94 protein-coding genes, 5 tRNA genes and 2 pseudogenes (1 of these 101 running past the window's edge) are annotated in these 115,343 nt (G+C 71.0%); 47 read left to right on the forward strand and 54 right to left on the reverse strand.

From position 1 onward, the window contains the following. Window positions 1-132: 132 nt before the first annotated feature. The 3 genes from AB0D32_RS15620 to AB0D32_RS15630 form a co-directional block, all read right to left on the reverse strand. Window positions 133-585, reverse strand: a complete 453-nt coding sequence (locus AB0D32_RS15620; protein ID WP_357090031.1) for a GNAT family N-acetyltransferase — start codon at window positions 583-585, stop codon at window positions 133-135. A 152-nt stretch (window positions 586-737) separates the two neighbouring features. Then, window positions 738-2,321 (reverse strand): alpha/beta hydrolase, encoded by a 1,584-nt coding sequence (locus AB0D32_RS15625; protein WP_357090034.1) that lies wholly within the window; start codon window positions 2,319-2,321, stop codon window positions 738-740. A gap of 33 nt (window positions 2,322-2,354) precedes the next feature. Continuing rightward, window positions 2,355-3,467, reverse strand: a complete 1,113-nt coding sequence (locus AB0D32_RS15630; RefSeq protein WP_357090037.1) for an ATP-dependent DNA ligase — start codon at window positions 3,465-3,467, stop codon at window positions 2,355-2,357. Window positions 3,468-3,603: 136 nt separating this feature from the next. Here AB0D32_RS15630 and AB0D32_RS15635 point away from each other — a divergent pair, with 136 nt between their 5' ends. Then, window positions 3,604-3,816, forward strand: coding sequence for a hypothetical protein (locus AB0D32_RS15635; RefSeq protein ID WP_357090039.1), 213 nt, complete (start codon window positions 3,604-3,606; stop codon window positions 3,814-3,816). 51 nt (window positions 3,817-3,867) lie between these two features. On the opposite strand, the gene AB0D32_RS15640 is transcribed toward AB0D32_RS15635, so the two are convergent. Further along, window positions 3,868-4,788 carry a DNA-3-methyladenine glycosylase 2 family protein gene (locus tag AB0D32_RS15640; protein WP_357090042.1) on the reverse strand — a complete coding sequence of 307 codons (921 nt, stop codon included), beginning with the start codon at window positions 4,786-4,788 and terminating at the stop codon, window positions 3,868-3,870. Between the two features lie 593 nt (window positions 4,789-5,381). On the opposite strand from AB0D32_RS15640, the gene AB0D32_RS15645 reads away from it, so the two are divergent. From AB0D32_RS15645 to AB0D32_RS15655, 3 genes are all read left to right on the forward strand, one after another. Next, window positions 5,382-7,355 (forward strand): stealth family protein, encoded by a 1,974-nt coding sequence (locus AB0D32_RS15645; protein WP_357090044.1) that lies wholly within the window; start codon window positions 5,382-5,384, stop codon window positions 7,353-7,355. Window positions 7,356-7,441: 86 nt separating this feature from the next. Further along, on the forward strand, window positions 7,442-10,168 hold the full coding sequence (locus AB0D32_RS15650) for a CDP-glycerol glycerophosphotransferase family protein (protein WP_357090047.1): 2,727 nt from the start codon (window positions 7,442-7,444) through the stop codon (window positions 10,166-10,168). Beyond that, complete coding sequence (locus tag AB0D32_RS15655; RefSeq protein WP_357090049.1) at window positions 10,165-11,913, forward strand: stealth family protein; 1,749 nt, start codon at window positions 10,165-10,167, stop codon at window positions 11,911-11,913. The genes AB0D32_RS15650 and AB0D32_RS15655 overlap by 4 nt, the downstream gene beginning before the upstream one ends. On the opposite strand, the gene AB0D32_RS15660 is transcribed toward AB0D32_RS15655, so the two are convergent. From AB0D32_RS15660 to AB0D32_RS15690, 7 genes are all read right to left on the reverse strand, one after another. Further along, window positions 11,910-12,917 carry an endonuclease/exonuclease/phosphatase family protein gene (locus tag AB0D32_RS15660; protein WP_357090052.1) on the reverse strand — a complete coding sequence of 336 codons (1,008 nt, stop codon included), beginning with the start codon at window positions 12,915-12,917 and terminating at the stop codon, window positions 11,910-11,912. The genes AB0D32_RS15655 and AB0D32_RS15660 overlap by 4 nt on opposite strands. 174 nt (window positions 12,918-13,091) lie before the next feature. Continuing rightward, window positions 13,092-13,949, reverse strand: coding sequence for a fused MFS/spermidine synthase (locus AB0D32_RS15665; protein ID WP_357090054.1), 858 nt, complete (start codon window positions 13,947-13,949; stop codon window positions 13,092-13,094). After that, window positions 13,949-14,908 carry a hypothetical protein gene (locus AB0D32_RS15670; protein WP_357090057.1) on the reverse strand — a complete coding sequence of 320 codons (960 nt, stop codon included), beginning with the start codon at window positions 14,906-14,908 and terminating at the stop codon, window positions 13,949-13,951. The genes AB0D32_RS15665 and AB0D32_RS15670 overlap by 1 nt, the downstream gene beginning before the upstream one ends. Window positions 14,909-14,957: 49 nt before the next feature. Then, on the reverse strand, window positions 14,958-17,432 hold the full coding sequence (locus AB0D32_RS15675; RefSeq protein WP_357090060.1) for an SMC family ATPase: 2,475 nt from the start codon (window positions 17,430-17,432) through the stop codon (window positions 14,958-14,960). Further along, on the reverse strand, window positions 17,432-18,580 hold the full coding sequence (locus AB0D32_RS15680) for an exonuclease SbcCD subunit D (protein WP_357090063.1): 1,149 nt from the start codon (window positions 18,578-18,580) through the stop codon (window positions 17,432-17,434). Before AB0D32_RS15680 ends, AB0D32_RS15675 begins: the two co-directional genes overlap by 1 nt. 43 nt (window positions 18,581-18,623) lie before the next feature. Continuing rightward, window positions 18,624-20,378: an ATP-binding protein gene (locus AB0D32_RS15685; RefSeq protein ID WP_357090066.1), complete on the reverse strand. Its 1,755-nt coding sequence runs from the start codon at window positions 20,376-20,378 to the stop codon at window positions 18,624-18,626. 143 nt (window positions 20,379-20,521) lie between these two features. After that, window positions 20,522-21,268, reverse strand: a complete 747-nt coding sequence (locus tag AB0D32_RS15690; RefSeq protein WP_357090068.1) for a pyrimidine reductase family protein — start codon at window positions 21,266-21,268, stop codon at window positions 20,522-20,524. A 150-nt stretch (window positions 21,269-21,418) separates the two neighbouring features. Here AB0D32_RS15690 and AB0D32_RS15695 point away from each other — a divergent pair, with 150 nt between their 5' ends. From AB0D32_RS15695 to AB0D32_RS15720, 6 genes are all read left to right on the forward strand, one after another. Then, window positions 21,419-21,964 (forward strand): plasmid pRiA4b ORF-3 family protein, encoded by a 546-nt coding sequence (locus AB0D32_RS15695; RefSeq protein ID WP_357090071.1) that lies wholly within the window; start codon window positions 21,419-21,421, stop codon window positions 21,962-21,964. Window positions 21,965-22,227: 263 nt separating this feature from the next. Further along, window positions 22,228-23,520 (forward strand): extracellular solute-binding protein, encoded by a 1,293-nt coding sequence (locus AB0D32_RS15700; RefSeq protein WP_357090074.1) that lies wholly within the window; start codon window positions 22,228-22,230, stop codon window positions 23,518-23,520. A 157-nt stretch (window positions 23,521-23,677) separates the two neighbouring features. Further along, complete coding sequence (locus tag AB0D32_RS15705; protein WP_357090077.1) at window positions 23,678-24,649, forward strand: sugar ABC transporter permease; 972 nt, start codon at window positions 23,678-23,680, stop codon at window positions 24,647-24,649. Between the two features lie 11 nt (window positions 24,650-24,660). After that, window positions 24,661-25,503, forward strand: a complete 843-nt coding sequence (locus AB0D32_RS15710) for a carbohydrate ABC transporter permease (RefSeq protein ID WP_357090080.1) — start codon at window positions 24,661-24,663, stop codon at window positions 25,501-25,503. Next, a complete protein-coding gene (locus tag AB0D32_RS15715; RefSeq protein WP_357090082.1) occupies window positions 25,500-26,933 on the forward strand; it encodes a GH1 family beta-glucosidase in 1,434 nt (477 codons plus the stop codon). The genes AB0D32_RS15710 and AB0D32_RS15715 overlap by 4 nt, the downstream gene beginning before the upstream one ends. Window positions 26,934-27,018: 85 nt before the next feature. Then, window positions 27,019-28,065, forward strand: coding sequence for a LacI family DNA-binding transcriptional regulator (locus tag AB0D32_RS15720; protein ID WP_357090085.1), 1,047 nt, complete (start codon window positions 27,019-27,021; stop codon window positions 28,063-28,065). Window positions 28,066-28,247: 182 nt separating this feature from the next. Here AB0D32_RS15720 and AB0D32_RS15725 read toward each other — a convergent pair whose 3' ends face one another. Together AB0D32_RS15725 and AB0D32_RS15730 are read right to left on the reverse strand one after the other, a co-directional pair. Next, complete coding sequence (locus tag AB0D32_RS15725) at window positions 28,248-29,462, reverse strand: acyl-CoA dehydrogenase family protein (protein WP_357090088.1); 1,215 nt, start codon at window positions 29,460-29,462, stop codon at window positions 28,248-28,250. After that, a complete protein-coding gene (locus AB0D32_RS15730; protein ID WP_357090091.1) occupies window positions 29,462-30,547 on the reverse strand; it encodes a phosphotransferase family protein in 1,086 nt (361 codons plus the stop codon). Before AB0D32_RS15730 ends, AB0D32_RS15725 begins: the two co-directional genes overlap by 1 nt. A 151-nt stretch (window positions 30,548-30,698) precedes the next feature. Here AB0D32_RS15730 and AB0D32_RS15735 point away from each other — a divergent pair, with 151 nt between their 5' ends. Beyond that, window positions 30,699-31,529 carry a hypothetical protein gene (locus AB0D32_RS15735; protein WP_357090093.1) on the forward strand — a complete coding sequence of 277 codons (831 nt, stop codon included), beginning with the start codon at window positions 30,699-30,701 and terminating at the stop codon, window positions 31,527-31,529. Continuing rightward, window positions 31,526-32,377, forward strand: coding sequence for a GNAT family N-acetyltransferase (locus AB0D32_RS15740; RefSeq protein ID WP_357090097.1), 852 nt, complete (start codon window positions 31,526-31,528; stop codon window positions 32,375-32,377). The genes AB0D32_RS15735 and AB0D32_RS15740 overlap by 4 nt, the downstream gene beginning before the upstream one ends. A 75-nt stretch (window positions 32,378-32,452) precedes the next feature. Here the strand turns inward: AB0D32_RS15740 and AB0D32_RS15745 are convergent, their stop codons facing one another. The 6 genes from AB0D32_RS15745 to bioB form a co-directional block, all read right to left on the reverse strand. Beyond that, window positions 32,453-34,018, reverse strand: a complete 1,566-nt coding sequence (locus AB0D32_RS15745) for an aldehyde dehydrogenase family protein (RefSeq protein WP_357090100.1) — start codon at window positions 34,016-34,018, stop codon at window positions 32,453-32,455. Window positions 34,019-34,352: 334 nt separating this feature from the next. Continuing rightward, window positions 34,353-35,129 (reverse strand): LPXTG cell wall anchor domain-containing protein, encoded by a 777-nt coding sequence (locus AB0D32_RS15750; RefSeq protein WP_357090103.1) that lies wholly within the window; start codon window positions 35,127-35,129, stop codon window positions 34,353-34,355. Between the two features lie 477 nt (window positions 35,130-35,606). Next, a complete protein-coding gene (locus AB0D32_RS15755) occupies window positions 35,607-36,566 on the reverse strand; it encodes a hypothetical protein (protein ID WP_357090106.1) in 960 nt (319 codons plus the stop codon). Between the two features lie 171 nt (window positions 36,567-36,737). Then, window positions 36,738-37,244 carry a GNAT family protein gene (locus AB0D32_RS15760; RefSeq protein WP_357090109.1) on the reverse strand — a complete coding sequence of 169 codons (507 nt, stop codon included), beginning with the start codon at window positions 37,242-37,244 and terminating at the stop codon, window positions 36,738-36,740. Between the two features lie 5 nt (window positions 37,245-37,249). After that, the gene (locus AB0D32_RS15765; RefSeq protein ID WP_357090112.1) at window positions 37,250-37,447 is read right to left on the reverse strand and encodes a hypothetical protein; all 198 of its coding nucleotides are present in this window, start codon (window positions 37,445-37,447) and stop codon (window positions 37,250-37,252) included. Continuing rightward, window positions 37,444-38,439: a biotin synthase BioB gene (gene bioB / locus AB0D32_RS15770; protein ID WP_357090115.1), complete on the reverse strand. Its 996-nt coding sequence runs from the start codon at window positions 38,437-38,439 to the stop codon at window positions 37,444-37,446. The genes AB0D32_RS15765 and bioB overlap by 4 nt, the downstream gene beginning before the upstream one ends. Window positions 38,440-38,593: 154 nt before the next feature. Between bioB and AB0D32_RS15775 the strand changes: the two genes are divergently transcribed. From AB0D32_RS15775 to AB0D32_RS15790, 4 genes are all read left to right on the forward strand, one after another. Next, window positions 38,594-39,730 (forward strand): 8-amino-7-oxononanoate synthase, encoded by a 1,137-nt coding sequence (locus tag AB0D32_RS15775; protein WP_357090117.1) that lies wholly within the window; start codon window positions 38,594-38,596, stop codon window positions 39,728-39,730. Between the two features lie 164 nt (window positions 39,731-39,894). Beyond that, window positions 39,895-40,632, forward strand: a complete 738-nt coding sequence (gene bioD, locus AB0D32_RS15780) for a dethiobiotin synthase (protein WP_357090120.1) — start codon at window positions 39,895-39,897, stop codon at window positions 40,630-40,632. A gap of 54 nt (window positions 40,633-40,686) precedes the next feature. Further along, window positions 40,687-42,369 carry a histidine kinase gene (locus AB0D32_RS15785; RefSeq protein WP_357090123.1) on the forward strand — a complete coding sequence of 561 codons (1,683 nt, stop codon included), beginning with the start codon at window positions 40,687-40,689 and terminating at the stop codon, window positions 42,367-42,369. Further along, window positions 42,366-43,043: a response regulator transcription factor gene (locus AB0D32_RS15790; protein ID WP_357090126.1), complete on the forward strand. Its 678-nt coding sequence runs from the start codon at window positions 42,366-42,368 to the stop codon at window positions 43,041-43,043. The genes AB0D32_RS15785 and AB0D32_RS15790 overlap by 4 nt, the downstream gene beginning before the upstream one ends. Before the next feature lie 36 nt (window positions 43,044-43,079). Here AB0D32_RS15790 and AB0D32_RS15795 read toward each other — a convergent pair whose 3' ends face one another. From AB0D32_RS15795 to AB0D32_RS15825, 7 genes are all read right to left on the reverse strand, one after another. Continuing rightward, window positions 43,080-43,832: an ABC transporter permease subunit gene (locus tag AB0D32_RS15795; protein WP_357090128.1), complete on the reverse strand. Its 753-nt coding sequence runs from the start codon at window positions 43,830-43,832 to the stop codon at window positions 43,080-43,082. After that, window positions 43,829-44,761, reverse strand: a complete 933-nt coding sequence (locus AB0D32_RS15800) for an ATP-binding cassette domain-containing protein (RefSeq protein ID WP_357090131.1) — start codon at window positions 44,759-44,761, stop codon at window positions 43,829-43,831. The genes AB0D32_RS15795 and AB0D32_RS15800 overlap by 4 nt, the downstream gene beginning before the upstream one ends. A 531-nt stretch (window positions 44,762-45,292) precedes the next feature. After that, a complete protein-coding gene (locus AB0D32_RS15805) occupies window positions 45,293-46,456 on the reverse strand; it encodes a cytochrome P450 (protein WP_357090134.1) in 1,164 nt (387 codons plus the stop codon). 9 nt (window positions 46,457-46,465) lie between these two features. Further along, a complete protein-coding gene (locus AB0D32_RS15810; protein ID WP_357090137.1) occupies window positions 46,466-47,134 on the reverse strand; it encodes a 50S ribosomal protein L11 methyltransferase in 669 nt (222 codons plus the stop codon). 84 nt (window positions 47,135-47,218) lie between these two features. Next, entirely contained in the window at window positions 47,219-50,146 is a 2,928-nt protein-coding gene (locus AB0D32_RS15815; RefSeq protein WP_357090139.1) for a M36 family metallopeptidase, read from the reverse strand. 294 nt (window positions 50,147-50,440) lie between these two features. After that, window positions 50,441-51,016, reverse strand: a complete 576-nt coding sequence (locus AB0D32_RS15820) for a TIGR03086 family metal-binding protein (protein WP_357090141.1) — start codon at window positions 51,014-51,016, stop codon at window positions 50,441-50,443. A 115-nt stretch (window positions 51,017-51,131) separates the two neighbouring features. Continuing rightward, window positions 51,132-51,734, reverse strand: a complete 603-nt coding sequence (locus tag AB0D32_RS15825; protein WP_357090143.1) for a TetR/AcrR family transcriptional regulator — start codon at window positions 51,732-51,734, stop codon at window positions 51,132-51,134. Between the two features lie 445 nt (window positions 51,735-52,179). Here AB0D32_RS15825 and AB0D32_RS15830 point away from each other — a divergent pair. From AB0D32_RS15830 to AB0D32_RS15840, 3 genes are all read left to right on the forward strand, one after another. Then, window positions 52,180-52,252, forward strand: a tRNA-Gly gene (locus AB0D32_RS15830). 34 nt (window positions 52,253-52,286) lie between these two features. After that, window positions 52,287-52,357 (forward strand) — tRNA-Cys (locus AB0D32_RS15835). Window positions 52,358-52,370: 13 nt separating this feature from the next. Continuing rightward, window positions 52,371-52,445 (forward strand) — tRNA-Val (locus AB0D32_RS15840). A 179-nt stretch (window positions 52,446-52,624) separates the two neighbouring features. Here AB0D32_RS15840 and AB0D32_RS15845 read toward each other — a convergent pair. Beyond that, window positions 52,625-52,864 (reverse strand): DUF6458 family protein, encoded by a 240-nt coding sequence (locus AB0D32_RS15845; protein ID WP_091620076.1) that lies wholly within the window; start codon window positions 52,862-52,864, stop codon window positions 52,625-52,627. A 164-nt stretch (window positions 52,865-53,028) separates the two neighbouring features. On the opposite strand from AB0D32_RS15845, the gene AB0D32_RS15850 reads away from it, so the two are divergent. Both AB0D32_RS15850 and AB0D32_RS15855 read left to right on the forward strand, forming a co-directional pair. Next, window positions 53,029-53,101 (forward strand) — tRNA-Gly (locus AB0D32_RS15850). Window positions 53,102-53,149: 48 nt separating this feature from the next. Then, window positions 53,150-53,221, forward strand: a tRNA-Val gene (locus AB0D32_RS15855). A 101-nt stretch (window positions 53,222-53,322) separates the two neighbouring features. Here the strand turns inward: AB0D32_RS15855 and AB0D32_RS15860 are convergent. Together AB0D32_RS15860 and AB0D32_RS15865 are read right to left on the reverse strand one after the other, a co-directional pair. Beyond that, the gene (locus AB0D32_RS15860; RefSeq protein WP_357090145.1) at window positions 53,323-56,877 is read right to left on the reverse strand and encodes an AAA domain-containing protein; all 3,555 of its coding nucleotides are present in this window, start codon (window positions 56,875-56,877) and stop codon (window positions 53,323-53,325) included. Then, window positions 56,877-57,251 (reverse strand): hypothetical protein, encoded by a 375-nt coding sequence (locus AB0D32_RS15865; RefSeq protein ID WP_357090147.1) that lies wholly within the window; start codon window positions 57,249-57,251, stop codon window positions 56,877-56,879. The genes AB0D32_RS15860 and AB0D32_RS15865 overlap by 1 nt, the downstream gene beginning before the upstream one ends. A gap of 363 nt (window positions 57,252-57,614) precedes the next feature. Here AB0D32_RS15865 and AB0D32_RS15870 point away from each other — a divergent pair, with 363 nt between their 5' ends. Beyond that, the gene (locus AB0D32_RS15870; RefSeq protein WP_357090149.1) at window positions 57,615-58,625 is read left to right on the forward strand and encodes an NAD-dependent epimerase/dehydratase family protein; all 1,011 of its coding nucleotides are present in this window, start codon (window positions 57,615-57,617) and stop codon (window positions 58,623-58,625) included. A 58-nt stretch (window positions 58,626-58,683) separates the two neighbouring features. Here AB0D32_RS15870 and AB0D32_RS15875 read toward each other — a convergent pair whose 3' ends face one another. Continuing rightward, window positions 58,684-59,658 carry a nitroreductase gene (locus tag AB0D32_RS15875; protein WP_357090151.1) on the reverse strand — a complete coding sequence of 325 codons (975 nt, stop codon included), beginning with the start codon at window positions 59,656-59,658 and terminating at the stop codon, window positions 58,684-58,686. Between the two features lie 232 nt (window positions 59,659-59,890). Between AB0D32_RS15875 and AB0D32_RS15880 the strand changes: the two genes are divergently transcribed. Continuing rightward, a complete protein-coding gene (locus AB0D32_RS15880) occupies window positions 59,891-60,529 on the forward strand; it encodes a response regulator transcription factor (protein ID WP_091620063.1) in 639 nt (212 codons plus the stop codon). A 188-nt stretch (window positions 60,530-60,717) separates the two neighbouring features. On the opposite strand, the gene AB0D32_RS15885 is transcribed toward AB0D32_RS15880, so the two are convergent. Genes AB0D32_RS15885 through AB0D32_RS15920 form a run of 8 tightly spaced genes read right to left on the reverse strand, consistent with a single transcriptional unit; the run spans window position 60,718 to window position 69,810 of the window. Then, complete coding sequence (locus tag AB0D32_RS15885) at window positions 60,718-62,223, reverse strand: ATP-binding cassette domain-containing protein (protein ID WP_357090154.1); 1,506 nt, start codon at window positions 62,221-62,223, stop codon at window positions 60,718-60,720. Continuing rightward, window positions 62,220-63,209: a branched-chain amino acid ABC transporter permease gene (locus tag AB0D32_RS15890; RefSeq protein ID WP_357090156.1), complete on the reverse strand. Its 990-nt coding sequence runs from the start codon at window positions 63,207-63,209 to the stop codon at window positions 62,220-62,222. Before AB0D32_RS15890 ends, AB0D32_RS15885 begins: the two co-directional genes overlap by 4 nt. Further along, window positions 63,206-64,084, reverse strand: a complete 879-nt coding sequence (locus AB0D32_RS15895) for a branched-chain amino acid ABC transporter permease (RefSeq protein WP_357090158.1) — start codon at window positions 64,082-64,084, stop codon at window positions 63,206-63,208. Before AB0D32_RS15895 ends, AB0D32_RS15890 begins: the two co-directional genes overlap by 4 nt. A gap of 37 nt (window positions 64,085-64,121) precedes the next feature. After that, window positions 64,122-64,937: a class I SAM-dependent methyltransferase gene (locus tag AB0D32_RS15900; protein ID WP_357090160.1), complete on the reverse strand. Its 816-nt coding sequence runs from the start codon at window positions 64,935-64,937 to the stop codon at window positions 64,122-64,124. Window positions 64,938-64,956: 19 nt separating this feature from the next. Further along, window positions 64,957-66,291, reverse strand: a complete 1,335-nt coding sequence (locus AB0D32_RS15905; RefSeq protein WP_357090162.1) for an ABC transporter substrate-binding protein — start codon at window positions 66,289-66,291, stop codon at window positions 64,957-64,959. Next, window positions 66,288-66,857, reverse strand: a complete 570-nt coding sequence (locus AB0D32_RS15910; protein ID WP_357090164.1) for a hypothetical protein — start codon at window positions 66,855-66,857, stop codon at window positions 66,288-66,290. The genes AB0D32_RS15905 and AB0D32_RS15910 overlap by 4 nt, the downstream gene beginning before the upstream one ends. Window positions 66,858-66,880: 23 nt before the next feature. Beyond that, on the reverse strand, window positions 66,881-67,291 hold the full coding sequence (locus tag AB0D32_RS15915; RefSeq protein WP_357090166.1) for a roadblock/LC7 domain-containing protein: 411 nt from the start codon (window positions 67,289-67,291) through the stop codon (window positions 66,881-66,883). Next, entirely contained in the window at window positions 67,288-69,810 is a 2,523-nt protein-coding gene (locus AB0D32_RS15920; protein ID WP_357090168.1) for a nitrate- and nitrite sensing domain-containing protein, read from the reverse strand. Before AB0D32_RS15920 ends, AB0D32_RS15915 begins: the two co-directional genes overlap by 4 nt. 498 nt (window positions 69,811-70,308) lie before the next feature. Here AB0D32_RS15920 and AB0D32_RS15925 point away from each other — a divergent pair, with 498 nt between their 5' ends. From AB0D32_RS15925 to AB0D32_RS15950, 6 genes are all read left to right on the forward strand, one after another. Further along, on the forward strand, window positions 70,309-71,196 hold the full coding sequence (locus AB0D32_RS15925) for a helix-turn-helix transcriptional regulator (RefSeq protein ID WP_357090170.1): 888 nt from the start codon (window positions 70,309-70,311) through the stop codon (window positions 71,194-71,196). Beyond that, complete coding sequence (locus AB0D32_RS15930) at window positions 71,193-71,411, forward strand: DUF397 domain-containing protein (protein ID WP_357090172.1); 219 nt, start codon at window positions 71,193-71,195, stop codon at window positions 71,409-71,411. The genes AB0D32_RS15925 and AB0D32_RS15930 overlap by 4 nt, the downstream gene beginning before the upstream one ends. A gap of 239 nt (window positions 71,412-71,650) precedes the next feature. Further along, entirely contained in the window at window positions 71,651-73,177 is a 1,527-nt protein-coding gene (locus AB0D32_RS15935) for an XRE family transcriptional regulator (protein WP_357090174.1), read from the forward strand. 50 nt (window positions 73,178-73,227) lie between these two features. Then, complete coding sequence (locus tag AB0D32_RS15940; RefSeq protein WP_357090375.1) at window positions 73,228-74,304, forward strand: asparaginase; 1,077 nt, start codon at window positions 73,228-73,230, stop codon at window positions 74,302-74,304. Continuing rightward, window positions 74,297-74,755, forward strand: a complete 459-nt coding sequence (locus AB0D32_RS15945) for a DUF296 domain-containing protein (protein WP_357090176.1) — start codon at window positions 74,297-74,299, stop codon at window positions 74,753-74,755. Before AB0D32_RS15940 ends, AB0D32_RS15945 begins: the two co-directional genes overlap by 8 nt. Before the next feature lie 34 nt (window positions 74,756-74,789). Next, entirely contained in the window at window positions 74,790-76,166 is a 1,377-nt protein-coding gene (locus AB0D32_RS15950; protein WP_357090178.1) for a hypothetical protein, read from the forward strand. Here the strand turns inward: AB0D32_RS15950 and AB0D32_RS15955 are convergent. The 3 genes from AB0D32_RS15955 to AB0D32_RS15965 all read right to left on the reverse strand — a co-directional run bounded on the left by AB0D32_RS15955 (window position 76,163) and on the right by AB0D32_RS15965 (window position 79,230). Then, the gene (locus AB0D32_RS15955; RefSeq protein ID WP_357090180.1) at window positions 76,163-77,032 is read right to left on the reverse strand and encodes an aminoglycoside phosphotransferase family protein; all 870 of its coding nucleotides are present in this window, start codon (window positions 77,030-77,032) and stop codon (window positions 76,163-76,165) included. The two genes, AB0D32_RS15950 and AB0D32_RS15955, sit on opposite strands and share 4 nt — an antisense overlap. A 129-nt stretch (window positions 77,033-77,161) precedes the next feature. Continuing rightward, on the reverse strand, window positions 77,162-78,079 hold the full coding sequence (ribD, locus tag AB0D32_RS15960; RefSeq protein WP_357090182.1) for a bifunctional diaminohydroxyphosphoribosylaminopyrimidine deaminase/5-amino-6-(5-phosphoribosylamino)uracil reductase RibD: 918 nt from the start codon (window positions 78,077-78,079) through the stop codon (window positions 77,162-77,164). Further along, complete coding sequence (locus AB0D32_RS15965; protein ID WP_357090184.1) at window positions 78,079-79,230, reverse strand: hypothetical protein; 1,152 nt, start codon at window positions 79,228-79,230, stop codon at window positions 78,079-78,081. Before AB0D32_RS15965 ends, ribD begins: the two co-directional genes overlap by 1 nt. 388 nt (window positions 79,231-79,618) lie before the next feature. On the opposite strand from AB0D32_RS15965, the gene fxlM reads away from it, so the two are divergent. The 8 genes from fxlM to AB0D32_RS16005 all read left to right on the forward strand — a co-directional run bounded on the left by fxlM (window position 79,619) and on the right by AB0D32_RS16005 (window position 88,724). Next, the gene (gene fxlM, locus AB0D32_RS15970) at window positions 79,619-80,878 is read left to right on the forward strand and encodes a methyltransferase, FxLD system (RefSeq protein WP_357090186.1); all 1,260 of its coding nucleotides are present in this window, start codon (window positions 79,619-79,621) and stop codon (window positions 80,876-80,878) included. 56 nt (window positions 80,879-80,934) lie between these two features. Then, window positions 80,935-81,126: an FxLD family lanthipeptide gene (locus tag AB0D32_RS15975; RefSeq protein WP_357090377.1), complete on the forward strand. Its 192-nt coding sequence runs from the start codon at window positions 80,935-80,937 to the stop codon at window positions 81,124-81,126. 82 nt (window positions 81,127-81,208) lie between these two features. Further along, window positions 81,209-84,283: a lantibiotic dehydratase gene (locus tag AB0D32_RS15980; RefSeq protein ID WP_357090188.1), complete on the forward strand. Its 3,075-nt coding sequence runs from the start codon at window positions 81,209-81,211 to the stop codon at window positions 84,281-84,283. Between the two features lie 44 nt (window positions 84,284-84,327). After that, window positions 84,328-85,476, forward strand: a complete 1,149-nt coding sequence (locus tag AB0D32_RS15985; protein WP_357090190.1) for a lanthionine synthetase C family protein — start codon at window positions 84,328-84,330, stop codon at window positions 85,474-85,476. Continuing rightward, window positions 85,458-86,417: a thiopeptide-type bacteriocin biosynthesis protein gene (locus AB0D32_RS15990; RefSeq protein ID WP_357090192.1), complete on the forward strand. Its 960-nt coding sequence runs from the start codon at window positions 85,458-85,460 to the stop codon at window positions 86,415-86,417. Before AB0D32_RS15985 ends, AB0D32_RS15990 begins: the two co-directional genes overlap by 19 nt. A 2-nt stretch (window positions 86,418-86,419) precedes the next feature. Continuing rightward, entirely contained in the window at window positions 86,420-87,535 is a 1,116-nt protein-coding gene (locus AB0D32_RS15995) for a hypothetical protein (protein WP_357090194.1), read from the forward strand. Between the two features lie 133 nt (window positions 87,536-87,668). Then, window positions 87,669-87,896, forward strand: a complete 228-nt coding sequence (locus tag AB0D32_RS16000; RefSeq protein ID WP_357090196.1) for a hypothetical protein — start codon at window positions 87,669-87,671, stop codon at window positions 87,894-87,896. 195 nt (window positions 87,897-88,091) lie between these two features. Beyond that, window positions 88,092-88,724, forward strand: coding sequence for a 3'-5' exonuclease (locus tag AB0D32_RS16005; RefSeq protein ID WP_357090198.1), 633 nt, complete (start codon window positions 88,092-88,094; stop codon window positions 88,722-88,724). Between the two features lie 293 nt (window positions 88,725-89,017). Here the strand turns inward: AB0D32_RS16005 and AB0D32_RS16010 are convergent, their stop codons facing one another. Continuing rightward, the gene (locus tag AB0D32_RS16010) at window positions 89,018-89,749 is read right to left on the reverse strand and encodes a class I SAM-dependent methyltransferase (RefSeq protein ID WP_357090200.1); all 732 of its coding nucleotides are present in this window, start codon (window positions 89,747-89,749) and stop codon (window positions 89,018-89,020) included. Window positions 89,750-89,920: 171 nt separating this feature from the next. Here AB0D32_RS16010 and AB0D32_RS16015 point away from each other — a divergent pair, with 171 nt between their 5' ends. Beyond that, window positions 89,921-90,436 (forward strand): hypothetical protein, encoded by a 516-nt coding sequence (locus tag AB0D32_RS16015; RefSeq protein ID WP_357090202.1) that lies wholly within the window; start codon window positions 89,921-89,923, stop codon window positions 90,434-90,436. A gap of 85 nt (window positions 90,437-90,521) precedes the next feature. Here AB0D32_RS16015 and AB0D32_RS16020 read toward each other — a convergent pair whose 3' ends face one another. Then, complete coding sequence (locus AB0D32_RS16020; protein ID WP_192581368.1) at window positions 90,522-90,866, reverse strand: SUKH-4 family immunity protein; 345 nt, start codon at window positions 90,864-90,866, stop codon at window positions 90,522-90,524. 17 nt (window positions 90,867-90,883) lie between these two features. Between AB0D32_RS16020 and ligA the strand changes: the two genes are divergently transcribed. Continuing rightward, window positions 90,884-92,878, forward strand: a complete 1,995-nt coding sequence (ligA, locus tag AB0D32_RS16025; RefSeq protein WP_357090379.1) for an NAD-dependent DNA ligase LigA — start codon at window positions 90,884-90,886, stop codon at window positions 92,876-92,878. 234 nt (window positions 92,879-93,112) lie between these two features. On the opposite strand, the gene AB0D32_RS16030 is transcribed toward ligA, so the two are convergent. Next, window positions 93,113-94,408 (reverse strand): MFS transporter, encoded by a 1,296-nt coding sequence (locus tag AB0D32_RS16030; RefSeq protein WP_357090205.1) that lies wholly within the window; start codon window positions 94,406-94,408, stop codon window positions 93,113-93,115. 274 nt (window positions 94,409-94,682) lie between these two features. Here AB0D32_RS16030 and AB0D32_RS16035 point away from each other — a divergent pair, with 274 nt between their 5' ends. Continuing rightward, window positions 94,683-95,756 (forward strand): methyltransferase domain-containing protein, encoded by a 1,074-nt coding sequence (locus AB0D32_RS16035; RefSeq protein ID WP_357090207.1) that lies wholly within the window; start codon window positions 94,683-94,685, stop codon window positions 95,754-95,756. A 32-nt stretch (window positions 95,757-95,788) separates the two neighbouring features. On the opposite strand, the gene AB0D32_RS16040 is transcribed toward AB0D32_RS16035, so the two are convergent. The 8 genes and pseudogenes from AB0D32_RS16040 to AB0D32_RS16075 all read right to left on the reverse strand — a co-directional run bounded on the left by AB0D32_RS16040 (window position 95,789) and on the right by AB0D32_RS16075 (window position 102,028). Then, on the reverse strand, window positions 95,789-96,715 hold the full coding sequence (locus AB0D32_RS16040) for an IS3 family transposase (protein WP_357090209.1): 927 nt from the start codon (window positions 96,713-96,715) through the stop codon (window positions 95,789-95,791). Next, window positions 96,712-97,023: a transposase gene (locus tag AB0D32_RS16045; RefSeq protein ID WP_158242012.1), complete on the reverse strand. Its 312-nt coding sequence runs from the start codon at window positions 97,021-97,023 to the stop codon at window positions 96,712-96,714. The genes AB0D32_RS16040 and AB0D32_RS16045 overlap by 4 nt, the downstream gene beginning before the upstream one ends. Window positions 97,024-97,195: 172 nt before the next feature. Continuing rightward, window positions 97,196-97,747 carry an NUDIX domain-containing protein gene (locus AB0D32_RS16050; RefSeq protein ID WP_357090212.1) on the reverse strand — a complete coding sequence of 184 codons (552 nt, stop codon included), beginning with the start codon at window positions 97,745-97,747 and terminating at the stop codon, window positions 97,196-97,198. A 53-nt stretch (window positions 97,748-97,800) separates the two neighbouring features. Then, window positions 97,801-98,436, reverse strand: a complete 636-nt coding sequence (locus AB0D32_RS16055) for a nucleotidyltransferase family protein (RefSeq protein ID WP_357090214.1) — start codon at window positions 98,434-98,436, stop codon at window positions 97,801-97,803. Further along, the gene (locus AB0D32_RS16060; RefSeq protein WP_357090216.1) at window positions 98,433-98,792 is read right to left on the reverse strand and encodes a hypothetical protein; all 360 of its coding nucleotides are present in this window, start codon (window positions 98,790-98,792) and stop codon (window positions 98,433-98,435) included. The genes AB0D32_RS16055 and AB0D32_RS16060 overlap by 4 nt, the downstream gene beginning before the upstream one ends. After that, window positions 98,789-99,409, reverse strand: a complete 621-nt coding sequence (locus AB0D32_RS16065; protein ID WP_357090218.1) for an AAA family ATPase — start codon at window positions 99,407-99,409, stop codon at window positions 98,789-98,791. Before AB0D32_RS16065 ends, AB0D32_RS16060 begins: the two co-directional genes overlap by 4 nt. Then, window positions 99,406-101,393, reverse strand: a pseudogene (locus tag AB0D32_RS16070) (ATP-binding cassette domain-containing protein). The gene AB0D32_RS16065 and the pseudogene AB0D32_RS16070 overlap by 4 nt, the downstream one beginning before the upstream one ends. Window positions 101,394-101,542: 149 nt before the next feature. Further along, complete coding sequence (locus AB0D32_RS16075) at window positions 101,543-102,028, reverse strand: NUDIX hydrolase (protein WP_357090220.1); 486 nt, start codon at window positions 102,026-102,028, stop codon at window positions 101,543-101,545. A 247-nt stretch (window positions 102,029-102,275) separates the two neighbouring features. Here AB0D32_RS16075 and AB0D32_RS16080 point away from each other — a divergent pair. The 6 genes and pseudogenes from AB0D32_RS16080 to AB0D32_RS16105 all read left to right on the forward strand — a co-directional run. Continuing rightward, window positions 102,276-102,935: pseudogene (locus AB0D32_RS16080) on the forward strand (helix-turn-helix transcriptional regulator); the annotation flags it as partial. Window positions 102,936-103,563: 628 nt separating this feature from the next. After that, on the forward strand, window positions 103,564-104,232 hold the full coding sequence (locus AB0D32_RS16085) for a 2'-5' RNA ligase family protein (RefSeq protein ID WP_357090222.1): 669 nt from the start codon (window positions 103,564-103,566) through the stop codon (window positions 104,230-104,232). A 226-nt stretch (window positions 104,233-104,458) separates the two neighbouring features. Beyond that, entirely contained in the window at window positions 104,459-106,195 is a 1,737-nt protein-coding gene (locus AB0D32_RS16090; protein WP_357090381.1) for a ParB N-terminal domain-containing protein, read from the forward strand. A gap of 473 nt (window positions 106,196-106,668) precedes the next feature. After that, window positions 106,669-107,409 carry a GntR family transcriptional regulator gene (locus AB0D32_RS16095; RefSeq protein ID WP_357090224.1) on the forward strand — a complete coding sequence of 247 codons (741 nt, stop codon included), beginning with the start codon at window positions 106,669-106,671 and terminating at the stop codon, window positions 107,407-107,409. A gap of 521 nt (window positions 107,410-107,930) precedes the next feature. Then, entirely contained in the window at window positions 107,931-109,613 is a 1,683-nt protein-coding gene (locus AB0D32_RS16100; RefSeq protein ID WP_357090226.1) for a hypothetical protein, read from the forward strand. Beyond that, window positions 109,610-110,053 carry a hypothetical protein gene (locus AB0D32_RS16105; protein ID WP_357090228.1) on the forward strand — a complete coding sequence of 148 codons (444 nt, stop codon included), beginning with the start codon at window positions 109,610-109,612 and terminating at the stop codon, window positions 110,051-110,053. Before AB0D32_RS16100 ends, AB0D32_RS16105 begins: the two co-directional genes overlap by 4 nt. Here AB0D32_RS16105 and AB0D32_RS16110 read toward each other — a convergent pair. Together AB0D32_RS16110 and AB0D32_RS16115 are read right to left on the reverse strand one after the other, a co-directional pair. Beyond that, on the reverse strand, window positions 110,034-113,201 hold the full coding sequence (locus AB0D32_RS16110; protein WP_357090230.1) for an NB-ARC domain-containing protein: 3,168 nt from the start codon (window positions 113,199-113,201) through the stop codon (window positions 110,034-110,036). The genes AB0D32_RS16105 and AB0D32_RS16110 overlap by 20 nt on opposite strands. A 221-nt stretch (window positions 113,202-113,422) precedes the next feature. Beyond that, a complete protein-coding gene (locus AB0D32_RS16115; protein ID WP_357090232.1) occupies window positions 113,423-114,721 on the reverse strand; it encodes a DUF3883 domain-containing protein in 1,299 nt (432 codons plus the stop codon). Window positions 114,722-114,999: 278 nt separating this feature from the next. On the opposite strand from AB0D32_RS16115, the gene AB0D32_RS16120 reads away from it, so the two are divergent. Next, window positions 115,000-115,343, forward strand: the 5' portion of a protein-coding gene (locus AB0D32_RS16120) for a hypothetical protein (RefSeq protein ID WP_357090234.1). It continues 37 nt past the right edge of the window; the window shows 344 of its 381 coding nt (coding positions 1-344); the start codon lies at window positions 115,000-115,002; its stop codon lies beyond the right edge, outside the window.

A 115,343-nucleotide genomic window follows, 5' to 3' on the forward strand; every position in this document is an offset into this window, starting at 1 on the left:
TTCTGCCCCGGCAAATGGGGCAGAGCACCCAAGTCGAGGGCGCAAAGTGCAAGATCGACGGGGCGGGGGTGGGCGCGGGGGAGGGCGAGGAGAGCGGGGTGGGAGGGAGGGGGGAGAGGGGTGGGTGGGGGATCAGAGGGGGAGTTTCATGCCCTCGTGGGTGGGGAGGAAGCCCAGGTTCAGGTAGAAGCGGTGGGCGTCGTGGCGGGTCTTGTCGGTGGTGAGCTGGACCAGGGCGCAGCCACGCTGCTTCGCCTGGTCGACCGCCCAGGTGATCATCTGTCGGCCGAGGCCCTGCCCGCGCAGGTCGGAGCGGACCCGGACCGCCTCGATCAGCTGCCGCTCGGCGCCGTGCCGGCTCAGGCCGGGAATGTAGGTGAGCTGCATGCAGCCGAGCAGTTCACCGCGTGCGTCGGCCACGATCAGCTGGTTGCGCGGGTCGGCGTCGATGGCGGCGAACGCCTTCTCGTAAACGGCGTCGATCTCCGCGAAGTCGCGGGTGCTGCCGAGCGGGTCGTCGGTGAGCAGGGCGAGTACGGCGGGCAGGTCGGTCCGGACTGCCTCACGGAAGATCACGTTGCTCATGCCGCCCAGCGTGGCACAGCGACCACGACCGATGGCCCGGTGCTGCTCACCGGCGCCGGGCGACATGAGTGCCATGGACATCCTGCCGCCACCGTTTCAGCCGATCTTGCAGCTGGCAGGCTCGCACGCGGAGCAGGCGGGTCAGCGGGCGATCAGCGGGCCGGGCAGCGCAGCCCCTCCCTGGGCACGGTCAGGTCGATCAGGTAGGCGTCGACGGCCTCGGTGATGCAGGAGGTCTGCGGGTACGCGGTGTGCCCCTCGCCCTCCCAGGTGAGCACCCGGCCCACGCCCAGCATCGCGGCCAGCTCGCCGGTCTGCTCGTACGGCGTCGCCGGGTCGCCGGTGGTGCCCACCACCAGGATCGGCGGCGCCCCGTCGGCCCGGCCCGTCGGGTACGGGTCGTGGCCGCCGGGCCACTCGGTGCAGGAGAGCAGGCCGACGGCCAGGGCCGGCCCGAACAGCGGGTACTTTGCCCGCCACTGCGACTGGAGCTGGCGGATCCGCGCCGCGCTCGGCTTCTCGTCCTCGTCGGCGCAGTTGACCGCCAGGTTGGCGTCGAACATGTTCGAGTAGTGCCCGTCGGAGTCCCGGTCGGCGTACGCGTCGGCGAGGCGGAACACGTCCTCCGGGTCGCCGCCCTCCAGCTTGTCGATGGCGGCGGCCAGCTCCTGCCACCCCGACTCGGTGTAGAGCGACGAGATGATCGCGTAGAAGACCCAGCCCGCGGTGGCCTCGCGGCCGTCGTCCCCGCGTACCGGCGACACCCGGGCCTTGTCGATCGCTGAGGTGACCGCGGCCCGGGCGTCCGGGGCGATCGGGCAGCGCCCGGCGTTCGCCGCGCACCACGTGGTGAAGTTGCTGAAGGCCCGCTCGAAGCCCTTGGCCTGGCTCTCCGAGCCGGCGACCAGGCCCTGCCGCGGGTCGACCGCGCCGTCGAGCACCAGCGCCCGCACCCGCTGCGGGTAGAGCTGGGCGTAGGTGGCGCCGAGCAGGGTGCCGTAGGAGTAGCCGAGGTAGGTCAGCTTGTCGTCGCCGACGGCGGCGCGGACCGCGTCCATGTCCCGGGCGGCCTGCTCGGTGCCGTAGAGCGGCAGCTGGTCGCCGTAGCGGTCGCCGCAGCCGCGCCCGATCTTCTGACTGAGCGTGACGAACCCGTCGAACGACTCCTGGCTCTCCGGGTCGGGGTCGTAGCCGAAGCTGGCGTCCAGGTCGGCGTCGGGGATGCACTTGACCGGGCTGGAGCGGGACACGCCGCGCGGGTCGAAGCCGACGATGTCGAACCGGTCGGTGATCGAGGCGGGCAGGCCGCCGAACGCCGGGCCGAAGGAGAGGTAGACGGCCGTGTCGACGCCGGAGCCGCCGGGCCCGCCCGGGTTGACGACCAGCGAGCCGATCCGGTCGCGCTGCTTGGTCGACCGCGCCCGCAGCAACGCGATCTCGAAGGTCTGCCCGACGCCCGGGCCGGTGGTGGCCCCGCTGCCCGTGCCCCAGTTGCGCGGCACCTTGATCCGCGCGCACTCGTAACGGACGTTCGGCGCACCCCGCCCGACCAGTTCCTCGGCCACCTCCGGGCAGGCCCGCCAGGTGGGCGCCGTGCCGGGGGCGGCGGCCTCGCCGCCGGTGTCCGTCCGGGGCGCGATCGCCGGCAGGGTGCAACCGGCGGCGATCAGCGCGGCGGCGGCCAGCCCGGCGAGGACGAGCCGGAACCGGCGGATCCGGTGGGAAGTGGGGGTCACTGGCGAGCCTCCGTGATCGGGTCGACGGCCAGGCTACGCCGGACCGGCGGCAGACCCCACGGTCACCGTCGGGTCGCCGCGCAGCACCTGGTCCACATCGAACCGTACGGGCCGGTCGAGCTGGTCGTAGCGGCAGGAGCGGGGGTCGCGGTCGGGCCGCCAACGGACGAACCGGGCGGTGTGCCGGAACCGTTCGCCCTCCATCGCGTCGTAGCCGACCTCGACCACCAGCTCGGGGCGCAGGGGCTCCCACTCGAGGTTGCGGGTGCCCGTCCAGCGGCTCACCCCGCCGGGGAGGCGCTGGCCGCGCTCGTGGTCGCCGTGCACCCACGGGTGCTCGGCGCCGACGTCGCGGTAGGGCTCCAACTCCTCCAGCAGCTCCGCGCGGCGGGCCATGGTGAACGACGCGCTCACCCCGACGTGGTGCAGGACCCCGTCGTCGTCGTAGAGGCCGAGCAGGAGCGAGCCGACCACCGGGCCGGACTTGTGCCACCGGAAGCCGGCCACCACCACGTCGGCGGTGCGGGCGTGCTTGACCTTGAACATGAGCCGCTTGCCCGGCTCGTAGGGCAGGTCGGCGGGCTTGGCGATGAGGCCGTCCAGACCGGCACCCTCGAAGACGTCGAACCAGCGGCGCGCGGTGTCGGCGTCGGTGGTGACCTGGGTGACGTGCACCGGCGGGCGCACCCCGGCCAGCGCCGACTCCAGCCGGGCGCGACGCCGGGGATAGGGCTCGTCGAGCAGGGTCTCGTCGTCGAGCGCGAGCAGGTCGAAGGCGACGAAGTCGGCGGGCGTGGTCTCGGCCAGCAGTTTCACCCGGGACGCGGCCGGATGGACGCGCTGGGCGAGCAGCTCGAAGTCGAGTCGGGGCTGCCCGCCCGGGCCGTCGCGCCGGATCACGATCAGCTCGCCGTCGACCACGCACCGCTCGGGCAACTGGCGGCGGGCCTGCTCGACCACCTCGGGGAAGTAGCGGGTCATCGACTTGCCGCCCCGGCTGGACAGCTCCACCTCGTCGCCGTCGCGGAACACGATGCACCGGAAGCCGTCCCACTTCGGCTCGTAGGTCATCCCCGCTGCGGTGGGGACCCGCGGGACGCTCTTGGCCAGCATCGGCTCGACCGGCGGACTGATCGGCAGCTTCACGGGGACCAGTCAACCAGACCACACCGACAGTCATGAGGTAGATCACGGTCGGTAGGCGGGCGGAGTGTCCGGCCGCGTGTCGCTCGTACCGCACCGGGCGAAACAGGAAACCGCAGGTGAGAGCTACTTTCGCGGAGTGTCGGAGTGGGTCTGCGGGTGCTGCGGTCGGTGGCGGGTGAGCGTCGAGCTGATCCGGGGCCGCCACCGGTACCGGCTGGTGCGCCGCTATCCCCGCCGGTTCGGCGGGGGCAAGGACGTGCTCGGCGAGGTCGGCTCGGTGGCGGAGCTGGAGGAGTTGCTGCGTCGGCGTACCCCCCTCGGGCTGGCCGACCTGCGCGAGGCCGCCTGACCCGGCGGCGGCAGGGCCCGGCGGCGGGGGCCGACGGGCGGGCAGGGCCGGTCAGAACCGGGCGAAGGAGCGGATCGGCATCCGGGGGCCGTACTTCGGCGCCTGGACGCCGCCGGCCGCGAGCAGCACGCAGACCCGCCCCCGGTGACCCCGGAACGGCTCCAGCAGGGCCAGCATCCGGGCGTCGTCACCGCGCGGCTCGCCCGCCAGTGCCCAGGCCACCGTGTTGGGTACGTGGTAGTCGCCGACGCTGACCGCGTCCGGGTCCCCGTACGTGATCCGCACCACCTCGGCGGCGGTCCACGCCCCGATGCCGGCGACGGCGGTGAGCCGGCGGGTGGCCTCGGCGGAGTCCGCGCACCGCTCCAGCCGGTCGGCGACGGCCGCCGCGCGGCGCAGCGTCTCGGCCCGGCGCTGCTCCACGCCGAACGGGTGGAACACCCAGTACGGGGTGGCGGCCACCGCCGCCGGCTCCGGCGGCAGCAGCAGCGGCTGCATCGGCCCGGGCGCCGCCTCGGCGAAGTGCCGGACCGTCGCCGCGTACGCCCGGTACGCCTCCTTCCCGGTCACCTTCTGCTCGAAGACCGCCCGCAGTAGCCGGGGGAAGACCTGACCGGTGGCCGGCATCCGCAGCCCCCGGTGCTGGGCCGCGAGCCGTGCCACCACGGGGTGGGTGGCGGCGAGCGCCGCGAACCCGGTGACGTCGTCCCGGAGCCCGGCGACCGCGTCCGCCCGTTCCACGACCCAGTCGGCTCCCGGGCCGTAGCCCTCGGCGAGCAGGTCGCCGCCGGCCGGCCGCAGGGCGAGGGTGGCGGGCCCGTCGGGGGTCCGGGTGGCCCACCAGAAAGTGCCGGCCGCGACGCGCGCGCAGGGGTCGTACGGGCTGAAGGTCAGCGCCCGGACCGACGCGGCCAGCCGGTACCCGGCGGGCGGGCGCAGCTCCCGACGCGCGGTGGGTTCGGTCCCGGTCACCACCCCACTCTGCCACCTCGGCTGGCCGCCCCCGGAGCGGCACCGGCTGGCCGCCCCCGGAGCGGCACCGGCTGGCCGTCCCCGGTGCGGCACCGGTGTGACGTCGCCCTCGGCGTGCCGGACGGCGGCGACCCGGCGGCACCGGTCGCGCGAGAGATGCCCGGCCGGTTTCCGGTTGTCCGTCCCGGTATGAGAGCACCCTCTGATTGGCCAGGATTTTTCGGGCAATTAATACAAATGCCCATCTATGAGTCTGGCCGGGCAGGGCTCCGGCATGGATCCGGTGATTCCTTGATGTCCCTGAGATGAACATGCTGCTAAGGTCCCATCGGCGCTGCTCGAAGCCCTGTCGTGACGAGACGGCCGCCCCTGCGGGATCGCGAGGATCAGCGGTGGGCGGGACACGGACTCGCTCCGATTCCTCGTACGACTCGTTGAGCAGCGCAACGGGGATCTGTCAAGAAAGGCACCAGTGATGACTGCAGGTGCGGTTGTTCGGTCGGAACAGGTCGCGTCGAGCGCTTCGCCGCACCACCACCAGCACTGACGATGGTCGCCGACGAGGCGGCCGTCCTGTCGGAACGGCCCCAGACATGATCGCCCTGCGCGTCTACCGCCTCCTCCCGCCGCCCGTCCGGCGCCGGCTGCTCGTACTGCTTCCCGCGCACCGGCGGCTCGGACTCGTGCGTACCTTCACCCGGCCCCGCGGCGGTGAGCGGGTGCATCCGCCCGGTTCGCGGGTGACGGTCACCGACGACGGCGCCCGCACCGAGGCCGAGGTGGTCGTCGCGGCGACGCCGCTGGAGATGTGGCACCGCAACCTCACGGCCGTCACGTCGGCGCTGGACGCGGCCGGGATCGACTACCACTGCCTGCGCAACGACGACTACCTGCGCAGTTCGGTGGCCGTCCTCGTCGACCAGCAGGCCGCTGTGCGTCGCCTGGTCCGCTCCGCGCCGGCGCTGTCGGGCGCGCACGTGCGTACCGTCGAGGTGCGGCCCGGGCGGAACCAGCCGGACCTGGCGCCGGCCGAGGTGATCCAGGTGTGGTTCCCGGTGACCGACGCCCGCGCGGGCGTGGTCCTGGGCGCCCAGTTCGCCTGCGAGATCGAATTCTGGACGCGCGTGGGCGACGTCGTGCGCGCACCCCGGCACAATGCGGTGATCGACGAGGCGCCGGCCCGGGCGGAGCCGGTGCGGGTCGCCGCGGCCCTGCTCAGTCACTTCGTACCGGAGGCGGACGACCACGTCTACGGCACCCGCCGCGACCTCGCCGTCCGGGCCCCGGACCGGGTGGGCTTCCCGATCGACGCGGTGTTCACCTGGGTGGACGGTTCGGATCCGGAGTGGCTGCGGCGCAAGATGGCCGCGCAGGGCGCCCCCGACGAGCCGCTGCACGCGGTGGCGGCGAACTCGTCGCGCTACCACAACCGGGACGAACTGCGCTACGCGATGCGCGCGCTGCACAGCTTCGCGCCCTGGCTGCGACGCATCTTCCTGGTCACCGACAGGCAGCTGCCGAGCTGGCTCGACCCGTACCACCCGACCGTCACGGTCGTCACGCACGCCGAACTCTTCGCCGACCTCGGTTTTCGATCGTCGTTCAACTCGCACGCCATCGAGTCCAGGCTGCACCGGATCGAGGGGCTGGCAGAGCACTTCCTCTACCTCAACGACGACGTGTTCCTGGGCCGGCCGCTGCTGCCGACCCACTTCTTCCACGCCAACGGGATCGCCAAGTTCTTCCCCTCCCCGGCGCAGTTCGGGTTGGGCGAGGCGAAGCCCAGCGACCCACCGGTGAACGCCGCCGGCAAGAACAACCGCCGGCACATCCAGCGGCAGTTCGGCGTCACCATCACGCAGAAGATGAAGCACACCCCGTTCGCGTTGCGGCGCAGCATCATGTACCAGATCGAGCAGATGTTGCAGGCGGACGTGACCGCGACGGCACGGCACCAGTTCCGTCACCACGGCGACCTGTCCATCCCGTCGTCGCTGCACCAGTACTGGTCGTACCTCACCGGCCAGGCGGTGCCGGGCGACATCGAGTACGAGTACGCCGATCTCGGTCACCCGTCGACGCCCGCCCGACTCGCCGAACTGCTCGCCCGCCGGGACCGTGACGTGTTCTGCCTCAACGACACCGACTCCGATCCGGAGGCCTTCGCCGAGCAGGAGCGGATGCTGGCCGACTTCCTGCCCCGCTACCTGCCCTTCCCGGCCCCGTACGAGCTGCCCGACGACGTGGTCGCCGAGCGCCGGAAGCTGGGCGCCAGCGCCCTGTGGTCGCAGTCGCGCGACGGGGCCCGGCACCGCCGCCAGGTGGACGCGCCGACCACGCCCGCCCTCGCCGCCCGCCGGCAGGTGGACGCGCCGACCACGCCCACCCTCGCCGCCCGCAGGCAGGTGGACGGCCAGACCGTGCCCGCACTGCGGGTCGGTCCGCGGCTGGACGCGCCCACACTGCCCTCGATGCGCATGGCCGCCGTCCGACCCAAGCAGGAAACCGCACCGCCCGGTTGGGGAACGCACCTCGATGACCAGCGGGGACAGCGGGGAGATTCCTGACCAGGTGCGAACCGGTCCCGTTCGCGGGCCGACCTACGCTTCGACCAGCTCGTCAAACATCTCTGCGAAACCTCAGTGGAGCCCACGTGGTAGGCCCTTCCCCCCAGGTCACGATCATCGTCCCGGTTTACAACGTCGCGGACTACCTGCCCGAGACGCTGGAGTCGATCGCTGCCCAGACCGCCTTCGACCAGTGCCACGTCATCCTGGTGGACGACGGCAGCACGGACGGCTCCGACACGCTCGCCAAGCAGTTCGCCGCCGAGCACCCGAACGTGACCGCGCTCCAGCAGGAGAACGCCGGCCCGGGCGCGGCCCGCAACCGGGCGCTGGACATGGCGGAGACCCCGTACGTCTCCTTCGTCGACTCGGACGACATCCTGCCGCCGCGCGCCATCGAGCTGCTGCTCAAGGCGATCGTGCAGCACAAGGCGAGCATGGCCATCGGGGACATGGACACCTTCCCCAAGCCCACCGCCTTCCTCTGGAAGAAGCCGTTCGGCAAGGGCGACCGCCTCCTGCAGAGCGTGGTCGACGCCCCTGACCTGATCTTCGACGCCGGTCCGTGCCACAAGCTGTACGACCTCGCCCAGCTCCGGCAGCACGGTCTGCGCTTCCAGGAGGGCGTCCACTTCGAGGACGCCTTCCTGGCGCTGCCCATGCTGCTCAAGGCGGAACGCATCGCCCTCGTCGACGAGGTGGTCTACCAGTACCGCAGGCGGGACGTGGGCACCTCGATCATGGACAACCTGTTCACCCGGGAGCAGAACTTCTGGGACCACCTGTTGCTCTGCGACACCATCGCGGTGCTCCGTCCCGAACTGGACGTGTTCCGCCGGGAGGTGCTCGACCGGTGGCTGGTGCGCAGCTACCAGGGCTTTGCCATGCGGGCGCACACCCTGTTCGAGGACGCGGACCTGTGGAAGATCTTCGAGACGTGCAGCCGGATCTACCAGGACGTCGACCCCTCGTTCATTGCCCGGTGGACGCTGGACACCCGGCACCGGGTGCCCTACCTGGCCTTCAAGTCGTACGACTTCGAGTTGTTCGCACGGCCCTCGGAGCGGCTGCGCGCAGTCGTCGCGTGCGGCGGCGACCTGCACCTCGACTACCCCGTCACGCCAGCGCTGCTCCCGCTGACCAAGGTCACCAGCGTGGGTGCGCGCGTCGAGCAGGTGCGGCTCTCGGCCTCCGGAGACACCCTCAAGGTCTCCGGGCAAATGCTGGTCAACGGCCTGCCGATGCGCGCCCCGATCAGCACCCCCCTCGGGCTGCGGGTGCGCGGCAGCAACCTGACCGTGCCGGTCACCGTGGAGCGGCGCGTCGACATGAAGGCCAGTGACGAGGACCGCGAGTGGTGCGGTTTCTCGGCGGAGATCCCCGTCAGCCAGCTGCGCAACGGGCAGCACAGCCTCCGGCTCGTGTTCGAGACCGGGACGGGCCAGGCGTCCCGCCAGTGCCTCACGACGGCGGCGTACCTCCGGGACGCCACCATGAAGCGGAGCGGGGACACCCGTATCCTGCCCACCTTCAGCGGGCGGGAAAACGTCGAGCTGCTGGTCCGGCGTCAGGGTGCCGCCGGGCGCCGCCAGTGGCAGCGGATGCTGGTGCGCAAGGACCTGCGGCACGTCGCCTCCCGGGCCCCGTTCTGGAAGTGGCGACTGCTCCGCCTGCTCACCGAGCCGCTCATGCGCCGACGGGACGTGTGGCTGATCGGTGAGCGTACGGACACCGCCCAGGACAACTCCTCGCACCTGTTCCGCTACCTCCGGAAGGTGGAGCGCCGGCGCAACGTCCACTACCTGCTGACCAAGGACAGCCCGGACCGTGCGCGACTGCGCGGGCTCGGCAACGTCGTCACGTACGACTCGTTCCGGCACAAGTTTCTGATGCTGCACGCCACCAAGCTGATCAATTCGTACGACATCGACTCGTACATGCTCCCGTCCCGGTGGGAACGGTCCCGCTTCCTGAAGCACCTCAACTGGCGCATCGGTCCCGCCCGGGTCTTCCTCCAGCACGGGGTCATCGAGAAGGACGTCAGCGCCGGCCTGCACCGTGGTCGGGCATCCCTCGATCTCTTCGTCACCTCTGCCGACCGTGAGGCGGAGTACGTGTCGAACGACCTCGACTACGGCGACATGGTGGCGAACACCTGCCTGCCGCGCTTCGACGCCCTGACTCCCGACCGAGGCAGGCGACGCATCCTGTTCATGCCCACCTGGCGCACGTACCTGGTGGCCCCGTCGTACAACCCCAACGCCCGGCCGCGGCTCGCCTTCGACGGGTCCGCGTACCAGACCTTCGTGTCCGATCTGTTCGGCAGCGAACGGCTGCGGGAGGCGCTGCGCCGGCACAGCTACAAGCTGGAGCTGCTCCCGCACTACGAGATGCGTCGGGTGCTGGCCGGTATCGTCCCTGAGGATGACTGCTTCGCCATGGCGGACCAGACGAAGCGGACCGTGCAGGACGCCCTCCGCCAGTGCGACCTTTTCATCACCGACTACTCCTCGACAGCGGTCGACGTCGCGTATCTCGGCACGCCGCTGATCTACGCACAGTTCGACAGCGAGGAGTTCTGGAAGATCGGCGGTTACCGGCGGGGCTACTTCGAGCACCGCGAGGACGGATTCGGCCCGGTCTGCGAGACAGCCGACGAGACCGTGGACGCCATCATCCGGTATCTGGAGAACGGGTGCGTCCGGGAGGAAGAATACTCCCGCCGGGCGGCCGAGTTCTTTGCCTTCCAGGACCGGAACAACTGTCAGCGGGTCGCCGCCGCCATCGCGGCCCTGCCGGGCCCGCAGCGATGACCGACGGACAGAGCCGCGAACCCGCCCGGGCCGTCGCCGAGCCGTCGGTGTTCGTCGACACCTACCGTCGGGTGCTCAGCCCGCAGGCCCGCCGGGCGATCGCCAGGCGACTCAGCCCGCAGACCCGGCACCAGGTCAAGCAGTGGGTGGCCCAGGTCGCCGGCGGGCAGCAGCCGTCGACGCGGTTGGCCCGCCGCCAGCCGGAGCTGCTGGCGGGCGCTGACCGGGCCCTGGTGACGGTGGAGCGCAAGACCCGGATCGGCCTGGTCCGCCCGGACGTGTCGCCCTGGTCGGCCCGCGCGGGCAACCTGGCCGCGGTCACCGAGGCGCTCGCCGCGGCGGGGGTGGAGCACTTCTGCGTACGCGGGTTGTCCGACCGCAACGCGGTGGTCGCCGTCGACGCGGGCGACCGGGAGCGGGTGCACGCGGCGCTCGCCGAGGCGTGCCGGCGGACGCCCGGGTACGTGGCCGAAGTCGCGGGCGGTCAGGCGCGCTCGTCGGCGCCGGGCTACGAGCCGCAGTCGTGGCGACGGCTGCGCGATGCGAACGTACTTCGGCTGACCTGGTACTGGACGGATCCCGGCCACCGCCTGGTGCTCGGCGCGCCGTACGGCTGCGACGTCGAGTTCTGGACCCGGCAGGACGACCAGTTGGTCGCCCCGCGCCGGAACCTGGTGGCGCAGGAGCTGCCGGCGGCCGGCCACGGCGTCGACGCACCCGCCGACCTGTTCACCGCCCTCGGGCCGGCGAACCCGGCGGTGACGGTCCGGACCCGGCCGGAGTTCGCGATCCGGCGCCCCGACGACGTGGCGTTTCCGGTCGACGTCGTTTACACCTGGGTGGACGGCACGGATCCGGCGTGGCTGCGCCGGCGCGCCGAGGTGGCGGGGCAGCCGTACCACGCGGAGGCGGCGAGCGCGGCACGGTTCCTCAGCCGGGACGAGCTGCGCTACTCACTGCGCTCCCTGCACACCTACGCGCCCTGGGTGCGCAACGTGTACGTGGTCACCGACGACCAGGTGCCGCCCTGGCTGGATCCCACCCGCCCGGGGCTGCGGGTGGTCAGCCACCGGGAGATCTTCGGTGACCCGTCGGTGCTGCCGACGTTCAACTCGCACGCCATCGAGAGTCAACTGCACCATATCGACGGGCTGTCGGAGCAGTTCCTCTACTTCAACGACGACGTCTTCCTCGGCCGCGACGTCACCGCACGGGACTTCTTCCTGGCGAACGGCATCAGCAAGTTCTTCCCGTCGCCGGCGCTGGTGCCGCCCGGCCCGCCCTCGGCCGACGACATCCCCGCGTCGGCGGCCGGAAAGAACAACCGGGCCCTCATCGCCGAGCGGTTCGGCACGGTGCTGACGCAGAAGATGAAACACATGCCGCACGCGTTGCGGCGCAGTGTGCTGTACGAGATCGAGGAGACCTTCGCGGCGCAGCACCAGGCGACCGCCGGCAGCCAGTTCCGCAGCGTCACGGACATCTCGGTCGCCTCGTCGCTGCACCACTACTACGCGTTCCACACCGGCCGGGCGATGCGGGGCGAGCTGGAGTACACCATCGCCGAGCTGTCCCACCCGGACACGCCCGCGCGCCTGGCGCACCTGCTCGCCAAGCGGGACCGCCATGTGTTCTGTCTCAACGACGCGTTCTCCACCGAGGAGGACCTGGCGGCCCAGGTTTCGGTGCTCACGCCTTTCCTGAACACCTACTTTCCGGTGCCCAGCCCGTGGGAGAAGTACTAACCGTCGATACGCCCTCGTTCGCCGTCAGTATCCGTCGTGCTGGTCAGGCGTTGGATCGGGTCGGGGCGGAGGTGGTAGCGCGCCGAGATCATCCGGTGGTCGGAGAGCGACGTCGGGGTCACGGTGCAGCCGAGCGGCGTGACGCCGGCTCCGGCGAACAGATAGTCGATCTTGATGCTGCCGAACGTCGGCCGCATCCTGCCCAGGTCGCAGTCGGCGCCCTGGTCGTACAGCGGCTGTAGGACCTGTTGCCGGCTGCCGGCCACGGTCGTGGCGGGGGTGGTGTTGAGGTCGCCGCCGATGATGGTCGGATATCCCCGTTCGTGGCCGCGGCGGGCCTCGGCGGCGAGCCGTGCGGCCTGCGCGGCCCGAACCCTGCCGTCCGGATCCTGCTGCGGGGTCGACAGGTGGGCGCCGCAGACCTGAACGCGGGGAGCACGCAACCGGACGCAGACCGCCGACCGCCGCTCCATCCATCTGCTGCCCACCGGCTTCGGCGACGGGAGCTCGACGAGCCAGGACGCCTGGACGGTCGATGCCCTGCCGGTGTCCGGCGAAAAGAGCCGTACCGCCACCGCCTGGCCGTACCGGTTCCCGTCGGCTTCACAGGTGGCCGGTCGGTCCACCAGCGTGCCGTGCCTGACCGCGGCCGTCGAGGCCTGGCGGAAGTACACCTTCCAACCGGCGCCGAGGCTGCGCTCCATCGCGGGCAGCAGGTCCGCGCACATCTCCTGAAGCAGCAGCACGTCGGCCGGACCATTCCGTGCCGCCGCACCGATGGCGGAGGCGAGCTGCTGGTGCTGGCGGCCGGCGAGACAGCGCAACTTGCCGTTGGCGCACACGTTCCAGGTGAGCACCGTCAGTGGAATCGGCGGGGGCGGTGCGGGAGCCGGCGAGGCGAACTCCACCGGCCTCACGGTGGCGGAGCGGCCGGCCGCAGGCCAGCCCGCGGCCACCGTCGCGCCCGCGCCGACGGTCAGAGAGCCGGCCAGCGCAAGCACCACCGGCAGGGGCCTCCGGCTCCACCTCGGCGTCACGCCGCCCCTCTCCCCGATGACGGCGCGTTCGTGCTGTCGACCATGGACACCCGCAGCCGTCGCCGACCTGCCAGCCTACCGGTCCGTGGGCATATGGGCGGACACAGGGGAACGTTTCGCCCGCCTGCCCGCGCTGGCGGTTCAACGGCCGACGGAGAAGATTCCCGGCGGCGGCGGGGTCGAGTCGGTGGCGCCGGCATCGCGGACCACCGGGGCGCCGCCCGCGAAACGGTCGAGCTCCTCGCCGGCCAGCACCCGACCGGGGAACCAGTCGCCGGCGGCGCGCCGGGTCAGCTCCGGTACCGGCGGATCCACCCGCCCGGCCACCAGCACCAGGTTGCCGTAGCGCCGCCCCCGCAGCACCGCCGCGTCGCCGACCAGGCAGGCCCGGGGCAGCACCGACCGGACCGTGGCGACCTGCCCCCGCGCGTGCCGCAGCGGCGGGCCGTCGGCGACGTTCGCCAGGTGGAAACCGGTGGGACGCAGCACCCGGGCGACCTCGGCGGCGTACTCGGCCGAGGTGAGGTGCGCCGGGGTGCGGGCCCCGGCGAAGACGTCGGCGACCACCACGTCGTAGCTGGCGTCCCGGCTGGCGGCGAGCACCTCGCGGGCGTCGGCCACCCGCACCTTGAGCCGGGAATCCGGCGGCCACGGCAGGGCGCGGCGGACCAGCTCCACCAGCGCGCCGTCCACCTCGACCACTCGCTGGGTGGAGCCGGGCCGGGTGGCCGACACGTAGCGGGGCAGGGTCAGCGCGCCGCCGCCGAGGTGCAGCACCCGCAGCGGGGCGCCGGCCGGGGCCACCAGGTCGATCGCGGCGGCGAGGCGCCGGACGTACTCGAACTCCAGGTGCGTGGGATCGGCCAGGTCCACGTGCGACTGCGGGGCGCCGTCCAGCAGCAGCGTCCAGGATCCCTGCCGGTCCGGATCCGGCACCAGCTCGGCCTGGCCGGTGTCCACCCGCGCGGCCACCGTGTCGGCCGCCCGCCTGCGTCCCATCAGCGCCGGGCCCGGGCGGCGGTGGTGAGCACCCGGTGCAGCAGCCGCGCGTCGCCGAGCAGCGCCCGCAGCCGGCGCTCCAGGCCGGCGATCGGGATCAGGTTCTGCGGTGCCCGCGGGTCCTTGTAGGGGGTGGAGGCGAACCGGGGCAGCGTGACCAGCGACAGGTCGGCCAGGCCCACCGCCTCGTCGACGCTCAGCTCGGCGGAGCACTCCATCCGGACGATGCCCGCCCACGGCGCGCCGGTGGCCACCGGCAGCCGCAGATACCACGACCAGCCGCCCCAGGCCGTGCCGAGCTTGAACACCGGGGAACGCTCACCGGCCTTCAACTGGATGACCACGGCGGTCAGCCGGGCGTCGAGGTATTGCTTGTGCTGCGTCTTGATGTAGCCGAGGGTGCGCGGCAACTGCCGCCGGCTGCGCAGCGGCCCGTCGACCACCAGCAGGTCGCCATCCGTGCGGGCCGCCCCCGAGACCTCCACCTCCAGCGCGGTCAGCGGCCCCTGCACGGCGGCCGGGAGCTTGTTCAGCTCGCCCGTGCCGGTGACCCGGTGCACCGGGTAGCGGACGCTGCCGGCCACCACGTCCACCGCCGACGGGCTGGCGGTGAACAGGCCCCGGCCGACCCGGGCGCCGGCCAGTTGCGCCGCGCCGCGCTCCAGGTCGCACCGGACCACCCCGGCGGCGTACGACGCGGCCAGGCCGGGAAAGGACGCGCCGTCCTCCTCCGCCGTCCACACGCTCGCGTCGATCCGGCGCACCCCGTCGACGAGCAGCACCACGTCGGGGGCGCGGACGCCCGCGCGCGGCCCGATCGCCCGCCAGTCCACCGCCGGCAGCTCGACGTCCGCGTCGACCTGGGCGCTGCTCTGCGCGGCGGGACCGTCGCCGGACGCCTCGAACGAGGCGCCGTACGCCGGATCCCACGCGTCGACGAAGAACCGGGGGTCGGTCACCGCAGCGATCCTTCCGTCGCGGACGCCGGGACGCCGCGGCGGGCCCCGGTCACCGGCCGGTCCGCTCGACGCGGGCCGACCGGGCGTCCTTGCTGACCTCGAAGCGGACCGGGATGCGTTCGGCCAGGGCCGGCACGTGCGTGACCACCCCGACCATCCGGTCGCCCCGGGCGGCCAGATTCTCCAGCGTGGCGGCCACCGTGTCGAGGGTGGCCGCGTCGAGCGTGCCGAAGCCCTCGTCCAGCACGATCGACTCCAGGCTCGCCGCCGTGGTGGACAACCCGGCGAGCTGCTCCGACAACGCCAGCGCCAGCGCCAGCGATGCCTGGAAGGTCTCGCCGCCGGAGAGGGTGCGCACGCCCCGGCGCAGCCCCGCGTCGTGCTGGTCGACCACGAAGAACTCGCCCTTGTCGTGCACCAGGTCGTACTGCCCGGCGGAGAGCTCGCGCAGGATGCCCGAGGCGCCGTCGACCAGCAGGTCCAACGCCTCCGCCAGCAGCCACCGCTCGAAGTTGTTGGCCCGCAGGTGCCCCGCGAGGGACCGCGCCACCTGCGCCTCGCGCTCGTACCCGGACCGCTGCTCGCGCAGCCCGCCGGCCTGCTCGCGACGCCGCTCCAGCTCGCGCAGGTCGGCCTCGGCCCGCTCCAGGGCACGGTCGGTGGCGCGTACCGGATCGTCGGCGGCCGGCAGACCGGCGGCGGCGAGGAAACCCGCGATGCGCTCGCCGACGCCGGCGGCCACCGCCTCGGCCTCCGCCACCGCCCCGGCCCGCCCGGCCCGCTCCGTGCGCCGGCGCTGCGCCTCCTCGCCGGCCCAGCCGGTGAGGGCGGACCAGGCGGCGCCGAGATCCTCCCGGTCCGCCGTCGGCGGCCCGAACCGGCCCAGCCCGTCGCGGGTCGCGTCGAACGCCCGCCACGTCGCCCGCAGCCGCTCCTCGGCGGCGTCCACCGCGGCCCGGGCCCGCCGGGCGGCGTCCCGGCCGGCCCGCACCGCCGTCGCCGACTCCTCCAGCGCCCTGCGCAGCCGCGCGTGGTCGTCCAGCTCACGGCGCAGCACCGCCGGCTCGGCGGCTCCGGCCAGCTGGTCGTCCAGCTCGGCCAGCCGGGCCTGCACCTGGTCCTGCCGGGCCCGCGCGCGCATCAGCACCCGTTCCCGCTCCCGGGCCGCGCCGTCGCGCTCCTGCACCACGGACTGGGCGGCCTTGCTGGCGGCCCGCGCCGACCGTCCCGCCGCCGTGGCGGCGGCCACCGCCGAGTCGGCCGGCACCGCCGGCACCGCCGACACGGTCTGCTCGCAGACCGGGCAGGTCGCCCCTTCGCGCAGGTGCGCGCGCAACGCCACCGCCTGGTCGGTCGCCTTCGCCTCCTCGTGGGCGCGGAAGGCCGCCTCCAGCTCCGCCTCGGCCCGTTCGGCCGCCGCGCGCGCCTCGGCCAGCGCCGCCACCGCCGTGCCGTGTTCGGCCCGCGCCGCGGTCACCGCCGCCCGGACCGCCTCCGCCTCGCCGGCCAGCTTCTCCCGGTCGGTGTACGCCCGCAGCAGCAACCGCAGCGCGCTCTCGTCGCCGGCGGCGGCCAGCTCGCCGCGCAGCTTCTCCTCCCGCTCCTCGGCCAGCGACACCGCCGTCGCCGCCTCGTCCGCGCCGGCCCGCGCCGAGGCGACCGCCCGGGCCACCTCCGCCACCCCGTCCGGTGCGCGCACGGCGGTCAGCACCGCCAGGTCGGCGTCGAGGGCGGCCAGGGCCGCGCCCGCCTCCCGCGCCGTCGCCCGGGCCGCCTCCAGCTCCGGTACGGCGGCCGACACCGCACCGGCCAGCTCCCGCATCCGGTCGACCTGCCCGGTCGCCGCCTCCAACGCGGCGTCGTCGACGTCGGTGAGCCCGGCGAGTGCCTGGTCGACCGCCTCCAGCTTCGCCTCGGCCTGCACGGCCCGCGCGGTCGCCCTCTTCTGCACGTCCTCGTAGACCCCGAGGCCGAGCAGGTTGACCAGGATCTGCTGCCGGGTGGCCGGCTTGGCGTGCAGGAAGTCCGCGAACTGCCCCTGCGGCAGCACCACGCAGCTGGTGAACTGCTCGTACGGCAGCCCGACCGCCTCCAGCACGGCCTGCTCCATCTCGGCGGGCGTGCCGGCCACCACCTCGCCGAGGTCGTCCGGGCTCAGCCCGGTGTCGAGCTTGGTCACGTCGAAACCGGCCGGCATCAGCTGCAACCCGGCGTTGGCCGTCTTCACGTTGCCCCGGCCGTCCCGGCGGACCACCCGGGTCGCCACGTAGCGGGAACCGGCGGACTCGAAGACCAGCCGGACCCGCGCCTCGGTGGCCGACGGCGCCAGGGCGTTGGTCAGGCCCCGCGCCCCGCCCCAGCGCGGCACCGTGCCGTAGAGGGCGAAGCAGATGGCGTCGAGCACCGTCGACTTGCCGGAGCCGGTCGGCCCCACCAGCGCGAAGAAGTCGGCGTCGGTGAAGTCGATGGTGGTCTCGTCCCGGAAGACGGTGAAGCCCGCCATGTCCAGCCGCATCGGCCGCATCAGTGCTCAACCTCCTCGATGAGCTCGTCGAAGAGTTCCCGCACCCCGTCGTCGGCCTGCCCCCGGCTGTCCAGGTAGTCGGCGAAGAGCTGCCGGGGCGAGCGGCCCGCCCGCTGCGCCACCCGGGTGCCGCTGCCCGGGGCGGGCACCAGCTCCGGGTCGATCCGGATCTCCAGGGCCTGTGGGAGCAGCTCCTGCACCTCCTCACGCAGCCCGGCACGCGGCTGCTCCCGGACGTACACCCGCAGCCAGGCGTCCGGCACCGCCATCTCGGCGAGCTGGGCCAGGGTGCCCCGGACCGTGCGCAGCGCGGTGGCGGCGGTCACCGGCACCTCCCGCGCCTGCGCCGCCGTGGTCGCGGTGACCTCGACGATGGTCACCGACGGCACGTTCTCCTGCTCGCCGAAGTCGACCGCGAGCGGGCTGCCGCTGTAGCGGATCGGGCAGGGGCCCTGCACCCGCTGCGACCGGTGCAGGTGGCCCAGCGCCACGTAGTGGGCCGTCCCCGGGAACACGGTCGCCGGCACCGCGTAGCCCAGCACGGTGTGCGCGTCGCGCTCGCCGCCGCCGGTGGTCGCGCCCACCACGGTCAGGTGGCCGGTGACCAGGTGCACCCGGTCCGGTTCGGTGAAGCTCTCGGTCAGCCGGCCCAGCACCCGGCCGAGGTGGTCGGCGTACGTCTGGGTGGTCTCGGCGGCGGTCAGGTCGTACATCTCCACCGCGCGGATGGCGTAGCGCTGGGAGAGGAACGGCAGCGCCGCCAGCCGCCAGCGCTCACCGCCGGCGGTGGTGCCGTCGATGACGTGCTCGTCCGGGTTCTCCCGGACCCCGCCGCGCAGGGTGATCCCGGCGGCCTCGGCCCAGGGCCGCAGCGCGTCGAGGGCCTGGCCGTTGTCGTGGTTGCCGCCGATGGCGACCACGTCGGCACCGGTGCGGCGCAACGCGGTCAGGGCCCGGGTGACCAGCCGGGTGGCCTCGGGGGTCGGGGCGGCGGTGTCGTAGAGGTCACCGGCGACGATGACCAGGTCGGGCGCCTCGGCGCGGGCGACGTCGATCACGCCGGCCAGGACGCGTTTGTGCTCCTCGGCCCGCGACTGCCCCTTGAGGACCTTGCCGACGTGCCAGTCGGAGGTGTGCAGGATCTTCACGGTGCCCGTCCTTCGTTCGCGACTGCGGGGTCCACCGGGTGCCCTAGAACGGGATGTCGTCGTCGGAGGTGCCGCCACCGGAGCCGACGACCGCGAACGGGTCGGCGGACTGGGTGATCGACCGGAGCGTCTCGGACGGGGCACGGCCGGCCTCGGAGACCCGGGTGGCCCAGGCCGGGAACGGGAACTCCAGGCAGAGCGGCACGGGGATGTCGGGCTGGTTGACGAACATCGTGCCCGGCTTGGCCAGCAGTGCGCGCTGCCGCTGGGCGGGCGGCAGGAAGCCGTATTCCGGGCGGGACGCCTCGGCCGGGTCGAGCCGGCCGACCACCCGGATCGCCGAGTTGGTGACGATCCGCCGCTCCACCTCGCTCGCGGTCTGCTGGGCGCCGACCAGGATCACCCCCAGCGAGCGGCCCCGCTCGGCGATGTCGAGCAGCACCTCCTTGATGGGGGAGGAGCCCTCGCGGGGGGCGTACTTGTTGAGCTCGTCGAGCACCACGAAGAGCAGGGGCTTGGCGGTGCCGGCCTTCTCCTTGCGTTCGAACTCGCTCTTGAGCGTCACGCCGACCACGAAGCGCTGGGCGCGGTCGGGCAGGTTGTGCAGGTCGACGACGGTGACCTGGGCGCTCTCGGCGGTGTTGATCGAGTGCGGGCGACGGGCGGCCAGGTCGCCCCGGATCAGCCGGGAGAGGTCCTTCTTGCTGCCGATCAGCCGGCGGGCGAACGCGTTGACCGTGCCCAGCCCGACCGCGCTGCCGGCCCAGTCGGAGCGGGTCTCGTCGTCGTTGAGCTGCTCGACGACGTGGTCGACCAGGTCGGCGTACGAGCCGAGCCGCACCCCGTCGATGCTCACCCCACCGTCGGCGGGTTGGGCGTAGCGGGCCAGGTGGGCGGCGACGGAGTGCACCACCATCGTGTACTGCTGGCGTTCGTCGTCGGCGTCGGCGAACACGTAGGGCAGCAGGCGGTCGGCGCAGAATTCGCTCAGCGTCCAGTAGAAGCTGTCGACCCCGGTGAGCCGGCTGCTCACGTCGGGCGTGCCGGAGGAGTCGCCGACCCTGGGCGGGGCGTAGACCCGTACGTCCGGGAACGCGCCGGCGGCCAGGCCGAGCTTCGCGTACGCGGCGCGGGTGGCGTCGTCGAGCCGCGTGTTGGGGTGGTCGAGGAAGAGCAGGTCCTCGCCCTTGACGTTGAAGATGAGCGCCTTGGCGTTGACCGCGTCGCCGCCCAGCACGCCGGAGCGGAAGACCGAGTAGAGCAGGAAGGTGGCGAAGCTCGTCTTCGTGGCGACCCCGGAGATGCCGGAGATCGACACGTGCGCGCCACGGCTGCCGTCGAGGAAGTCGGCGTTGAGGTAGACCGGCACCCCGTCGCGGCCCATGCCCATCGGGATGCGCCGCTCCATCCGGTCGAAGTGCAGCGCCCGGGCCCGCGCGTCACCCTCGGCGCGGTGCACCACCGCACCCGGCGACGGCGGCACGTAGAGCTCAGGGTCGACGCGGGTGGTGGTGATCTCGGCGGCCTCCTGCACCTGGGCGGGCAGCGTGCCGTCGGCGATGGCGAAGACGTCGGAGTCGAACTGCGCGCCCTCGTGCCGGGCGCGCACCTGCGTGACCACCCCGGCGATCGTCACCGGCTCGCGGTTGGGCAGCTCCCGCCGGGTCACCACGACGTCGTCGAGCTGGAGGTAGCTGTCGGGGGCGACCGCCGTCCAGAACTGGAGGGGGGTGGCGTCGGCGGTGCCCAGCACCCGGCCGACCACCTCGCCCGGGCCGTCGAACCCGTCGTCAGTCATCGGGCAACTCCGGTCGGCTGGTCGTCGCGGTCGGGGCACACGCCCTGCATCCTGCCCGAGGAGTACGACAGGTTGCCACGCGACGCGGCGGACGCCACGGCACGGCGTCGGACGCCGGCCGCAGCGTGGCCGCCCGGCCACGGTCAGTCGCGGGCGTAGCGGAGCAGGAGCACCCCGTCGGCGGCGGCGAGCACGTGCCGCAGTGGCAGGTGGCGTACCTGGCTCGGGTCGCCGGCGGTGATCCGCCCCGGGCCCGCGCCGGCGAGCAGCGGGGCGACGGTGAGGCAGACCTCGTCCACCAGGTCGGCGGCGGTGAGCGCGCCGAACAGGTGCGGCCCACCCTCGCAGAGCACCTGGTCGAGGCCGCGGCGGCGCAGCTCGGCCAGGCCCGCCGCGAGGTCGACCCGGTCGTCGCCGCAGCGCACCACGTCGGCGACCTCGGTCAGGCCGGGCGGTGCCGTGGCGCCGGCGCGGGTGAGCACCACGGGCCGCACCGGCGCGTCGGCGAACGCGGCCTGTGCCGGGTCGAGGTCGAGCGAACCGGAGACGACGACGAGCGTCGGGTACGCGGACAGGCCGTGCGCGCGACGCCAGGCCCGGCGTCGCTCGTCGAGGCGTACCGCCCGGTAGCCCTCGTGCCGCAGCGTGCCGGCGGCGACGAGCAGGGCGTCGCAGAGCATCCGCAGCAGCCCGAAGACGCGCTTGTCCGGCTCGCCGGAGAGCCCGGCCGAGTAGCCGTCGACGGCGACGCTGCCGTCGATGCTGGTCACGAAGTTCATCCGGAGGTGGGGGCGCTCGGCCCGGCCGTAGAGCGCGGTGAGCGCGGCGTCGTCCAGCGGTCGCGCCGAGGGTGCCGGCCAGAGCGCCGAAACCGGGATTCCGACGCTCATTCGCCGGCCGGACCGGTGACCGGAGGGGTGGGCCGGGGGGTACGGTGCTGGCAGTCGCACCAGTTGCGCCCCGGACAGTCGTCGTGCCGCCTGGCCCGGCACGCTCGGCAGATCATGCCCGCAGCCTATGCCGAGCAAGGATGGGACAACATGCCGCGTCAGATCTTCCAGCTGAAGATTTCCCTGGCCGGGGTCCGACCGCCCGTCTGGCGCCGGGTGCTCGTCCCGGGCGGCTACACCCTGGACCGGCTGCACCGGGTGGTGCAGCACGGCATGGGCTGGCGGGACTGCCACCTGCACTCGTTCGAGATCGAGGGCCGCCAGTACGGCGAGGGCGACCCCGACGGCGAACTGGCCCTGCGCGACGGGTTGGACTTCCGGCTCGACGCGGTGGTCGGCAAGGGCAGCCGCCTGCACTACACGTACGACTTCGGCGACTGGTGGGAACACGACCTGGTGGTGGAGGACGTCTTCGCGGCCGACCCGGACGAGCGGTACCCGTCCTGCCTGGACGGTGAGCGGGCGTGCCCGCCGGAGGGCGTCGGCGGTCCGGCCGGCTACCTCGCGCTGCTGGCCGCGCTGGCGGATCCGGGCCACCCGGAGCATGCGGAGATGCGGGACTGGGTGGGTGCCCGGTTCGACCCGGACGCCTTCGACGCCGACCGGGCCGGGACCCTGCTGCGCCGCTTCTGCTGACCGGGAATCCGGCCCGGGGCGGGCGGGCCCGCGACATCCGACGATCGGGCCGGGCGCACTCGCGGTAACGATCTGGGAACGCTCCCATAAGCCTATTGACACCTCTGGCACCCGCCGGCAATCTCATGGGAGCGCTCCCGAGAACGTGGCACGACTCACCCGCCGCCCCGCTCCGGTCGTCGGCCGCCGGCCGTTCCGGCACCGACGGGCGCGCACCCCCCACCACACCCGAGTCAGCCTCACCACCGAAAGAGGGGTCTCCGATGAGCCTCACCACGCGGCGTACCCGCATGGCGGCTGCCGCACTGGCCGCGCTCACCGCCATCGGCGGTCTCGCGGCCTGCGGCAAGGACGACGACGCGCCGGCGGCCGGCGAGAAGCCCGCCAAGCTGGTCGTCGACACGTTCGGCGAGTTCGGTTACGACGAGATCATCAAGCAGTACGAGAAGGACACCGGCATCAAGGTCGAGCTGCGCAAGACCGCGCAGCTCAACGAGTACCGGCCGAAGATCGTCCGGGCGCTCGCCACCGGCAAGGGCGCGGCCGACGTGGTCGCCCTCGAAGAGGGCATCCTCAACGAGTTCAAGGCCAACCCGGCCAACTGGGCCGACCTCGCTCCGCTGGTCGCCGACCACAGCAAGGACTACCTGCCCTGGAAGTGGGAGCTGGGCAAGGCGCCCGACGGCCGGCTGATCGGCCTGCCGACCGACGTCGGCAGCCTCGCCGTCTGCTATCGCCGGGATCTCTTCGAGGCGGCCAAGCTGCCGGTCGAGCGGGACCAGGTCGCGGCGCTCTGGCCGGACTGGAACGGCTTCATCGAGACCGGCAAGAAGTACCGCACCGCCACCGGCAAGGGCCTGCTCGACTCGGTCACCACCGCCGCCAGCGCGGTGATGTTCCAGCAGGGCGGCGACCTGTTCTACGACAAGGACGACAACGTCGTCGCCGAGAAGAGCGCGGCGGTGAAGGCCTCCTGGGACACCGCGGTCGCGATGGCCGACGCCAACATCACCGCCGAGACGGCCACCTGGTCGCCGGAGTGGTCGGCCGGCTTCAAGCAGGGCACCTTCGCGGCGACCTTCTGCCCGTCCTGGATGCTCGGCATCGTCGCGGACAACTCCGGCCCCGAGAACAAGGGCAAGTGGGACGTCGCCCCGGTGCCCGGCGGCGCCGGCAACTGGGGTGGCTCCTGGCTCGGCGTGCCGACCCAGAGCAAGTACCCGAAGGAGGCGGCGAAGCTCGCCGAGTACCTGACCAACGCGCAGAGCCAGGTGGCGGCGTTCAAGCTCAAGGGCCCGCTGCCCACCAACCTGGAGGCGCTGAAGAACCAGGAGTTCCTCGCCTACACCAACGAGTACTTCAACAACGCGCCGACCGGCAAGATCTTCGGTGACAGCGTCGCCAAGATCCAGCCGCTGCACCTCGGCCCGAAGCACCAGGCGGTGAAGGAGAACGCGTTCGAGCCGGCGCTGCGCTCGTACGAACAGGGACAGGCCAAGCAGGACAAGGCCTGGGAGCAGTTCGCCAAGGACGCCAAGACGCAGGGCGCCTTCTGACCCACCTCGTCGCCAGGTGGCGTCCGGGTCCACCCACCCGGACGCCACCGGCGCCGTCCCCGTGCACGCCCCCGGACGCCACCGGCGCCGTCCCGTCGGTCGTACCAGCGCCTGGGCGTCGGCGCGCGCCCGCGCCGACGCCGGGAAAGGACCCCGCATGAGCCTCTCGGCCACGACGGCGCCGCCGTCGCCCGCCGCACCGCCACCCCGCCCGCCCTCGCGGCGCCGGTCCCGGTCGCACGCGCTGACCCGGCTGGACCTGAAGTACTCGCCGTACCTGTACATCGCGCCGTTCTTCGTGGTCTTCGGCATCTTCGGGCTCTACCCGATGCTGCGGACCGCCTGGATGTCCCTGCACGACTGGAACCTGATCGGCGACCACAGCTTCATCGGGTTCGACAACTACGTCGCCCTGGTCAAGGACGAGTACTTCTGGAACGCCACCCTCAACACGTTCGGCATCTTCCTGCTGTCGACCATTCCGCAGCTGCTGCTCGCCCTGTTCCTGGCGAACCTGCTCAACCGCACCTTCCTGCGCGCGCGCACCCTGTTCCGGATGGCGATCTTCATGCCGAACGTGGTCTCGGTGACCGCCGTGGCGATCGTCTTCGGCATGCTCTTCCAGCGCGACTTCGGCGTGATCAACTGGCTGCTCAGCTTCGTCGGGATCGACGCGATCGACTGGGACGCCGAACGCTGGAGCTCGTGGACCGCCATCGCCTCCATGGTCAACTGGCGGTGGACGGGCTACAACACCCTGATCCTGCTCGCGGGCATGCAGGCCATCCCGCGCGACCTGTACGAGGCGGCGTCGCTCGACGGCGCCAGCCAGTGGAAGCAGTTCTGGCGGATCACCCTGCCCATGCTCACGCCGACCTTCGTCTTCGTGGTGATCCTCTCCACCATCGGCGGGCTCCAGCTCTTCACCGAGCCGCTCGTCTTCGCCAACGGCAACATCATCGGCGGCGACCAGCGCGAGTTCCAGACCCTGGCCATGTACATGTACGAGCTGGGCATCGAGAACCTCAACACCGCCGGCTACGGCGCCGCGGTCGCCTGGGCGATGTTCCTGATGATCGCCCTCGTCTCGGGGATCAACTTCCTGCTCGTCCGCCGCACGGTGAAGTGAGGAACGCGGAGATGAACTCGGCATCCCGGCGCCTGTGGCGCACGAGCCCACTGACCTACGTCGCGCTCGTCCTGGCGACGCTCTTCTCGATCTACCCGTTCTACTACATGGTGGTCATCGCCACCCGCAGCCTGGACTCGATCAACGACGTTCCGCCGCCGGTCACGCCCGCCGGGTCGTTCGGCGGCAACTTCGGCCGGGTGCTCGACAACGACGCGGCGAACTTCCTCACCGGCCTGCTCAACTCGGTGATCGTCTCCGGCATCGTGACGATCTCCGTGGTGATCACCGGCTCGCTGGCCGGCTTCGCCTTCGCCAAGCTGCGCTTCCGGGGCCGCAACGCCCTGCTGCTGACGATCATCGTCACCATGATGATCCCGACGCAGCTCGGGCTCATCCCGCTCTGGGGCATGATCCAGGACCTGAACTGGTTCGACACCCTCTACGCGGTGACCGTGCCGTTCCTGGTCAGCGCCTTCGGCGTGTTCATGATGCGGCAGTACGCCAGCCAGGCCATCTCCGACGAGCTGATCGAGGCGGGCCGGATGGACGGGGCGAGCACCTTCCGGATCTACTGGAACATCGTGCTGCCCGCGCTGCGCCCGGCCGCCGCCGTGCTCGGCCTGCTGACCTTCATGGAGACGTGGAACTCGTTCCTGTGGCCGTACGCGGTGCTCACCTCCGAGAACCCGACGCTCCAGGTCTCGCTGGCCTTCCTGTCGTACGCCTACTACACCGACTATTCACAGGTGTTCGCCGCCACGGCGATCGGCACCCTACCGTTGGTGATCGTGTTCATCGTGTTCGGCCGCCAGATCGTGGGCGGCATCATGGAAGGCGCCGTCAAGTCGTGAGCAACCCCGCCAGCCCGCCCGCCGTCGGCGTCCTCGACGACCGTCCGCCGCTGACCTTCCCGCCCGGCTTCCTCTGGGGCGCGGCCACCGCCGCGTACCAGATCGAGGGCGCGGCGGCCGAGGGCGGCCGGACCCCGTCGATCTGGGACACCTTCAGCCACACCCCCGGCCGGGTGGTCGAGGGGCACACCGGCGACGTGGCCTGCGACCACTACCACCGCCTCGGGGCCGACGTCGCGTTGATGGCCGAGCTGGGGCTGAAGTCGTACCGCTTCTCGGTCTCCTGGCCGCGGGTGCAGCCCGGCGGCACCGGCCCGGCCAACGCCGAGGGGCTCGACTTCTACCGGCGGCTCGTCGACGAGCTGCTGTCACACGGGATCGAGCCGTGGCTCACGCTCTACCACTGGGACCTGCCGCAGCCGCTGGAGGACGCCGGCGGCTGGCCGGCCCGGGACACCGCCGCCCGGTTCGCCGACTACACCACCCTGGTCGCCGACGCGCTCGGCGACCGGGTGCGCTACTGGACCACGCTCAACGAGCCGTGGTGCTCGGCGTTCCTCGGCTACGGCTCCGGGGCGCACGCGCCGGGCCGCTCGGACGGCGCGGAGGCCGTCCGGGCCGGGCACCACCTGATGCTCGGCCACGGCCTCGCCGTGCGGGCGCTGCGTGCGGCCCGGCCGACCGCCGAGGTCGGGGTGACGGTCAACCTCTACCCGGTCGACCCGGCCGGCGACGCGCCCGCCGACGTCGACGCCGCGCGGCGCATCGACGGCCTGGCCAACCGGTTCTTCCTGGACCCGCTGCTGCGCGGGTCCTACCCGGCGGACCTGATGGCCGACCTCGCCGGGGTCACCGACTTCGGGCACGTGCGCGACGGCGACCTGGCGACCATCTCCACCCCGCTGGACATGGTCGGCGTCAACTACTACAGCCGGCACGTCGTCGCCGCCCCGGTCCCCGGCGCCGAGCCGGAGCCGTACTGGCGGGCGCCGTCCTGCTGGCCGGGCAGCGAGGACGTCCGGTTCGTCACCCGGGGTGTCCCGGTCACCGACATGAACTGGGAGATCGACGCCCCCGGGCTGGTGGAGACGCTGCGCCGGGTCCACGAGCAGTACACGGACCTGCCCCTCTACGTCACGGAGAACGGCTCGGCCTTCGTGGACGAGGTGGTCGACGGGCAGGTGGACGACGTCGACCGGCTGGCGTACTTCGATGCCCACCTGCGTGCCGCGCACGAGGCGATCGAGGCCGGGGTGCCCCTGCGCGGATACTTCGCCTGGTCGCTGATGGATAATTTCGAGTGGGCCTGGGGCTACACCAAGCGGTTCGGGATGGTCCACGTCGACTACGACAGCCAGGTCCGCATCCCCAAGTCCAGCGCCAGGTGGTACGCCGAGGTGATCCGACGCAACGGTCTGGCCGCACAATAGGCCGGGGCCAGCCATCAACGGGCGGCCCCGGCGCCACCCCGCACGGGGTGGCGCCGGGGCCGGCCCGCCGTCGGAGGAGCAGACAATGACAACGCAGCGCACCCGGTCGCTCGGGCGCCCGACCCTCGACGCCGTCGCCGCCCGCGCCGGCGTCGGTCGCGGGACGGTGTCCCGGGTGGTCAACGGCTCACCCCAGGTGAGCCCCGAGGCGCGCGCCGCGGTGCAGCAGGCCATCGCCGAGCTGGGGTACGTGCCGAACCGCGCCGCCCGCGCCCTGGTCACCCAGCGCACCGACTCCATCGCCCTGGTGGTCTCGGAATCCGGTGACCGGGTCTTCACCGAGCCGTTCTTCGCCGGCATCGTCCGGGGCGTCAGCTCGGGGCTGCTGGAGACCCCGTTGCAGCTCTGGCTCGCCATGGTGCAGTCGCCGATCGAGCGGGAGCGCGTCGAGCACCACCTGACCAACCAGCACGTCGACGGGGTTCTGCTGCTGTCGCTGCACGACTCCGACCCGCTGCCCACCCTGCTGGAGGAGCGCGGCCTGCCCACCGTGCTCGGCGGCCGGCCGGCCCGGATGCTGCAACCCGGCGCACAGCCGGCGTACTACGTCGACGTGGACAACGTCGGCGGCGCCCGACGGGCGGTGGAACACCTGGCGGGCCGGGGCCGGCGACGCATCGCCACCATCGCCGGCCCGCAGGACATGGGCGCCGGCCTGGGCCGGCTGACCGGCTACAAGGAGGCGGTGAAGGCCGCCGGTGGTGGGATCAACCCCGACCTGATCGCGTACGGGGACTTCAGCGAGGGCAGCGGGGCGGCCGGGATGCGCCGGCTGCTGGAGGTCTGCCCCGACCTCGACGCCGTCTTCGTCGCCTCCGACCTGATGGCGTTCGGGGCGCTGCGTACCCTGCGCGAGGCGGGCCGCCGGGTGCCGGAGGACGTGGCGGTGGTCGGCTTCGACGACGCCGCGATCGCCCGGCAGTCCGAGCCGCCGCTGACCACCGTCCACCAGCCGGTGGAGGAGATGGGCCGGCAGATGGCCCGCCTGCTGGTCTCCCGCATCCGCGGCGACGAACTCCCGTCCCCCCACATCCTCCTCGACACCCAACTGATCGAACGCCACTCCGCCTAACCCACCCACCCACCCCACCCCACCCACCCCACCCCGCGCCCCCGCCCCCGCCTCGTCGATCTTGCACTTGATGCCCGGGCATTCTGGACATTCTCCATATAGCCGGGGCGCAAAGTGCAAGATCGACGCCGCCGCGCGGCGCGCGGGTGGGAGAGGGGTGGGGGAAGGGTGGGGTGGGTGGGTCAGTTTTTCCAGTGGTGCAGTTCGCGCTTGGCCAGCGAGGAACGGTGGACCTCGTCGGGGCCGTCAGCCAGGCGCAGGGTGCGGGACTGGGCCCAGAGGGCGGCCAGCGGGGTGTCCTGGCTGACGCCGGCCCCGCCGTACGCCTGGATGGCCTTGTCGATCACCCACTCGGCCATGGCGGGAGTGGCGATCTTGATGGCCTGGATCTCGGTGTGCGCGCTCCTGTTGCCGACCGTGTCCATCAGCCAGGCGGTCTTGAGCACCAGGAGGCGGGCCTGCTCGATGCGCACCCGGGACTCGGCGATCCACTCGCGCACCACGCCCTGCTCGGCGAGCGGCCGGCCGAACGCGACCCGCTCCAGCACCCGCCGGCAGAGCAGCTCCAGGGCCCGCTCCGCCATGCCGACCAGCCGCATGCAGTGGTGGATCCGGCCGGGACCGAGCCGGGCCTGGGCGATCGCGAAACCGGCGCCCTCCGCCCCGACCAGGTTCTCCGCCGGTACGCGGACGTCGGTGAAGTCGATCTCGGCGTGGCCGCCGTGCGCGGCGTCGCTGTAGCCGAACACCGTCATGCCCCGCCGCACCGTGACGCCGGCAGTGTCCCGCGGCACCAGGATCATGCTCTGCTGGCGGTGCCGGTCGGCCCCCGGGTCGGTCTTGCCCATCACGATGAAGATCTCGCAGCGCGGGTCCATCGCCCCCGACGACCACCACTTACGTCCGTTGATCACGTAGTGGTCGCCGTCGCGGGTGATCCGGGTGGCGATGTTGGTCGCGTCCGAGGACGCCACCTCCGGCTCGGTCATGCAGAACGCCGAGCGGATCTCGCCCTCCAGCAGCGGCCGCAGCCAGCGTTCCTGCTGCTCGGGCGAGCCGAACTCGGCGAGCAGTTCCATGTTGCCCGTGTCCGGCGCGGCGCAGTTGAGCGCCTCGGGGGCCAGGTGCGGGCTGCGCCCGGTCAGCTCGGCCAGCGGAGCGTACTGGAGGTTGGTCAGGCCGGCGCCGTGGCGCGGGTCGGGGAGGAAGAGGTTCCACAGGCCGCGCCTGCGCGCCTCGGCCTTCAGCTCGGCCATCACCGGGGAACGGGCCCACGGGTCGCCGGCGGCGGCCACCTGCGCGGCGTGCACCGCCTCGGCCGGGTACACGTGTTCGTCCAGGAACGCGGTCAGCTCGGCCCGCAACTGCTCGGTGCGGGTGTCGTAGGCGAAGTCCATCAACGCTCCCTGGCGGCGGTCAGCCCGTGCGCGACCAGCGGTGCCACCATGTCGCCGATCCCGTCGAAGCCCTCGCCCAGCGTCTGCCCGAGCGTGTGCCGGTAGTGGATGCCCTCGCAGATCACCGCGAGCTTGAAGCAGCCGAGCGCGACGTGCCAGTGCAACGGGCCGACGTCGACGTCGCCGCGCCCGGCGTACCGCTCGATCAGCTCCGACCCGGTGGGGAACCCGGCGCGCGGGCCGAGCCCGTCGGCGACGGGGTTGCCGACGGCCGAGTCGCTGCCGCCGAGCACGTCCCAGTAGGTCAGCAGCAGCCCGAGGTCGGCCAGCGGGTCGCCGAGGGTGGCCATCTCCCAGTCGAGCACGGCCCGCACGGCCACCGGGTCGACGGTGGCGAGGAGATTGTCCAGCCGGTAGTCGCCGTGCACGATCCGGCCGGCGTTGACGCCCTCCGGCGCGGTGTCGGCGAGCAGGCCGCGTAGCTCCTCGATGCCGGGCAGCGGCCGGCTGCGCGACCGGTCGAGCTGGCCGGCCCACCGGCGGACCTGCCGCGCGAGGTAGCCCTCCGGCCGGCCGAAGTCGGCCAGCCCGACCGAGGCGGGCTCGACCGCGTGCAGCGCGGCGAGGGTGTCCATCATCGCCAGCGCCAACTCCCGCCGCTGGTCGGCGGTGAGCGGGTCGGTCTGGGCGCGGCTGCGGAACACCTCGCCGCGCACCCGCTCCATCAGGTAGAAGGGCGCGCCGATCACCTCGGCGTCGTCGCAGAGCAGCAGCGCGCGGGGCACCGGCACGTCGGTCGGCGCCAGCGCGGAGATCACCCGGTACTCCCGGGTCATGTCGTGCGCGGTGGCCAGCACGTGCCCGAGCGGCGGGCGGCGCAGCACCACCTCCCGCTCGCCGACACCCAGCAGGTACGTCAGGTTGGACTTGCCGCCGGCGATCAGCCGGGCCCGCAGCGGACCGTCGGCCAGATCGGGCCGGTGCCGGGCCAGGTGACCGGCGAGCCGGTCGAGATCCAGCCCTCGGGGGGCGGCGGGAGCAGGGGCGCTGCCCGGCCCGTGCGCGTCGACGGCCGGCTCGGTCATCCGGATAGTTGATGGCAGCTCCGCCAGGTTGTCAAGGTCGGGACGTGACCCCCGGGACACGGCGCGGCAACAGGGGCGAAACGGTCACCGGCCAGGCTGGGGCCCAGCCTGCCGGCCAGCCGTGCCGGCCCGCCGAGCGGAGGGTTCAGACATGTTGCTGCGAGTTCGGGTCACCCTGCCGGACCGTCCGGGCACGCTCGGTCAGGTGGCGCGCACCATGGGCATCTCGGGTGCCGACATCGTCCAGGTGGTCGTCCTGGAGCGCCTCGGCGGCCGGGCGGTGGACGACTTCACGGTGGTCTGGCCGGGTGCGGCGCGGGTCGAGCAGCTGCTCGCCGGGCTGGCGGCGATCCCCGGCGTCCGGGTGGACGGGGTGTGGCGGGCGATCGGCGCACCCACCACCTCCGGGCAGGACGCCGAACTGCTGGCCCAGGTCGCGGCCAACCCCGTCGAGGGCGTCGCCACCCTGGTCGACGCCGTCCCCGGGCTGCTCGCCGCCGACTGGGCGGTCGCCACGGTGGTGCCGGTGGACTGGGCCTCGCGGACCGGCACGGCCGGTGAGACGACCGTCGGGTACGCGAGCTGGCGTGCGCCCGTACCACTGCCGCTGCCGGAGGTGACCCCGCTGCGCGCCCGGGCGATCAGCGCGTCCGGCGGACATTTCGCGGTCGCGCCGTTCGGCCGTGCCGGCCTGGTGCTGGTGGTCGCCCCGCCAGTGCGCCGGAACGCCGGCCGCGGCGGCGTTCCACGCCACGGAGGTGGACCGGCTGGCGCAGCTCGTCCGGGCCGCCGCGGTGATCCTCGGCGACCGGCTCGACCTGGTCGGGGCACCGCCGGTGGCCGTGAACCCCTGAGCCGGGCCGGCCGGGCGGCGGCCAGTGTGGCGCAGGTCGCCGAGGCGGAACCGGAGCCGTCACCCGCGGGCAACCGGCCCGCAACAGCCACCGACGAGGGTCGTACGGGGGAAGGGAGTGAATTATGACGCTGTGGCGGATCCGGGCGACCGTGGACGAGGCGCGCGGGCTCGCCGACCAGCCCACCCGGGCGCTCGGCCTGGCCACCCGCCTGGTGCGGGATCCGGACTCGGCCGGGGAGGCGCTGCGCGCCCTGCTCGGCGCGGACACGGTCACCTGGCGGCCCGCGTCGGCCGGCCCCGGCTGCGGGCTCGCCGACACCACCATGCTGCTGGCGGACCCGGCCGGCGGATCGTTCGCGCTGCACCGCGCCGTGCCGGGCTTCACCCCGGCCGAGTACGCCCGGGCCCAGGCCCTGGTCGAGCTCTCGGCCTCCGTGGCACGCCGGGCCGCCGAGCAGGTCACCCTGGTGCTGCCCGACGGCGCCGAGGCGGCCGTACGACCGGCGACCGCGGACGACCTGCCCGGCGTGGTCGAACTGCACGAGGGATGCTCGGCGCGCAGCCGGCACCGCCGCTACCTGGGCGGGGCGGCGATGCCGGCCCCGGCCCGGCTGCGCCGGCTGCTGGAGCCGGCCCGGGGCGTGACCCTGCTCGCCACGGCCGCCGACGCCGGGGCGGCGGAGCCGGTCGTGGCGATGGCGAACCTGCTCGCCGAGGGTGACGAGGCCGAGGTGGCGCTGCTGGTCCGCGACGACTGGCAGCGGCGGGGCCTCGGCTCGGCCCTGCTGCGTCGGCTGGTCCGGCACGCCGAGCAGGCCGGCTACGCGGCCCTGGTGCTGCACGTCCACGCCGGGAACGCCCCGATGCTGCGTACCGTGCGGCGGCTCGGCCGGCCCACCCCGACCGGGCGGGACGGCGGCCTGGTGACCCTGACCGTTCCGCTCGTCGCGGGCGCGTCCGCGCGGCACGGCTGAGCCCGGTGCGTCGCCGCCGGGTGTTAGGAAGGGCACCCTGCAATCGCTAGTTGGCAGGGTGCCCTTCCTTGCACCTCAGGTCGTGGGGTAGCTGTTGTAGTCGGGGAAGTTGCCGTAGAGCCGGCCGTCGCCGCCCTGGGTGACCGCCTGCACCAGCAGGTCGCCGCCGACGAAGGCGCCCTTCCAGGACGCGCCCCGGCCGCCGAACGGCTCGTCCCGGTCGCCCCGGGAGCGCGGCTTGTTGATGCCCACCTTGAACGCCTGGAGGTCGACCGCCAGCTTGCCGGCCAGTTCCTCGTCGTCGCAGGCCAGCGAGGCGACCAGCGCGCCGTTCGAGGCGTTCATCGCGGCCAGCAGCTCGTCGGTGGTGTCCACCACGACGATGGTGTCGACCGGGCCGAACGGCTCGGCGTGCATCAGCCGGGACCGGCCGGGCGGGGCCAGCAGCACCGACGGGGCGACGTACGCGGAGGTGTCCTGCCCGTCGAGGAACGGCGCGCCGGTGAGCTTGCCCCGGTGCAGCGGCACCGCGCCGCCGCGTACCGCCTCGTCGACCTTGCGGCGCAGCTCGTCGGCCTTGGCGGCGCTGATCAGCGGGCCGAAGTCCAGCTCGGGCAGCGGGTCACCGGCGTTCCAGTCGTCGCCGACGGCGAGCGGGTGTCCGAACCGGACGGAGCGTACGACCGGCAGGTAGACGTCGAGGAACTCGTCGACCAGGTCCCGCTGGACCACGAAGCGCGGGTACGCCGTGCAGCGCTGCTTGCCGTACTCGAAGCCCTTCCTGAGGTGCCCGGCGAGCAGGTCCCACTGGGAGAAGTTCCAGATGCCCCAGGCGTTGAGGCCCTCCTGCTCGATGAAGTGCCGCTTGTCCGAGTCGAGCAGCGCGGCGGCGACCTTGCCACCGTTGGAACGCCCGCCCACGAACGCCACCGCGCCGATCTCCGGTGCCCGGACCAGCACCTCGGACAGTTCCTCGCCGCCGCCGGAGACCAGGCTGGCGGGCAGCCCGGCCCGGCGCATCAGCGCGTGCGCGACGGTGAGGCAGACCGCCCCGCCCTGCGAGGGGGTCTTGGCGATGACCGCGTTGCCGGCGAGCAGTTGCACCAGTTCGGCGTGCACGAGCACGCTCATCGGGTAGTTCCACGACGCGATGTTGCTGACCGGCCCCGGCAGCGGCTCCCGGCCGTCGGCGAGCATCCGGTCGATCTCGTCGACGTACCAGCGGACGCCGTCCAGCGCCCGGTCGACGTCGGCGCAGGCCAGCCGCCATGGCTTGCCGATCTCCCAGACCAGCAGCAGGGCGAGCAGGTCGCGGTGGGCGGTGAGCGCGTCCAGGGCGTCGGTGACGCGGGCCTTGCGTTCGGCGAGCGGGGTGTCGGCCCAGGCCCGGTGCGCGGCGGCGGCGTGCGCGACCGCAGCGCGGGCGGAGTCGGCGTCGAGGCGGGCGAGGTTGACGAGCACGGTGTTGTCCACGGGGGTGCGTACCGGGCTGGGTGAGCCCACCGCGTGCCAGTCACCGCGGACGAGGTTGTGCAGCGTGGTGACCCCGTCGACCGGGGGCCCGAACGCCTCCGGTGCGGCGGCCACCGCGCGGGCGAGCGTGTCGGACCAGGCGGTGCCGTCGGCGAGTCGTAGTGCCATCGCGTTCTCCTCAGGGTTGGCCGGGGGAGCGGCAACGTCGATGGCACCGCTGATGTGGCGTACTGTCGCGCGCCGGAAAGCGGTGCGGCAACAGTACGCTCGTATGCCGGAACGCCCGCCTCGCGCCGCGTCGGCCCCGCCGCGTGCCGCTGGGTGTCGTCCGGGCCTCTGAGCTGGGCGTACGTGTTGATTGCATGGACGCTCCTGGATCATGTGATGAGCGTCCGGCGCGCCTGGGACGCCCGCCGGGCGTCCGTCGCCGCGGGCCCCCGGGGCGCAAAATGAAGACCGGCCGCCGGACGAAGTGTCCGGCGGCCGGTCGGCGCTGCGTGGGTCAGCTGGTGAAGGTGACGTTGTCGCGTCGACGGCGCAGCATCAGCAGCGCACCGCCGCCGATCAGGGCGAGGCCGCCCAGCGCGATGCTGGTCGTGGCCACGCCGGTCAGCGGCAGGCCACCCTCGCCGCCGCCACCACCGGTGCCCGGGGACGGCGAGGCCGTGGCCGGTGTCGACGGCGAGGCCGAGGTCGACTCCGACGGTGACGGCGACACCGATGCCGACTCCGACGGCGAGGCGGACCCGCTCGGGGAGGTCGACTCCGACGGGGACTCCGACGGCTGCGGCGACTCCGAGACGGTCGGCGACGGGGTCGGGCTCGGCGACTGCGACGGCGCGGTGCCCCCGCAGGTGTGGCTCAGGTTGAACTTGGCGGCGGTGCCGGTGATGACGGCGCTGCCGTCCAGCAGGGTCCAGCCGGCCGGGGTGAAGAGGTAGGCGTGGATCAGCCGGTTCCCCGCCGAGTAGAGGGCGTCGGGGTAGGCGTCGTCGGCGTCCGGCACTGTGACGGTGACCTTGCCGGTGCCGGTCTCGAAGGCCAGCGTGAGAGTCTCGAAGTCGCCCGCGGCCTTGCCACCGGGCAGGACGAAGTGCCAGCCGTCGTGGTCCGCCGGACGGCCCGCGAACCGGGGGTCGGCACAGTCCTGCGTGGAGAAGCCGCCGGCCGTCTCGTCCTTGTGGTCCGGGTTGATCTGGATGGTGCTCGACGCCCAGGCCGGGGTGGCGAGGGCGAGGCAGGCGGTGGCGGCGGCTGCGGAAACGGCCGTGCGCACCACGCGCCGACGGTGTGCCATGAGGATTCCTCCGGAATTGATCGAGGGGGCGCCTCATGATCGCACGGTGAGTGACGGCCCTGGACATCGGGTGATTGGCCTGAGCTGCCGATACGCGCCACCCACTTCGGCTCGGCGGGGGAATTCGTCGCTCTCAGTGGGCGTGTCGATGTAACGTTTTCGGGCCCGACGGCGCTCCGGCGGTCCTGGGGTCGCTCCGCGCGGCCCCCGTGTCGCTCCGCGGGGCCCGGGTTGCTCCGCGCGGTCCCCGGGTCGCTCCGCGCGGCCCGGGGCGCCCCGTCCGGCACGACGGGGCGGCCCGCCCACCGGCACCACGCTGGCGGTGACCGGACCGACCGCGTACCAGTTCTTCGTGGTGGCGGTGGACGCGGCCGGGAACGCCTCGGCGGTCGCTCCGAGCCGTACCCCCTGAAGATCTTGGACAGTTACCGCTGCCCGCGATCGGTAACTGTCCAAGATTTACTTTGTCGGTCGCCAGCCGGCGGCGGTCAGGGCGCGGCGGACGGAGCCGGCGACCTCGTCGGGGCGGGCGCGGACCAGCCACGCCGGAAAGCGGAGGATGCGGTCCCCGGAGGTCCAGACGTCGTTCTGGCGCCTCATGTCGGCCGCCCAGTGCCGGACGTCCATGTGGTGCGCTCCGTCGATCTCGACATGCAACCCCCACTCCGGCCAGTACGCGTCCAGCCACCGGGTCCGCCCGGAGGCGTCGGTGCGCCGCTGCTGGAGGCGGGGCGTGGGCAGGTCGTGCCGGCGGCAGAGCCGGACGAAGTCGATCTCCGAGAGCGCCTCCGCGCCGCCGGCGATGTCGGCCACGGTCTGCCGGATCAACGCCCGCCGTGGAGCCCGGGGCAGCACGGCCAGCACCGCCGACAACTCCTCCGGCGTGACCCGCCGCTGCTGGCAGCCGGCCGCCAACGTCGCCTGTGCCTGGCCGACGTCACGGGCCCAGCCGGCCGCGTCCACCAGCGCCCGGGCGGTGGTGGTACGTGGTGGACGGGCGAGCTGGAGATGCGCCGACGGCAGCACCGAGGCGCGACGTACGACGACCGCCGGCATGTCGATCGGCAGGCGGCCCAGCACGGTGCGGCCCGCCCGCCGGTACGCCGGCACGAGGACGTGCAGGGGTTCGCGCCGCAACCCTCGTACGCCCGCCTCGGCGGCAGCCGTCGGGCCGGCCAGTACGGCCCCGGGCCCAGCGGCGAGCACCGCAACCCACAACTGCTGGTCCCGGGTCAGCCGGCCGTTGCCCATCAGCACGATGCCCCGGCAGATCGAGCGCCAACGCCCGGAGCGGACGCGTCCGCGTACGGTGCCCCCGGTCAGCGACCGGGTCACCTGGGCGGTGGTGACGACGCCGGCCTGCTCGAACGCCATCCAGTCGAGCGCGTCGGCCTCGTCGGCCGGAAGGTCGGGATACACCCCGACCACCCTCCCCTCCCACCCCGACCCCCACTGCCGTATCCCCGACCGTCCGGCTCACGAATCTTGGACAGTTTCCGTTCCCGGAGGACGGCAACTGTCCAAGATCTGCGGTCGGTGCGCCCCCGCCGGGGCGGGGGACGTTCGGGTCGTGGTTTCGGCGGCGTCGGTTCAGTCGGCCAGTTCGTCGGCGAGCAGGTCCATCAGCAGCCCGTCGTGCCACCGCCCGTCCTCGCCGCGCTCGTAGCGGCGCAGCACCCCGACGGGGCGGAAGCCGACCTTCGCGTACGCGCGGACGGCCGCCGTGTTCGCCGCCGCCGGGTCGATGGTGAACCGGTGGTGGCCGTGTTCGTCGATCAGGTGCCGGGCCAGGGTGCGGATCGCGTCCCCGCCCAGCCCGGCGCCGCGTACCGCCGGGTCGAGGAAGACGTCCATGCTGGCGTGCCGGTAGTCCGGGTCGTCCTCGGCGTACCACTGGATCGCGCCGACCACCCGGCCGTCGTGTTCGATGGCGTACACCGACAGGGCCTCGTCGGCGAGGTCGGCCCGGATTGCGGCGGGAAGGTCGTCGCCACCGCGCCACCAGCGCCGGACCTGCGGGGTGGCCCGGATCGCGGCGAGCGCCGGCACGTCCTCGGCCGTCGCCGGTCGCAGGGTGACCGCCCGGCCCCGCAGCATCCGCCTCAGCCCCGGATCTCGCCGTGCTCGACGCAGACCGCCGCCCAGCCGACGGGCAGGACCTGCACCTTCATCCGGCGGCGGCAGTGCGCGCAGAAGCGCGGCGGCTCAAGCACCCGTGCCGCCGCGCACCCGTCGTGCGATCCGACGGCCACGGCCTCGCCGCAGCGGTCGCACCACGTCCCCGCCACGCTCGTCGTCACAGCGTCGCGGAGAGCGCCTTGACCGGCATCTTCAGGTCGTCGAGCAGATCCAGGTCGGCTGTCGCCGGCCGGCCCAGCGTGGTCAGGTAGTTGCCGACGATGACCGCGTTGATGCCGCCGAGCAGGCCGTCGCGGGTGCCGAGGTCACCGAGGGTGATCTCCCGGCCGCCCGCGTACCGCAGGATGGTGCGCGGCATGGCCAGCCGGAAGGCGGCGATGGCGCGCAGCGCGTCCTTGCCCTCCACCACCGGACGGTCGCCGAGCGGGGTGCCCGGGCGGGGGTTGAGGAAGTTCAGCGGGACCTCGTGCGGGTCCAGTTCGGCGAGCTGGGCGGCGAACTCGGCCCGCTGCTCCACCGTCTCGCCGAGGCCGAGGATGCCGCCGCAGCAGACCTCCATGCCGGACTCGCGGACCATCCGCAGGGTCTCCCAGCGCTCCTCCCAGGAGTGCGTGGTGACCACGTTCGGGAAGTAGGAGCGGCAGGTCTCCAGGTTGTGGTTGTAGCGGTGCACGCCCATGTCGACCAGCTCGTCGACCTGTTCCTGGCTGAGCATGCCCAGCGACGCGGCCACCTGGATGTCGACCTCGGCCTTGATCGCGGCGACGCCCTCGCGCATCTGCTTCATCAGCCGGGCGTCGGGGCCGCGCACGGCGGCCACGATGCAGAACTCCGTCGCGCCGGTCGCGGCCGTCTGCCTCGCCGCCTCGACCAGGGAGGGGATGTCCAGCCAGACCGAGCGGACCGGCGAGGTGAACAGGCCGGACTGCGAACAGAAGTGGCAGTCCTCCGGGCACCCGCCGGTCTTCAGCGAGACGATCCCCTCGACCTCGATCTCCGGGCCGCACCAGCGCATCCGCACCTCGTGGGCGAGCTGGAGGGCGGCAGGCAGGTGCTCGTCGGGCAGGTTCAGCACGGCGAGGACGCCGGCCTCGTCGAGACCGACGCCGTTCTCCAGCACCTGGGTTCGGGCCTGGTCGAGGATCTCTGGCATGGCTCGTACCATACAAGGCCGCCTGGCCGGGAGAAACGGCCCGCGTGTCGGCCGCCGACGCCGGGGGTGGACACGCCGGGGGTAGGTCGATGGGTGGTAATTTCGCCCGGCGGAAGCGGCCGACGACGGTCGGCGGGCGGCAGTGGGGGTGACGGTGGCGGACTGGCTGGCGGCGCTCGACCGCCGTGCCGAACTGCGCGCGAAGGCGGGACTGACCCGTCGGCTGCGACCGCGGGCCGCCGGCGACGCCGTGGTCGACCTGGCCGGCAACGACTACCTCGGCCTGGCCACCCACCCCGAGGTCACCGCCGCGGCGGCGCGGGCCCTGTCGGCGTACGGGCTGGGGGCCACCGGGTCGCGGCTGGTGCGCGGCTCCACCGACGCCCACCACGCGCTCGAGGACGCCCTCGCCGACTGGCTCGGCGCCGAACGCGCCCTCGTCTTCTCCTCCGGCTACCTGGCCAACCTCGGGGCGGTCCGGGCGCTGGCGCGGCCCCGTACGCTGCTCGTCTCCGACGCCCACAACCACGCGTCCCTGATCGACGGCTGCCGGATCTCCGGCGCGGAGACCGTGGTGACCCCGCACGCCGACGTCGCGGCGGTCGGGGCCGCGCTCGCCGCCGCGCCCGGCCGGCCTGCCGTGGTCGTCACCGAGTCGGTCTTCTCCGTCGACGGCGACCTCGCCCCGCTGGCCCGGCTGCACGCCGTCGCCCGGGAGCACGGCGCGTTGCTGCTCGTCGACGACGCGCACGCCCTCGGCGTGACCGGCCCGGCGGGCGCCGGGGGAGTCGCCGCCGCCGGCCTCGCCGGCCAGCCCGACGTGGTCGTGACCGCCACCCTCTCCAAGGCCCTCGGCGGCGCGGGCGGGGTGGTCGCCGGGCCGGCGGAGTTCGTCCGGCACGTGATCGAGACCGGCCGGACCTTCATCTTCGACACCGCGCTGCCCCCGGCCGTCGCCGCCGGAGTGCACGCCGCCGTCGGGCTGGCCCGCGACGGCGACGACCTGCGCGCGGAACTGGCCGACCGGGCCGCCCTGGCCACGCGCCGGCTGGGCGCCGCCGGCCTCGCGGTTTCCGTCCCCGACGGCGCGGTCGTCTCGGTCACCGCTCCCGGCCCCGAGGCGGCGACCGCCTGGGCGGCCGACTGCCGCGACCGGGGGGTCGCCGTCGGCTGCTTCCGGCCCCCGTCCACGCCGGACAGCCGGTCCCGACTTCGGCTGACCATCGGCGCCGGCATCCCCCGGGCGGACTTCGAGCGGGCCCTGGAGGTCATCGTGGAGTGTGCCCCGTGAGTGAGCCGGGTTTGCGAGCCCCGCAGTCGCGAGCCGAGGTGGCACCGTGAGCGTGAGGAGTGAGCCGGGTTTGCGAGCCCCGCAGTCGCGAACCGAGGTAGCACCGTGAGCGTGAGGAGTGAGCCGGGTTTGCGAGCCCCGCAGTCGCGAGCCGAGGTGGCACCGTGAGCGCGATCAGCGGGCCGTGGCGCGGGCCGGTGCTGGTCACCGGCACCGACACCGACGTGGGCAAGACGGCGGTCACCGCGGCGATCGCGGCCGCCGCGCAGGCGGCCGGCCTGCGGGTCGCGGTGGTCAAACCCGCCCAGACGGGTACGGCCGGCGGTGAGCCCGGCGACGTCGACGCGGTCAACCGGCTGGCCGCCCCGCTGACCGGCCGGACCCTGTCCAGCTTCCCCGACCCGCTCGCCCCGCTGGCCGCGGCCCGGGTCGCCGAGCTGGAGCCGCTGGAGCTGTACACCGCCGTCGACGCGGTCCGCGAGGAGACGGACAAGCACGACCTGGTGCTCGTCGAGGGCGCGGGCGGTCTGCTCGTACCGATGGGGCTGCGGCCCTCGGGTGAGCCCTGGACGGTGGCCGACCTGGCGGTGGCGCTGGGCTGCCCGGCCGTGGTGGTGACGCGGGCCGGTCTGGGCACCCTGAACCACACCGCGCTGACGCTGGAGGCGCTGGACCGGCGGGCGGTGCCGGCCGGCGTGGTGATCGGCGCCTGGCCGGCCACGCCGGAGCTGGTGCACTGGGCCAACCTGACCGATCTGGTGCCGAACCTCATGGGCGCCCTGCCGGACGGGACCGGGGCGATGGATCCGGGGGTCTTCCGCCGGTCCGCGCCCGGCTGGCTGACCCCGGCGCTGTACGGGGTGCTCGACGGCTGGCGCGCGTGGGCCGAGGAGATCAGCTGAGCACCTGACTTTCGTCGGTGCCGGCGCAGGTCGGTCGTGGGTAGCGTGGCCGCCGTGAAGAGCTGGTGGCCCGCTCGGGTGGGTGGCGGTCGGTGGTCCCGGGCGGCCGTCCGGCGCCGGACCGCCGACCTGTTCCTGTGGGTGACGACCGCCGCCCCGATCGGGTACGCGGGTGTCACCCCGCCACACTCGGGGCGTGCCACGGCCCTGACGGTCGGCGCGCTGCTGCTGCTCGCCGGCGCGGTCGCGGTCAGCCGGCGATGGCCGGTGGCCGCCCTGGTCGTGGTGGTGCTCGGGTCGCTGCTCGACGGCAACTTCCTCTTCGCGATCCCGCTGTTCAGCTACCTGACCGGTCGCCGCAGCGGCACCGCCGTCCCGGCGGCCGTCGCCTTCGCCGTGCTCGCGGCCGGCGGCACCGCGCTCAACCTGGGGCTGCTCGGCACCGGCGCGGCCACCTGGTTCCTGCTCGCCTCGGTGCTGCTCTTCGCCGGGGTGTTCCCGTGGCTCGTCGGGCGGTACCGGCGGCAGCAGGCTGTCCTGGCCGACGCCGGTCGCCGGCACGCCGAGGCGCGGGACCGGGAGCGGCGGGGTGCCGCCGAGCGGATCCGGCTGCGGGAGCGGGCCCGCATCGCCCAGGAGATGCACGACTCGCTCGGGCACGACCTGAGCCTGATCGCCCTGCGCGCCGCCAGCCTGGAGGTGGCCGGCGATCTCCCACCCCGGCACCGGGCCGCGGCCGGGGAGCTGCGGGCCAGCGTCGCCGCCGCCACCGAGCGGCTGCACGGGATCATCGGGGTGCTCCGGGAACCGGACGGCGTGGCGACCACCCGGCCGGCCGACGAAAGCGTCGCCGAGCTGGTCGACGGGGCCCGGGAGGCGGGCATGGCGGTACGCCTGGACGGCGCGGACGCCCTGGCGTGGCTGCCGCCGATGGCCGGGCACGCCGTGCACCGGGTGGTCCGGGAGGCGCTGACCAACGCCGCCCGGTACGCCCCCGGCGCGGCGGTCACCGTCGTCCTGACCCGGGACGGCGACCAGGTAGAGGCGGCCGTCGTCAACGCGCCGCCACCGGCCGGCCCGCTGCCCGGCCCGCCGTCCACCGGCTCCGGCCTGCTGGCCCTCGCCGAGCGGGTGAGACTGGCCGGCGGCACCCTGACGGCCGGTCCCCGCCGCGGTGGCGGCTTCGCCGTGCGCGCCCGGCTGCCGGTGACCGGCCGCCCGGGAGTCGATGCCCTCCCGCCGCCCGAGGGCGACCTGTTCCCCGACCTGTTCCCCGCCCAGTTCCCCGGCCCGTTCCCCGCCTCGCTCCCCAGCCCGTTCCCCGTCTCGTTGCCCGCCTCGTTTCCCGGCCCGGACCGTTGGCCTGCGGCCGGTGGCCAGCCGGGGGAGGAGCCGGGCGAGGCCGAGCGGCGGCTGCGTGACGCCCGTCGGGGGGTCCGGCTCAGCCTGCTGACGGCGCTCGGCGCCCCGGTGGGACTCGCGCTGGTCCTCTCGCTGGTCTACTACCCGGTTGCCACCGCCGGGACGGTCCTCGACGACGGGGCCTTCGCGCGGATGCCCGTCGGCGCGGCGCGTGCCGAGCTGACCGGGCTGCCCCGGCGGCAGCTCGACCCGCCCGCCGGGACGCGCCCCGGCTGCGAGCACTACACCGACGGCAACTTCCCCCTGGCCCAGCCGACGTGGCGGCTCTGCTTCGTCGAGGGCCGACTGGTCAGCAAGGAGCGGATCGACGGATGAACACCGAAACGGCCGGCCCGGTGCGGGTCGTCCTCGCCGACGACGAGGCGATGATCCGGGCCGGCGTCCGGGCCATCCTGGCCACCGATCCGGGCATCGAGGTGGTGGCCGAGGCCGGTGACGGCCGGGTCGCGGTGGAACTCGTCCGGGCGCACCGGCCCCGGGTGGCGCTGCTGGACATCCGGATGCCGAGGCTGGACGGGCTCACCGCCGCCGCCGAGATCCGCCGGCTCGTGCCGGAGACGGCGACGGTCATGCTGACCACGTTCGGCGAGGACGACCACGTCGTCCGGGCGCTCGGGCACGGGGCGAGCGGATTCGTGCTCAAGGCCGGCGATCCGCGCGAGCTGATCGCCGGGGTGCACGCCGTCGCCGACGGGGGCGCGTACCTGTCGCCGCGGGTGGCCCGCCGGGTGATCGAGCTGGGCGGTGACCGGATGGCCCGCCGGCCGGCGGCCCGGGACCGGCTGGCCGGGCTGACCGAGCGGGAGCGGGACGTCCTCGCACTGGTCGGGGCCGGGCTGTCGAACGCCGAGATCGCCCGCCGGCTGCATCTGGTCGAGGGGACCGTGAAGAGCTATCTGACGAGCGTCTTCACCCGCCTCGAGGTGCGCAACCGGGTGCAGGCGGCGATCCTCGCGTACGAGGCGGGGCTGGTCGAGCCGACCGGCTGACCCGCCCCGCCCCGGCACCTCACAAGTCCCGGCGCCTCACGCGTCCCGGCGGCGCAACGCGGCCCGCCCCAGCAGCAGCGCCGCACCGGCCCACCCGGCGAGCAGCAGCAACCCGACGGGCGCCGGGTACGGGTCACTGTCCCCGGCCAGGAAGTGCCCACCGGCGACTCCCGGGAAGGCATCGGCGATCCGGTTGAGCACGGCGATGTCCGGCTCCTGCAACGACAGCGGGACGATCATCAGCGTGGCGACGAGCACGGTCAGGGTGAGCACCGCGCTGCGCAGGGCCGCGCCGAGCCCGAGGGCCAGCACGCCCACCAACGCCAGGTAGGTCGCCACCGCGAGGACGTCGCCGACGGTGCCGCCCGCCGGCGCGGCGCCCCAGCGGCCGAGCACCGGCCGGGCCACCAGCGCGCCGACCGTGCCGAGCAGCAGCCCGAGCGCGAACGTCACCGCCCCCGTCACAGCGGCCTTGGCCAGCAGTACGCGCCCGCGCGACGGCGTGCACTGGAGGGTGGTACGGATCGTGCCGCTGGTGAACTCGCTGGTGATCACGAGCAGGCCCAGCGCCAGCACGGCGTACTGGGTCAGCTCGACCGAGCCGATCACGACGCTGCCGACGGTGACGATCCCGGTGTCGTCGGCCGGGTCGTCGTTGGTGTTCGCGTTGACGGCGTAGATGGCCAGCTGACCGGCGGTGGCGGCCATCAGCAGCACCCCGGCGAGCAGCGACCACCACGTGGAACGTACGGACCACACCTTGGTCCACTCGGCGGAGATCGTGTTCATCGTGCCTCGCTCCGGGTCGGGGTGCCGGCGTACTCGACGCTGTCGGCGGTCAGTTCCATGAAGGCCTGTTCCAGGGACGCCCCGTGCGGGCTCAGCTCGTGCAACCGCACACCCAGGTCGTACGCCATGTCGCCGATCCGCTCGGCGGCGGCGCCGGTGACGGTCAGCTCGTCCGGGCCGGCCGGCTCGACGGCGGCCCCGGCGGCGGTGAGCCGCTCGGCGAGCGCGGCGAGGCCGGCCGGCTGTGGGCTGCGGACCCGCACGGCCACCGCGCTGCCGGCGATCACCTCGTCGATCGCGGCGTCGGCGAGCAGGCGACCCCGCCCGATCACCACCAGCCGGTCGGCGGTGAGCTGCATCTCGGTCATCAGGTGGCTGGAGACGAAGACCGTGCGGCCCTCGTCGGCCAGGGACCGCATCAGCTGCCGGACCCAGCGCACCCCGTCCGGGTCGAGGCCGTTGACGGGCTCGTCGAACATCAGCACCGGCGGGTCGCCGAGCAGCGCGCCGGCGATGCCGAGCCGCTGGCCCATGCCGAGGGAGAGGGTACGGCCCGGCTTGGCCGCCGCGCGGTCGTCCAGCCCCACGACGGCGAGCACCTCGTCCACCCGGCGGTCGGGTATCCCGTTGCTGCGGGCCATCGCCAGCAGGTGCGCCCGACCCGACCGGGCCGGGTGGACCGCCCGGGCGTCGAGCAGCGCGCCGACCTCGTGCAGGGGTCGCCGCAGTTCCCGGTACGACCGCCCGCGCACGAGCGCCTGCCCGGCGGTGGGCCGGTCCAGCCCGAGGATCATCCGCATGGTGGTGGACTTGCCCGCGCCGTTCGGACCGAGGAACCCGGTGACCCGGCCGGGCCCGATGTCGACGGTCAGGGCGTCGACGGCGGTCGTACCCCCGAACCGCTTGGTCAACCCACGTAATGTGATCATGCGCCGACGCTAGGTCCGCGACCCGTCCCGTCGCCGTGCCCGAACGGCACCACCCGGCACTGACTTTCGTCGGGCTCCCGCCCACCGCCACCCGTCCGGCTGGACACCCTGCGCCATGCGGAGCACCGCCACACCGTGCCCTGCCCTGCCCTGCCCTCCCGTCGCGCTGCGCCACACCGTGCCGCGCTGCGCGCTACCCCGCCGGGCCAAGCGAGGAACACCCGGCCCACTCCCTGGTGATCAGGACGCCATGGACCTAAAAGCTGCCGGGTAACGTCCATGGTGTCCTGATCACCAGGGGCGCTCGCGCGTTACCGCCGCAGGCGGTGGGGCTTTCGCGGGGCGCGCCCATGTGTGCGCGGTTGGGCGCTGGCGGGCTGTCCGGGGCGCGCCGGCCGGTGCCGGGCCGGTGGTTCGCCCCGGCGCGCGGGGAAGCCTGGCGCGCGGGGAAGCCTGGCGCGCGGGGAAGCCTGGTCTGCGGGAAGCCTGGTCTGCGGGAAGCCTGGCGTGCGGGAAGCCGTGGGTGTCAGTTCAGCGGCGGCGGACTACGAAGGCGTCGGGCATCCGGAAGGTGAGGTTGTCCGGGCACCACGGCTCGCGGACCACGGTTATCCGGTCCAGCAGCGGGGCGGTCTCGGCGACCACCACCGCCGCCTCCATCCGGGCCAGCTGGTCGCCGACGCAGCGGTGTGCGCCCGCCCCGAAGGCCAGGTGCCGGCGGGAGCCGCGCTGCCCGGGCCGGAACTCGTCCGGGGCGTCCACGGTGGCTGGATCCCGGCCGGCGCGGGCCAGCCAGAGCACGATGCTGGTGCCCGCCGGCACCGCCGTTCCGCCCAGCGTGGTGTCCACCGCCGCCACCCGTCGCCAGGTGACGATCGGCGGCTCCAGCCGCAGCCCCTCCTCGACCACGTCGGCGACCGCGACGGTGCCGTCGCGCAGGCCGGCCAGCACGGCCGGCTCGCCGGTCAGCCGGTGCAGCAACAGGGTGAGGAACTGCGAGGTGGTCTCCTGACCGGCCACCAGCAGGAAGAACAGCGCGCCGACCAGCACGTCGGGCGGGTGCCCGGCGGCCCGCAGCGACCCGACCAGTCCGCCCCCCGTCGCGGCGAACCTCCGCAGTACCCGGTGGAAGCGGCCCACCTCGGCGGCGAGGGCCTGCTGCCGCCCGGCGTCCAGCGGCGCCCAGAACAGCTCCAGCGCGGCGCGGGCGAACTCCTTCACCGCGCCGACCGGCGCGTCCGGCAGCTCGACCAGCCGGGCCAGCACCAGCAGCGGCAGGTCGGCGGCGAGCTCGGCGTAGAGGTCCACCGCAGTGCCGGCGTCCAGGGCGGCGCCGATCCTGCCGACGCGCTCACGGACCAGCCCGGTCAGCCAGGGCCGCTGCGCGGCGACCCGTGTCGGGTGCAGGGCGTCGGCGACAATCGCCCGGATCGCCGGGTGGCTGGCGCCACCGTTGTTCGCCAGGGTCGGCGGCAGCCGGAACCGGTGCCCGGCCAGCACCCGCAGCGCGGCCACCGGGATCGGGGTCACCGCGTCCAGCGCGTTGTCCGGCCGGTACGTCGCCGAGTCGGTGAGCACCTGACGAACCAGGGCGTGCCGGGTCACGACCAGGTGCGTGACACCCACGTGGTCGGGCACCGGGGCCACGTCCGGCCAGTGCGCGTCGGCGGTCTGCGCCCAGCTCCGGAACAGCACGCCGTCACGCTAGCGGCCAGCCCCCGGCAGCCCCGCCCGCAGCTGCCACACCGTGGTGTGCTTCACCCGTACGCTCTCCAGCGTCTCGGGCACCGGTACGTCGTAGCCGGCCAACTCGTCGAAGCGGTCGTGGGGCAGGAAGGCCCGGCCGGGGTCGCCGACCAGCACCCGGGCCCCGGCGCGGGCGGCCCGCAGCAGGAAGCGCAGCACCCGGTTCGCCATCGCCTCGCTGTAGAACACGTCCCCGGCGAGCACCACCTCGGCTCCCGCGGCGTCGCCGTCGAGGATGTCGCCGAGTTCCGCGTCGACGCGTACCCCGTTGGCCTCGGCGTTGACCGCGACGGCCGCGACGGCCAGCTCGTCGATCTCCACCGCGCGCACGGCGGCGGCACCGGCCCGTGCGGCCGCGATGGCGACCAGGCCGGAGCCCGCGGCGAGGTCGAGCACCCGGCGGCCGGCGACCAGCTCCGGGTGATCGGTGACGTACCGGGCCAGCGCCTGCCCACCGGCCCAGGCGAAGGCCCAGAACGGCGGCGGCTGCGCGCTGCGGAACTCGCCCTCCGTCAGCTCCCACAGCCCGACGGCGTCGTCCGCCTGGTGCAGCCGCACCTCGGGGACGAAGGCGACCGGGGCGAGGCTGGCGTGCAGCCGGACGAAGGCGGCGGAAAGTTCGGACACGGCGGTGATTGTCCCCCGCCGTCCGGCGGCCGGCGCCACCGGCCGTCGGGGCCGGCCGGCACGCCGACCGGCCCCGACGGGTGGTCACTTCGAGAACGCCTGGAACTCGGCGATCCGCACCTGCGTACGCGCCGGGCTGGCCGTCGCGCAGTCGGTGGTGGTCGCCGGGTCGTCGTCCTGCTCACCGGCGTAGGCCGGGCCGCCGGTGCACTGGCTGGACAGCACCTCCAGCCGCAGGTGCGTGGCCAGCGTGGTCGGCACCCGGAACTCCCGCAGGTTGATGTCCGGCACGTACGCCCGGTAAGCCCCACCGGGGAACGCGTCGGCCGCGCTGGTGTGGATCCGCCGCCAGTTCGCCGGATCCGCGCAGTCGGTCGTCTTCGCGTTGCACGCGGACACCGCGAACGAGCGCAGCGCGCTGAGCGCGTTCTGGCTGCCCGGGTCGGCGTTGCCGCTGATCGCCGGGCGCAGCATGGCGCTGACGTTCACCCGCTTCACGACCTGCGGCGCGTCACCGGGCAGCGCCACGGTGACCTGCCTGCCGGCCACCCCGTCCAGGGATGCCCAGTTGGTGGCCTCGGTGTCGTCGGCGATCCGCTCCAGGTTGACCCCGTCGCCGGTGACGGTCGCGCCGGACGCCGTGGACGCCAGGTTGCGGCTCATCCGCAGGTCGACGTAGCCCTCCTTGCCGGCCTTGGCGACCACCTCGAGCCGCTGGTGGCCGAAGCCGGGCGCGACGGCGAGCAGCTGGTACGTGCCGGGCACCAGCTCGATCCGGTCCGGCAGCGGCGTCGCCGGGTCGGTGTCGGCCACCGGCACCGCCCGCGCCTCGTACGCCCCGACGTACACCCGGATCGGCGCATCGACGCTGTCGCCCTTCGGACGGAGGGTGAGCACCGCGTTGTCGGCGTCGGGGGCGGCGAAGCTCGGCGTCGGGTCGGTGTCGGCGGCGCCGTTGGTGGCGGCGTCCCGGCCCATCCCGGAGCGGGCGAACTCGGCCCAGATCAGGTCCTGGTTGGCGCCGCCGAAGCGGAGCAGGTCGGCGGTGAGCATGTTGTCCCGCATGTCGAGCATGCTCACCTGGCTGGCGGCCTGGAGCAGGAACGAGTCGAAGACCAGCTGCGACCAGCGCCGGTTGCCCGGGCACTGCTCCACCGCCACCAAGCCGCGCGCACAGTCGAGCTGCCGTTGCGGGGTGCCGGCGCCGTACCGCTTCATCAGCGCGGCGCGTACCCGGAAGTTGGTGGCGCTCCAGATCTCGCCGTCGGCGTGCACGGCGGGACCGCCGGTGTTGTAGCCGACGTCGGAGTAGTTCAGCGGGCTGCGGCTGAAGTCGTGGTTGCGGATTCCGCTGACCAGGTTGCCGGTGACGTAGCCGCCCGTGACGTAGGGCGTCTCGCCGGGGGCGCGCAGCCCGTGCTGGAACAGGTACTCGGCGGCGAGCAGGTCACTCCACGACTCGCCCATCGAGCCGCCCTGGTGCCCGCCGATGCCGCTGTCCGGGCCGGCGATCATGCGGTTGGTGATGGCGTGGGTGTACTCGTGCCCGATCACCGTCATGTCGTAGTCGCCGTCGACGCAGGGCGGGTACGGCCCGCCGGCCTGCGGCTGCCACAGGTACATGTTGGTGGTCGGCGGCAGACCGTCGCGCGGCGTGCCCTGGTTGGCGTTGTTCCGGTTGCCGCTGAGCGCGCCCTGCTGGGCGCGACCCTGCTCGGCGTCGCCGCCCCGGCCCTCCGGGGTCAGGTTCACCGCCTGGAGGTTCCAGGTCGCCTCCGTGAAGCCGAGGTGCCAGGACCAGTCGTGCATCCGGTTGTGCATGGCGAACAGGTTGCCGATCGCGGCGTCACCGTCGTTGCGCTGCGCGGAGGTGAACACCTCGGGGTTGCAGCGGGACTGGTGCCACTGGTCGGTGAACGGGTACTCGTAGCGGCGCTCCGGGCTGGGCGTCGCCGGCACGGCCGGCGTACCGCCGCCCCAGGAGAGCACGGTGTTGGCGGAGTTGCCGCGCGCGGTGCCGGTCGGCGTGCCGGTGGCCGCGTCGACGTCCCACGGCTGGCCGGTGGCCGGGTCGCGGAAGGCCGCCTGGCAGCCCGGCGCCGGGTCGCCGCACCAGCGCACCCGGGGGTCCTGCCCGGGGCCGAGGTCGCGCGGCGGGGTGGCCGGGAAGACCGCCCAGCTCGGGTTGTCGGAGTCGAAGTCGACGAGGTCCTCACGGACCAGCACCTGCCCGGTGATCCCGTCGACGTAGGTGGTGAACGCCGCCGGGTCGTCCGTGTCGGCGCCGATCAGGGTCACCTCGTAGGCGGCCCGGGGCCCGTCGAGCGGGGTGGGCACGGCGACGGCACGGACGCTGTGGCTGCGTACCGCGTCCGCGGCCAGGCCGGCGTCGGCACGCGCCGCAGCGTACGCCTGCTCGTCGGTGAGGGTGGCCGGCGACGGCGCGGTGGTGTCCCGGGACAGCGAGGAGCTGACGGCGAGGACCTTGCCGCCCGCGACCGCGACGGTGACCAGGCCGTCGTGCCCGGCCGGCAGGTCGCCGAAGCGCTGCCGGAGGGTGACGACCGCGCCGGTGCCGATCGGGCGGACCAGCACCCGGTCCATCGCGTCGACCGCCGCGGCGTCCAGCCCGAAGAGGTCGTGATGATCGGTGAGGTACGCGCGGGCGGCGGCCTCCGGCTCGGCGGGCAGGCCGGTGGCGAGGGGCGCGTTGCCGGGGCCGAGCGCGTGCGGGGTGCCGAGCCGGTTCCAGCGGGCGTCCGGGTCGGCCTTGCGGGCCAGGCCCCGCTGCCGCGCGTCGGGGGCGGCGGTGCCGGGGCGGTTGTCGACGTCGGCGTGCTGGTGCCCCTCGGCGAACGGGCCGGAGCGCCGCTCGGCGGAGGCGCCGCCAGCGGGGGCGGCGGCGGTGGGGCCGGTGGGCAGCAGCGCGGCCGCCACCGCGGTCGCCGCCAGGACGGGGATGAGCCGGCGTCGACGCCGGCTCATCCAGGGTGTCCACTCCGGTTGTGCCACGGGACCTCCTCGTGGGAGCGGGGGTGGCCGGCGTTCGCCGGCCCACGCAGCGCGATTACGCATGCGCATCTGTGGATATCAGCCCGCTCCGGCGGGTACAAGGGGCCACGCCTGGTCAGGGCGGACCGGCGTGACACGGAGGCCTTCGCGGACGCCGGGCCGCGCGGCCCGCTGCTCCGCCAGGTTCGACCAGAAAAGTCTTCTGTACCCGGGCGCGACGGCTGCCGCGGCGAGGGAACCACGCCTTACGGGCGCCCGTCGGATCCGCGGTACGGCGCCCGGTCGGGTGTGCGGCTACGGCGTCCAGTCGGGGTCGCGCCCGAAGGCGGCGACTAGGCGGTCCTGTTCGTCGGCCCGCGCCGACACGTCCACCTCCGGCCGGGTCAGCCGGCCCCGCTGGTAGTCGCCGATCCGCCGAGCGAACCACCGGGCGCAGGCGGCGACCGCGTCGGCGTCCATCCGGGGGTCCGCGCCGATCGCCACGGCGAGGTCCCAGCCGTGGATCAGGTGCTCGGCGATCAGTTGGTGCAGGTACTCGTCGGCGGGGGTGTCGCCGGAGGAGAGCGCGACGGTGCGGTCCAGCGCCCCGGGGTGGACGAAGGCCAGCTCCGCCTGCGCCGCCGCCTCCCGGGCCGCACCGGCCGGGTCCGCGCCGAGCAGGTCGCCGTCGTAGCGGTCGCCGACCTCCTCGATCGTCCGCCCCGCGAGCAGCGCGACGCTCCACCGGTCCTCACCCACCACGTGGTTGACCAGCGTCCGGACGTCCCAGTCGGGGCACGGGGTCGGCTCCGACCACTGGCCGGGACCGACCTGCTCCACCCGGTCGGTGAACTCGGCCAGGCTGCGGCGGTACGTCTCCAGCGGGTCCATGCCGACGATTGTTCCGGCTGCCCCTGGAAGCCGAGCCGTTTTGCCGGCTTCCCGGGACTCGGTCGTCAGGGCGTCTCCCCGGGCGGGCCTGGTTGTCAGAGTGCCGGGCCCCGGCTCAGTCGAGCTGTGCCGGGTCGAGCCCCAGCTCGCGGGCGGTGAGCAGGCGGACCCACTCGGCGAACTGCCGGCGGGAGATCACCCGCTCGTGCACCGCGAGCTGCACCGCCAGCCCGTCCACCACCGCGCTGATCCGCCACGCGGCCCCGGCCGGGTCGGCGCACTCGAAGGTGCCCTCCCGGATCCCGTCCCTGATCACCGTCGTCAGGTCCTCCCGCCAGCGCAGGTCGAGGCGGCGGGAGACCTTTTCCAGCTCCGGGGTGCGCAGCGACTCCGCCCAGCCGTCGATCCACATGGCCCAGGACGTGGCCCGGCCGGCCGGCGTGTAGAGCCGCACGATCCGGCGTAGCTTGGCCAGAGGCGGGGCGCTGGACCGCATCACCGCGTCCAGCCGGGCCAGGTCCTGCTCCACCGCGTACGCGAACGCCTGCGCGAGCAGTCGGTCCTTGGTGGCGAAGTGGTAGAAGACCAGAGCCTGGCTCACCCCGGCTGCCTGTGCCACGTCGGCCGTGCGGGTGTTGGCCAGACCGCGTTCCACGATCACGTCACAGGCCGTGCGCAGCAGGGCATCCAGGCGGATCTCGGCCGCACGTCTCGTCACGCCCGTTACCGTAGCCCATCTGATCGAACACGAACAGTTACGGATCACGCCCCGTTCGTCCCACTACAGTCGGAAGTCGGACAGTTTCCGGAGCGCGACTGACAGTCGTCCGCGCGACCTGTCGGCCGACACGCGACCGGTCCCGTCCCGCCGGTGTGCGTCCCCGCCGCGTGGCCCTTTCCGGAGGTGCCCCCGCCGCGCCGGGCCGGAAGATCCGGGATGATCCAACCCATCCCCCTAGGAAGCTCAGGCGTGGGGTGCGACACCACAGCCACCACCCGCCTTCGCCAGCCGGTGGCAGCGAGTCGCGCCCCTTGTCGGGGCAGCCGGCCTTCGGCCCGGCGCGGCGGGCCTCGCAGGACGCGCCCAGGAGTCACCCCGATTTGGCAACCGCTCGCCAGCTCGGCTAAAGTTCTCACCCGTCACCGGTTAACGCCGGAGACAAGCGGACGTAGCGCAGCTGGTAGCGCATCACCTTGCCAAGGTGAGGGTCGCGGGTTCGAATCCCGTCGTCCGCTCGGAGCTGCCGCCACGCATGACGGGGGCAACCTCGGTGGGGTGGCCGAGAGGCGAGGCAACGGCCTGCAAAGCCGTGTACGCGGGTTCAAATCCCGTCCCCACCTCGGTAACAATCGCGGGCGATTGGCGCAGTGGGAGCGCGCTTCCTTGACACGGAAGAGGTCACTGGTTCAAACCCAGTATCGCCCACCAGCACGAAGGCCCGTCACCATCCGGTGGCGGGCCTTCGTCGTTCCCTGGAACAGTCGAGCCCCGCCCACGGGCGTCACCGTGGACGGGGCGGTCAACCCTCAGCTTTCGGCGGTGCCGGAGCCGGACGACCCGACCCCGTCGGGACGGGGCGCCAGCAGACTGGGCCCGCACAGCCGGCGTCAGAGCGGCGGGGCGACGTCCCTGCGCTCCTCGACCCGGCGGTACTCGACCGGCTCGGTCGTGCTGACCACCTGGCGGCGGCGTCCCCAGATGAGCGTGGTCATGATCAGTCCGAGCACGCCGGCTGCCATCAGAATCCAACCGACGACGTCGAGGTTGATGCCGCCGAGGCTCGCGTCGAGCGCGAAGGTGAGGATCGCGCCGAGCGCGATCAGGAAGATGCTGGTGCCGATACCCACGACAGCCTCCTAGGTCAGGGGATGTGGTGTGCTGTCGATGGACCTCACTACCCCGTGGTTCACCAGCGCAATCATCGCCGGCTCGGCCCGTCGGCGGGGCGGCGTGCCAGGCGATCTTGCCATCGGGTAGAGTTCCACCCGTCGCCGACGAACACCGGCGACACGCGGACGTAGCGCAGCTGGTAGCGCATCACCTTGCCAAGGTGAGGGTCGCGGGTTCGAATCCCGTCGTCCGCTCGCGATCCGCCCCTCGTGGTCCGGCCTGCCGGATCGGGCGGTCACCCCGGGCGATTGGCGCAGTGGGAGCGCGCTTCCTTGACACGGAAGAGGTCACTGGTTCAAACCCAGTATCGCCCACCGGCTACCACTCCTGGTGAGAGGCTCGCTGCGGCAGCTCGCAGGTATGAAAGTGCGCTCGTGTTCCCTCACGTTTCCCTTGAGGTAGCACAGGCCCCACTTCACGTGAGGTCTCCCTCGACTACGGCGCGCAGTTCGCTTACGACCCGTTCCGGTTCGGCAAGACAGCGCCAGGCTGGTACCCGCCTGACCTCTCCGGCCGCAGCAATGATGTCGAGCCTACTCAGGATTCGACGGAGCGGCCGTCCGTCCGGATCACCCTCGGGATCATCGACCAGCACCGCCAGGCTGTCGTCGCCGAGACTGATCGTGAGGTCGACCGGATAGCCCGGCAGCGGCGTTCCCCATCGCACTGTCAGCCCGGCATCTCGTAGCCCGGCGATCAACCGGTCGACCGGTCGCGGGCCGACGTCAGCGACACCGACCGCTGGCGCCGATGGGCTGGCGAGATCGGCAAGCAGTCCGCGTTGCCCGGACCACCACGATCGGTCGCCCACGACGATCAGCTGGGATTTTGCGCGGGTGATAGCGACGTTCCAGAGGTTCGTCTGATCAACGAGCCAGGCGCGGGTGCGTTCGCTGATGCCCTGCGCACCGACCGGCGAGACGATCATGATGTCCTTCTCGCTGCCCTGAAACTTGTGGATGGTCGCGCACAGCAGGTCGTCACCGAGACCGGTGTCCTGAAGCGCCCGATCCAAAATCCGCTGCTGCTCGGCCAGCGGTGTCACCACGCCGATCGAAACCGTCGGGTACTCCTTGCGCAGCTGCTGCACCTCGCCAACCACGGCTTGAACCTCGTCGACGTTGCGGCCGGAACCTGTGGCGCCCCGACTGAAGCGGCCGGACACGTCCACCCAGCGGGTGGCGGGTGCAGCGGGTGCGGCCAGGCGAGCAGGGTCGGTGAGGACGGTCAGCCGGTTCTGGTAGATGACCCGGTTCGGTGCATCGATGATTTCCGGGTGGCAGCGGTAGTGCTCGTCGAGCAGGATGGCGCTTCCGGCCGCGACGGCGAACGCTTCGTAGGCGGAGTGGCTTCGGTATGTGAGCCGGCGGTTGGTCAGCCATTCGTGTCCGAGCCCGGCGCGGGCCTGCTCGCCTCGGTCGTCAGTGTCGGAGAGCTCGACGACTGGTGTGAGCTGTCGAGGGTCGCCGATGATCAGGGCCCGTTTCGCTCGGTAGAGCATCGGCAGGATGGCTGCGACGGTGCACTGGGCGGCCTCGTCGATGATCACCAGGTCGAACAGCCCCGCCTTGGGCAATAGTCGGCGGGCCGACATCGCGGTGACCGCCCAGCCCGGTAGGACGGCGAGGAGTTCGGTCATGTAGGCCCAGCTTCTTGCTTCCGGCTTGGCCATTTCGTCGGCGCGGTTCCGGAGCAGCGTCGTGTTGCCGACTACCCGGGCGGCGATCTGTGCACGCAGCAGCTGCTCGCTGTGCTCGGGTCTGGTGTCGTGCTGCAGAACCCGCAGCCGTTTCCAGACTTCTTCGACGGTGCCCGGCCGAGACTGGAGTTGTCGCAGTCGCTCGCGCCAGCATTGCTCGATGACCGCCCTTTCACCTAGGTCGGTGATCGCCTCCCGGTCGAACACACCTCGCGACCGCAGTCGCCTGCGATACCACCACCCGAACCATCGGCTTCGCAGCGCTCGATCGGTGAGGTCGACCAGCTTGACCAGGGCGGAGTCGTCGGTGTCGGCGAGTGAAAGGTCCCGTTCGAAGGCGAGGTCGGCGAGATCCCGCTCAAGCTGGCGACGCTGGTCGAGATCCTCGCGTAGCCGGTTGATCTCCTGCGCCATGAGTCGTAACTCTTGGGACGGGCCGTCAGCCTCCGGCGCCGGCGGTGGCCATGCCTGCATCACTTCGCTGAGGTACTGCGGTTCCTGCTGCCGGTACCCCTTGTTTCCGGTACGCAACACCAGTCCCGGGCCGACCACGCGGGTGACTCGCTCAACGACCTCATCGACTGCCCGGTTGTTGGTCGAGCCGATCAGCACGCTTTGCCCGGCTGCCGTGGCGGTCGCCAGCAATGCGGTGACCAGCTGACTCTTGCCGGTACCGGGTGGTCCCTGTGCAACAGTCAGGGGCCGGCTCATCGCCGCCCGGATGATGTTCTCCTGAGTCTCGTTGACCGCACTCAACGCCACCGTCAGGATTTCGGCATTCTGCTCACCCGTCTCATCTCCGACACTGCTCGACAATGCGCCGAGTGCGGTCGATGCGATCCTTCCGGCGTTCTTGGTGATGTCCTGTAGGTCCTCGATCAGCTGTCGCTCAGGGGACTCCGCGCTGCCGGCGGCGAACAGCATTCCGGCGTTCTGCACACGGTTGATGGGCCCGCGGTTGACCGTCCCGACCAGATTCTCCGGGTCGAGGGCGGACACCGGCTTCAGACCGAACGTGTGCGCCACCAGATTGGCGATCTCGGCGAGGGACTTACGCTCGCCGGGGACGAGTCGTTCAGCCACTGCCTGCCGCAGTTCGTCCGCCTCGACCGCCGCCAGCTGGAAATGGTCGATCAGAGCCGGACTGGGCTGCGGCGGCGCCGGGTGCGCCAGTCCGTCGTCTCCCACGGTCAGGTCCGAGACGAGCAGGGGCGCCAGTCGTACTTGCTGGGTGCCCTTCTGCTGCAGTGCCACTACCGGGTAGCCGTACTGCAGCGAACGGCCACCAGCGTCGGCTGACCCGGCCAGCCGCTGGCCGCGCTCCTTCAGCTGGATTGGCTCGGTGGCCGAAAGTATGATCTCCCGGCCTGCGGGCGCAGCGAGGTACGAGTCCTTGTCCGCCAAATTCACGAAGAACTGGAGGACGGCAGAGCGTTGTAGGCAGGCGACGTAGTAGTTGAGCAGACGACGCCATCGCTCGGTGTCGAGGGGTGCGTCGTCGGGCTCCTCCCTCCGTACGCCAGGGCTTCGCTGTGGCCGTTCGTCCGGTCCTGCCACCAGCGGGATCGGGCCGGTGACGCCCTCGCTCGACTCGACCGGCTTCTCCTCCCGGCGACGTGACATCTCAGTCATCGCGTACCGGGAAAGGTCGCTCGCGGTGATCCAGCCGTCCTCCGCGGTCGCCCGGGCCCCACCGCGGAGACCGGTGAGAAGGGCCTCGGTGAAGACTGACGGCCGGTCCGGACCTTGTGCCTTCGACGCCTTCAGGTGGCTGCTCGACTGGAGCATGAACGTGCCACGCTCGCGCTTGAGGCGCCGGGGCTCCTGCCGTACGCCGCCGCTGAACCGATGACGGGCGGTGAACGAGCCCGAGAAACAGCAGTCCAGGAGGACCACTTTCTGGCTGGCCTTGGTGTGGTTGAGCATGTGGCGGAGGACGCCCTCGACATCGAACGCAGTGGTGTGCAGGAGAGCCGTGTCGGTGTCGATGGTCCCGAAAAAGAGGGACTGCCGGTCGTCATGCTGGATGCCGTGGCCGGAGTAGTAGAAGAGGGCAAGGTCACCGGTGCGCCGAGCGCCGTAGAACTCTTCGACCACCTGCTTCATGCGCGCTGCGGGCAGGTCGACGTGGGCGTCGACGCTGTCGAAGTCGCCGTCGGTGTCCAGCACGGTCCTCAGCTGTTCGACGTCCTGACGGACGCCGGGCAGCGCGGTGAGCTTCGAGGCGGCGTGATAGGTCGCTGTGCCGAGCACCAGGGCATGCCGACCCATCAGCGGGAATGCTCGATCGCATCACGGACGAGGTCGATCATCTGGGAGGTCTCCGCCTTGGTCGCCTGATCGATGGTCAGCTCGACGTCACCAATCCTCAGATGTGCCTTGCGGCCTTGATTGCGGTTGAGGAAGCCCACGACCAGGTCTACGAGTGCCTGCACGTAGCCCGGGTCGGTGCTCGCGACCACGGACACAGTGGCCAGCACCAACTCGCCGACACCCTTGCTGTCAGGACCGGTGGGCGCCTCGAGCCGACTCACCTCGCCAATGTCGCGCAGATCTTCTTCGAGTTCGTCAGTCAGCTGGTCAAGGACGAAATCGTCATCCTCCGGCAGCGGTGTGAAACCGACTTCGATGACGACCTCGGACACCCGTGCCTCCCGTAGACCCCAATCCAAAAGCACCCGAAACGCTACGGAATGTTAGAGCGCTGAAGGTGAATGTGTCGGGATCCCGACTGGCGTCATGGGCTTGTCCGGGCTGTGGAGCGAGCGATTCGGTGCGTGAGCGTCTGCAATGCAGCGAACTGCGAACGGCGTACCTCCGTGGGTTGAGGGAATGCCTCGGCGTTCGGGGGATCCCTCACGGTTGCCTCAGCACGTGCCGCAGTTACTGCGACTTAACGCCATGAGCAGATGCTTCCGAACGCTCTGCCAGCTTTTTCTGCCACGGGCAGATCCGCTCACCGTGAACATGGGGTCGGGCCGCCGTCCGGAGCCGGCACAGTGGAGCGCATGAGGCTGCTGGTGCTGGGCGGAACGGGATTCGTGGGCGGCGCGGCGGTCGCCGAGGCAGTGCGCCGGGGCTGGACGGTGACCACGTTCAACCGGGGGTTGCACGGCGTGACGCCGGAGGGCGTACACCGGCTGCGGGGTGACCGGACCGCGCCCGACGGCCTGACGGCGCTGGCGGACGGCGAGTGGGACCTGGTGGTCGACACCTGGGACGGCGCGCCCCGCGCGGTGCGGGACGTCGCCCGCGCGCTGGTCGGCCGCGTCGGCAGCTACGTCTACGTCTCCAGCGGCTCGGTGTACGCGCCGCCCGTGGCCCCCGGGGTGGGCGAGGAGGCCCCCGTGGTGGACGCGGAACCGGACGCCGACGACGGCGACTACGCGACCAACAAGGCCGGCGGCGAGCGGGCCGTGCGGGAGGTGTTCGGCGAGCGGGCGGTGATCGCGCGGGCCGGGCTCATCCTCGGGCCGGGGGAGGACATCGGCCGGCTGCCCTGGTGGCTGGAGCGCGTCTCCCGGGGCGGGGAGGTGCTGGCACCGGGCCCGGCCGACCTGCCGTTGCAGTACGTCGACGTGCGGGACCTGGCGGGCTGGATGCTGGACCGGGGCGCGGAGCGGTCCGGCGGGACGTTCAACGTGGTGAGCCGCACCGGGCACGCGACGATGGGAGAGTTGCTGGACTCCTGCGTGGCGGCCACCGGCGCCGACGCCCGGCTGCGCTGGACCGAACCGGGGCCGATCCTGGCCGCCGGGGTGGTGCCGTGGAACGACCTGCCGATCTGGATCCCGGCCGGGCACGAGTACCGCTGGTTGCAGGAGCGCGGCGTCGAGCGGGCGTACGCGGCCGGGCTGGCCTGCCGCCCGGTGGCGGATACGGTCGCCGACACCTGGGCGTGGCTGCGGGAGGTCGGTACGGTCCCACCGCGGGCGGGACGCCCGCAGCGCGCCCCGGTCGGGCTGGACCCCGACCGGGAGGCGACGCTGCTGTCGACTACGGAAGCGGTGGGCGCCTGACGGGGCGGCGGTGGGCGTTCGACCGGATCGGACGAGGTGCCTTCCGACCCGGTCCCGGTCAGGACCGGGCGACCGGCAGGTCGAGCACCTCGTCCACCTCGCGGCGCGGGGTCGGCCAGCCCGGCTGGCCGTACCCGATGCGCATCACCATCTGCGGCGTGCCGAACCGCCCCAGCGACAGCCGAAGCTGCTCCCGTGCGCTGGGCACCTCGATCGGCTGGGACAGCATCGACACGGCCAGCCCCGAGTCCGTCGCGGCCAGCAGCACCCGCTGCAACGCCTGCCCGGCGACGACCTGGTCGACGGCCGTGTTGCCGGGCGAGCCGAGCACCGCGACCAGCGGCTCCGGTTCGAAGTCCCGCCCCGGGGCCCGGTCCAGGCCGCCGAAGCCCCGCGACGGCAGCAGGTCCTGCGGCTCGTCCTGCGGGCCGCCGGACGCGGCCGGGATCCCGTCCGGGGCGGGCGTGGAGCGCACCCACTCCTGGCGCTCGGCCCGGTACTCCGGGCTCCGCTCCAACACCCGGTGGGCGCTGCGGGCGATTTCGGCGAACGCGTTCACGGCACTGACGCCGACCAGCATCTCCAGCCAGCACTGTTCCGCGCGGGCCGCCTCGGCGAGGCGCCAGCGGGCGTCGGCGGGCACCGGGTCGGGCCAGAACGGCGCACGGTTGCTGAACCGGCGGGGGATGGCCGCGTGCAGGGCCTGCTCGGCGGGCGTGGGACGGCGCGGCACGTCCGGGACCAGCCGGGCCACCACGTCCGGCTCGGCCGGGTAGGGGCGCAGCCGGACCGTCGCCGGGGTGCCGGCCACGGCCAGGGCGAGCCGCAGGTTGAACAGCGCCGCCCCGCAGGCGATCCGGACACCCCAGCCGTTGGGGTCGGTGGCCGGCAGCCGCCGGTCCGGGTCGACCAGCACCTCGATGCCGCCGTCGCGCAGGCGGAACCGCCACGGCTGGGTGTTGTGCAGGGACGGCGCGCGTACGGCGTCGGTGGCGGCGGCCCGCAGTTGCTCGACGGTGAAGCCGGTGTCCATGGTCGTGCTCCTTTCCGTGGCAGGTCGCCGACGAGTGGTACACATCCACGGTGCGTCACCGGAGCGTGGCCCGGGCAGGGCCGGACGTCCCGTCTCGCCGGGCCCGACCGGCCCGCCGCCGACCAGGGATCCTCGGCCCGCAACGGGCGCGGCCGGGCCGGCGCCGCAGGTGTGGCCGGTTCGGGACCTTCGACCCGTGCGGAAACGGGTGGGCAGGGGGTAGAAACGAGGGATGATCCGCGTGTTCCTGCTCGACGACCATGAGGTCGTCCGTCGTGGCCTGGCCGACCTGCTGCAGAGCAGCGGAGACATCGAGGTGGTCGGCGAGTCCGGCCTGGCCCAGGAGGCGGCTCGGCGGATCCCCGCGCTGCGGCCGGACGTGGCGATTCTCGACGCGCGGCTGCCCGACGGCAACGGCATCGACGTGTGTCGGGACGTGCGGGCCGTGGACTCCTCGATCAAGGGCCTGATCCTCACCTCGTACGAGGACGACGAGGCGCTCTTCGCGGCGATCATGGCGGGCGCGGCCGGCTACGTGCTCAAGCAGATCCGCGGCACCGACCTGGTCGACGCGGTGCGCCGGGTGGCGGCCGGGCAGTCGCTACTCGACCCGGCGATCACCACGCGGGTGCTGGAGCGCATCCGCAGCGGCGTCGAGCAGCCGCGCGAGCTGAAGTCGCTCACCGAGCAGGAGCGGCGGATCCTGGAGTACGTGGCCGAGGGCCTCACCAACCGGGAGATCGCCGGGAAGATGTTCCTGGCCGAGAAGACGGTGAAGAACTACGTGTCCAGCGTGCTGGCCAAGCTGGGCCTGGAGCGCCGCACCCAGGCCGCCGTCCTGGCCACCCGCCTCCTAGGCAAGTCCCACTAACCCACCCACCCCACCCACCCCCACCCCACCCACCCCCACCCCCCCCCCCCCCCCCCCGCCGCCGCCCGCTACGGGGTGTGGCGTGCGGGCGGCGGTATCCACCCGGCGCGGCCGGGCCGTCGCGCCGGGTGGACGGCGGCGAGGCACGGGGGTGGCCTCGCCGGTTCGGTGATGATCGTGGGTCGCGGTCATGACGGTGTCGGTGTGGTGGTCGAGACGGTGAGCAGGTCGTGCAGTTCGGTGGGGTACTCGCGAAGGTCGGCCGTGGCGAGTTGGCGGATGATGCAAGCCCGATCGATCACGGCGATGTCGTGCGCGACCTGACAGGCCAGTGCGAGGTTCTGCTCGGCGAGCAGGACCGCGGTGCCTTCGGCGGCGAGGCCGGTAATGATCGTCGCGAGCTGGCCGACGACGGCGGGGGCGAGTCCTTCGGACGGTTCGTCGAGCAGCAGCACGTCGGGGGCGGCGATGAGCGCGCGGGCCAGGGCGAGCATCTGCTGCTCGCCGCCGGAGAGCTGGTGGGGTTGGTGATGGCGTCGTTGCGCGAGCGCGGGGAACAGGTCGAGCACCTGGCGGACGTCGATGGTCCTGGGGCGGCTGGGGTGCGGTCGGGGCAGCGCAAGGTGTTCGTCGACGGTGAGTCCGGCGAACAGGCGGCGTCCTTGCGGGACCAGACCGAGGCCAGCGCGGACGCGGGCGCGGGTGCCGTACCCGGTCAGGGGCTGGCCGTGCAGGAGGAGTTCGGTGCCAGGGTCGGCGGGGTGTAGGCCGGCGATGGTGTTGATCAGGGTGGTCTTGCCGGCGCCGTTGCGGCCGACGACTGCGGTCACCCGCCCGGCCCGCACGTCGAGGGTGATGTCGGTGAGCACCGGCGCCCCGGTGAAGCCGGCACCCAGGTTCCGCACACGCAGGACCGACGTACCGACCGCCGTGGCGGCGGCCGTGGCCAGGGCTGGGCTGGTGGGGGCATCGGTGCCGAGGTAGGCGCGGCGCACGTCGGGGTGTTCGCGGATCACGGCGGGGGTGCCGGTGGCGAGGTGCTGGCCGTGGTGCAGCACGGTGATCGTGTCGGCGACGGCGGCGACGAAGTCGAGGTTGTGGTCGACCAGCAGCACGGTGATGTCGGCGGGCAGTGCGCGGATCAGCTCCGCGAGGCGGGTGATCTCGTCGGTGGCGAGGCCCGCGGAGGGTTCATCGAGCAGCAGTAGCCGGGGCTGGGCGGCGAGCGCGACGGCGATCTCCAGGCGGCGTTGGTCGCCGTAGGCGAGCTGGCCTGCGGGTCGGTCGGCGTGCGCGGTAAGGCCGACCTGCGCCAGCGCCGTGCGGGCGGCCGTCACGGCGCGCGGCTGCGGGCGTAGCGCGGCGAGGCGCTGCCCGGGCACGGCGAGTAGCACGTTCTGCACAGCGGTGAGTGGGCGGGCCAGCGCCGGGTGTTGCCAGGTGCGGGCGATCCCGGCGCGGGCCCGGCGGTGCGCCGGCCAGCGGCCGATGTCGTGTCCGGCGTAGAGGATGCGGCCTGTGGTGGGGCGAAGGGTGCCGGCGATGAGGTGCAGCAGCGTGGACTTGCCGGCGCCGTTGGGGCCGATGATCGCGTGCCGGGCCCCGGCCTCCAGGTCGACGCTGACCTTGTCGACAGCGCGGCGGGCACCGTAGGAGCGGCTGACGGCCTCCAGGCGCAGCAGGGGGACGCTCATGTCCGCCTCCCGGGGAGTCGGGTGGTGAGGCCGGCCAGGCGGTGCCGGGGTAGGTAGGCCAGCAGCAGAAATGCCAGGCCGAGCAGGGTGGGGCCATGGCCGCCGAGTAGGCCGCCGACCCAGTCGCGGGCGGCGACCAGGAGGATCGCGGCGGCGCAGGCGCCGGTCATGCTGCCCGATCCGATGAGCGCGGCGGCCAGGGCGAGGGCGGAGATGCCCATGGCGGCGTCGGCGGGTGAGACGTACCGGGTGACCGCGATCAGTAGGGCTCCCGCCGCGCCGGCGATCCCACCCGCGAGCGTGTACGCGGCCAGTAGAAGTCGGCCGGTGTGATGCCCTGCCGCCTGCACCCGGGGTTCGTGGGCGGCGATGCCGCGCAGCAGCAACACAAAGCGGGTCCGGACGACAACGGCGACGGCGACGCCGATGAGCAAGGTGCCGGCGAGCACGTACAGGTACACCCAGCCGGGGCGCACCATCGCGGCCAGGCCGGGCAGCGCGATGACGGGTGGGATATGGACGCCTTCGTTGCCGCCCGGTGCCCACTGGTTCGCGGCGGCGTGGACGAGCTCACCCAAGCCGAAGGTGACCATCAGAAAGGTGGTCCCCCGAGCGCGGACCGCCAGCAGGCCGGTGACCGCGGCGGCGAGGGCCCCAGCGGCGGCAGCCGCGAGCAGGTGGACCGGGCCGAGGCTGGTCAGCGTGGCGATGCTCGCCGCAGTGTAGGCGCCGACGGTCAGGTAGGCGGCCTGTCCCAGCGGCGCGAGCCCAGCGAGCCCAGCCAGGAGTTGGGTGCTCATCGCGAGCACGGCCATGACCAGGGCGGTGGCGGCAAGGGAGATCAGGTAGGCGTTGACCAGCCACGGCAGTCCCACCGCCGCCGCCAGGCCCAGGGCCCCGATCGTCGGTATAGCCCAGGACGGACGAACCGGCCGGCGGGCCGAGGTACCAGCGGACGCGGGAGCGGGAGTGAGGGTGGTGGTCATGCGGGCCGTCCCGGCAGTGCAGTGCGCTGACGGAGGGTAAGCGCGGCGAGCATCGCGGCGGCGAGAGCAAACGCGGCGGCCCCCGGGACGAGGGCGACGCCGAGGGTGAGGATCTGCCCGACGCCGAGGGCGGCGAGCAGGGCGCCGCGGATGCTGCCGAGCCCGCCGACGACGCAGACGATCAGCGAGTAGACCAGGATGGTGGTGTCCACCCCCGGCGATGGGCCGATGACCGGTGCGCCAAGTACCCCGGCGGTCACGGCGAGAACTCCCCCACCCACCAACACCCCGGTCCGGACGACGCTCGTGCGCAGGCCGGTGGCAGCGGCCATGCCCGCATCGGCGACCACCGCCCGCACGACCGCCCCGACGCGGGACCGCTCGACGATCCAGAACAGTCCCACCACGAGCAGGACACCGACGGCGATGAACAGCAGCCGGTAGACCGGGTACTGGTACTCCCCCAGGCCGACCGAGCCGGCGACCGCCCGGGGCGGATCAACCGAGCGCGGCTCGGCGCCGAACACCGTGCTGAACTGATCGGCGGCGATGTAGGCGATGCCGAGCGTGGCCAGCACCTGGTCCAATGGCCGGTCGGTGAGGGGACGCACCGCAGCGGCGAGGCCCGCTCCCCCGAGCGTCCCCACCACCGCGGCGGCGGCTAGGGCAAGGGCGAGGCCGGTCCAGCCGCCGTCGGCGAGGTGCCAGGCGAGGTAGGCACCGGCGAGGTAGAGAGTGCCGTGAGCCATCGAGAAGACCCCGGCCACGCCGAAGATCAGCGTGAGGCCGGCTGAGATGGTGAACAGCAGCAACCCGTACGCGACACCATCCAGTGCGGTGATCGTGTAGGCGTTGACGAGCCCGCTCCAGCCCACGGCACTCCCCCTTCCCTTTCTCTCGTGGTTCTGCCGGTCAGGCCCGGGCGGTGCGGCGGCCGACAGTGGTGTGCATCAGGTAGCCCGACAGCACGAGCTCCGGGTCCATCAGCACCTCCCGCAGTTCGGCCAGGTCCTCGCGGGTCATGCCGGCGTCGAGCAACTGCGCCTCGCGCTGGATGGAGTTGGAGCGGTGCAGCAGGCAGATACCGGTGCCGCCGCGCCACGACCGCGACTCGATATGGCTGTCGACATCGGCCAGGCCGGCGCGCAGCATCGCCTCCGGTGCCCGTTTGGCCCATCCCATGTCCGCCCCACGCGACTCGCCGAACGCGAGCAAGCCGTCGTGGAACTGTTCGAGCAGCTCCGTGGCGCGGGGGCTGGGGCTGCGGCGGATCATGTCCCGCCAGGTGCAGTCCCAGTCGGCCACCACCAGCACCCCACCCGGAGCGAGAGCGTCGACGAGCTGGGCGAGGACCTGCTCACGTTCGGGCAGGTGCATCAGCACCAGCCGCGCCACGACCGCCTGCTGCGACCCGTCCAGTTGCATCTGGCGGATGTCGCCGGCCCGGACGGTGATGTTGGGGCCGGTCGGGATGTGGCGGGGGTCGAGGTCCACGGCGGTGACGTGCCCGCCCGGGGCGACCTGGTCGGACAGCCAGGCGGTCAGGGTGCCCGCCCCGGCGCCGACGTCGGTGACGTTCCAGCCGGGCGCCAGGCCGGCCTCGGTCAGGATCCGGCGGGTGCCAGGGTCGAGGATCTCCCCGAGGTGACGGAGCTGGTTCTTGGCTTCGTCGGTGGCGTTGTCGAACATGTATCCGGCGGTCTGCTTGCCGGTGGTAGTCATGGTCATCGTGTCTGTCCTTCCCGATTCAGGAGCCGAGGGTGGTCAGGGTCTGCACGGTGCGGTTGACCCACACCTGCCCGTCCTGGGCGACCTCGCGCAGGTAGTACGCCTGCACGGGGGTGTGGTTCTGTGCTCCGAACTGCCAGGGGCCCCGGGGTGAGTCGATCGACCCGACCCGCGACAGCGCCGCCGTCAGCGACCGTCCAGTCAGCTCCCCGTTCCCCCCGCCCACCGCAGCGGTGGACGCGGCGGCCGGGCTGGCCGTCATGGAGCTGCTGGGTACCGGCGACGCCGTGGTGGCAGGTGTGGCCGCCGGGGCGTCGGGGCGGGCGAGCGCTTCGGCGATGGCCTTGTCCAGCACGAACGCGGCGTCCCACGCACACACGTGGTAGAGGTTCGGCAGCTTGCCGTCGTTGGCCGCCGTGTAGCGGCGCACGAAGTCCCGGTTGGCCGCGTTGTCCAGCGTCGTCGAGTAGTTCAGCGCGGTGTAGACACCCTTGGCCTGAGCGCCCAGCGCCGCCAACGGCGCACCCTCGGTCAGGAACCCCGAGGCGTACAGCGGCACATCGACGCCGTATTGCCGGTACTGCTTGACGAACTCGATCGCGGACGCGCCAGCGTAGAACGTGTAGACAGCCGCAGGAGCAGCCTGCTTGATCTTCGTCAGGTACGGGGAGAACTCGGTCGTCGGAGCCGGCGCCCACGGCGTCCACGTCGGCTCACCGCCCGGGTTGGCCAGCTTCCCGCCGGCCTTACGAAACGCGTCGACGAACCCGTTGATCTGGTCGTGGCCGCCGATGTAGTCCGGGCCGATCACCCATACCCGGCCGTCGCCGACCTTCTGCCGCAGGTAGCCGGCGATCGACGCACCGGTCTCCTGACTCAGCCACGACGTCGACCACAGGTACGTCGGATCGGCGACCGTGGAGGGCCGGCCACCGGTGCCGATCAGCGGCACCCCGGACTCCTTCAACAACGGATACAAGGTCTGCACCGTGTCCGCGGTGCCCCCACCGACCAGGGCGAGAACCTTGTCCTGCTCGATCAGCTTGCGCGCCGATGCCAGCGCGGTGGCCTTACCGTCGCCCTCGTCGGCCTCGATCACCTTGACCGGTCGGCCGCCGAGCTTGCCGCCCAGCTTCTCCAGGGCCAGCCGCCACCCAGCGGCCTGATCGTCGCCGACCGCTTTGTAGGGGCCGGACTTCGGCACGATCAGGCCGATGCGGATCTCCCCACCGGCGGTGTCCGAGCCACCGAGGCTCGACCCGGAGCATCCAGAGACGGCGATAAGCACGGCAGCGACGGCGGTGGCCAAAGCTAGGCGCCACCGAGCCCGGCGGGTGATTCTTTGAGGGGTCACGGGAGTCGGAGTCCTTTCGTCCGAGTGCATTGCTGATCAGGAAGGGGCGTCGAAGGCGGGTGACAGCTGGCGGGTATGGAGGTGATGAGGTGGTGCAGGACGTCCAGGACGGAGGCAGGCTCGGTGGCGTCGCAGGTCAGGACCGGCACCCGCGCGGCGACCCGCAGGGCCTCGCGGATCTCGCGGCGGTTACGAGCGCCACCGAGGGGCCGGTTGATCGCGACCAGGTACGGCAGCCTGCGGGCGTCGAGGTAGTCCAAAGCCGGATAGGAGGCCGCCAAGCGGGTGGAGTCGACCAGCACCACAGCCCCGAGAACGCTTGTGGCGAGGTGGTCCCACATCCACCACCAGCGCCGCTGGTCGGGGGTGGTGCGCAGGGCGACGGTGACGCCGGTGGGCAGGGTGGCGTAGCCGACTTCCCACACGCTGCCTGGATCGCCGGCCAGTACCGCGTGGCCGTGGCTCGCGGCCCGCAGGAAGCAGGTCTTGCCCGTTCCCGGGCCGCCGGTCACCAGGACCGCGGCCGTCGGGGCATGGCCGTCGATCACGCTGGGGTCCGTGTCCATGCTCGTCGCCGCCGGCATCTGGGTCAGCCGGCTACGCGTGGTCCCGGCCTCGCCTGCTCACCGATGCGTGCCGCGAGCGCCGCCAGTTCGTAGGCGACGAGCGACGGGTCGCAGTCGGCGCGGGCCAGCGCAGCGAGCGACGTGCCGTCGGGCACCTGCTGCACGACGAGGATCCCCTCGTGCATCATCAGCAGCTGGAACTGCACACCGCCGGTCAGCAGCAGATCGGTGGCGCCACGTGCAAGGCTGACCAGACCAGACACGATCGCGGCGAGCTGATCGCCCCGGTCAGTGCCCAGGCCGGCAGTGCTGGCCAGCAGCAGCCCATCCGCGGACACCGCGACGACGTGCGCCACGGCCGGCATCTGCTTCGCCAACCCGTCCAACACGACCGATAGCTGCGGATTACGGGGTGTAGCGGTAGTGACGCTCATGAGCGTTCTCCTGTCGCGAGGGGAGGAGTGACAGACGCGGCCCGCAGGCCACGCATCGTTCCGGCGACCTGCGCGCGAATCGCCGCAGGATCGATCGGTGCGGAAGGCTCGGAGCCGGTGCGCTGCGTTGGCAGCCCACCGGGCACCACATGTGCGTGGGGGCGACGCCGCGGAAGACCAGACGCGGTACGCCCATCCGTGGCCGGCTCAGCGGTGGACGCCGCCGCCTCCCAACCCGCGTCAGCAGCGGTACGAAACCCGCCTGCGTCGTTGACCTCCGGCCACAACCACGGCGAGCGGGCCGCGACCTCACGAAACACCGGAGTGTCCGCCGGGCGGGACCGGCCCGCCGGCAACGACCGTGTTGCCCGCTCGCGGCGCACCGGCAGCAACTCCACCGTCACGTCCGGCGGTGACGCCGGCACCGTCGGCAATGGCCGGGTCGGTCCCGCCCAGCCGTCGCCAGTCCGGGGCACCGCCGGAACCACAGGCTGGGCCGGGGCAACCGGTTGGGGTGCTGGCGCGAGTTCGGGACGGGAGTGGCGCTGGACCTGGCTGGGCACCACAATCTCGCGCACATGAACTCGGGTGACGTACTCGGCCGGCACGGTCACCTCGGCCGTGATACCAGTCGGTCTGGTCATGTTCAGGCGCACGCGGACCCCGAACTCTCGGGCCAGGCGTGAGATCACGACCAGGCCCATCTGGTCGGTGACCGTGACTTCCACCTCCGGGCTCGCCAGCAAAGCGTTGGCACGCTCCAACTGCTCCGCACCCAGCCCGAGACCGGAGTCGACCACGAGGATCTGCACGTCACGCCCGGACCATGCCGCCGACACCTGCACCTGATCGGCGGAAAACCGGGTCGCGTTGTCCAGCAGCTCCGCCAGGATGGATTTGACCGCGTTGACAGCGCGAGCGTCGATCTCGACCCCAACCAGCCGCTCGACACCGATCCGGGCGAAACCTTCGGTCTCCGACAAAGCCGCATTCACCAGGTCGCCCAACTCCACCGGCATCCGCTGCGACTGACCCGGACCGCCACCGGCGACAATCAGCAGGTTCGCCCCAAAGCGGCGCAGCCGAGTCGCCTGCTGATCAGCGGCGAACACCATCGCCAGCCGATCCGGATCCTCCTCATCACGTTCAAGGAGATCGATACTTCCCAGGAGCTGCTCCGTCAGAGCCTGCACCCGCCGCCCAACCGACGTGATCATCGCACTGACCAGGGCACGGCCCCGCGCCTGATCCACCGTCGCGTCCACGGCGGAACGCAACACCAGGTTGAACGCGTCAGCGACCTGTCCCACCTCGTCGCGACCGACGACGGGCACCGCCACTCCACCAGCGCCCTCGGCCAACCGCTGCGCCGCCGTCGGATCCGATGCCGCCCGCAACCGCCGGACCAGACCCGGCAGCTCAACGTCCGCGACCCGCCGTGCGCCCTGTTCCAACAACGACAACTGGCCGACCAGCGACCGCGCCACCCGCACCGCGGTGACCACAGCAACGCTCAGCATCACTATCAGCACGGCGGCCTGTAGCGCGGCAGACCGAACCTGCTCCATCCACAGGTCATCAGCGGCAGACTCGATGTCGCCGTTCACCGCCGACTGCACCTGGGCCAGCAGGTCCGCCCGGGTGGTCATCACCCGGCTCCACTGAGCAGCACCGCCCGCCAACCGCACCGGCTCATACACGCCCGTGCCGGACACCGCCCCGTCTAGCCGCACGGCGGCCAGCACGTCCGGGCCAGTCAGCGTCCGACCCAGCAGCGCCTGCCACGACGGCCGCGCCAACGCGTCGAACTCACGCAACGCCTCGTCCTGCGCGGATCGGGCGGCCACGATTTCGGCATGCAGCGCAGGGGTCAACCGCGTAGCCGCCAGCGCCTGCAACACCGCCACCTGCTGCTGACCCACCGACTCCCGAGCCCGCGACAACGCCGCCGCCGCGCGCATCTCGTCAGCGAGCTGAGGAGTAACGCCGCTCTGCGCCACCGCGGGCAGCAAGTCATCAAGATCAGCGATTACCCCGCGGTAACCGAAGGCCACCGCCGACAACGACACCAGCCCATCGCCTCGCACCCGCTGCCGCTGCGCCCCAACGTCCATCAAGCCGGCGTCCACCCTGGTCAACACCAGTCGCACGGACTCCGGGACGTCATCAAGCCGGTCACGCTGCTCGTGAAACCGCGATACCGCACGATCCGTGTCCTGAACCGCACGCTCGAAAGCGGCTGGAGTGACCGTCGAGCCCGGCAGCAGCAGGCCCACCGCGGCGTTCCGCTCGACCTGAAGCCGCTGCGTCACCTCGCCAGCGGCTCCACCCGCGATGAACATGTCCCCCGCGCGCCGCGTAGCCCCAGCCTCCCGAACAGAAGCCCAGAGGCCGAACCCTGTCGAGAGCACCGCAGCCAATACCGTTGGCACGACAATCAGTGCCGCCTTGAGCCGAACAGGAAGGTCCGCCAACGGACGCGTCCTCGCGACGATTCCTCGTCTCGCAGCGCTTTCCAACCCCGTCACCTCTGCCCTGGTTCTGCTGGTGATCAAACTTGCTGCTGAAATTGTTGAATCAGGTGGCCGTCATCGTGGCCGGTTCGCAGGCAGCGCAGCGAAGAGAACCACCGCACCGGCCACACCACCGTCGGGAAGCTCGATACGTAACCATTCCGGCCATCCAGCCGACAGCCAGACTCACCAGAATGGCAATCATCAATAGCAACACGCAGGCACCGCCCGTCTGAATGACCGTCAATACCGATCAGCAGTGGAGCGCCAAGCTGAACCAATCGCCATCCAAAAAGATCATGCCCGCCAGAGGTTGACGCTGGGAATACCTACCTTCGGTCCGACTTCGCGTACCGACTTGCGGTTCGACCAGTGAATGGCCTGCGGAAACAGTGGCAGACCGCCCGCCGGCTCGGTCATCACCAAGGGATTGATGGGGTTACAGTGAGCGCACCCGGTCAGCTCCACTGTCGACCGGGCGTGCGTGGTCCCTGGAGGCTGCCGGTGAATCGCCCTAGTCCGTATGTCCGCCGACGATGGCTCGGACGTGAGATCCGTCGACTGCGTGAGGAGCATGGCGTGACGGGCGAGTCGATCGCCCGTGCGCTGGGATTTCCGCGGCAACAGATCAGTGCGTTGGAGAACGGACGTCTCGGCCCTGATATTGATCTCGTCAGCGGAATCTGTGACTACCTCGCGGTGGGTGTGAACCGACGAGCCGCGATCGTGGACGCCGCCGCCGACGGTTGGGCGCGTGGATGGTGGGTGGCGGACGCAGAACGGATGGGGATCCGGCAGGCCACCTATGCCGATCTGGAAAGCGGCACCGAGACGATCACCGAGTACGCCATTTCACTGATCCCCGGCTTACTGCAGACACCAGCGTTCGCCAATGCCCGGTTACGCAGCGAACCCGGCCGTCATGGTGACAGGTTCGACCCTGCCGCCGCAGTCGCCGCCCGCGCTCGCCGCCAGAGCCTGGTGCTCGCCGCCGGCGGGCCACGTTACACCGCCGTCATCGATGAAAGCGCCATCCGACGGCGCGCCGCTGACCCCCTGGTCGTCGCCGAGCAACTTCGACATGTCGTCGCCGTGTGCACCAACAATCCATCCGTGATCGTCCAGGTGCTGCCGGCCAACACCTCGATCCGAGGACACAGCGCGCCTCGATCGGCGTACTCGATCTACCGCTATCGCGACTCGCACGGCTCACAAGCTGTAGCGGTCGACACCCTGACCCGCGACATGGTTCACACCGATCCTGATGAGCTGGACCCCTATGTGAGCCTGCACGGCCGGCTCAAGGCCGCAGCACTGTCTGCCGAATCGAGCATCCGTCTCCTCCGCGCCGCGGCGGAGAGTCTGGCACCCACCAAAGGAGCCCTGGTATGACCACCCAGTTCAATGATCACGTTGTCTGGCGCAAGTCCAGTCGCAGTGACGACGGCAACTGCGTCGAGGTCGCCAGCACCGTCGGATCGATCCTGGTACGCGACTCGAAGGACAGCGACGGACCGGTGCTGCGATTCGGTCCCAAGCAGTGGCGCGTTTTCACGCAGGACGGGTGTGGACGCGGCTTCTCGTCTGCGCCCGCGCGGGAGCAGTAGGAGAGCCCCAGCGTTCCATGGCACCGCTCCTGGCACGTGGCGGCCGAGGCCGGTCTTGCGGTCTCGGCGACGCCTACCCAAGCCCGCGCTGACGCTGCGTTACCCTGTCGCCACGATGGCAGCAGTGGGTCGCGGGCCGTCACCGGCCTCGACTGAGAACGCCCGGCTAGGGCGCCCATCTGCTGCAGTCCGACGAAGTTCACGGGGAAGGTCTGTCGGTGCCTCGTCATCCGGAGACGGTGATCACGCCGAACGCACAGCTCGCGACGAGACGCGCGGGCTTGTCGTCGCCGCGGCGACCCGGACAGCGCATGTCCCGGACAGAGCTGGCCGACGCCGTGAACATCGCCCTCGATCGGCTCTATCCTGGCCGCGACCTCACCGCCCAGTATGTTGACCACCGATGGGTTGGCAAGCTGGAACGCGGAGAGAGCCGATGGCCCAGCGAAGAGCGGCGTGCCGCGCTGCGACTCGCCCTTGACGCCGCAAGTGATGCCGATCTCGACCTCTACAGCCCTCGGCGCTCCAGCAGCGGGATACCGGACGCCGTGGACCGCCAACAGGTCGCCCAGTCAGGTTCACATCCCGACCTGCTTCCCACAGGCAGTCTGCTGCAGCTCGAACACTGCGCGCCTGCGCTGTCCAGCGGTGACGTGCACCGAACAATCTCCGTCCCGACAGGGCAGCACTTTCCTGGAGCGCTCATCGACGTCGAGGTTTACCCTGCGGTCGACGACGGCCGCGTCCTCGCCACCATCCCCCCTCGCGGCACGCAACGGGGGTGGCGCCGGTCGGTTCAGCGGCGGCTGATCTTGGGGCGTGTAGACACACTGGATCGTGCTGGTGTGTTCGCGCTCGACTCTCGACAGGCGGATCGGCACCTGATCGAAGCCGGTCGGGACGCCCACTTGCTCATCCCTCGCGCATACCAGCTCGACGCGATCACCACCGGCATCATATGGGCGGTAACGAGCCTAGACCTGTCGCTGCTGCTGGACGACGCCCGTTTGGACGCCGCCCGGGCCGCAGCGTCGCCTTACAGACACCTGACCCGGTCCGCCGCCAGCCATGACATCGCAGAGGACCTGGATTCAGTGTCGCGGTTGTGGATGGGATCGGCGTTTTGCGCCGACCACATCCGCCGCCACAGCCATGTCCTGTCCGACGTGCCCGTCTACTGGACCCGGGAGCAACGCGGGGAGGAAGCCAGCACCTGGCTGCTGTTCCGCCACAAACTGCGCTACCTGCGCGACACCGCCGAACGGTTCCAAAGCAGCTCCCAACCGATGACGAGAATGTTCTGCCTACCCCCGCACACGATAGCCGCGTCCTCGATGTCTGAACGGATCCTGCTGCTGCTCGCCATGGCATTGATGGAGTCCGTCGGAATCCACACCGCGGTCACCGATGACCCGGAGTACACCGCGCTGCCTGGGCTTGTCATGGATAAGAAGCGCGCGATCATGGCCACCTGGATTCGCGGCGACGACGTCTGGCACGTCGATGTCACCGACCATCCCCGCACCGTCGCCGCCTACCGTGACGCTCTCGGCGACGTGCTAGCTCACTCCGTAACCGCTAGCGACACCCCCGGCGGACGGCTCCGCCACCTGGCCGACCACCTCAACCTCGACTGGCACTGGCTACAGGGCCGCTGCGCCGACCTCGGCCAATACGGTTTCGCCGGACTCGCCGAGCCCCGAAGTCGCCTACTCTCCCTCGACGGCGTCGACCAGGCATGCCGCTTCATCGGCACCATGCCGTAATAGGCTTCCCGCACCCGCCGCGACCGCCGGAAGGAACGATCGTGTCCCCGATTCCGCCAGAGCCCGTGCCGAACGTCGTCGTGTTCGGTCTTGGCGGCACGATCGCCATGACCAGCAGCACCGGCAACGGCGTCAGCCCCACTCTGTCCGCTCGCGACCTGGTCGACGCCGTACCCGGACTGGCCCCGACCGGAATCGACATCAAGGTGGTCGACTTCCGCCGCCGCCCCGGCGCCTCCCTCACCTTCGCTGACATCACCGCGCTCGCTGCGGCGGCGACCCGCGAACTCGCCGCCGGCGCCACCGGCGTCGTCGTCACCCAAGGCACCGACACCATCGAGGAAACCGCCTACCTGCTCGACCTGCTGCACCACCGCCCCGAACCCCTGGTCGTCACCGGTGCGATGCGCAACCCCACCCTCGCCGGCGCGGACGGACCCGCCAACATCCTCGCCGCGATCCAGACCGCTGCATCCCCCACCACCCGCGACCAGGGCTGCCTCGTCGTCCTCGCCGACGAAATCCACGCCGCCCGACGAGTCGCCAAGACCCACTCCATCCACGGCGGCACCTTCCGCTCACCGGACACCGGCCCCATCGGCTACGTGGTGGAAGGCACCGCGCAGCTACTGACCCACGTGCCGTACCGACTCACCATCCCCACCCCGCGCCAAGACGAGCGCCCCCGCGTCGGCCTCTACACCGTCAGCCTCGACGACGACCCGGCCCTCCTCAACGCCATCACCGAACGCTGCGACGGCCTCGTCATTGCAGGCTTCGGAGTCGGCCACGTACCCGAACCCCTCGTCGACCCGCTCACCACCCTCGCCGCGCACATCCCGGTCGTCCTCACCTCCCGCACCCTGGCCGGCCCGACACTCACCCACACCTACGGCTTCCCCGGATCCGAACGAGACCTCCTCACCCGCGGACTCATCCCCGCCGGCTGGCTGCACCCCTACAAGGCCCGCGTCCTTCTCCACGCCCTCCTCGCCGCACAGATCAACCCGCAGGACATCGCCACCGCATTCGCCGTTGCCGGCAACCGCGCCGAACCGTCCTCGTGGCCCTGGCCGATCCCATTCCAGACCGGCGATCGAGCGGAGGCCCCAGCAGCGCATGCGTAGCCACCACCTGACCCCAGGACGCATGATTGGCGTGGTCTTCGACCACGGCGACGACTTCTTCACCGCCCTCACCGACGCCTGCCGCGCCCACAACATCAAGCAGGGCTACATCCCGATGTTCATCGCCGGCCTGTCAACCGCCAAGATCGTCGGCACCTGTCAACGCCTCGACAACCCCGACGCCCCCGTCTGGACCCACGTCGACCTCACCAACGTAGAAGCACTCGGCGGCGGCACCATCGCCTGGGACGACACCAACCAGAAGATCCTCCCGCACATCCACATCACCGCCGGACTCAAGGAAGACAGCGCTACCGCTCACACCAGCCACCTACTGGACGCCACCGTCCAATTCCTCACCGAAATGCTCATCATCGAGGTCGCTTCACCCGCCATGCGTCGACTACCAAACACTGGCCTCTACGACGTTCCACAACTACATCTCGACTAGCGCCCCCGGACCGGGCTTCGGAGGGAGGTACAAGATGGCCCGCCACCCCGACACAATCATCACGCCCAACACGCTGCTCGCCCGGGCCCGCCAGCGCCTTGCATCACCGCAACGGCCCGGCCAGCACCTGTCGCGAGCCGAACTGGCAGATGCCATCAACGCGGCTCTCGATCGCCTCTACCCCGGCCGAAGCCTCACCGCTAACTACGTTGACCACCGCTGGGTCGGCAAACTCGAACGCGGCGAACACCGCTGGCCCAGCCACGAACGGCGCACTGCCACTCGCCAGGTGCTCGGTGCCGCGACAGACGCCGATCTCGGCCTCTACAGCCCTCGACGTACCGAGGGCCAGGCGATCTCCGATCGCCAGCAAGTGACGGCTGCATGGTTCGGCAAGCTGCCAGGTGCCCTTGCTCAGCTTCCGGGACCGTGGACGTCCGGATCGGAATTGCAGGCACCGGCCAGAATCGAGTCGCCTCATGTCGAGGCGCTTAAACGCAGCATCACCCTGTTCGAAGAGTGGGACCACCAGCACGGTGGTGGACTCGCCCGTGCAGCGATGGCCGGTCAGCTCGAATGGGCTTGCCGGGTCGCCCGCCAGGCGTCGGCAACGGAAGCAGTACGCCGTACCTGGCTGTCGACGGCAGCACGACTTGCTGACCTTGCCGGATGGGCATGCTTCGATTCAGGCGATAGACCCAGCACAGCCCAGCGATACCTCGTTATGGCGATTCAGATGGCCAGCGAAGCCGAGGACGTGCAGCAGCGGGCACACACCGCCACCACCTTGAGCAGGCACCTCACTTACGTCGGGCAGGTCTCGGACGCTCTTAATGTGATTGGCCTCGTCCACTCAGATTGGCGGAAAATCCCTCCGCTGGGACGTGCGGCGGTTCGGATCGTGGAGGCTCGCGCCTACGCAAGGAGCCATGACGGGGCAGCGTGCATACGTGCGGTCGCTTTATGTGATGAGGAGTTCGCGGCCAGCGGATTGGATGGGCCGGAAAATCCAGTTTGGGGCTACTACGCCGATGTCGGCCAGATTCTCGGCGATGCTGGCCATGCTCTCTTCGATGTCGCCGTAACGACCGACAAACACCAGCAGGCGGACACACTTCTCAATCGATTGCAGTCCGCGTACTCCTACCATCCGACGGAAGCTGCCAGATCGCGGGCCCTCACGATGATTCGGATCGCCTACCTCCAGATATGCAATGGTAATTTTGCCGGTGGATTGAACTCGATACAGGCTGGCTTGGCAGATGCACGGGGCGTCCACTCCAGCCGGCTACGGGATGACCTTCTCGCCCTTGGCTCCATCCTCGCGAACGCAGATCCGGAGCCAAACCTTGCAGGTGAGCTGGAGGCAGCGCGGGCGCACGTAGCGGAGGCTGTGCGCTCACAAATCTAATAGCCCGTCCAGCCGGCAGGAGCAGTTCCGTCTCGCAACGTATCGATACGATGCCTCAGCTGACGCTGTCGTTGCGGATCATTGTCCGCTGATTGAGCCAGCCATAAAGTCATCCGCAGCATGCGAGCCAGTCGCAGCTCCGACCACGACGGGGTCAGGCGAACATCGAACCCGTACGTCTGAACGAAGTCAACGTACTCCTTATCGGTGAACCACCCACACTCGTAGTAGAGGGCCGTCAGGGTCAGATCCCATTCCGGCGGTCCGATACATATTGTCTCAAGATCCACGAATGCTTCTCGGCCGCCTGCCGTCACTAGGAGATTTTCCATATGCGCATCGCCATGCAGCACCGCCTCGCCGAGCGTGAATTCCGCGGCGGCCCACCGAGCCGAGAGTTGATCGCGGAGTTGGCGCAGGAAAATGCGGTCGTTGAAGTCGAGGTAGGCGCCCGTCTGTAACCGCTCTTCGAACCTGTCAAACGGCGATAAGCAGGGCAATAGATTTGCCGGGATGGCAACCGCGTGTAGCCGACGCAGGCACTTGGCGAGGGTGACCAAGTCGGCCGGCCGGCTATCGGCCAGGTACTCCCACAGCGACACCACGTACTGTCCGACGATTACGGGCTCCGACCGTGCGGGGTGAACGACAGGCACCTGGCGCGAGGCGAGCCAGGCAGCAATGTCGATCTCCCGACGAGGGTCGCTCCCCTTGGCTGCCCTTGGTACCACTCGCGCCAGCACACCAGCGCTAGGCAGCAGGACCACACCGTTCTCGCCCACACGCACCACGCTGGCGTCGTGAGTCGGAAGGCCCGCTCCGGTGACCGCCAACTTCACCGCGTCGATCGCCTCTTCCGCACGCACGCGACCATCCTCCCCTCGGCCCGGCCAAACCGCCTCGGTGGCTTCCCGGCCGGCACCGGCGTGCCTGTTCCGGCCTCACGCGTTATAGGCTGGCAGACGGCATGGTCGGCCTTGGCTGCGGGCAGCGCATCAGTGCATACCGGGTTCAGCGATACCGGCTCGCGCTTGAGACGACCTCGGCCGGCGAAGGCGAACACGCACACCCGTACTTCCGGGCGAGATATCAGCCAACTCGAAACCCGCCGGCGTAAGGTCTGCGGTGGCTGCCGCGAGACCGCCCGTCGGTGAGGCCTTTTCGACAGCGACCACGATTTCATCGACGCAATCAAAGTTGTCGTGAAGTGCGCCGGAGTGGTGGGCTCCAACGGCGAGGATGGTTCGGGACCCGGTGGTGTAGCAGGCCGACAGCCATGGTCGGAGCTCACCGTCCAGGTCGTCGGGCAGTGTAAAGTGTTCGGGCGCGTGGCCGCCTGGGACGCCCTCCTCGAGAGTTTTGTCGCTGAGCACAAGGTCTGTCCTACTGCGCAAGTCCGCAGTCAGCTGCTCGTTGGCCTGGTGGCTGTCCTTGTTGGTGAGCGCGTAGGCCCAGGTCAGGTGGGGCCGGTGGCGTCGGGTGGCGGTGAGCCAGGGGCCGAGGACGGTGAGGGTCTCGTTGGGGATCACGTTGGTTTCCACGTCGATGCCGTGGGCGGCGAGTACGGCGGCGCCTCCGTCGCCTCGGGACGTCGGATCGATGATGCTGATGACGACCCGGGTGATGCCGGCATTGATCAGTTCCTGGCGGCAGGCCGGAGTAACGCCAGTGTGGTTGCAGGGTTCAAGCGTGACGACGGCGGTGCCGCCTTGCGCTGCCGCGCCGGCTGCTTTGAGTGCGTTGACCTCGGCATGGGCTTCTCCTTTACGTCGGTGGTAGCCGGTGCCGACAGTGACTCCGTTGCGGTCGAGGATGACGCAGCCGACGGGTGGGTTGGGGCTCGTGGTGCCTAGGCCGAATGACGACAGGGTGATCGCCTGTCGCATCGCGGCCAGCTCGGCGTCGGATGCCATCAGATGGTGGTCTCCTTGAGTTCGTTGAGGAAGGCGCGGACCTCTGGCAGTTGCTGGTGTCCGCTGACCGCGGCGCCGAGCTGTGCTAGTCGTTGCAGGATTCGTCGCGATCCGGCCCGGCGCACGATCGGTACCGCGTGGTGCGCCGTCGCTGCGGCGAGTTCTGGTTGGTTCGCCGCGAGATGGGCTTCTGCCTTGTTCGTCAGGGCGGAGGCGAAGTCTTGGCGATGACGTCGGGGAATCGTGGGAAGGGCTTCGTCGAGTACCGCGATTGCTTCCTGTGGGCGCTGCGCCAGGCGAAGGCAGGCTCCGCGGTGCACTTCGATGTAGCCGCTGGTGCAGTAGGAGCCGTGCTCGCCTTCCGGCTTTCCTTGCTGGCGGTCTGCTGCCCAGCGGTGCGCGTCGTCGAGCAGGCGCATGGCCGTGTGGTGCTCGCCGGTGGCTGCTAGGGCGTGCGCCTGCTGGACACGCAACGCCGCGCGCATCGGTGCGGGCAGTTTCTGGTCGTAGCGCAGGGCGGCTTCTGCCTGCACTACGGCTTCGGTGGGGTGTCCGCTGGTCAACCACTGTTGGCTGCTGCGATACGTGGCCCACGCGGTCATGGTCGGGTCGCCGATCTGGCCCGCCCATGCGAGTGCCTGTTGGGTACGGCGGTGGCCCGCGGCGTGGTCGTTGAGGGACTGGTGCAGCCACGCCGCGGATTCGGCGTACTGGGCGGCGAGGCGGATGACCGCGGGACGTAGCGCCTCGGGGGCTTCCTTCGACAGGTCCTCGATTGCCGCCAGTTGTCTGGAAACGCCCATCAGTGCGTACTCAGGGCCGAAGACCTTGTCGTTCTGGACCAGGAGGTGCCACTCTTCGCGCAGCAGATGGATGGTTTCCTCCCAACTGCCTGGTCGAGGCTCGGTCGCTTCGCCGTCGTCGCGCGTCTGGTCACTTCGTCGGGGGCTGTAGAGGTCAAGTTCGTCGTCGCGGGTGGCGCCGAGTACCTGACGAAGGGCAGCTCGACGCGCTTCGCTGGGCCAGCGATGTTCTCCACGTTCCAGTTTGCCGACCCAGCGAAAGTCCACGTATTGGGTGGTCATGTCGCGGCCGGAGCAGCTGGCGTCGAGTGCCGCGTTGACCGCGTCGGCCAGCTCGGTCCGGGACATGCACTGGCCGGAGCGTCTGGGCGAGGGCAGGCGTTGCCGGGCACCGCTGAGCGCGGAGTTGGGCTTGATCGTGGTGTCTGGATGGCGAGGCACTGTCTCCCCGTTCAACCGATAGGGCGGCCCTGCCGACTATGCCACCGATGTCCCTGAATGGAGCACCGGCCGCGCTGCGTGGCCAAGGGCCGAAGCGGGTGCCGGCAAAGTCGGACCGTAAGTCGGTATTCCCGCGCTGTTCACAATGAGTAATCGTGTGAAGCGTACTCGGTAGGGCTCGTGCGGCAGGCTAGCCGTTCATGACCCACCTGCTTGCAGGCGGCAGGCTCTGTCGGCCCTGCGTTGCGCGCTACTCCGCATCCGGCACCCTGCCAGCACAGACAGCACGAGAAACATGAGATTGGAGCGCCGAGTGACGTACACGGCTGACGTACCGAGTTCCTCGGATCAGGTTGGCAGAATCCGAGACGCCCTCGTTGATCGGCTCATCGCTGACGGCATGATCACCTCCTCGGTCGTGGAGGCGGCGTTCCGGGCGGTGCCGAGGCACGCGTTCGTGCCCGATGGCACACCACTCGCGATCGTGTACGACGTCGACCAGTCGGTGATCACCAAGACGGATGAGCACGGGGCGCACCTGTCCTCGGTCAGCGCCGCGTACATCCAGGCGCGCATGATCGAACAAGCCGGTGTCGAGCCCGGGATGCGGGTACTGGAGATCGGCTCGGGTGGCTACAACGCAGCGCTGCTGGCCGAGGTCGTGGGGGCGGACGGGCACGTCGTCAGCGTGGACATCGACGCGGACATCACCGACCGCGCCAAGGTCCTGCTGCGCGAGACGGGCTACGAGCACCGGGTACGGGTGGTACAGACCGACGCGGTGCACGGCGTGCCCGGTGAGGGCGTGTTCGACCGGATCCTTGTCACGGTCGGCGCGTGGGACATCCCTCCCGCCTGGCTGGAGCACCTCGCCCCGAACGGGGTGATCGTGGTGCCGCTGCGGATGAACGGCGTGACCCGGACGATCGCGTTGCGCCGCGACGGCGACCATCTGATCAGTACCTCCAGTGAGGTGGCGGGGTTCGTGCCCCTGCAGGGCGACGGTGCCCGGCCCGAGCGGATCTTCCGGCTGCCCGACCGGCAGGGCCGGTTCGTCAGCTTGCGCTTCGACGTCGGCGCCCCAGACGACGTTCGTCAGCTGGATGGGGTGCTGGACACCGAACGCAGCGAGGTCTGGTCGGGAGTCACGGTCGGACACAGCGAGTCCTTCGCGGATCTTCACCTGTGGCTGGCCGGATTCCTGCCTGGTTTCTGCCTGCTCGCGGCGGGCGATGGCACCGAGCTGGCTGCCGAGCGTCGTTGGTTTCCGTTCGGTGTCGTGCGCGGCGACTCTTTCGCCTACCTGGCCTGGCGTCCGGCTGAGGGTGACTCGGGTGCCGAGCTCGGGGCCCGTGCCTTCGGGGCACACGGTAAGGACGCCGCAGCGGCGATGACGGAACAGATCCAGGCCTGGTATCAGCGGGCCCACCGCAGGCCGGCACCGACGTTCGCCTACTGGCCGTCCGGCACCAACGCCGGCAGTACGCCGGCCAACGTGGCGGTGTTGGCGAAGACGTACGGCCTGCTCCAAATCTCCTGGCCGACGGCGAGCTAGCCGCCCTCGGCCGGGTGTGCCCCACCCCTGTTCACTATTCGAGGAGCGTGAAGACAATGGCCCCGCCGCTGCTGGAACTCGATCGCACGGATGTCCCTACCGCCGCCACCGACGACGACTTCGTGCTCGACATGCGGGTCGTGGAGTCCACGACCCCGCTGGTGGTCATGATGTGCAGCACGAGCGACGGTTGCGGCAGCAGCTGCAGCACGAGCGCCTGCACGACCAAGTCCTGCGACCCGGTCTGATCCAGGCCGCCCGATCCCGACGATGCCGTCGGCGCCCGCCCGGGCGCCGACGGCGCGGTTTCTTCGTTGAGGGGACGACCTCGTGCCAGCTCCGCCCATCTTCCGTAGCGCCGGCGTGATCATGGTGCGCGCCACCACGGATCCCGGCGATCTTGATGTGCCTTCGCAGCTGGACCTTGCCAGCGACAACGCGGTGCTGCGTGAAGGCCTGCCATGGCTGATGCGCACGTGGGCTCGCGCTAACGTCCGGGATGCCGTCACGCTGGCGAGCCCCGCCCTCGCGCAACAGCTTGACCGCATCAGCGCGGGTCCCGACACGGTGACGGCCAAGGTGGTTCGGCGGGCCGTCATCTCCGTCGCCGGCTACCTGCTGCGGTGGCAGCGGCGGGCGACACCGTTCGGTCTGTTCGCCGGCGTCACGATCGCCACCACCGGATCCGGCAGCGTGCAGGTCGGACGGCGCCACCATACGGTGGCGCGGGTCGACAGCGAGTGGCTGGCAGCCGTGATCAATCGGCTGGAGCAGCACCCGCAGCTGCGCCGTCGCCTGCGGGTGATTACCGACAACACCGGCGTTGTCCGTGACGGCCGGTTCATCACCGCCCGCCGGGCCGACCCGGGCGGCGGCAAAGCGGTCCCGCTGCGCGACGCGTCCGTGCGCTACACGGCGCCGGTGAGAACGGCGCTCGCCAGCGCCGCCGATGGCGCCCGGTATGACGAACTCGCCGCCGAGTTGGCCGAGCGGTTCCCCACGGCCCGGCCCGAACAGATCACCACCGTCCTGGACAACCTGTTGCGGCAGGGCGCTCTCATCAGCGCTCTGCGCCCGCCGATGACCGCCATCGACGGTCTCACCCACGTGATCGAGACAGTGACAGCCGCTGGCGGCGAGCAGTTCGGCGACGTCGCCGCCGTGCTGCGCGACCTGGAGACGGTGCGGCACCTGATCGAGGAGCACAACCACCACGACGACCCACGGCAGGCGACCGCGGTCCGGACCTCGCTCGCACAGCGGATGCGCGGAGACGTTGCCGCCAGCCAGCACACGCTGGCGATCGACACTCGCCTCGACGCTCAGATCCGCGTTCCCGAGCAGGTGCTGACGGAAGCTGTCGAGGCGGCGCATGTCCTGCTGCGGGTCAGCACCAAGCCGTTCGGGTCGACCGCCTGGCAGGACTACCGATCCCGATTCCGGGCCCGCTACGGCCAAGGCGCGCTCGTGGCGGTGCGAGACCTGCTGGCCGACTCCGGGCTCGGCTACCCCACCGGCTACCTCGGTGCGCCCCGCGCGCACCCGAGCTGGCGCAGCGTCAACGAACGCGACGCGACGTTCCTTGCCCTGGTGCACCGGGCCGCGCTCGACGGACGCGACGAGATCGTCTTGACCGACGCGGATGTCGAAGCGTTGACCGTGGGCGAGCCGGCAGACGTGATACCGCCGGCACGTATCGAGCTCGGCGTGACCGTTCACGCCGCATCGATCGACGCCCTCGACCGGGGGGACTTCCGGCTGCGCTTCGCCGCGGCGCCGGGCTCGCCGACGAGTATGGTCGGCCGCTTCATCCACCTCTTCGACAACTACCAGCAGACCCAGCTTCAGGCCGCATGCGCGCCAGACGCGCCGTACGGCGACGCGGTGGCGGTGCAACTGTCGTTTCCGCCGCGTCGCCCGCACAACGAGAACGTCACCCGGGTCCCCCAGCTCCTGCCCGACGTCGTCGCGCTCGCCGAACACCCCACCGGTAACCCGATCAGCCTCGACGACCTGGCCGTCACCGCCGACGCCGACCAGATGTACCTGGTGCAGATCTCCACCGGCCGCAGGGTCATCCCCCACATCCCCCACGCACTCGACACCATCGTGCAAAGCCCTCCGCTGGCACGCTTTCTCGCCGAAGTCGCCGACGCGCGCACCGCGATGTTCGGCCCGCTCGACGTCGGTGCCGCCCGCACGCTGCCGTACCTGCCGCGCGTCCGTTATCGCCGCACGATTCTCGCCGCCGCACGATGGCTCCTCACCAGCGACCACCTGCCGTCGCGAGACGGCCACGGCTGGGAGTCCGCGCTGCAGGCGTGGCGACAGCACTGGCGGGTCCCCGCCCGGGTCGTGCTCTGTCACGGCGAGTTCCGCCAGCCGTTGAACCTCGATGACCGGCTCGACCGGGCGTTGCTGCGCCACCGGCTGGCACAAGCCGAACGGGTGGAGCTGCGAGAGGACGCCCAGCCCGACGATCACGGGTGGATCGGCCGCGCCGCAGAGCTGCTGATCCCGATGCTCGCCGTCGCGCCCGCACGCCGGCCGCTGCCGTACCTCGCGCCGCCCGGCCGGCTTCAGGTGCCCGGCGACGCGGGCGTGGTACAGGCGCGGCTGGCCGGCAACCCTGCGCGTTTCGACGACATCATCCGGCACCTCGCGTCGTTCACCGCGACGCTGGAGGGCACGGTGCACCGGTGGTGGATTCGGCGCCAGCGCGACCTGGTCCGCATGGACGCCGACCAGCATCTCATCGTCGTGCTCCGGCTGACCGAGCGCGAGCACCACGCGGCGGTCACCACGGCTCTGGCCGCGTTCGCCGCCGACCTCGCCACCCGTGGCCTGCCCGGCCAGTTGTCGCTCGTGCCGTACCAGGACCATCCCGGCCGCTACGGCTGCGACGAGGCGCTCGCCGCCGCCGAGGACGTGTTCGGCACCGACACCACCTGCGTCATCGCCCAGATAGCAGCCGCCGCCAACCTCAACCTGCCGGCGCAGGCGCTGGCCGCCGCGTCCATGGCCCGCCTCGCCGCCGCGTTCGCCACCGACGACACATCGGGATACCAGGCCCTGCTCCAATGCCTGCCACAGCAGACCGGGCCGCTGGACCGCGCACTGTGCGAGCAGACGCTACGACTGGTCGACCTACCTGTCGACGGGCGGCAGCCACCGCCACACCCCGCCGGTAAGGCGGTCATCGACGCGTGGCGGGCCCGCGACACCGCCCTGCGCCGGTACTTCGACGCCCTCGCCGCGCAGCGCGACCCCTCCGGTGTCCTGCCGACCCTGCTGCGTGACCACCACATCCGTGCACTCGGCGTCGATCCCACCTTCGAGCAGAGCACCAACCGTCTGGCTCGCGCCGCCGCGCTGCGCGCCCTGGCCCGAACCGCCCAGCAATGAACAGGCCAGCGACCACCACCAGTGCCGAAGCCGGGACGCCAACGATGGACGGCCCGGACGCCGCCCGCCAGTCGCTGGCCACCGGAGCGGCAGGCATCGCTCTGCTGCACCTCGAACGGGCCCTCGCCGGCACCGGATCCTGGGCAGACGCGCACGCGCAGATCCGGGCAGCGGCGACCGGGCCACTCGACGGCGGCCAGCACACCGGCTTGTACTACGGCACCCCCGCCATCGCGTTCCTTCTGCACCGCGCCGCCGGAGCAGACGACCGCTACCACACCGCGGCGGCGACCCTCGACGAACACGTGGTACGGCTGGCACGCCGCCGCCTCACCGGCGCCACCGCCCGCCTGCGGCACGGTGGCGGCGGCTCACTCGGCGAATACGACCTCTTCTACGGCCTCACCGGCATCGGCGCACTGCTGATGCAGCGCATGCCCCACAGCGACACCTTCGCCGATGTGCTGCGCTACCTGACGGTGCTGGTGCGCCCACGTGAGCAGGACGGCCGCCTACTGCCCGGCTGGTGGGTGACCCACGACCCCGACCCGACCCTGCCGACACCCGGCGGGCACGCCAACCTCGGTATGGCGCACGGGGCGGCGGGAATCCTCGCCCTGCTGGCCCTCGCCATGCGTCACGGCCACATCGTGGACCACCACGCCGAGGCCATCGACCACCTCACCCAACACTTCGACCGATGGCGCCAGCACGACGTCAACGGCGGCAGTTGGTGGCCACAGTGGCTCACCCTCGACGACCTCCACACCGGTCGCGTCAGCCAGCCCACACCGGGCCGGCCGTCCTGGTGCTACGGCACCCCCGGCATCGCCCGCGCACTCCAACTCGCCGCGATCGCCACGAACGACCCGGCCCGCCGCGCCGACGCCGAACACGCCCTCGCCACCTGCCTCACCGACCGCCACCGAAGCCGGCTCACCGACCGTGGCCTGTGCCACGGCCTCGCCGGTCTCTACGCCACCGCCCACCACGCCACCGCCGACGCCCTGGACCCCGCCCTCCACCACCAGCTACCCGCCCTGGCCACCGCCATACAGACAGCCGCTCACCACCACGACCAGGACGGCAACGCCGGGCTGCTGACCGGCCACGCTGGCATCCACCTGGCCGCCGAATTCGCACGACACGGCACCACCCACACCGGATGGGACACATGCCTGCTGATCACCTGACCACCCCACTGGCCGCCAGCGTGCTCACCGTGCTCGCCGGCACCCCCCTGCAGACAGTCGCGGCGACCGCAGCCATCGATCCCGCCGACCTCGCCGACGCCGTCGACACCTACCACCGTGCCGGCCGCGCCGCCCTCGCCGACGCCGAACACGCCGACGGCCCCTGGTACCAGGTACGCGTAGAGTTTCCCGACTGGAACACCGCGGAGACGACCGCGGTCACCTCGCTCGGGCCCCGCCTCGACCGCCTTACGAACGAGGGCGTTTGCGGCGGGTGGTGGTTCCTGCGCAAACACCCCTGCTGGCGCCTGCGCTTCGCCCACGGACACGTCGACGCCGTGAACCACGTCCTCGACGACCTCACCACCACCGGCGAACTCACCAGGTGGTGGCCCAGCCTGTACGAGCCGGAAACCGTCGCATTCGGCGGCACCTCCGGCATCCGCATCGTGCACGACCTGTTCTGCGCCGACAGCCACGGCGTCCTCACCTACCTCCGCCAGCCACAGCCAGCCGTCGGCCGCCGCGAGCTGTCGCTCATCCTGCTCGGCGGTCTTCTCCAGGCAGCCGGCCTCGACTGGTTCGAACGCGGCGACGTCTTCGCACGGGTCGCCCAGATGCGCCCGATCAACCACATCGCCGACAGCCGACTCGACGCGCTCACCGCCAACGTACGCGGGCTGCTCACGGTAGCGCCCTCCACGGACAACTCCCTGTTCGAAGCCGACGGGGTAATTCCCTTCGCCGCGCCATGGCACCGCGCGTACACCGAAGCCGGACGCGCCCTCGCCGCCGCCGCGACAGCCGGCACCCTCCACCGCGGCCTACGAGCCGTCACCAGCCACATCGTGATCTTCCACTGGAATCGACTCGGGCTACCCGCCCACACCCAAGGCGTCCTCGCCCGCGCCGCACTCGAAGCGTTCCTGCCGCGGAGCTGACCATGAACACCGCCCTCGACCCCACCACCATCCGCGCCGCCGTCCGCCGTTTCCCACTACTCGGCCGACCCCGACCCGCATGCCCCGCCCTGACCGACCGTGTCACCGAAGTCGCCGAACTCGCCGAGACGGCTGCCGCGCACCACGACAACGGCATGGCCGAAGCGGCCCACGCCCTGAACAAAGCCGCGCTGATCGCCAGCGACTGCGGCCTGCCGAACCTCGCCCACCAATGGTGCTGGGACCACATCAACATCTACCGGCAACGCGGCACACTCACCGCCCTACAAGCCAGCTACCTGCTCGAACCCGTCCTCAATCTCGCCCGCCTACAGATCCGCGCCGACAACGGCCAGCCCGCACTACACCTGCTTCAAGCGATGTACCAAGCCATCACCACAGGCACCAACCTGACCATCGACGGCCGGACACTGCCACTGACCAACCTGACCGGCACACGCGACGATCTCGGCAAGCTGCGCCAGTGGACCTGGCTGCAACACCTCAGCGAAGGCATCCGCATCCTCGCCCTCGCCGGCCGGTGGGACGACGCCGTCATACACGCCAACGCACTCAACGGCATCGGCGGTCACCTCATGGAGGGACGACAAGCCACGATCATCGCTCACCTCCTGCGCGGAGACACCGACACCGCCCGCGTCATCCTCGATGACAGCACCAGCACCCAACCGTGGGAACAACATGTCGGCTCATGCCTCACCGTAATGTGCGCAACACCCGCAACGGCCAACTCTGATATGTCCGCCATGGTCGAGCAGTTCCTAGCACAGGAACCCGTCACCGACTACGCCGTCTATCGAGCCCGATGGGGCCTCACCGCCGCCACGCTGTCCAGCAGACACGACGAAGCAACCGCTCAACAACTCCTGCGTCACGTGGCCACCGAGGTCCTCGAAGCACCCGACGGATACGCCGCCCGGGAAGTCCTCGCCCACCGCACCGCCCTGCACCTCAACGAGCCACATGAGCACGCTCTCGCCCACATCACGACAACAGCCGGTCTCAGGGCCGGCTCAATGCCCGAGGCAACCCTGCGAACTCTCCGCGAAGCAGTAAGAATCGCGAGCGATGCCCTGACATGCTCCGTCGGAAGCTGAGAGAAATGGGCGGACCCGAGTACGGCACAGCCTCCGCGTCACGCCGGGCTTCCATCACGCGATTCGGAACGCTGTGATGTATACCCCATTGAAGCGGCCAACCTCGGCACGGCGCCGGATCTATCAGACCCTCGTGCGACAGCCCGAGAGGCACTGGACGGTTCGCACACTGAGCGACGCACTGGCGATGCACGCCTGCGTCAAAGAAACAGCCGTCCGCGACACGATCAACCTGCTGCTGAGCCTGCGATTGGTTAATCTGGTCCCGCATCAGCGAGCGATAACCGTCAGCCTGACCGCCACCGGCGAACGAGCCCTCACCGTCGCGCTGCGCCGCGCTCAGGCGCAAGAGCGATCGTGACCAGCGATGCCTGTCGGCTACAACGTGTGGGGCATTCTCGGCAGCGGTGGGGCCACGTCTCCGTCGGCTCCCGCGCCTACCTCGGACCGACCGTCGGCCCCGCGCAGGTCTTGGCGCTGGCGGTCCTTCGTGAATCGTTCGAGCAGGCGGCGCGGCATGACGACGACTGAGGCAAGCTACGGGAGACTGGCGCCGATGGGTTTCCGGCTGTGGCACGGCGTCGAGATCGTCGCACTCGACGTGGAAGGCAGCGGCGCCCAGGACCGTGGCACCGAGGCGATCCTGGAAGTGGCCATCGTTGCCCTCGCAGACGGGCGGCCCGACCTCGGTCAGGCGTTCACGTCGCTGGTCAACCCGGGACGGCCGATACCTCAGCGGCCCTGGCTCTCTCCGGGACTGACCAACGCCGTGCTCGCCGACGCACCGCCGCTGGAACAGATCGCGCCGAGACTACTCGAGCTGGTCGAGGGCCGGTGGGTGGTGGGGCACAACATCAACGTGGACTGGCGGCTGCTGAGCAGGTACCTGCCCTCGCTTTGCCCGGCGGGCCTGCTCGACACGCTGCGGCTGGCGCGGGCGCTGGACTTCCCCGAGTGTTCTCTGTCGGCGCTGGTGGACAGCCTGCGGCTGCGCGAGACGGTGCAGGCGGCGGCCGGAGGCAGCCAGCCACACCGCGCTTACTGGGACACCGTCGCGACCGCCCACCTGCTACCGGAGCTGATCTCCCGGCGGTGGCCGGTGAAGCCGCCGACTTTCGAGAGCCTTCGGCTTGCGGCCGGCGTTGCACTCCCTACGGGGACAGCCGACCAACCTGACCTGTTCGGCTAACCCACGCCCGAACCACCCCGTATGTCCCGCCTGCTCACCGCTGCGCTGAGCACCAGGTGGTGTCGGCGTACGGGTCAACGTGTCCAACCGGCTACAGCCGAACGTGCACAGGTCCGTCACGACGTTCAACGGTTCGGATCCCGGAGGACCGGTGCCCTCTGCCCTCGATCTGGCCATCGACTTCAACGACTACCGCTGCCCGAGTCGGGCCCAGATCGCGATTACTGAGGGTGACTGTCGTGGCGTCTGAGCCGCCGCGCGGATCGCGGCATGTGCGGATGTTGCCGGTGCGGTCAGTGGTCTTCGGCGTAGTGGGAATGCACGGCGGGTTGTCCGGTGTAGTTGGCGCCAGCGCGATCGTCAGCACCGAGGTAGCTGTATGGGAGGCGGATCTCGCGGCGGCCGGTGCAGCTGATCCGGCGGTGCCGGGGGTCGTAGGAGAATCCTTCGGCACGGAGTCGGGCGGTGAGGCGCTGCCCGGCGGGTCGCCCGTCCGGAAGCCGGATGCTGGACAGGTCCAGGTCGGCCACGAGCCGGCCGGTGGGCGTCAGCCAGCCGGCCGCCCGGGTCAGGACTGCGAGCTTGTCTCCGACGTAGTGCAGTCCGTGCAGGCAGGTGATCAGGTCGAACGTCCGCGTCGGTGCCCAGTTGGCGACGGACCCGCAGATCAGCTCCAGGTTCGAGGGCGGTGACGGTAGGGGATCGAAGGCGTCGACCAGGTCGACCCCGACGAGGAGTGTCCGCTCGGTCAGTCCCGCCATGCGCAGTTCCCCGGCAGCCTGGATCAGCGCCCGACCGGTGCCACAGCACAGATCCAACCAGCCAGCGGCTGCCGAAGGCTCGGCCCGACCGGCGCCGACCAGGCCGGCGGCGAGAACGTCAAGAGGATTGAACCCCAGCTCCCGGGTGTAACTGTTGACCCCGGACAGCTGCCGCTCGCGGTTCATGGCACAGTTGGCCACCACCGCCGACTGTTCCAAGGCGTCGTTGTCAAGCAGTTCGAGATCGGCGCGCTGGTCAGACACGGCACCATCGTCCCAGAGACAGCAAACTGAACCTTGACCAGCGGCAGGTCCGGATACGCCTAAGCGGTGCCCGTTCCGGCCCTCGGCGGAAGGAGGACGCTTCGTGTTGTGCGCATGCGCCTGTCAACCTGATCCAGCGGACGTTGGGTTCCGGGTCGGGAGGGCTGAACTGTGGGTATCGCGTGGCGTGATTCGCCCGAAGAACTGGTCGTGCTGTTACGCCGACACGGCCTGACTCCGGACCAGGTAGACAACGTCGAGGCGGCGTGGAAGGCGTTCCGCGAGTTTCTTACCCAGCCGGTTGACGGCCTGGAGCCAGGGCCGGACAGCGACGCCGACGGCTTCATCGTTCAGTGGGGCCGGTACAGCTGGCACGATCAGCTCCCCAGCCTGAGCTTCACTCGTCAGCTCGCCGTCGACGTGCGAGAAGCCTGGACCGAGACCGACTGGTACCAGCCAGAATACTGGCAGGTGAGCCTGGACCTGGTGTTCCCTGACGCACCCGTGCTTGCCGATCTCGACCGGCTCAACGTGCAGAACACCGGGTTCGACTTCAGTCCACCCGGCCCCGAACGAGACCGTGCGATCGGTGAAGCGGCGTGGGAAGTACAGCACTACCCCACACTGCAAGCTTTGTGGGCAAGTACCCCCTTGCGCAGCGCCGTCACGCTGTGCCGCGCGGACTGATCACCCGAGCGCCGCAGCCAAACTCCGCCGAGCCGATCACCACTGGTCGTGCTCTGTCTGCGGCAGAAGAGGATGTCTACATCGATCAGTAGAGCCACCGGTCGAGCACTGCGGGCCAGAAGTGGGTTGCATGGTCGCCGTCCCCGAACGCGGGCGGGTCAAAAGCCATGATCCGCTCCAACAGGTCGGCGAGCTCCGCGAGTGCTTTCTCTTCGGCCTGTCCGTCTTCGTCCCAGCGGCCGATGACGGTTGAGCTGGTCAGCCAGCTACCAACCATGTGCAGCGAACACAGCCAGTGGTTGATCGTTGGGTTGACGAACCAGGTGCTGCCGTCCGACGACCATGCCTGCACCTCACCGGTCCCCGGCGCGGCACTGTACACCCAGTCCAGGTCGTCGGGGTCTGCGAGCGGTGGAGTGTCGGTGGGCACGGGTAGCGTTGTGCGCTGTGAACGCTCGAGAGCGGATCCAGGAACTCGCCGACCAAATCGTGGTGCTGCGTGATGCGTACTACCGGGGTTCGCCGCTGGTGGCGGATGCCGAATACGACGCGATCGAGGACGAGTTTCGGGGGCTGGTCGACGCGAAACCGGAGTGGGTGCCCGACCCGAACCCGCTGGAGCAGGTGGGCGCGCCCGCGGTGCTGCACACACCGATCCGACACTCGCGGCCGATGCTGTCGCTCGAGAAGGCGACCCGGCCCGAGCAGGTCGCGGCGTTCTTCGCCCGCTTCCCGGGCCAGCCGGTAGTGGTCATGCCGAAACTGGACGGGCTGTCACTGGCCCTGGTTTACGAGAACGGGCAGCTGGCTCGGGCGATCACCCGAGGGGACGGGACGACGGGCGATGACGTGACCGTCCTGGTACGGGCGCTGGTCGACGGGGTGCCGGAGCAGCTCGTCGTGCCGGGCCGGGTTGAGGTGCGCGGCGAGGCGGTGATGCTGCGCTCCACGTTCGCCGCCTACAACACCGCACACCCGGACCGGCCGCTGATCAACCCGCGCAACGCCGCCGCGGGCACCCTGCGCGCGAAGGACCCGGTCGTGGTGGCCGAGCGGCGGTTGCGGTTCTTGGCCTTCGACCTGGACACCTCTGATCCCGGTGGTGTCCGGACGGATCTGGAAGACGGGCTGCGGACCCTGGGGTTCACCGTCGCCGACATGAGGCACTGCACCACCGCCGACGCGGCGCAGGCGGTGATCGCAGCGATCGAGGAGCGGCGCAACGACCTTGACTACGATCTGGACGGCGCCGTGTTGAGGCTGGCCAACCGCGACGCCTACGCGGCCGCCGGTACCCGGTCCAACTCGCCTCGTGGTGCGTTGGCGTTCAAGTTTGCCGCTGAGGAGAAGACCACCGTGCTGTCCGGTGTGGTCTGGGACGTCGGCAAAACCGGCAAGATCGCCCCGGTCGCCCAGCTGGAGCCGGTATTCGTCGGTGGAACGACGGTCACCCGTGCGACACTGGCCAACCAGGAAGTGATCCGCGCGCGCGGGATCAAGATCGGGGACACGGTGCTGGTACGCCGCGCCGGCGACGTGATCCCGTTCGTCGCAGGCGTGCTCGACGAGTCCAAACGCACGGGCGCGGAACGGGAGATCGTGCCACCCACCGCGTGCCCGTCCTGTCAACACCCACTGACCGAGCAGGGCGGCAGCCGCGAACTGTTCTGCACCAACGTCGGCTGCCCGGCGCAGACCGTACGGCGGCTGATCCACTGGGCGTCACGGGCAGCGGCGGACATCGAGGCCGTCGGCCCGGTGTGGATTGAACGGCTCGCCGAGGCCGGTGCCGTCGAGCACCCGTCGGACTTCTACACTCTGACCAAGGAAAGACTGCTGGAGTTCGACCGCATCGGCGAGGTCTCCGCCACCCGCATGATCGACTCGATCGATGCCAGCCGCCGGGTGGGGCTGCGCAGGGCACTGATCGGGCTCGCCATCCCCATGGCCTCCGAAGGCACCGCCACACGGCTGTGCCGTGCCGGGTTCGGCTCACTCGAAGAGGTCGCCGACGCGGGCGAGGAACGACTCGTGGTCATCGACGACATCGGCCCGAAGGTTGCCGCGTCCCTGATCGAACATCTCACCCGACTGAGGCCCGAACTGATGCGGCTGCGGCAGCATGGGGTCTCCCTGGACGTTCGCGACGAGGACCTCCCACCCGTCATCGCCTCCGACGCCCCACTAGCCGGCAAAACGGTGGTGATCACCGGCACGATCAGCGACCCCCGCTCCGGCGAGAAGGTCCCCCGCCCCACCTTCCAACGTCTCTGCGAGAAGGGCGGCGCCACCACCGCGTCCTCGGTCTCGGCGAACACCGACCTCCTCATCACGGGCGCCGACGTCGGCGCCAGCAAACTCACCAAAGCTGAGAAAAACGGCGTCCAGATCATCGACCAGAGCGAGATCTGGCAACAACTGATCACAGCCGGCATCGCCTGAAACAGCCCCGCAAGGACCAGCCGCGATCCTCACCCAACGACGTGCCTGAACCGACCTCCAACGTCGAGCCAAACGGGAGCAACCCTGGCCGGAGCGCGACCGAGGTTGCGCATCCGCACCTCCGTCACGCACCGTGACGCCCGGTCGGCGGTAGAAGAGTGAGCCGCAGTACCTGGCGGCGGCTGATCCTGCTCTCCGAACTGAAGGCGCGGCCGGCCGGCCTTGAGGACTGGGTCAGGCGCGGGTGGCTGGTTCGGTGGGCTTCGTGGTAGGGCCGTCGCTCGGTTCACCGTCGGCTGGCTCGGTCTGTGCTGCGTCGGCAGCGCGGGCGGGGGCTACCGCCTGCAGCCGACGGACGTCCCGGCTGGCCAGCATGCCGAGGACGGCGAGCACCACCAATGTCGCCATGATCAGCAGCGTGTCGCGGGTGCCGATTGCCACGGCGACCGGTCCGACCGCGATCTGGCCGAATGGGATGGCGACCCATGACCCCAACATGTCATAGGAATAGACGCGGGCCAGTCGGTCGGCCGGGATGTGCTGCGCCATCGACGTGTCCCAGGCCACCGCGAACTGCTCGACGGCAATGCCGACCGCCACTGCGGCCGTCAACAGCACGACGATGGTGGGCGCCAGGGCCAGCCCCAACAGCAGGAACGACTCGGCGAACATGCAGGCCACCCCGAGCAGCAGCAGCCGGCGAACCCGGATGCGCAGGGCGATCAACCCGCCCACGACCATGCCGACGGTTTGCGCCGCCAACACCAGTCCCCAGGCGCTACGCCCGATCGTCTCGTCCGCGACGGCCGGGCCGAGCACGTTCACGCCGCCAGCGAGGGCCGCGTTGAGGACCATGAAGCCGAGCACCACCACCCAGACCCAGGTCCGCGCGGTGAATTCCGTCCAGCCCTCACGGAGGTCGGCAACGATACTCGTGCGGGTGCTCTTCGCCGGCGAGGCAGCGACCCGGACTCCGGTAAACGCGACAGCCGCGATAGCGAAGGTGAGCGCGTCGATGGCGAGGCCCCACCCCGGCCCGACGGCGGCCACCAGGAGACCGCCGAGCGAAGCGCCGCCGATCATGCCCGCGTTGATGCCGAGCCGGATGAGCGCGTTGGCCGGCTGGATCAACTCCGGCGGCACGGTCTGCGGCGTCGCGGCGGCCGAGGCTGGCTGGGACAGGGCGCTCACGATGCCGTTGGCCGCACCGAGCGCCAGCAGCAGCGGGATCGTCGCCGTGCCGGTGAGCACCAGGGCGGCCACCACCGCCTGGGTCATCGCACTCAGCACATTGGAGCCGACCAGCACCAGCCGGCGCGGAATCCGGTCAGCTATCACCCCACCGAAGAGCACGAACAGCACGGTCATCAGCGACCGCGCGCCGACCACCAGGCCCAGGTCGCGCACCGAGCCGGTCATATCAAGCACGGCGAAGGCCAACGCGATGGGAGCGACACCATTGCCCAGCATGTTGACCAGCCGGCCAGCAGCCAGGTATCGGAACGCGCCATACCGCAGCGGAGCCAGCATCAGCCCTCCATCCAAAACAGGCAGCATCAACGTGGAGCGGTTCGAGGGCACCAAGCCGTTCGCCCCCACGATGCCCTCGGCCGGAGTGCCCGAGGCCGCAGGGTAGAAGGCGGCTCACGCACGGGTGCAGGGAACACTCGTAATGATCGACTCTCAGCGCGGCTCGATCGAGCCATTTTGGATGGTGCGGCAGAGAAACACGGATGGGCTGCGGATCGAGCTCCATCCCTCATGAGACCGCCCACGCTTCACCGGCATCCGCGGGAGGAGTCCTGTGACGGCTACCGACCCGCTGCTCGCCAGCGTCCCCGAGCAGTTCTATGTCCACAACCCGGACCGTGGTGAAACCCTGCACCGCTCCGCGACCGAGGCCATCCAGCGTGACGTGACCGCCCTGCATGTGTGCGAAGGCGACCACGTGCTGGAGATCGGCACCGGCACCGGTTACTCCGGAGCGCTACTCGCCGCCCGAGCCGGCGCGACCGGACGCGTGACGAGCATCGACATCAGCGGCCACCTCGTCGATTGGGCGGACCGCCTGCACCGCCAACGCGGCGTCACCACCATTACCTGCCACACCGCCGACGGCATGAACGGTTACCCGCCACACGCTCCCTACCAGCGCATCGCCGCCTGGTGCACGCCTCCACGGCTACCCCGCGCGTGGGTGGACCAACTCGCCCCGGACGGACGGATCGTGGCCTGCCTGCCCATCGTCACGCAGCCGTCCACCACCCTGGTCACCACCATCACCCTGACCGCAGGACAACCCCACGTCGAGGCAGTCACCTTCGGCGGCTACGCCCAAAGCACCGCCACCGCCGTCGACGACACCCTGACCCTGCCCGGACGCTGGGTGGATCACCACACCGGCCACCCCGACCCGGCATGGATATCGATCGGCTGGCGCGACCAGGACGACTCGCAGCACACCGGCGCCTGCACCGCGCTCAACTTACTGCGCAACCCCGGTCACACCGAGACCTACCACCGCGCGCCCCTGGACTGGCCGTCGTGGACGGCCTATTCCGTCGTCGGCGGCGGACCGCAGCATCGCCGCCCTGGACGACGGCAGGCGCGGAATCGGGCACACCACCGCGACCACCGCAGCCGTCATCCTGGCCGACGGCACCATCCTCGCCGACAGCACACGCTCACCATCCCTGACCGCGCTGCGGTCGTGGCTGCACCGATGGGAGCAAGCAGGCCGACCCGACGCCGGCTGGTTCCATCACCGTCTCGTGCCGAACGACGGGGAGGACCTGCCGGGCTGGGATCTACGAGTTACCGTCGGCGTCAACCTGTGACGCTCGCGATCACCGCGTCTGGTGGGACTCGCCCCCGCTGACGTGAGTTCCCCCCGCTTTGATGGAGCGGTGGTTACCTGCTGCCGGCTGGCGCAGGGGTGGCGATAGGTGGCTCGGTTGGTTCCGTCTGGCGGCTGTGCCAGGCGGTCTCGTACTCGTTCGGGCTGAGGTAGCCCAGTTCCTTCTGGATGCGGCGGGTGTTGTACCAGCCGTCGATGTAGGCGAAGATCGCGTTCTCGGCCTCGTCGCGGGTCCGCCATGAAGTGCGGTAGACGAGCTCGATCTTCAACGTCGACCAGAAGTTCTCCATCAGCGCGTTGTCGAACGAGTCGCCGACCGACCCCATCGAGGGCAGGATCCCGTTGTCCTGCAAGCGTTCCGCGAAGCGGAAAGACGTGTAGTTCGATCCCCTGTCCGAGTGGTGAATCAACTGGCCGTCGCGGACGTCGCGGGACCAGATGCCGTATTCGAGGGCGGCGAGGATCAGGTCGGTGTCGCAGCGGTCGGAGGTCTTCCATCCCACGATCCGGCGGGAGAACGCGTCGCGGACCGCGGCGAGCCAGAACACGCCCTCTCCGCAGGGAATGCGGGTGGCGTCGGCAACCCAGAGCCGGTTCGGCCCGTCGGCGGTGAACCGCCGGTTGACCAGATCCGGCGCCGGCGTGTGCCGTGGATCCTGACGGGTGCAGCCGCCGCGCCAGCCGCGACGCAGGAACGCACCCTGCCAGCCGTGGGCGGCCATCAGCCGCTCGATGCGCTTGCGGCCCACGCGAATGCCGTCGCGACGTAGCTGCCGGTGGACCCGGTCCGCGCCGTAGGTGCGCCCCGATGTCTCCCAGATCTCGTGGATGTTCGAGATCAGCCCCAGGTCGACTACGTCCCGGTCACAGGGCTGCTCGAACTGCTTGACCCACGCGTAGTAGGTCGAAGCACCGATGTTGAGGACCCGTAGCAGGAGCGCGACCGCGAACTGGTCACGGTGTTCGTGGACGAACCTCATGACCGTCGCCGGGTCGGGTCGAGCTCCGCCGCGAAATACGCGCTCGCCGCTTTCAGGATCTCGTTCGCCCGACGCAACTCAGCGATTTCCCTACGCAGCCGGCGGTTCTCCTCGGCCATCTCGCTGGTCGGCCGGTCGTGACGCTCACCCGCGTCAGCCTCGGCCTGCCGGATCCAGTTCCGCAACGCCTCGTGATGCACGCCCAACTGCTCGGCCAGGCGCCGGATCACCGGCTTCGGGTCCGACTCGCGATACAAGCGCACAGCGCGCTGACGTAGCTCGTCGGGGTACTTCTTCGGTGCTGCCACGGACGACTTCCTCCCCACGGCCATCAGACCATGATCAAGAAGCTCCATGAAAGCGGGGGTGGCTCAGACGCGACGAGCGAAAGGGTGGCAGCCCGACGTACCGGGAGCCGCAGCATGCAGTAGTTCGCCGTCGGCTCGGCCCGATCAGACACCGCCCGGGACCGGCCCGAGATCACGCCGATGTCCTCAACGACCGCGCGATGCGGTGGCCTACGAGCCGCTCGGCCTCGCCCAGTGGAAACCACGCGGCGGCTGCCACCTCCGACTCCTGGATTGGTCCCACATCAGCGCAAGCTGTGGCGAAGCAGTACCCGAAGTCGAGATGAAAGTGTTCCGGTTCGCCTTTGTCGGGGCGGGCCGGCACTTTCCCGTACTCGACGTACGCGGGCACATGTGAGGTCGGGGCGACATCGGTGGGATCAACACCGGTCTCCTCCGTCAGTTCCCGCATCGCCGCATCGATCAGCGAGGTGTCGGTCGGCTCCAGGTGTCCTCCAGGCTGCAGCAGGATTCCATAGGCAAGGTGATCGACAAGCAGCACCTCGGCTCCGCCGCGCACCAGGAGCGCACCTACGGTGACGTGCATCGGAAGGTGGGACCGCGAGGTGACGTCCGCCCCCTCATTCAGCAGTTGCAGCGGCACCGACAGCGACGCGGCTTCGTGAGGGTAGGACCCGAGGTAAGCCGTCAAGACTTGCAAGATGTCCTTGTTGTCGATCGTCATGACGTCGCCTCCGTCGCAGTTTGAGAGGGTGGTTCGGTAGCGTTTGCCCCCGGTCATCGGCCTTCCCTGCCTGCGGGTGGACTGGTGATGACGCGGACTCTCGGCCACCGCCGCGCTGGCTGAAGCCGGACAAGCCGCTCGTGGGATGCCTGTTCGCTGACTCGGGTGGGGTTGCGCCGCCACACGCCGTCGAGGAGATCATCGAGGCCATGCGGCGCGCACAGCGCGAGGTGGTTGTCGGGGGCGAGGTGGATCGCGACGGCGGTGGCGTACTCGGGCCAGGTCGCGACCGCCTCGGCGATGCTGCGAAACGGCGAGACCGGCGGTCCACCGAATCGGCGCGGGTACCAGGTGTGTACGGCGGCCTGGTTCTTCGCCTCCCATGGCAGGCCCGGCTCGGCTGTGGCCAGCCGGGCGGTGTCCCGGTCGTCGTTGTCCCGGCTCAGGTCGGCGGGGTCGAAGAACGCCACGTCGACATCCCGCACCGCGCGCAGGTCGAACCCGTTTCCGTAGTGGCGTCCCCAGACCAGGTCGCGTAGGACACCGGCGCCGATCCACGCGTCGGGCAGCCCCGAGTCCCGCACCACGGTCAGCGCCCGCATCAGCGGCAGGTCGGCCCTGACCAGCTCCCGCAACTCGTCGCCCCGGTCGATGTCTGGGTTCGCCCGGCCGGCGGGCAGCGCCGTCATGGCCGCTCCGCCCCGTCGAGGTGGTTGTGGTGCAGTCGCGGGGCGAGGTAGTCGCCCAGTGATGTCGCATGCCGAACGTCCGGATCACCGGTTTTGCCGGCCGGAATGTAGTGGTTGCGCCGGAAGGCGTCGACGAACGTGGCTGGGGGTGCTCCGGCACGCAGTGCGGTGGTGATTGCGGAGGACAGGGCGTCGGTGAGCCCGGCCAGGGTGGAGTTGTGCGTGCCGGCCCGCAGGTCGACGTGACCGAGCTCGCCGTTTGAGGTGGCGGGGGGTGGCCAGCCATGGGTACGCCGTGAGTGCCTTGCGGTAGACACGGGCGTGAGCTGCGGGGGCCGGTCCAGAGGCGGTGTCACGGCGCCTCCGTCGCGGCGGTCGTCTGGTCGGCCTTGCGGGCGCAGTGCGGGCATCGCCGGGGGCAGGGCGTCTGCGGTGCGACCGTGGTGAGGCCGCTGGCGTGCAGGATCGTGATGACCGTCTGTTCGAAGGTGCTGTTCTCGCCGATGACGGTCTCCCCGGGGATGTCGAGCAGGTCGCGGTGGGTGTACCAGGTACGCATCTCGTCGGACGTAACGGGGATGGGCTCGGCGCGGCTGAGGTGGCGGCGGACGGTCTCGTCGAAGGACACGTCCAGGTAGAACACGGCAACCGGGCCGGGGTGGTCGTCGATGAGCTGGTGCAGCACGGCCGCGTAGCGTTCGGTGTGCAGGATGCCTTCGAGAATGACGTGGTAGCCCAGGTCGAGGGCGGTGCGCGCAGTCGCGGTGATGAACGCCGGGGCAACCGGGTCGATGCGGGCGCTGTCGTGTTCCCGGAGCACGGTTCTGCGCAGGTAGTCCTGCTCCAGCAGGGCCGCACCACGTCCGAAACGGCGGCGTACCTCGCGGGCGGTCGTGGTCTTCCCGCTGCCGGAGTTCCCTCGAATGATCACCAGCGTGGAGGGCGCGAGTCTCGTGGGGTTCGGCGTCGTCATGGTGTGCTCCGTGCGGCGGTGGCGGTCTGCCGGGGCACCGCTGCGGCGGGCTTGGTGGTGGTGTCGTAGCCGGCGGCTTGCAGGGTGAACAGTTTGGCGTACCGCCCGTCGGCGTTCATGAGCTGGTCGTGGGTGCCGGCTTCGACGAGTCGGCCGTGGTGCAGGACGTAGATGCGGTCGGCATGGCGGACGTTGGCCAGCCGGTGGGTGATCAGGATGGTGATGCCGTGCCCCTGCCGGTCCCGGATGGCCTGGGACAGGGCGTCCTCGGCGCGGGGGTCGAGGGCGGACGACGGCTCGTCCATGATGAGCACGTCGGGGTCGCGGAGGAACCCGCGGGCGGCGGTGATGCGTTGCCACTGGCCGCCGGAGAGGTCCTGGCCGCCAGCGAAGGTGCGATCGAGCAACGTCTCGTAGCCGTAGGGCAGTTCAGTGATCATGTCGTGGGCGACGGCCCGGCCTGCGGCGGCCTCGATGCGGCTCTGCTCGGCGTTGGTGGTGATATCGCCGACGGCGATGTTCGTGGCGGCGGTGAACGGCCACTTGTGGTACTCCTGCGTCACCACCCCGATCCGCTCCCGCAGCGCATCGGTGCCCCAGTCGCAGACGGGTCGGCCGTTGTAGCCGATGGTGCCTCCGGTGGGCGTACGGAGGGTGGCGATCATGGTGGCGAGGGTGGATTTGCCGGAGCCGTTCTCCCCGACGAACGCCACCGTCTGCCCCGCCTCGATCCTCAGGCTGACCTGGTCGACGGCCGCAATGTCGCGGTCCGGGTAGCGGAGACTCACCGCGTCGACGGTGATACCCGTCAGCCGGTCCGGGGTGGCCGTGCTGGCGGCCGGCTCGGTGTGGTGGGCAGGTAGTCGGCGGCGCGGGTCATGAAGCCGGTGTAGTCGCGGAAGTGCTGTCCCTCGGTGTAGACGCGGTCGACTTGGAACGTGACCACGGCCAGGGACCGTTGCGCGGACTGCACGGCGATGACGCAGGTCGCGGCGGCGGCGAGAGGGATCTGCCCGTCGATGAGCAGCAGGCCGAGCAACACGTAGACCGCGGTGGTGGCGATCCCGCCGATCATCGCGCCGACGGTGGTGGTCGTGGTCACCCGCCGGGCCAGGGCGAGTTGGATGCCGGTCTCGACGGCCATGACCCGGTCGTACTGGTCGAGCAGGAACCCGCGCAGGCCGTAGGAGCGCAGTTCGGGGGCGGAGTCGCGTTCGGCCATCAGCCGGTGCAGCAGCCACAACCGCCGACGGCGTACCGATCCGGCGGCGTAGGTCTGGTAGCGCAGGTGCCCGGCGCGCAGCGACGCCCACCCGTTCGGCACGGTCGCCACCAGCAGCGCCAGGAGCAGCAGCGGGTGGACCACCACGACGGCGACGGCGACGGCGAGGACGCCGGCGAGGCCGGCGAGCAGGTTCATCGACGCCTGCACCAGGGCGGTGGTGGAGTTCGCGCCGCGGGAGGCGCGTTCCATGTCGTCGGCGAACGCGTCGGCGTCGAAGGCCTCCAGCCGCACCGCCGTGGTCACCTCGAACAGGCCCCGCTCGACCTCCCGGTCCACCTTCGGCGTCAGGCCGTTCTGCGCGTACCCCATGGCGGTGGCCATGCCGGCGCGCAGCGCGGTCACCGCCGCGAGCGCGGCCAGGGCGGGCAGCGCGGCCGTGACCTTGTCGGCAGTTGGGCCGCCGGCGAACAGTTCCACCAGCACCCGCTGGGTGGCGAGGAGCCCGAACGCCGCCATCACCCCCGCGCCGACCGTCGTGCCCGCCACCACCGACGTGCGGACCCGGTCTGCGCGCCAGCTCACCACGAGCGCGGCCCAGACCAGCCGGGGCAGCTCGGAGAAGACGGCGATCAGACCGGCCTGCGCCCTGGCCCGCACTCCGGTTTCCCACCACACTTCCCGCAACTCCGGCAACACCGAATCCCGCTGTGGCGGCTCGGGACGGGCGGGCGTCCGGTCGGGGTGAACGGTTTTGGGCATGGCGTTACCTCCCGAAGATGAGCAGGATGAACTGCGGTGGGCGGTGGTGTCTCGAAGGCGGACGGCGGGACGCGCACGCCCCATCGGTGTCTCGGCTGGCGCCGCCGAAGCCGCGCCTCCTGCAGGAAGAGCCCTCAGGTGGCCAGCGGTCAGGTAGCCTCGCCGCCGTCTTCGAGGTAGTAGCAGCAACAACCGTCAGCGCGGGCGCGCGGCGCCTCGGCGATCCGGCGGGCCAACAGCGGCCGTACCCGCCGGGCGGTCTGTAGCGGGTCGGACCACGCCCAGCCCTTCAACTCGCCGGGCGGCACCACGATCAGTTGCGTCGCGGTGGCGGCGAGGGTGCCGCCGTCGTAGACGATCATGGCGCCCTCGGTGCGCCCGTCGCGGTTCGGTACCCAGTCCATGACGAGCAATCGGCCTGGCGTCAGGTCCACGCCGAGTTCCTTCCGGCACTCCCGGACCGCGGCCTGGTACGGCGACTCGTCCGCCTGGACGCACCCGCCGGGAATCTCCCAATCCGGCCTGTACGCGGGTTCGGCCAGCAGAACCCGCTCGTCCGCGCCGGTGATCAGCAGCCCGGCGGCCATCCGCTTACGAGGCAGATCGGCGGTGACATCGCAGCGTCCGGAAGGCATGCAGGGACGGTAGGGCGCGGCAGGAGCGACACGCCCGCAGCGCCGTGCGCTGACATTGTCGGCAGATTCCGACACCAACTCCGACACCGCCAGCACCGCCGCCCCGACCTGCCGACAGCGGCGTCGAGAACCCGCGCGAGCACCGCCGACAGCCAGGCGGGGGCCGTCGCCGGCAGCTCGGAAAGTGTCACCCAGGGCGGCTATGGTGTTCGCTCATCGTGACCGCGGCAACCCGGGGGTGGCAACGATGGTCGACCACGACGAGATCACCACCGCCCGCCGTGCACTCGGCCGCCACCTCGCCCACCTGCGTAAAGACGCCGGCCACACCCAGCACAGCCTCGCCCGGCTCGTGCAGTACGGACGCAGCTCGGTGGCGAACACCGAGACCGGCCGGCAGCATCCCGAACGCCCGTTCTGGGCCCGCTGCGACCACGTGCTGCGCACCGGTGGTGTGCTGACCGCCGAGTACGACCGCATCGCCGACCTGCACCACCGCCGCCACCGCCCGGCGGATCTCCCCGGCAGCACCAGCGCGGCGGCGTGGTGGGAGCCCGAGGACGCCATCACCGCCCGCCGATCGGCGCTGACCACCGCCACCGACGACGACGGCCGGCTGGCGCACCTGGAGGACGAGGTCCGGCAGGCGATCGCCGACAACGAACGCTGCCCACCCGCCGTCCTCGTCGCCCGGCTACGCCCCCTGCGGGTCAGCGTCGACCAGCTGATGGCCGGCCGGCAGCACCCACCACAACGCGCCCGGCTCTACACCGCCGCCGCACACCTGTCCGGGCTCCTCGCCGCCCTCGCCCTGGACCTGCGCGCCTTCCGCGTCGCGCACACCTACGCCGCCGAAGCGTTCGACCTCGCACACGCCGCCGAGCAACCCGACACCCAGGCCTGGGCCCGCGCCACCCAGAGCCTGATCGCCTTCTACACGGGCAACCACCGCGACGCGCTCGCCTACGCCGAAGACGGCCTCCGCCACGCCGGCACCGGCCCCCACCGGATCCGCCTCACCGTCAACGGGCAAGCGCGGGCCCTCGCCCACCTCGGCGACCGCAGTGGCGTCGACCGGGCCGTCGGCCGGACGTTCGACCTACTGGCCGAACACCCGCCCGACGGGCAGTCAGCACCAGCCTCACCCTCGGCCCGTACTGCCCCACCCGGGCCGCGGCCAACGCCGCGACCGCCTACCTGGCCCTCGGCCACACCACCCACGTCACCGGCCATCTCACCACCGCCATCGCCGCCTTCGACGCCGCCCAGCTACGCGGCCCGCAAGCCCTCAGCCGCCTCGACCTGGCCACCGCCCACCTCCACGTCGACGACCCCGAACAGGCGGCCGAACTGGCGATGCAAGCCCTCACCCTCACCGCCGCGCACCGCTTCGAATCCGTCCACCAACGCACCCACCAGTTCCTCACCACCGCCCACCCCCTGCGCCACCACCCCCGGATACAGGACGTCGCGGACCTACTCACCGACCGCACACGCCACCGGACGGCGCCACCGGCGGGCCTACGATCGCCGACATGAGCAGCCGGGAACTGATTAGCCTGCGGCAACGGTGGACCGCCTACCAGGACCTGCCCACCCTCACCGAGCACTGGTACTGGCGTCCCGGCTGGCGCCCCGGCCGCCACTTCTACACCTGGCACCTCACCTTCCAACAACAGCCCGCACTCCACCACCACGTCACCAACCTTCAACAGCAACTCGCCCCGCTGCCGGGATTGGACCCAGTACCGCTCGACGGCCTGCACCTGACCACCCAGGGCCTCGGCTTCACCGACGAAGTACCCGACACCGACATCAACGCGATCGTCGCCGAAGCCCGCCAGCGGTGCGCCGCCCTGCCACCGCTGGAACTGTCCCTCGGACCGGTCGACCCTGACGCCGAAGGCATCGGCCTGCTCGTGCAACCCTGGAACCCCGTCGAGCGGGTCCGCACCACCATCAGGACCGCCATCGCCGCCGTGTGGCCCATCGTTCCCGAACCAGCCGACGAATTCCGGCCCCACGTCACAATCGCCTACAGCAGCGCGCCAGCGCCCACCGCGCCGATCCGCACCCGGCTGACCGAACTGCGACACCTACCCCCCGTGCCGGCGACGATCGACGAGGTCTCACTGATCGCACTACGCCGGGAAGACCGCACCTACCGATGGTCGACCGTCGCCACCGCGCCCCTGAACGGATAAAGCCCGCCGGTCAGCACTGATGCCGGTAAGACGGGCGACAGCGGTGTTCGCCGCGAGCCAGCCCGACACGTTCCCGCAGTCCTAACTGAGCGCTCCTGTCAACTGACTTGAGGCAGGCAAGGCGTTCACTTGCACCACAGAGCTTAATGCTGTATGATTAAAGCACAAGGCCGGACGGCAGCCCGGACTTGCGACCAACAACCTCACCGCAAGGAGTCATGTCGTGATGGAAACCAGAGCCGAAGTGATGCGGCCGGAAGCGCTCGATATGGATCAGCCGGTCGGCATCCTCGACAGCCCCGACCCGCAGGGCGGCTCGGAGACGGACGGCAGCCCCGAGGCGGACCGCACGGTGCCTCCGGTTCGTCCGCGCCTGGTGTGGGCGGATCCGCGAGACCTTCGAGTCCACCCACGTCAGATCCGCAAGGATCTGGGTGACCTGAGCGAGTTGCGTGACGGCATCGCGCAGAGCGGTGTCTTCCAGGCGCTGCTCGGGGTTCCGGGCGAGGATGGCATCTACATCACTCAGGGGCAGCGTCGCCGTGCCGCCGCCATCGAGGCCATCGAGCTGGGGTCACCGATGGCGTTGGAAGTGCCGGTGCTGGTGCACGATGCGATGGCGGACCTGACCGCCGAGCAGATCGCCTCGATGTTGCAGGAGAACCTGCACCGCAAGGCGCTCACCGCCAGCGAGGAGGCCAGCGGCTACCGGCAGCTCACCTTGGAGGGCTGGACTGCCGAGCAGATCGTGGAGCGGACCGGGCGTAAGAGGGCCCACGTCGAGCGGTCACTGACTTTGGCGAAGCAGGGCGCTCAGATCCAGAACGCGGTCGACAAGGGCGACCTGACGCTGGAAGACGCCGCAGAAGTCGCCACGTTCGACGGCGACAAGGCAGCACTCGACCGGATCCTGAAGAAGGCCGGCACCGCATGGGGTCTGCGCCACCAGGTCGCCAGTGAGAAGCGCAAGCGCAGGGTCGCAGAAACCGCCAAGAAGTTGCGCGCCGAGCTGGACAAGGCCGGGGTTGTCGTCGTCGGGAAGCCGAAGGGGTTTCCGCACAGCAGCCGCGAGGCGGCCGTCAAGGATCTACGTGGTCCCGAGGGCGAGTCGTTGAAGGACGCCGACGTTCGCAACAAGCCCGGATTCGCCGCGTTCATCGACACCTCCGGGCACGACGCTGCGGTGGTGGTGATCTGCCTCAACCCCGACGCGCACGGCTTCACACGGCGCGGCGTCTACAGCACGTACGTCTCCCCCACCGAGATCGCCCGCAGGGAGAGCGAGGCGGCGAAGGCCGAAGCCTTCCGCACGGCGTTGCAGACCGCAGGCGAGCTGCGCCGCAAGTTCGTGGTGGAGACCTACGGCAACGCCAAGGCCGCGAAGTCCCTGTACGTCCACGCTCTGCGCGCGACGCTGTCCGATCCGGCGCTGACGAACGGCGGCCGGGATGAGCACGAACTGCTTACCGGGCTGGTTGGCATCGACCCTGAGAAGGTCGAAATCAACGACGCGGGCGAGGCTCGCCTCGTTCGTCTGCTGGTGGGTCGTTGGGTCGCTGGTAACGAGAGGAACCTCAACGACTTCCTCGCCGCACCTTACCGCTTCCGGCGTGACCTGGCACTGAGCTGGCTCGACCGCCTCAGCGACGCAGGCTACGGCCTGTCCGACGCCGAGAGCGAACTGCGTGTATCGCTGACGTCGAAGCCCACTGACCAGTCCGACAGCGACCTCGATGAGGACGACTACGAGGGCGAGGATGACGTCGAAGAAGGCGACTCCGTCTATGGCGAACCGGAAGACGGCACGCCGCGTCTGCACGTCGTGCCGGACGGCGCACTGAGCGAGGGCGGCGACGAGGCGACGCCGATGTCCATTGATCCTCAGCCTGACGCGGACGACCTCAGTGAGGGTGGAAACGATCACCTGTTGGGACCGGCGGCGCAGGAACGCGTCGCGGCGTGATCTCGGTGAGGGTGCCCGGTGAGTCCGGGCACCCTCACCGCATCGATCTGCCCACGAGCCCGATGCCTCCTAGGACACAACTTCAGCAAAACTGAGATGCCAGACCCTGTCCATCCTGACCGCTACCCGCTCAGGGACACGCTCCGGCCTCGCTCTCCGCACCAAACGATCTCTTAGCCCGACGCCGACGCGCCGGGCCCGCCGCATTCGTGAACGGTCACCGCCAGCCACATCACGTTCACGCTCTCGACCCTGACAGGGAAGCCATGACCTCAGTGACGTCACCATCGGACGCCCTCGGCAGCAGGAGAATCCTGCGGCACGACACTGTTACACTCGGCACCAATCTCACGGCGTGCATCCGCTCGTTGTCGAGGTTTTTGGTTGGTGGCCGGGGTGCTGCTGGCATCCGCTCGCGGGTGCATATCCCCGGCCGCCGCACACTCTGGCCCCCGATCCGAGCAGGAACAGACGTGAAGATCTGGGTCATCGACGGACGGCGGATGACCGACCGCGCCGGCGCCGCTGAGTTCACCAGCCGCAGCGAACAGACCATCGCGATCCAGACCAGCCCGAAGCGCCGCGCCGAGGGCTCCGGATGGCCCTCCCCGGTCCCCGGCCCAGAGGGCGTCCTGCTGTACCCGCTCGAAGACCTGGCCGCCACGATCGAAGGAATCGCCGAGGCGTCCCAGGCGCGCGTCCACTCCATCACCCTCGACGGCGACCCCGACGAGCTGATCCCCGCCCTGGAGTTCCGGGCACTCATCGACGCCAAGGCCAGCACATGGTCCAAGTACGTCGACATGAGCAAAGCGGCCTGGGAACGCGGCGAAGACGGATACCTACCGCGCCCTGATCTGGAGGAACCCGCGCCAAGACGCGGCATCATCCGGTCGTGGAGACGCCACCGTGTGGAACAGTGGATCAACAGCCGACCGGGGCGCGGCGCCGGAGCGGGCCCTCCAGTGCGCACCGCAGAAACCGGCCCCACCGCAGCGAAGTATCGGCTCGTCATGGCCGCGATCCGCCAAGACATCTCGGACGGCACCTTCACGCCAGGCCAGCCTCTACCCTCCGAGGCGAAGCTGGGCACCCGGTACGCAGTCAGCCCCGGCACGGTCCGCCGCGCGCTGACCGAACTTCACCACGAAGGTGCCCTGGTCCGCAGCTCCGACGGCACAGTCGCGCCGAACCCTACGCCCCAGAGCGGATAGCCTCCAAGACCTTGCAGTGCGCCAGCCCGACGACGCCGTCCCGCCTTCCGCCGGCCGCCTCAACGGATAGGCAGGAGACGCCGCCCCGGTCGATGCCGTCGCCACCCTACGTGCGTCTTTCCACGTGCGCCTCCGGCGGGGGCGCTCGGGCTCCGGAATGACCGCCGAACGGCGGCGGGTTCGCGGGAAGAGGGACTGTCGTTCCGCCCGCCGTCGACCCAACACCTACTGCTGTGCAGTGACGGCGTACACCGACAGCTCGGTCCCGACACCATCGCCCGGGTCCTGCGCGTGCACCAGAACACCCGCAACGCCGCTACCCGACTGGTGCGCGCCGCGCGCAGCGCAGGCAGCACCGACAACGCGAGCGCCCTTGTGATCGACCTGCGAGCACGAGCAGCCGCTACCACCGGCCGCCCACCGATTCGCCATCCCGGCATTAATGCTGCATGATTAAGGAGTGAGGGAGGGACGGCAACCCAGCCCTCGCAATCAGGAACCCCCAAGGAGAAAGGCACGGCATGAGCAGCATCGAGCGCGTCCGCATCCTGCAGGGCCACACCAGCGTCGACACCGCCTACCACGTTGACGACTACCCCTACAGCTACTCGCTGCGCTGCAAGATCCGCTTCTGGATCGAGACGGCGACCAAGGGCGCCAAGAAGGGCGAGCAGCGGTTCGTCTCGCAGACGACCAACCCGAGGCGCCCGGGTGAAATCTGGAACAAGCCGAAGGGCAGCACCTACAACCTCATGCAGGTGATGTACCTCGACGGCAACGAGCACGTCCAGACGTGGGGCGTCAGCGCGTACGGGTTAGACCCGGAGAGCGACGCGGTGTTCCGACTCATGGGGCTGCACGACCAGCTCAACCCCGAGCAGCGCACCGAGTACGACCGGCTGGTGAAGTCGGCCCAGCGCTACCCCGACACCTGGCAGCGCTGGGAAAACAAGGTAGCCGCTGTGGCCGCGCACCTGCGTCAGGGCGGAGACGAGCCTAAGCCGATCAACGGTGTGTGGATCTCCCCTGACGGAGACCGGCACTACCTGGGCAGCGAGCGCGACGTTGCCGCCCTGCTTCCTCATCGCCCGGCAGCGCCTCGTCTCCTGACCCCGCCCCGCCGGCCGCCCAGGACGACCCGGGCGGCCGGCACGCCCGCGAAGCATCAGATTCAGCGCCATCGAGCACGCGGGATCTGGACGAAGGACGCTCACGCGCCCCCTCGCATCCCCGGCTACGGGCCAGGCGCCGTCCGCTGCTCGCTCCGCCCATCGCTGAGGCAGTCCCTGCGTCCGCACGCCTCAGGTCCCTGCCGCGGACCGAGCGCCCCACCCGCTCCCCCTCGCACCCATCACCGAGCGCGGAATCCGGACGGCAACCGGTCCCGACCTCGAACCAGGAACCCACCGGAAGGACACGGCATGCGTAGCCCCTCACCGATCGCACCCGCCGCCCGGCAACCCAACCCGACTGGCCTGCACGTCATCCAATACTCCGGCGGCATCGGCAGTTGGGCCGCCGCCCAACGCGTCGCCGCCCAACACGGCACCGACCGACTCGTCCTGCTCTTCGCCGACGTCCTGACCGAAGATCCCGACCTGTATCGCTGGCTCGACGACAGCAGCGCACAACTCGGCGTGCCCGTCACCCGCGTCGCCGACGGCCGCACTCCGTGGCAGCTCTTCCACGATGTGCGCTACCTCGGCAACAGCCGCATAGCCCCCTGCACCACCACACTCAAAATCGTCCCCTGCCGGCGGTGGCTCGACACCCACACCGACCCCGCGACCACCACCCTCTACATCGGCCTCGACGCCTCCCCGCGCGACCGCAATCGCGCACCCGCCATCGCGGCCGGGTGGACGCCTTGGACCGTGCGCTTCCCACTGCTCGACCCACCACACCTCAGCAAAGACGACCTGCTCGACTGGGCCCGCGATACCGGCCTGCGCCCGCCGCGCCTCTACGACCTCGGCATGCCCCACAACAACTGCGGCGGCACCTGCGTACGCGCCGGCAAACGCCACTGGGCACACGTCCTACACAAGCTGCCCGAGAACTACGCCACCGCCGAAGCCGCCGAGCAGCAGCTACGCGACCAACTCGGCGACGTCGCCATTCTCACCGAACAGCGCCACGGCCAGCGCCACCGACTCACCCTGTCGCAACTGCGCGAGCGCGTCACGGCCGGAGGCAAGCCGTGACCAAGCCACTCCCTCCCACCTCTACGTTGAGCCCTGATGGCTGGTGCCAGCGCTGGCGCCGCCGCCAGCACACCTGGCATCACCACGACGGGCGCCGGTTCGACCCCGACCAGTACACCGTCACGCCCATCTCCGCGGGCGCCGCCCGGCAGTTCACCGCAGAGCACCACTACGCATCCACCTGGCCCGCTGCCCGCCTCTGCTACGGCCTCACCGACCGCGCACCCCACCTGGACGACTACCCCGACCCCCACCCGAGCGCGGTGACTCCCGAGGGCCGCATCGTCGGCGTCGCCGTGCTGTCCGTCCCCCAACACCCCGCCGTCCTGCTCAACCCCTTCCCACGCCTCACACCCCACTACGAGTCCATCAACCTTGGAAGGCTCGTCCTGCTTGATCCCGTTCCGGCCAACTCCGAAATTAGGAGTCACCCCTTCTGACAATAAAGGTGTATGAGCCAGCTTCTCCCGTGACCGTGACCGTATATCCATCTTGATCCCAGACGCACGTGCTCAGCGGCTTCTCAGTGCGCATTACGGCACAGCAGGCGCGCTCGACGGTGCTCCAGATCCGCACTGAGCCGTCGCTGCTTACACTGGCCAGCCAAGCATTATCAGGGCTGAAAGACATCGCGGAAATAGGACCCGTGTGACCCCTGAGTATCGATTGCAATTCACCAGACGCCATGTCCCAGATTCGGATATTGGCATCCTGACCGCCAGTAGCAATCCACGCAGAGCCCACCGCAACTGCAAATGCATTTACTACCTCGGAATGACCTTCTAGGACTGTTTGCAAGCGGCCGGATCTTTTATTCCAGACCTCCGCAGCCATGCTCTTCCCGCTAACAGTAAGCCATGCGCCGTCCGGAGTTTCGGTCATGTCGGACCATCGAGTCGGGTCCTCCATCAGTAGCGCTCCTAGATCGCGCGGCAGGTCGAAAGACTCAATGGAAGGATTGAATAAATCCGCCAATTTTTCGCCTTCGTTGGCCTGAAGAGTTGGCGTCGCATGATTACTGTTGTCGGTGAGATCCCAAAGGCGAACCGACTGGTCATCACTAGCGCTAGCTAGCCACTTGCCGTCGCTGGCGACGGCGACCGCCGACACTCGGCTGGCGTGACCGGTCAGTAGCTGGTGCAGGGCGCCAGAGACAGGATCCCAGACCCGCACCGTCGCGTCGCTACCCGCGCTCGCAAGCCGCTTACCATCAAGGTCCGCGGTCAGCGCGAACACAACGCCGGCATGTCCGGTCAGTACATGGCGGAGATCGCCAGACGAAGGATCCCATATGCGTATCGTTGCGTCATCACCAGCGCTGGCAAGCCACCTCCCCTGCGGGTCTACCGCCAGCGCGTACACAACACCAACGTGCCCAATCAGCTTGGCGCGCTCACGCGCTGTGGTCACATCCCAAATGCGTACCGTTGAGTCTTTGCCGGCGCTAGCCAGCCAGTTGCCATCCGCAGCGACAACCAGCGACATGGGTTCGTCCTCGTGGCCCGACAGCTTGGCGCGTTGTCGGCCATTCGCCGCATCCCAGATTCGGACTGTCGTGTCGTAGCCAGCGCTGGCTAACCATGTGCCGTCTCTAGCTACTGCCAAGGCGTTCACCCAGGCGCCATGATCGTTGAGCTCGAAAAGCAGTCGGGCGGTGACTGAATCCCACATTGTCGCCGAACCGAGTCCGGCGGTAATGAACCAACTCCCGTCTGGAGCGATCACCACCTTGCTCATACTTCCCGAGCGACCAGCGGCTTCCGCGCGAAGTTCACCGGTGAACGCATCCCATATCCGCGCGGAACCATCCAAGCTAGTTGTAACGAGCCATTCACCATCCGGCTCGATAGCTACCTTCAAGACTCGATCGCGATGGCCGATCAAGACTTGGCGCAAGTTGGCGTGAGGAAGGTCAGGTAGCTGCCCCGCGTTGATGAGCGCCGTTTGGGTACGGGCTTGGCTCAGAGCCCGTGCTTGCGGTCCCCAGTCCACGTCGTGGTCGACGCGCGAGTACAGGATGTCCACTAGTGAGTGAGGCGGGTCCGTGGGGGTCAGTAGATGCGCGGTCTGCGCAAGCAGACGACTAAGCCGCACAGACCGAGAGCTGCCGATGCGCCTGAGGTCGATCACCGGACCGCCCGGTCCAGCCTCCTGAAGCCGCGATTGCACCCAGCGCAGATCGGTGGCGACGGCCTCGGCCTCGATACGACGGTGGGCATCAACCAGGTGGGTAACGAGGTGTTCACGCAAGTAGGTCTCACGAAGAGGCAGCTCCCACCAGGCGATGGCCTTGTCGCCGGCGGCACCGTCGGGAGGCGCTACGCGAGGAAGACTCGCGGAAACGGTGTCGAGCAGCAGAGCGTGCACCCGGGCAACGGGGTCGAGGAGCAAATTGTGCGGCTTGAGGGCTTGGTCCTGTAGTCGCTGGTGAAGGTAGCCACGGATGACTTCGTGGAGGGTGACGGTGCCGCCGTCGTCGGTGGCTGCGAGGGTCAGCAGGGCCAAATCGGCCAGCCTGGTACACGCTATTCGCGTTTGTGCCGTGTCTAGCCCTCCGGTGGCCTGCCACAACGCCGCAATCAAGGTGACCGGGACGGCTTCGTCCTCGGCGAAAATGGCCAGCTCGGTCAGCCGGGCACGGTCATCGGCGGTGAGCAGCCCGGCGCTGGCCTCGATCGTCGCCGCCAGTGCCTTGCTGCGTTCGACCGGATCGTCGACGTCGAGCTGCTGCACGTCGCCGACGTCGGGCAGCTGCCCGGCCGCCTTCAGCGCACCGTCGCGGTGCAACCGTTGCACCAGGTCGTATGCCACGACGGCCAGGTCAGTGTGCGACTGGAGGTGAGCACGCAAGTTGCGATTGGTCAATCGCAGTAGTAACGGCCACCGACCCGTCTCCGCCAGCAACGCTGCCACCACCATCGGCTGCAGCCCGGGCAGATCCGCGGTAAGCACCCGACAGGCCTCCTCCACCGACATCTGGTCCACCCGCACCGGAACTGCCTGCCCGGTCACCAGAGACGGCTTCCGCGTGGTCACCAACCGGACACACCGCCCGGCCACCGGAAACGCCGCCAACTGCTCGTCGAACCACACATCATCGAGCACGAGCAGCCGCCGCGGCCCCTTCGCCAGCACCGCCGCCAGGTACTCCGCCGCCTGCCCCACATCCGTAAACGGCTGCGCTGGACTCGCGCCCAACGTCGTGAACAGATCATTCAGCGGCCGGAGGAGGGCATCCCTGCGTGCATTACGGCCTAGCGTCACCCAGTACACCCGGCCGTCGAACCGGCGCAGCACCCGCCGATCCGCCCGCACTAACCGCGCCACTGTCGTCTTCCCGAACCCACCAGCACCCTGCACCGCCGTGGTGCTATCCATCGCCGCAGCTCCACGCCGTTGTGTCACCGCCTGTACGATCTCGCGAACCTCGGTCGGCCGGTCCACCATCCACGGCTCAGGACGCTGCTTCGGCGGCACCAACTCCGCTAAGCCCCGCTCGTACCAGCGCTGCGCCCACCAGATAAGAAGCCCAGAACCCGCAGTGATCAGCACAGAAGCGGCCAGCCACCGCAGATAGTTGCTGCTCATGGACGGCAACCAGTCCGGCCACCACTTGACTGGGCTCCCCGTAGCCGCGTTCGCGGCCACCGAGGCGAACGCCGCCGCACCGGCGACCGACCCCGCGGCAGTAACCACCGTCACCAGCCGCCATCGCCGCCGCTGCCGCATCTCATTGACCCCTTCGCCAGGAGGTCACCCATTCAATCGCATCTCGACACAGGCAGCCACTGACCCGAGCCGCGTAACCCTCATTCGATGCGGTCACCTGCGTCCGGTGTGAAGTCGTAGGCGCGTGGTGCCAGTGCACCCCCTTCCGGGTACCAAGTAAACATTCGGAAGGTTCCGCTCGCCGTGTCGACCTCGCCGTTCGGGAAAAAGGTGACGTCGGAGAGGATGCCGAGTATGCAGTCGCCAGGGTGATTCCTGGCCCACTCGACCTCGTTGCGGGTGACGATGACGGAGGCGCCATTGGTCTCTGTGCCCTTGGCCTCCAGCCAGAGCGTCCGCCCGTCCTTGGTAGCGATGGCGTCATAGGGGTTGCCGAAGCGGACGTCCTGCACGGTCCATTTGTCTTTGCGGAAGTGCTCCATGAGCATGTCCTGTGCGGCATCTTCGACCTTCTTGCGGCGGACTGGGTCCATTTGCCAGCCCTGCCGGGGCGTGCTGCGTGGTGGCGGCGGCGTGGCGCGGCCCAGGTGCTCGGCCCAGAGCTCTTCGAGTTTGGCTGCGGCGACCTGGGGCAGTACCCAGCCGCTGGCTTGCGGCCGCCAGATTCCGCCCTCAGGGATGCGGTGGATCAGTAACTCGTGGGGCAGGCCGTCTTGCGGTAGCTGGAACGTGTCCCAGTCGATCAGCACGTAGTTGGCGGTCCCGCCGGCCCGGTCGTCGTCCCAGTGGCCGTCGCTGAAGATGCGACTGGCGGTAGTGCCGCTGCCGATGACGCCGCGCGGCTCCATGCCCTGGCGTAGGAAGAAGACCCGGTCGCCCGGTTCGATCCCGCCTGTCCTGCCGCCGGTGGCCCACTGACCGCGCCACAGGCCGCCGCTCGCGACGGCCTGGACCTGCTGTGGGTATATCTGGTCGGCCCAGATGTCGTTTGGGTTCCACTTCGCCGGATTCCAGGTCACCACCATCGTGACCGGTTGCCGCTGGGCGAATCTGGCCCGCTCCGCCGCGGACATCACGTCCAGGTCCGCAGTGTCGTAGTAGCCGACAGGGTTACGCTGCCGCGGCACCGGCCTGCCCTTCAGCGCGTCGTGCACTGGGTCGCCGGGGCACAAGACAGAGCCGGACAACCGCCACTTCACCCTGTCGCCATCGTCGCAGCGTTCCCGTCCACTGATCTCCGCGACCACCTGCACACGGCCTTCGAACGACAGGGTGGCGAACCGCTCGTTGTCGACGCGGGCGGCGAGGGCCCACCGTCCCCGGTTGAGCTCCCACAACTCATCGTCCGTCGAGGTCTCCCGCCAGCCCACCCAGGCACGTCCGAGCGGATCTCCAGCCGGCAGTTCACGAGCAGGGGAAAGCTGAAAGTTCACGGCCATCCGCGCATCCTGCCGCCCAGTTCCCGGCCACACCAGAGCCAGTCAGCCAGACAACACCGCAACATGCGCTGGCCTCGATCTCCTACTACCGGAATCGCGGGGGCGATCCGCAGGCCTTCGCGCAGGAGCCGTACCCATTCGTCACCTACGAATTCCGTACACTCCACCAGGAGACCTGGTTCCTGGCCCGCGTCTTCCGGCTCGCCGCCCGCGCCGGCATCCGCGGAATCGTCGCGTTCAGTGACCCCGTACCCCGCCACCGCGCCGGCAAGATGATCATGCCGGGGCACGTCGGTTGGACCTACCAGGGCCACAACGCAACCTACCTCGGCCGGACCACCGCCACCCGGCAGATCCTTCTACCCGACGGCACCAGCCTGCCCGGCCGAGCCATATCCAAACTGACCAGCGGCGACTTCGGCAGCCAGGGCGTCGCCGCCAGACTCAGACGCCTGGGCGCACCACCGCCCGCCGGTGAGCCCCTCGCCGTGTGGCTGCCACGGGCGCTGACCGTGATCGGTGCCAGCACCATCCGCCACCCCGGCAAGCACAAGTACGCCTGGCAGATCCACCACAGCCCCGCCGCCCGCCTGGCCCAACCCGCCCGGCCGTACCCGAGAGC

The sequence above is a fragment of the Micromonospora sp. NPDC048170 genome (assembly GCF_040652795.1).
Classification (GTDB): Bacteria; Actinomycetota; Actinomycetes; order Mycobacteriales; family Micromonosporaceae; genus Micromonospora.

Bases quoted from the DNA above. Each gene is read 5' to 3' on its own strand.
- AB0D32_RS15665 (WP_357090054.1), bottom strand. From the start codon at position 13,949: ATGGGACGCAGGCGGGCGGCCGACACGGTGGCCGCGCGGGTGGACACC.
- AB0D32_RS15870 (WP_357090149.1), top strand. From the start codon at position 57,615: ATGAGGCTGCTGGTGCTGGGCGGAACGGGATTCGTGGGCGGCGCGGCG.
- AB0D32_RS15995 (WP_357090194.1), top strand. From the start codon at position 86,420: ATGAACACCGCCCTCGACCCCACCACCATCCGCGCCGCCGTCCGCCGT.
- AB0D32_RS15705 (WP_357090077.1), top strand. From the start codon at position 23,678: ATGAGCCTCTCGGCCACGACGGCGCCGCCGTCGCCCGCCGCACCGCCA.
- AB0D32_RS15900 (WP_357090160.1), bottom strand. From the start codon at position 64,937: ATGACCATGACTACCACCGGCAAGCAGACCGCCGGATACATGTTCGAC.
- AB0D32_RS16065 (WP_357090218.1), bottom strand. From the start codon at position 99,409: ATGACGACGCCGAACCCCACGAGACTCGCGCCCTCCACGCTGGTGATC.
- AB0D32_RS15800 (WP_357090131.1), bottom strand. From the start codon at position 44,761: ATGATCACATTACGTGGGTTGACCAAGCGGTTCGGGGGTACGACCGCC.
- AB0D32_RS15720 (WP_357090085.1), top strand. From the start codon at position 27,019: ATGACAACGCAGCGCACCCGGTCGCTCGGGCGCCCGACCCTCGACGCC.
- AB0D32_RS15965 (WP_357090184.1), bottom strand. From the start codon at position 79,230: ATGTCCCGGACCGAGCTGGCCGACGCGGTCAACGCGGCACTCGACGCC.
- AB0D32_RS16115 (WP_357090232.1), bottom strand. From the start codon at position 114,721: ATGGCCGTGAACTTTCAGCTTTCCCCTGCTCGTGAACTGCCGGCTGGA.
- AB0D32_RS15645 (WP_357090044.1), top strand. From the start codon at position 5,382: ATGATCGCCCTGCGCGTCTACCGCCTCCTCCCGCCGCCCGTCCGGCGC.
- AB0D32_RS15710 (WP_357090080.1), top strand. From the start codon at position 24,661: ATGAACTCGGCATCCCGGCGCCTGTGGCGCACGAGCCCACTGACCTAC.
- AB0D32_RS15915 (WP_357090166.1), bottom strand. From the start codon at position 67,291: ATGAGCGTCACTACCGCTACACCCCGTAATCCGCAGCTATCGGTCGTG.
- AB0D32_RS16085 (WP_357090222.1), top strand. From the start codon at position 103,564: ATGAGCAGCCGGGAACTGATTAGCCTGCGGCAACGGTGGACCGCCTAC.
- AB0D32_RS15985 (WP_357090190.1), top strand. From the start codon at position 84,328: ATGGACGGCCCGGACGCCGCCCGCCAGTCGCTGGCCACCGGAGCGGCA.
- AB0D32_RS16050 (WP_357090212.1), bottom strand. From the start codon at position 97,747: ATGACGATCGACAACAAGGACATCTTGCAAGTCTTGACGGCTTACCTC.
- AB0D32_RS15990 (WP_357090192.1), top strand. From the start codon at position 85,458: ATGCCTGCTGATCACCTGACCACCCCACTGGCCGCCAGCGTGCTCACC.
- AB0D32_RS16110 (WP_357090230.1), bottom strand. From the start codon at position 113,201: ATGAGCAGCAACTATCTGCGGTGGCTGGCCGCTTCTGTGCTGATCACT.
- AB0D32_RS15875 (WP_357090151.1), bottom strand. From the start codon at position 59,658: ATGGACACCGGCTTCACCGTCGAGCAACTGCGGGCCGCCGCCACCGAC.
- AB0D32_RS15740 (WP_357090097.1), top strand. From the start codon at position 31,526: ATGACGCTGTGGCGGATCCGGGCGACCGTGGACGAGGCGCGCGGGCTC.
- AB0D32_RS15890 (WP_357090156.1), bottom strand. From the start codon at position 63,209: ATGACCACCACCCTCACTCCCGCTCCCGCGTCCGCTGGTACCTCGGCC.
- AB0D32_RS15730 (WP_357090091.1), bottom strand. From the start codon at position 30,547: ATGACCGAGCCGGCCGTCGACGCGCACGGGCCGGGCAGCGCCCCTGCT.
- AB0D32_RS16100 (WP_357090226.1), top strand. From the start codon at position 107,931: ATGAGCAGCATCGAGCGCGTCCGCATCCTGCAGGGCCACACCAGCGTC.
- AB0D32_RS15690 (WP_357090068.1), bottom strand. From the start codon at position 21,268: ATGAGCGTCGGAATCCCGGTTTCGGCGCTCTGGCCGGCACCCTCGGCG.
- AB0D32_RS15910 (WP_357090164.1), bottom strand. From the start codon at position 66,857: ATGGACACGGACCCCAGCGTGATCGACGGCCATGCCCCGACGGCCGCG.
- AB0D32_RS16090 (WP_357090381.1), top strand. From the start codon at position 104,459: ATGGAAACCAGAGCCGAAGTGATGCGGCCGGAAGCGCTCGATATGGAT.
- AB0D32_RS15880 (WP_091620063.1), top strand. From the start codon at position 59,891: ATGATCCGCGTGTTCCTGCTCGACGACCATGAGGTCGTCCGTCGTGGC.
- bioB (WP_357090115.1), bottom strand. From the start codon at position 38,439: ATGCCAGAGATCCTCGACCAGGCCCGAACCCAGGTGCTGGAGAACGGC.
- AB0D32_RS15975 (WP_357090377.1), top strand. From the start codon at position 80,935: ATGGCCCCGCCGCTGCTGGAACTCGATCGCACGGATGTCCCTACCGCC.
- AB0D32_RS15760 (WP_357090109.1), bottom strand. From the start codon at position 37,244: ATGCTGCGGGGCCGGGCGGTCACCCTGCGACCGGCGACGGCCGAGGAC.
- AB0D32_RS15930 (WP_357090172.1), top strand. From the start codon at position 71,193: ATGACCACCCAGTTCAATGATCACGTTGTCTGGCGCAAGTCCAGTCGC.
- AB0D32_RS16030 (WP_357090205.1), bottom strand. From the start codon at position 94,408: ATGCTGGCTCCGCTGCGGTATGGCGCGTTCCGATACCTGGCTGCTGGC.
- AB0D32_RS15790 (WP_357090126.1), top strand. From the start codon at position 42,366: ATGAACACCGAAACGGCCGGCCCGGTGCGGGTCGTCCTCGCCGACGAC.
- AB0D32_RS15675 (WP_357090060.1), bottom strand. From the start codon at position 17,432: ATGCGGCCGATGCGGCTGGACATGGCGGGCTTCACCGTCTTCCGGGAC.
- AB0D32_RS15745 (WP_357090100.1), bottom strand. From the start codon at position 34,018: ATGGCACTACGACTCGCCGACGGCACCGCCTGGTCCGACACGCTCGCC.
- AB0D32_RS15885 (WP_357090154.1), bottom strand. From the start codon at position 62,223: ATGAGCGTCCCCCTGCTGCGCCTGGAGGCCGTCAGCCGCTCCTACGGT.
- AB0D32_RS15655 (WP_357090049.1), top strand. From the start codon at position 10,165: ATGACCGACGGACAGAGCCGCGAACCCGCCCGGGCCGTCGCCGAGCCG.
- AB0D32_RS15795 (WP_357090128.1), bottom strand. From the start codon at position 43,832: ATGAACACGATCTCCGCCGAGTGGACCAAGGTGTGGTCCGTACGTTCC.
- fxlM (WP_357090186.1), top strand. From the start codon at position 79,619: ATGAGATTGGAGCGCCGAGTGACGTACACGGCTGACGTACCGAGTTCC.
- AB0D32_RS16075 (WP_357090220.1), bottom strand. From the start codon at position 102,028: ATGCCTTCCGGACGCTGCGATGTCACCGCCGATCTGCCTCGTAAGCGG.
- AB0D32_RS15950 (WP_357090178.1), top strand. From the start codon at position 74,790: ATGGCCCGCCACCCCGACACAATCATCACGCCCAACACGCTGCTCGCC.
- AB0D32_RS15685 (WP_357090066.1), bottom strand. From the start codon at position 20,378: ATGACTGACGACGGGTTCGACGGCCCGGGCGAGGTGGTCGGCCGGGTG.
- AB0D32_RS15700 (WP_357090074.1), top strand. From the start codon at position 22,228: ATGAGCCTCACCACGCGGCGTACCCGCATGGCGGCTGCCGCACTGGCC.
- AB0D32_RS16055 (WP_357090214.1), bottom strand. From the start codon at position 98,436: ATGACGGCGCTGCCCGCCGGCCGGGCGAACCCAGACATCGACCGGGGC.
- AB0D32_RS15695 (WP_357090071.1), top strand. From the start codon at position 21,419: ATGCCGCGTCAGATCTTCCAGCTGAAGATTTCCCTGGCCGGGGTCCGA.
- AB0D32_RS15860 (WP_357090145.1), bottom strand. From the start codon at position 56,877: ATGGGTCGGCATGCCCTGGTGCTCGGCACAGCGACCTATCACGCCGCC.
- AB0D32_RS15820 (WP_357090141.1), bottom strand. From the start codon at position 51,016: ATGGACCCGCTGGAGACGTACCGCCGCAGCCTGGCCGAGTTCACCGAC.
- AB0D32_RS15735 (WP_357090093.1), top strand. From the start codon at position 30,699: ATGTTGCTGCGAGTTCGGGTCACCCTGCCGGACCGTCCGGGCACGCTC.
- AB0D32_RS16005 (WP_357090198.1), top strand. From the start codon at position 88,092: ATGGGTTTCCGGCTGTGGCACGGCGTCGAGATCGTCGCACTCGACGTG.
- AB0D32_RS16040 (WP_357090209.1), bottom strand. From the start codon at position 96,715: ATGAGGTTCGTCCACGAACACCGTGACCAGTTCGCGGTCGCGCTCCTG.
- AB0D32_RS15945 (WP_357090176.1), top strand. From the start codon at position 74,297: ATGCGTAGCCACCACCTGACCCCAGGACGCATGATTGGCGTGGTCTTC.
- AB0D32_RS15620 (WP_357090031.1), bottom strand. From the start codon at position 585: ATGAGCAACGTGATCTTCCGTGAGGCAGTCCGGACCGACCTGCCCGCC.
- ribD (WP_357090182.1), bottom strand. From the start codon at position 78,079: ATGGCATCCGACGCCGAGCTGGCCGCGATGCGACAGGCGATCACCCTG.
- AB0D32_RS15725 (WP_357090088.1), bottom strand. From the start codon at position 29,462: ATGGACTTCGCCTACGACACCCGCACCGAGCAGTTGCGGGCCGAGCTG.